We start from the raw sequence: 111002 nt of genomic DNA on the forward strand, positions 1-111002 counted from the left end.
ATACATCGCGCCATAACCGACGTTGACGATGATCAGGCGTGAGGAAATTTCGGGTGTAGTGACCACGGCCACCCCCAGTGTAACCGCCGACAGCGCGTAGATCACCAGCAGGACGCCGAGATAGGGCGGCTGGCCCGCGCGCCTGGTCAGCGCCCAGATCGCCGTCGCAGTGCTCATCGAATAGAAGAACTGGGTAATGTGGAAGACGTAGGGCGAGCCGGTATTGAACAGATGCGTGGTCCCGAAGCCGATCGCGAAAAAAAGATAGGCCGCAGCGAAGCCGAGCACATAACTGCCCATCTTCCCCCGCCACCACATCACGAGAAAGACCGCGAAAAACACGATCGCCATCGTCGGTGTGATCAGGCCCATAATCTGTTCGCGCATGGACTGCCCCTGCCCTTCCTGCCATTGCAATAAGGAGGTTCGGTTAATAGTTGGTGTAGGTAAAACCCCCGAGTGCCGGCCCAATTCGGTTTTCTCGCCGGATTTGTCCAGATATCATTGCACCTTAACACGCATTTGCATTTCGAGCACGTGCGGGGCCCGCCCCGCAGCCTCGTGATACTTGCCCCGCGAGGCTCGGACGACTATCTGCGCCCCCAAACATGAGGGCCACTGTGCCCGCCCAGCCAATTCCATTTCTCGAAGGATTTTCGCCCGATGGCCGCCCAGTACGCTTTCGTCATGAAGGACATGACCAAGACCTTCCCCGGTGCGCCCAAGCCGGTGCTCAGCAACATCAACCTGCAGTTCTACCAGGGCGCCAAGATCGGCATCGTCGGCCCCAATGGGGCGGGCAAGTCCACCCTGATCAAGATCATGGCCGGGATCGACACCGATTTCACCGGTGAAGCCTGGCCGGGCGAGAACATCACCGTCGGCTATCTCGAGCAGGAGCCCGAGCTCGACGAGAGCAAGACCGTGCTCGAAAACGTCAAGGACGGCGCACGCGAAACCGCCGGGCTAGTCGACCGCTTCAATGCGATCAGCGCGGAAATGGGCGATCCGCAGGACGACACCGATTTCGATGCGCTGATGGAAGAAATGGGCGATTTGCAGGCCAAGATCGACGCGGTCGACGGCTGGACGCTCGACAACCAGCTCGAAGTGGCGATGGAAGCGCTGCGCTGCCCGCCGGGCGACTGGTCGGTGACCGACCTCTCGGGCGGCGAAAAGCGCCGCGTCGCGCTGACGCGTCTGCTGATTCAGAAGCCCTCGATCCTGCTGCTCGACGAACCGACCAACCATCTCGACGCCGAAAGCGTCCAGTGGCTTGAGAACCACCTCAAGGAATATGCCGGTGCGGTGCTGATGATCACCCATGACCGCTACTTCCTCGACAATGTCGTGGAATGGATCCTCGAGCTCGATCGCGGCAGCTACTATCCCTACGAAGGCAATTACTCGACCTATCTCGAGAAGAAAGCCAAGCGTCTCGAGCAGGAAAGCCGCGAGGAAAGCGGGCGCCAGAAGGCGCTGGGCCGCGAACTCGAATGGATCCGGCAGACCCCGGCCGCGCGCCAGACCAAGTCCAAGGCGCGTATCCGCAAGTTCGAACAGCTCCAGGATTCGCAGAAGGACCGCAAGCCGGGCAAGGCGCAGATCGTCATCCAGGTCCCCGAACGCCTCGGCGGCAAGGTGATCGAGGCCAAGAACATCACCAAGGCCTATGGCGACAAGCTGCTTTTCGAAGACCTCTCCTTCATGCTGCCCCCGGGCGGCATCGTCGGCGTGATCGGCCCCAACGGCGCAGGCAAGTCGACGCTGTTCAAGATCCTTACCGGAAAGGAAGAGCCCGATAGCGGGACAGTTGAAATCGGTTCCACCGTGCATCTGGGTTATGTCGACCAGAGCCGCGACCATCTCGATCCGAGCAAGAACGTGTGGGAGGAAATCTCCGACGGGCACGATTACATGAAGGTCAATGGTCACGACACCAGCACCCGTGCCTATGTCGGAGCGTTCAACTTCAAGGGCGCCGACCAGCAGAAGAACGTCGGCAAACTGTCGGGCGGTGAACGCAACCGCGTCCACATGGCCAAGATGCTCAAGGAAGGTGGCAATGTCCTCCTGCTCGACGAACCGACCAACGATCTCGACGTCGAGACGCTCGGCGCGCTCGAGGAAGCGATCGAGAACTTCGCCGGATGCGCCGTGGTCATCTCGCATGACCGTTTCTTCCTCGATCGCCTCGCCACGCATATCCTGGCCTTCGAAGGCGACAGCCATGTCGAATGGTTCGAAGGCAATTTCGAAGCTTACGAGGAAGACAAGCGCCGTCGTCTCGGCGATGCGGCAGATCGTCCCACACGTCTCGCCTACAAGAAGCTGACGCGTTAAGCCTCCGGTAAGGCCCGGCCATCCACGCCGCGGCCAAGGGGGGACTGAGTTGGGCAGGCAAAAGTTTGCGGTTTCGGCGGGCTCGGAACTGACGTGGGCGATCATCTTCAGCCTCGGCTGGCTCGTGTGCGCGATGATCGCACTCGAGCTCACCCAAGGTGCGGATGGCCTGGCGGCGGTCTGGCCTTCCAGCGGCATTTTCGTCGCTGCGCTGCTGCTGCTCGGCCCCCGCGGGCGCAAGCTGACCAGCATCGGCGTAGCCCTCGCCAGCTTTGCAGCAAATATGTGGTCCGGCGTGGGGGTCTTGCCCTCGGTGGGATATACCATTGCCAATCTGATCGAAGGCTGGCTGGTCTTCGTGCTGATGGGCGGCGGGCGTGCGGAACATGTCCTGCTGGCGCGTCCGCTCAACCTGCTCCGTTTCGCCGCCTCCGCATTGGTAGGCGGCATTGCCAGCGCAATCATGGCGGGCATCCTTTCCAGCAATTTCGATACCGTGTTCCTTACCTCGTGGATGAGCACGGTGACGCTGGGCATGCTCGTGGTGACCCCGGTCGTCATGTTCCTCCATCAGGACGAAGCGCACGAGACCCGCATGCTGTCGCTGCGCGGCTTCTGGACCTTCGTATTCGTCGCGCTGACCGCGCTGGCGGCCTTCGGGCAGGCCGAGTTCCCCTTGCTGATCCTGCCGCTGGTCGCGATCTCGATCACCACTGCGGCATTAGGTCTGAGCGGCGCGATGGTCGCGCTGCTGCTCGTGACCGCGATCGGCTCGGTCCTGACGATGTTCGATCTCGGTCCGGTGGGTGCCTTCTTCCCCCCGGTCGAGCAGCAGGTGCTGGTGTTCCAGGTCTACCTGCTGGCCCTGCTGGTCTCGACCCTGCCCGTTGCGCTGTCGCTCGCCCGCAACCGGCGCGATCTCGAGGAAATTGCCACCAGCAAGCGGCTTCTCGAAGCTGCGGAGCGCGCCGCCAAGGTCGGCCATTGGCGGCATGACCCGGATACCGATGCCATCTATTGGTCGGAAGAAGCCGGCAGGATGCTGGCGCGCGACCCCCTGCCTGCCACACTGACCGAGATGGCGGAGATGTTCCACGAGGATGACCGCCCGCGGGTGATGGGCTTGCTGGCGGGCGCACGCCACACCGGCATCCCGTTCATATTCGAAGCCCGCATCGATTCACGCGATGGCACGCCGGGCTATTTCGAATGCCGCAACGAGGTGGAAACGAACACTCGCCATGGGCCCGCGATCATCTTCGGCACCATCATGGATGTGACCGAACGCACCGAGGCCATGCGCGAACTCGAGCAGGCAAAGCTGCGGGCCGAGACCGAGGCAGCCGAAGTCAGGATCCTGGCCGAGACCGACCATCTCACGGGCATTCCCAACCGCCGCAAGGTGCTGTCCCGGATCGGCGGGCAGATAGCGAAAGCCTTTTCCGGCAGGCATCGGTTCACCATCGCGATGATCGACATCGATCACTTCAAAACCATCAACGACCGGTTCGGCCACGAGATCGGCGATCTCACGCTGGTAAAGGTCAGCCAGGTGCTGGAGGCGCATTTGCGCTCGGGCGAAATGGTGGGCCGCGTCGGCGGCGAGGAATTCCTCTTCGTCTGGCCGGGCAGTGACGCGCTTGCGGCACGCGAACGCTGCCTGGCCATCGGCCGCGCGCTGGCAGCTACCGAATGGCACAAAGCCGGCCTCGAACCGGTGACTGTCAGTATAGGCATCGCGGAATATGACGTGCGCTGGGACGAAAGCCAGCTGCTGCGGTCGGCCGACGACGCGCTATATCGCGCCAAGCACGCCGGCCGCGCGCGCTGCGTGATCTACGAAGAACCCGCCGTGATCTAACGGACCGCGTGGATCATCCCCCGCCCTAGGCGATGAATCGGCAGGCAGTGAGCGAGCTGCGCCGACTGCATTTGACTAGCACCGGCTGAGTTGCGACAATCAGGGGCAAGGCGCTCGATTACGAGTGCGTTCCCGGACGGCCCATGGCGGCCGCAAAATCCAATTTCGAAAAGGACATTTATGCCCACTCCCAAAAACGGTGACACCGTATCCATCGACTACGTCCTGCGCCGGAGCGACGGCGAAGTGGTCGGCAACACCGAGGAACAAGGCCCGCAGGACATCGAACTGGGCAGCGGCCAGATCTTCCCGCAGATCGAGCAGGCGCTGACCGCGATGGAAGTCGGCGACGAAGAAACCGTCGCGATCGAATGCGACAGCGCCTTCGGTCCGCGCCGCGACGAGCTGATCATCGAAATCCCGCGCGAGAACCTGCCGCCCGAACCCGCCCCGCAGCCCGGGATGGCGCTGCAGGCGCAGCAGCAGGACGGTTCGCCGATGACGCTCTATGTCGTCGATGTGAACGACCAGTCGATCAAGGCCGACGGCAACCATCCGCTGGCCGGTGAAGACATCACCTTCGCCATCACGCTGCGCGAGATCAAGCAGGCAGCCTGACGCAATACTGGCGGGCGGTCCGGGCCGACGGCCCCGATCGGGCACGTGGATGGCCGCCCGCCATCGTATCGATATATGCGCGAGAGATCGAAGCTTGACCGATCCCCGGCTCTAAGGCGCAATCCAGCGGCCGGCGCCGTTGCGCGCCAGTACCGCCCGGCGATGGCCGTTGTGGGCCAGCGAAAACCAGTCGATCTCCTCGGCCTGCATCAGCAGCACCGCGAAATTCTCGCGCGCGGGGACAAGCTGGACATCGTCAGGCTCGTCGCGCTCGAATTCGGGCGGTAGCCCCGAGGTGGGCACATCCGAGATCGCACCCGGCCCTTCTCCCAGATAGCAACGCCTCGCGAAATTGGTGCTTTCCGCCCAGGCCGCATCGACCATCGCCCCGTCGCGTTCGATCCGTGCGGTCCCGCGCAGGCGCAATTGCACCTTCGCGTCGCGATCATAGGCGAGCACCGCCATACGCGGATCGCCTTCGATTACCGCGACCTTGGGCGACCGGGCGTCGGTGTGAAAGCGCAGCGTCCAGTGATCGGCATCGAAGGCGCGCAGGACCATCACCCGCGCATCGGCATCACCCGTCGCGACTACCGGCGCATGCATGGGCGAATGGCGGTTTGCCGCCGCATCGGCCAGCCTGGCGGAGATATCGGCGCGGACTTCGTCGAGTGTATCGTACATGGCCGTAGCAATGCCTGCGCACCGAGCCGGAGCCAACCCCCAATAAATTCATAATTCTCCGCATAAACATGAACGGAAGCCCGACAGACCGGTTCAGTTTGGGGTCAGGCCGTTGTGTTACAAATTGCGACATCGACAAATGCCGCGGGTGGTGGAGCGGTACCAAGCGTAAGAAGAGGACACGCTCCATGAATCTGACCAAGCTCCTGAAAGGAAGCGCGCTGAGCGCTCTCGCTGCGGCGATGGCGATCACCGCCCTGCCCGCAGAAGCCGAAGCGCAATCGCGCGACCGGCAGGAACGCGCCCAGCGCGACCGCGGCGATCGTGGCGAAACTCGCCAGCGACGCTCCGCTCCGCGCGCAGAGCGCCAGGAGCGCAGCGAACGCCGCGCCCAGCCCCGCGAGGCACAGCGCCCGCAACGCGTGGAGCGAGTGCAGCGCACGGAATCGCGTGGCAACAATCGCGCGGACATTGCGCAGGCCCGTGGCTCAAGCACTTCGGACCGGCGCGGAGAAGCGGCTCGCGAACGCAACAGCCGGCGCGAGATCCAGCAGCGTACCCGCAGCTCCACGGGCGATCGCAACCGCGCCAATGCCGACCGCGACCGCGACCGCGCCAATGCTGATCGCAATCGCAGCGAACGGCGAAGCGAACAACGGACCGACCGACGCGAAGACGCGCGCCGCGAAGCCTATCGCGACGGTCGCCGCGACCAGCGCGAGCGCAACACGCGCGAGGAGCGCCGCAGCCGTAGCGATACCAATCGGACCAGTTCGCGCAGCGTGCGTCACGACAATCGCCGGGCGCGTTATTACGACGGACGCCAGTGGCGTGATTACGATCGCTGGGACCAGCGCCGCTGGCGCAACAACAATCGCTACGACTGGCAGCGCTATCGCTACAACAATCGCAGCACCTACCGGCTTGGTCGCTATTACGCGCCCTATCGTAACTACAATTATCGCCGCCTGAGCATTGGCCTGCGGATTGGCAGCCTGTTCTTCGGCAGCCGCTACTGGATCAACGATCCCTGGCGGTATCGCCTGCCCGAGGTCTACGGCCCCTACCGCTGGGTGCGCTATTACGACGACGTGCTATTGGTCGATATCTACAGCGGCGAAGTGGTCGACGTGATTCACAACTTCTTCTGGTAAGTCACGCCGCCGACCGGATTTCGTGAGCGGTCCCGCCGGCAATCAGGCCCCCGCCAGGTGACTGGCGGGGGCTTTTTCGTAGCCCGCCTCAGCCCGGCACCTTGCCGAAGGGCAACATGCGGAAAATACCGCCGTTGCGATCGAAGAAAGTATGCTTGAGCGCGCCGAGTATGTGCAGGCCTATCAGGGCAATGAAAATCGATCCACCCAGGGCATGGGCGTCGAAAATCTGACCTGCCAGATCGCTATTCTCGCCGACCGGGAGCGCGGGAATGGTGAACAGTCCGAAGACGTCGATCGTACGTCCTCCCAGCGAATTGGCCAGCCACCCGCCCAGCGGAAGACCGATCAGCAGGACATAGAAAATCGTATGCACCGTGCGCGCCAGTGCAGCTTCCCAGCGGGCGAGGTCAGCGGGAAGCGGCGGAACGCGGTGCGTGAACCGCCACATCAGCCGACCCAGGGTCATAGCGAGGATCACCATGCCCCAGGCCTTGTGATAGCCGAAAACTTCCGCCTTGAGCGGCATCTCCAGCGATCCAACGCGTTCGGCGATCTGCCAGTTCATGATCACCAGGATCGCGATTGCCCAGTGGAACAGCATGGCTCCCTTGGAATAGCGGCGTGCGTGCGTCTCGCTCATCATTCACTCCCTATGGATAGGACGCCATCCTATTGCTCGCGACCTGCCCGGCAAGCGGCTTACTTGAAGCCCTGCGCATGCTTGCTAACAAGGGCCCCGATGACAAAGACCGCTACCGTTCCCGACCAGGATGCTCTCAAACGCGTCGGCGCCATGGTGCGCAAGCGCCTTGATGCCGACCCGCAGGCATACAAGATCCCCACCGATCGGGCAGAAATCTACGCCATTGGCAATTTCCTCTCGCCCGATGAATGCCAGCGCCTGATGGGCATGATCGATGCCGTCGCGCGCCCGAGCGAGCTGCACGAAACCGCCTATATCGCCAAGTTTCGCACCTCCTATTCGGGCAATTTCGATCCGCACGATCCGTTCATCAAGGCGATCTCGCGGCGGATCGACGATCTGCTCGGACTGCCGGGCAAGACGGGGGAAAACATCCAGGGCCAGCGCTATCTTCCCGGGCAGGAATTCAAGCCGCACAATGACTGGTTCTATACCGACCAGGAATATTGGCAGCTGGAACGCAAGCGCGGCGGGCAACGCTGCTGGACCGCGATGGCCTTTCTCAACGAGGTCGAGGAAGGCGGGCATACGCATTTCGTCGAGATCGGCGCCTCGATCGAACCGAAACCCGGCGTGCTGATGGTGTGGAACAATGCCACGCCCGAAGGGCTACCCAACGAGGACACGCTCCATGCCGGGACCCCGGTGATCGCGGGACAGAAATACGTGCTGACCAAGTGGTTCCGCACGCGCAAACACGGGTAACCCTGCTCAGTCGAGCGCGCGCGCCGCTGCCGGTACGCGGATGGTGGCCTGGAACCCCGTGGGTTCGAAGCGCATCTCGACCCCGCCGCCAAGGCCCCGAATAACGCCTTCGATCAGCCGCGTGCCCGAACCCGTACCCTTGATCTCGGGATTGGCCGCAAGCGGGATCGCGCCCTGTCCGCGCGTCTCCTCCCATTCGATCACCAGCGTGCCTTCCGCGACCTCCCAGTCGATCGTGACCTTGCCGTCCTGATGCGCCAGCGCGCCGTATTTGAGCGCATTGGTCGCCAGTTCGTGCAGCGTCAGGCCCAGCGGCGTGACATGCTTGCGCGGCAATTCGATGAGTTCGCCGCCAAGGTCGATGCGGTCGCCGCGCGCACTGCGATAGGGCCGCATGACCGCTTCGACGAGATCGCGCAGGTTGCTGCGGTCGTGATTGAGCCCTTCTGCCGCCAGCGAGACCCGGTGCGCCCCCGCGAGTGCTTCGACCCGCCGCTCGATCTTGCTCGAAAGTTCGCCCACGTCCTGCGAATTGCGCGCCGACAGCCGGACGATGGCGACTAGGACGGCAAACAGATCGTCGGTCCTGTGCCGCAATTCCTCCGCCACGCGCTCGTTCTCGACAATCGTCTCGCGCGCGGCGAGCAGTTCGGTGATGTCCCATTGCGAACCGAACAAATACGCCAGATCGCCATTCTCGTCGTAGATCGGGCCGACATGGACCGCGTTCCAGAAAGACGAACCGTCCTTGCGGTAATTGAGGATATCGACGACCGTATATTCCCCGCTCCGCACCGCTTCGGCGAGCTTTACGACAGCCGAGGGCTTGGTGCCGCGCCCCTGCAGGAAGCGGCAATTGCGGCCGATAATCTCGTCGCGGTCATAGCCAGTCAGATCGACAAAGGCCTGGTTGCAATAGACCAGCGGGCAATCGTCCTGATGCGGATCGGCGATGGACAGCGCCATGCGTGTCTGTTCGGTCGTCTGCAGGAATAGCTGCGACGAGCCGATCTTGAGATCGGCAAGACGGCCGACCATGCGCGCTTCATGCTCGGCGCGTTCGACTGCCTTTTCGACCCCGCTGGAAGGTGGAGTCCGCCCGTTGTTGCCGTCCATGGCGCGACCCATGGCGCCTCCCCTCGTCTCTGCTTCCGATCTATCCGGCGCAGAGACTGTCGCGGTTGGACAGGGATTGCAAGTCCCGGCCCCGGCGTTTCTGTCAGGCTTGGTCGAGGTTCCTGGACCGGTCAGCCGCGCGCCAGCGCCTCGGCAATGAGCTTGCGCGTATTCGCGACCCCGTAAAGCGCGATGAAACTGCCCATGCGCGGGCCCTGGTCGCTGCCGAGCAGCGTCTGATAGAGCGCCTTGAACCAGTCGCGCAGCGAGGCGAAGCCATAGTCTTCGCTTTTGCCGATCTCATAGACCTGCGTTTGCAGGTCTTCGGCACTGGTATCTTCAGCGGCCCCCGCAAGATAGCTGTCGAGGGCGCGCAGCGCGTCCGTTTCGTTGGCGGTGGGCGCGCGCTTGGACAATGTCGGGACGATGTAGTCGCGCGTATAGGTAACCGCAGTACCGATCAGCACTTCGAGTTCGGGCGTGATGCGGCCATCGCCGATATAGCTGGCGAGGTAATCGCGCAGCGCATCTTCGCTTGCTTCGGCACCCAGCACGCTGGCGAGGTTGAGCAGCAGGCCGTAGGTCACCGGCAGGCTTTCACCTGCACCGGGCGCCTCCGCCTCCTCGAAGCCGCCATTCGCGCGCGCCAGATGCCACACCGGATTGCCGAGCTGCTTGTCGAGCTCCTGCTCGGCCAGCCGCTCGCGGAACTGCCAGTAATCGTCCACCGCGCGCGGGATGACGCCGACGTGCAGCTGCTTGGCGCTCTTGGGATTGGGGAAGATGTAGAAGCCGAGGCTCTCTTCCGAACCATAGGTCAGCCATTCGTCGATGGTCAGGCCGTTGCCCTTGGACTTGGAGATCTTCTCGCCGTTCTCGTCGAGGAACAGCTCGTAGATCAATCCCTCGGGCTTGCGCCCGCCCAGCACCTGCACGATCTTGCCCGACTGCACGCCGCTATCGGTCAGATCCTTGCCGTACATCTCGTAATCGACGCCCAGCGCATACCAGCGCATCGCCCAGTCGACCTTCCACTGCAGCTTGCTCATGCCGCCAAGCGCGGATTGCTCGACCACGCTGCCGTCCTCGTCAGTGAAGCGAATCGTGCCCGCCTCGGCATCGACGACCTCGACCGGCACCTGCAGAACGCGTCCGGTCTGCGGACTGACCGGCAGCACCGGCGAATAGGTCTGGCGGCGTTCCTCGCGCAGCGTCGGCAGCATGATGTCGAGGATCTGCCGATTCTTGCGCAGCACCTGCCGCAGCGCCTCGTCGAAGGCACCTGAATTGTAGCGATCGCTGGCCGAGACGAACTCGTACTGGAAGCCGAAGCGGTCGAGGAATTCGCGGAGCATCGCATTGTTGTGCGCGGCGAAGCTGGCGTGGTCGCTGTCGAAGGGATTGGGCACCCGGCTCAGCGGCAGGTGCAGATTGTCCTGCAACAGCTGCTGGTTGGGCACGTTATCGGGCACCTTGCGCAGCCCGTCCATATCGTCGGAAAATGCGACCAGCCGCGTCTTGCCGTCTTCGGGCTTCGCCCCGATCAGCGCTTCGAACGCGCGGCGCACCAACGTAGTGCGCAGCACTTCCTGGAAGGTGCCGATATGCGGCAGGCCGCTGGGGCCATAGCCGGTTTCAAACAGGACCGGCGAGCCGTCGGGCTTGACCCCATCGGGATAGCGTTTGAGCAGGCGCTGCGCCTCCTGGAACGGCCAGGCCTTGGACACGCGTGCAGCGGTGATCAGATCGGTCATGCTCATGTGAAACGCCATTGCGGGTGACCGCCGCTTTCGCAAGTGCGAAGTGTTGGACGCGTGTTGGAACGCGCGAAGCCGAGACCAGTCACATGGACCGCATGGACCACGGTCCTGGAAGAGAAAACCCGCCGGGCCCTTCGGCAGATGCGATAGAGGTAGCGCTCAAGAACAAAGGTCTGCGGCATGCGCCGGGGAGTATCCGGAAAGCGCGGTGTAGGACAGACGTTAGCTTATATCGAACAAGGCGCGACGAACGACGCTGCGGCCCGATATGCTGCGATGGGCACAGTCGCCAATAGGGGCGCCTACTCGTGGAGTAGACGCCCCTACCGCTGCGACACCTATCGAGGGTCAGGAGGGATTTAGGTCGTCGCAGGTCGCCAGCCGCGCAGTTCGGGCCAGACATTCGAGTACTGGCTGAGATCGATGCCCGGCTTGCGATCGGTGAAACGGGTACCAATCGATTGCAGGATGAGGCGGGCGCGCTTGGCACGGGCCTTGTGCGAGGCGAAGGGGTTGGCGCGATCGGGCCGCGCGTTGATCATCCGCTGGAGCAGGCGCCCGCGCTCGGCACGGCTAGGCGGCAATTCGCTTGGCAACTCGACTGCTGCGCCATTGCTGGTAGCGGGGGATAGCGACTTGCTCGCCAACGTGCTGCCCGCTTCAGCGGCATCCGCCGTCACAGCGGCTTCGCGCTCCACAATCGGCGACGCACCGACGATTGGCCGCTCGATAACCGGCGTGTCGCCGGTGCGACGACGGCGCCGCGAGCGGAACAGCAGCAGCGCTGCCAGACCGATTCCCCCTGCGCCAAGGAGCGCGAAGAGCAGGGCCGCGCTCGAGGCGTCCCCTACGGGCTCCTCAACCGGTACGATTTCGGCCGAAGGGGCAGACTGCACCGCGCTTGCGCCAACAGGGAGAGGAGCTTCCTCCGCTGCTGCTGCGGTATCCGCGGTGGCCACGGGTGCAAGAGTCGCTCCTGCAGCGGTTGTAGTTGCTGCCGCGGGTTCCCGAGCTTCCGCACGAGGTGGCGTCGGGGTAGCCTGCGTGGTCCGCGTGGTCGCGACCGGTGCGGGATCGTTCACGACCGGGGGTTCGACCACCGGTTCGGCCTGCGGCATGTCGATCACGATCGGAGCAGGTGCGGGCGCCGAAATTACGATCGGAGCGGGCGATGCGGCCGGCGTTGGCGCCGGCAAATCGAGCACGATCGGTGGCGCTTCCTGAGCCATGGCGGCTGGTGTATGGAGCGCGGCCATCGCGGCAATCGCGATAGGGGCGCTGGCGATCATATGGCGGGTCTTGGTCATGCCAATAGAACGGGCATGATTTCGCCACAGTTCCTGTCATCTGGCGTTCATGAAACTCCAAATAACTGATATTGCAGGTGTTCTTAAAGCCGTTTCGCGGCCAAGCACCGACCGCTTGCGACGAACCGAAACGCACTTGGCATAGTCTCGTCGCCCTCTGTTTACTTTTCGTTCCCGCCCTTACATGGTCTTTTCCGTGAGCCATTTGCTGCCCCTCCCCGCTCTTCATGCCAGCCACGCCGGAACCTGGCTGCGCGATCCGAATGGGTCGACGCGTGGCTGTTCGAAGGGCGAGGCGGTCATGGCCGCCGCCGATACGCCGCAGCTGCTGATGAATGCGCCGCTGGTGGCCAGCCGGCTCGGCTATCCCGACCTGTCGGGGCTCGACCTGCTCGAACTGTTTGCCTTCGTCCACCCGGCGACCTTCTGCGTGCCCACGCCCAAGGGGCTGGCACATGCGCTGGGGCTGGACGAACCGGCGGACGATGCGGGCGTGCCCCTGCTGCTGCAACAGGCCGCAGGCGTGCTGGTGGCGACCTGCGAGAGCGAGAACTGGTCGCAGCGCGAAGGCGCGTGGTCTTCGCTGCAATCGCTGGCGCGGCTGCGCTGGCCTTGGGCAGGTGTGCTCGCGCCGCATATCAAAAGGCCCGATCGGGCGGAGAAATGGCTGTTCAGCCGCCTGCCCGAATGGGAGGAGACGCCCGACCGTCCGCAGCCTGCTCAGGTGCTGATCGACGAACCCGCGATCGAGGCGCAGCTCGAACGGCTGACCGGCGAAGGCGCGGAACGGCGCGAGGGCCAGCGCGCGTTTTCAAAGGGTGCAGGGCATGTCTTCGGCCCGCGCGACAGCCAGAAGCGCCCGCATATCCTGCTCGCACAGGCGGGTACCGGGATTGGTAAGACGCTGGGCTATCTCGCCCCCGCTTCGCTCTGGGCAGAGCGATCGGGCGGGACGGTCTGGGTCAGCACCTATACCAAGAACCTCCAGCGCCAGCTGCGCCAGGAAAGCCGCCGCGCATGGCCCGCCAGCCGCGCCGACGGCTCGCCGCCGGTGGTGGTGCGCAAGGGGCGCGAGAACTATTTGTGCCTGCTCAATCTGGAAGACGCCTTGCAGGGCGGTTTCGCGGGACGTCCTGCAATCCTCGCGCATCTGGTTGCGCGCTGGGCGGCCTATTCGCAGGATGGCGACATGATCGGCGGCGACCTGCCCGGCTGGCTCGGCACGCTGTTCCGCAAGCGCGGGATCGCGGCGCTGACCGACCAGCGCGGCGAATGCGTCTATGCCGGGTGCCCGCATTACCGGAAGTGCTTTATCGAGCGCAGCGCGCGCAATGCGGCACAGGCCGATCTCGTCATTGCCAATCATGCGCTGGTGATGGTCAATGCCGCGCGCGGACGCGATGCCGCCACGCGTCCGACGCGGATCGTGTTCGACGAAGGGCACCACGTGTTCGACGCGGCCGACAGCACCTTTTCCGCCGCGCTGACCGGGCAGGAGGCGATCGAGCTGCGGCGCTGGATCATCGGCCCCGAAAAGAACAGCCGCGGGCGCCGCCGGGGCCTTTCCGCGCGTCTCGCCGATGTCGCCAGCTATGACGATGCGGGCGGCGAAGCGGTCGAGGCGGCGGTCGAGGCAGCCAATGCCCTGCCCGCCGATGGCTGGCTCGGGCGGCTGGCCGAAAGCGGCCCCATCGGGCCGATCGAGGAATTGCTCGCTGCCGTGCGCGCGACCACCTTCGCGCGCGACGAAAGCGGGCTCGAGATGGGCTATGGCATAGAGACCGAGACTGCGCAGCTGCCGGGCGAACTGGTCGAGGCGGCAGGCACTGCGGCGCAGGCGCTGGCAACCATCCGCACGCCGCTGCTCAAGCTTGCGGGACGGCTCGAAGCGATTGTCGAGGACGCGCCCGACTGGCTCGACGGGCAAGGCCGTGCGCGGATCGAAGGCGCGCGCCACTCGCTCGCCTGGCGGATCGACCTGATCGCGGCATGGGAAGCGCTGCTGTCGCGGCTCGGCGGGCCGGCCGATCCCGAATTCATCGACTGGCTGCAGGTCGACCGCAACGATTCGCGCGAATTCGATGTCGGGATCTATCGCCACTGGCTCGATCCGATGAAGCCATTCGCCAAGGTCGTGCTCGAACCCGCGCACGGGGTCATGCTGACCAGCGCCACGCTGACCGACCGCGACGAAACCGGGCCCGACTGGCCGCATGCCATCACCAAGAGCGGCGCGCCGCATCTGGAACTGCTACCGAAGACCGCGGAGGCGCAAAGCCCCTTCGATTACGCGGGCCGCGCCGAAGTGCTGATCGTCACCGATATCCGCAAGGGCGATATCCCAGCGCTGGCGGGTGCCTATGCGCGGCTGATCGAAGCGAGCGATGGCGGCGTGCTGGGGCTGTTTACCGCGATCCGGCGGATGCGCGCGGTCTATGGCCGGATCGCCGACCGGCTCGCGCGCGCCGGGCTGCCGCTCTATGCGCAGCATGTCGATCCGATCGATACGGGCACGCTGACCGACATCTTCCGCGACGATCCGCGCGCCAGCCTGCTGGGCACCGATGCGCTGCGCGACGGGGTCGACGTGCCCGGCCGGAGCCTGCGCTGCGTGGTGATGGAAAGCGTGCCCTGGCCGCGCCCGACGATCCTGCACCGCGCGCGCCGCGCTGCCGCTGCGGAACAGGCAGGCGGCGCCAAGCGCTATGACGACCGCATCATCCGCGCGCGGCTGGCGCAGGCCTTCGGGCGGCTGATCCGCACGCGCGAGGATGCGGGTCATTTCGTCGTGCTTTCGCCCGCCTTCCCCAGCCGGCTGCTGTCCGCCTTTCCCGAAGGCACCCCCGTCACGCGGCTGACACTCGAAGAGGCTTTACAGCGCGTCACCGAGGGTGTTGTTAGCCCCGACCTTTCGACAGCGGAGACCCTGCCCCAGTGATGACGCGCGCATGAAGATCCTCGGCCTGCTGCGTCATGCCAAGTCCGACTGGGGCCAGAGCGACAAGCGCGATTTCGATCGCGGCCTGAACGATCGCGGGCGCCGCGGGGCGCGGGTGATCGGCGATCATATCCGCGCGCATGGGGTGGATTGGGACCGGCTCGTTGCTAGCCCCGCCGAACGCGTCAAGCAGACGCTGGCCGCCGCGCTTCCCGCGCTTGCGCCGCAATGGGACGAGCGGCTGTACCTCGCCGGGACCGACACCATCATGGACGTGATCCGCGAAGCCGGGGGCGATGGTGATGCCCTGCTGCTTTCGGGCCACAATCCGGGGCTCGGCGACATGCTGTTCGAACTGGTCGCACCGAAGAACGAGAACGCGCTCTACGACGAGGCCAAGGTCAAATTCCCCACCGCCGCCTATGCGGTGTTCGAACTCGACATCGACGACTGGGCCGACCTGCGAACGGGCTGCGGCACGCTCGCCCACTTCGCCCGCCCGCGCGATCTCGATGCGGAGCTTGGGCCGGAGTATTGAAGCCGGCTGGTTCGGTTAGAGGTGCAGCACACTCGCTATGTTTTGCCGCTTCTGAGTGAAAAGCGGACATCGGATCCTCCGGCCTAGAACGTGCCACGTTCAGTTGTTGTGGAGCTTCCAGTTACATCTCGTAAAACGCCGCCCTCGTATCTGAAGACAAGCGCGGCTGCGTTGGATCCCTCTCGCAGCAACAGCACCTCCACCTTGATGGGTCCACATGCGGCTGTGCTAAACGGTCCAGCGCTAGCGGACAGGGTTTGATAGCTCGTTGGTTCAAGCTCCTTGAAGAACTCTACGGCTGCCTCCGGTCCAGTCTTCCGGGGGCCTGCGCCAACGTCACCATGGAACGTTGCGAACCGAGCATTCGGTGATATCGCTTTGCCTAGTGTCGCCGCGTCACCTTTCAACGCCAGCCCTATAAGTACCACCGAATGTCGCAAATAGGCGTTGTAAACTGATGCGACGTTACCCTCGCCGACTTGATCTGTTTCGCCACAGCGAAAATCGATAACGGGTGACTGAAAAGATACCGACGCAATCGACGCAATTAATATCCCGCTCATTCAACCTTCTCCGTGCTTGCGTTATCAGAATGTGAAGACGGAAATGCGGGTCGTCCGCTGTGCGGATGCTAGCGAGCCGTCTGCAACTACCGCAAAACCCGCGGCCCCGGTCCGCCCTCGGCGGCGATGTCGTCGGGGTTGTAGAGCTTGCAGGTCTTGAGGCTGAGGCAACCGCAGCCGATGCAGCCATCGAGATTGTCGCGCAGTGCCTGCAGTTGCGCGATGCGGCGGTCGAGGCTTTCGCGGATGGCTTCGCTGATCTTCCACCAGTCGAAGCTGGAGGGGTTACGTCCCTTGGGCAGGCTGCGCAGGTGATCGCCGATTTCCTCGAGCGAGAGCCCCAGTTTCTGCACGATGAGGATAAAGCTGAGGCGCCTGATATCGCTGCGCAAGAAGCGCCGCTGGTTGCCCGCGGTGCGGAAGGATTCGATCAATCCCTTGTCCTCGTAAAAGCGGATCGCCGAGGCAGAAAGGCCGGTCCGGCGCGCCAGATCGCCGATGCTGAGATGGTCGTTCGCATTCATCGATCAGAGTGATAGGCCATTTGAAGCTTGACCTCAAGTGAAGTTGAGGTTGCATATGCCTGTGCATCGCAAACAGGCGGTCCGGCCGAGCCATGGCCCCCGCCCCGCAAAGGAGATGCACCATGGCTACCGGACGACTGGAACACGCGAATATCTCGGTCACCGATCCCGAACGCAGCGCCGCGCTGCTGAAGGACCTGCTCGGCTGGAAGGAACGCTGGCGCGGCCCCTCGCAGAAATACGGGCGTTCGGTCCATATCGGGGCCGAACACGATTACATCGCGCTCTACACGGGCGACCATGTCCGCGGCGAGTTCGCCAAGGGCCACCCGCTCAACCATATCGCCTTCACCGTCGACGATATCGACGCAGCCGAAAAGGCGGTCACTGCGCATGGCCTTACCCCCTTCGGGCATGACGATTACGATCCCGGGCGGCGGTTCTATTTCTTCGATTGGGACGGGATCGAGTTCGAGGTGGTCAGCTATGAATGAGCCCATGCCCCGCGCGCCTATGTTTGCGCAACGCGCCGTTCGCCCGCGGGTCCGTGAAAACCCGACATCGCGGCCAGCGGAACCTCCTCGAACCGGCCCAGCCAGCGGCGCGCGATCTTGGCCAGCGGCACCGGGTTGAGATAATGCCGCTTGCAGCGCCCGTCGCGCTCGGAGGCGACCAGTTCGGCCGCCTCGAGCACGGCGAGGTGCTTGGCCACGGCCTGCCGCGTCATCGGCAGGTCTTCGGCAAGGGCGGACAGCGTCAGCCCGCCCGTTTCGCTCAGCCGGTCCAGCAGGAGCCGCCGCGTGGGATCGGAAAGGGCGGTGAAAGTGTCCGTCATGCGGCCATGGTTAAGAAGGCGCGGCCGAGTCGCTCAAGATTCGGCGCGTCTCCCCCGCCGACTTGTCCACCGCCGGAAACTAGCGCGGCAGGGTGCCGGTCTGGCGCAAGGCCTCAGCCAGCGCGATCGCCGCGCTGGTCGCGACGTTGAGCGATCGCACTTCGGCGCGCATCGGCAGGCGGACCATGGCGTGGCTGGCCGCGGCCACATGCTCGGGCACGCCCGCGCTTTCCTTCCCGAACAGCAGCACATCGTCGGCGCGAAAGGCGAAATCATAGGCCGACCGTGTCGCCTTGGTGGTAAACAGGAGCAATCGCCGTTCACCCAGCCCCGCGCTGAATGCCTCGAACCCGGAGTGGCGCGTGACCTCGACCTCGTCGATATAATCCATCGCTGCACGCCGCACGCGGCGATCATCCCAGGTGAAGCCCAGCGGTTCGATCAGGTCGATACCCGCGCCCATGCACGCGCCAAGACGCAGCACCGCGCCGACATTCCCCGCGATCTCGGGCTCGAACATCGCGATGCGCATACCCATCAGGCATTGCCTACGACAAAGCACGCCGCGGCAACCAGCGCGCCGGTCCAGCGATTGGCACGGAAGCGGTTTAGCGGATTGGCGCCATCGGTCCCGTCGAGCGTGGCAACCTGCCATGCCAGATGCGCGGCTGCGGGGAGCAGCGCGAGCAGTGCCACCCAATCTGCGCGGTAGAGCCAGAAGGCCAGCGCCCACAGCGCGACGGCGCCCGTATAGAACAGTGCCACCCCGCCCTGCACATGCCCGCCCAGCCGCAGCGCGCTCGAGCGGATACCGACCAGCGCATCGTCTTCGCGGTCCTGCATGGCGTAGATCGTATCGTAGCCAATCACCCACAGTGCCGCGCCGGCATACATCGCCGCGAGCGCATCCCAGTGGTCGGCGCGCAACTGCGTCCAGCCGACCAGCAGCCCCCAGGTAAACACCATCCCGAGCCAGGCCTGCGGCCACCAGGTGATCCGCTTCATGAACGGATAGGCGGCGACCAGCGCGACACTGGCGAGCGCCACGCCCTGCGCCAGCGGGCGCAATTGCAGCAGGACCAACAGCCCGATGGCGCACAGTACGAACAGCCAGCCCCATGCGAGCTTCTTCGATACCCGTCCGCTTGCCACCGGGCGCACCGCAGTACGCGCGACCTTCCGGTCGAGATCGGCATCGACGATGTCGTTATAGACACAGCCCGCACCGCGCATCGCGATGGCCCCCAGCAGCAACCAGGCGAGCAGCGCCAGCTGCCAGCCCGCGCCGGTCAGCCAGACGCCCCAGGCGCAGGGCCAGAACAACAGCCACCAACCGATGGGGCGGTCGAACCGCGCGAGCTGCGCCAGATCGCGCGGCATCTGCGGCAGCCGCGCGACGAGGCCGCGGTGTTCGCTATCGGGGACGACGGTTTCATTCATCAGGATGCGCCCTATCAATCTCGTCATCCCAGCGGAAGCCGGGATCGCTGCCGGCCTTCTTGCCAGAAGCGACCCGATCCCGGCTTTCGCCGGGATGGCGGATGTGATTAGAGGGGCCATGCCCGCTACCCCCGCCTGGCCGCCCAAGAGCGCACCCCGCCTGTTTGTCGAACAGCCGCTTTCCGCAAGCGAACCGGTGACGATCGAGGGCAACCAGGCGCATTACCTGTCGAAGGTGATGCGCGTTTCGCCCGGCGATGCGGTGATCCTGTGCGACAATGTCACCGGCGAATGGGCCGCCGAGGTGATCGAGGCCGGCAAGCGGCAGATCCTGCTCCAGCCGCGCGCCCACCAGCGGCCGCGCGAGCCGGTGCCCGATTTCTGGCTCTGCCCCGCGTTGCTCAAGAAGGACCGCTTCGATCTCGTGCTCGAGAAGGCGACCGAGCTCGGTGTGGCGCGGATCGCGCCGGTGCTCACGCGGCGCTGCGTCGCCGACAAGCTCAATGCCGAGCGCGCTGCCGCAATTGTGACCGAGGCGGCCGAGCAATGCGCGCGCACCGCGCTGCCCGAAATCGCGCCCGTGGCGAAGCTCGACGCATTGCTGCGCGACTGGCCGCAGGAGCGCGACCTGTTCTTCGCCGACGAGGAAGGCGGCGAACCTGCCGCCGATGCGTTCTGCTATGCCGATCGCCCCGCAGCGCTGCTGATCGGCCCCGAAGGCGGGTTCGACGAGGCCGAGCGCGCGGCGATTCGCGCGCATCCCGCCACGGTCGCGATCAGCCTCGGCCCGCGTATCCTGCGCGGCGAAACCGCGGCCATTGCCGGGATGGCGGTATGGATGGCCGAAGCGGGCGACTGGCTCGACGCAGATTAATTTCCTTTTCACGCAAGGTTCGGTTGCCTATCGCCACGCGTCATGAGCACGCGCGAAACATCGGGGACTGAAGACCCCATTATCGAAAGCCGCGACCAGCTGGTCGCCCCGATGCAGCGCGGCGAGAAGCCGAAGGCCGACTGGCGCATCGGTACCGAGCACGAAAAACTGGTCTATTGCTGCGATGAACATCGCGCGCTGTCCTATGACGAAGAGGGCGGGATCCGCGACATCCTGCTGTCGCTGCGCGAGTTCGGCTGGGAGCCGGTCGAGGAAGGCGGCAAGGTCATCGCGATGCGGGGCGACGACGGCACCGTCAGCCTCGAGCCTGCGGGCCAACTCGAACTGTCGGGCGCGCCGCTCGAAAACCTGCACGATACCTGCGCCGAGACCGGGCGCCATCTGGCGCAGGTCAAGGAAATCGGCGAACGCCGCGGCGTTGGCTTCCTCGGTATGGGCATGTGGCCCGACAAGACGCGCGAGGAACTGCCGGTCATGCCCAAGGGGCGCTACGACATCATGATGCGGCACATGCCCAAGGTCGGCAATCTGGGCCTCGACATGATGCTGCGCACCTGCACCATCCAGGTCAATCTCGACTATTCGAGCGAACCCGACATGGCGCAGAAGTTCCGCACCGGGCTGGCGCTGCAACCGCTGGCCACTGCGCTGTTCGCCAATTCGCCCTTCACCGAAGGAAAACCCAACGGTTACCTGTCGTATCGCAGCCATATCTGGAGCGATACCGATCCGCACCGGACCGGCATGCTGCCCTTCGTGTTCGAAGACGGCTTCGGCTACGAGCGCTACGTCGACTACATGCTCGACGTGCCGATGTATTTCGTCTTCCGCGACGGCAAGTACATCGACGCCGCGGGGCTCAGCTTCCGCGATTTCCTCGAGGGCAAGCTGTCCGTCCTGCCCGGCGAGAAGCCGACCGAAAGCGATTGGTGGGATCATCTGTCCACCGCCTTTCCCGAAGTGCGCCTCAAGAGCTTCCTCGAAATGCGCGGCGCCGATGGCGGCCCGTGGAGCCGGATTTGCGCATTGCCCGCCTTCTGGGTCGGCCTGCTCTACGACCAGTCCGCGCTCGATGCGTCCTGGGATCTGGTCAAGCACTGGTCGATGGAAGAGCGTGAGACCCTGCGCAACGCGGTACCCAAGCTGGCGCTCGACGCGCCGCTGCCCGGCGGCGGCAAGCTGCATGATCTGGCCAAGGAAGTACTCGCCATCGCGCGCTCGGGCCTCGCAGCCCGCGGCCATCTCAACACCTCGGGCGACAATGAAACCGGCTTTCTCGAAACGCTCGACGAGATCGTCGCCACCGGCAAGGTTCCGGCGCAGGTGATGCTCGACCGCTATCATGGCGAATGGGGCGGCGATATCGACCGCATCTACAAATACAGCTTCTGAGAAGCGTGGGAGACAAGCGATGATCCAGATCAACGGCACCATCAAGCTGGGGCGTTCGATCGACGCCGCGACGCGCAAGGCGATTGTCGAAATGGTCCGCGCCAGCCGCGCCGAGGACGGCTGCCTCGATTACGCTTTCGCCGGCGACCTTGCCGATCCGGACACGCTGATCCTGTTCGAACGCTGGCGCGATCGCGCCGCGCTCGACGCGCATGGCAAGTCCGAACACATGGCCGAGTTCCAGACCTTCATGGCCGCCAATCCGCCCAAGGCGCGCGAGTTGCGTGTCTATGAAACCGACGAAGGCCAGCCGCTCGGCTGATTACTCGGCGGGTTCCGCCGTCAGCGACGGGCGCGGCTTGATCCGGTTCCACAACCGCGTCAGCGGCGCGGTCAGCAGGCCGTGCTGCGCCATCCACGCATGATAGGCGCGGTATTTCGGGTCTTCGGCGAGCAGATGCGCTTCCTCGGTCTTGGCGCGCCAGAAATAGATGCCGTTCACGACCACTAGGAAGAAGCAGTTGCGGATCGCTTCGACCGGCGAGCCGCTGGTCACCAGGAACGGCAGGATCGCCGCCCACCAGAACAGGTTTTTCGAGACATAGGCCGGGTGCCGGGTGAAACGGTACGGGCCATTGGTCAGCACACCGCGATACGTGAGGTTGGAAAAGCGCAGCCCGAAGGCGAAGGTCGCCCAGGCATAGATGCCGGTCAGCACCACCAGCAGCGTGCCCCACAGCGCGATCAGCGTGTCATTGCCCGCCATCCAGTGCAGCCAGCCCGCGGTATCGTATTCGTAATTGATTGCCCGGCCGCCGCCGAGGATGCCCCACACGATGGGCGGGTAACAGATCAGCGCCGCGACCCAGCCGCCCAGCAGCGGGTTGCCCGAGCGGATATGCGCGTCGAGCGGGCGCATGGTGACGATATAGCCGACGGTGCCGATCATCACGTCGATCATGAACATCGCCTCGATGATCGTCAGCGCGATCCGTTCGGGCCGGGCAAACACCTCGGCAAAGTTCGCGGTCACGATATGGTTGAAGGCGAAGGGAGTGATCGAGAGCATGAAGGCGGTGAAGAAGGCCTTGATGATCCACGCTTTCCAGTGCTTCGCGATCTGGCCCATGCCCCAGCCCGGGCGCATCAGCAACAGCGCGCCGAAATGCCACGCGGCATCGCGCCGGTTCACCAGCGCGCGGTCGATCCACAGGACATAGGGCACCGAGAGCACCACCAGCGGCAGCGCGGCATAGGCGAGCACCTGTATCGCGAAGACATATTGCCCTTCCCAATACCAGCGACACAGGCAGTAAAGCCCCGCAATGATCGCCCAGGTCGCCCACAGGCCGACCAGCTTGACCAGCGTGACACCGTGATCGGGTTTGCGGCTACGCATCAGGGACCAATCGAGCCCGGTCGAGGCGCGCAGATGCACCTTGTCGACCAGGATCGACCATGCCGCCATCGGGATCGCCGCGGCGAGCAGGCCCACCAGCGCGGAATTGCGCCCGCCCAGCGTATCGAGCGGGACTGCCCAGTCGAAGGTTTCGGCAAGGGCGGGAAAGGCACGCGCGAACGCCACCCAGGCAAACAGCCCGGCCAGACCCACCAGCCCCACGGCCGCGGAGACATCGCTCTCTGGCCGCGCGAGGGGTGCTTGTTCCGCCGTGTTCATGACCGCACCTTGTTAGCCCGATTTGGTTAACACGGCGGTCACGCTAGCACGCAAATCACCGGAAAGCGGTAATCCTGCCGCTGTCGTCGAGGATATAGAGCGTGTTGTTGGCCACCACCGGCGCCAGCGACACCGGCTGGTCGAGATCGGTGAACAGGCTGGCCGAACCCTCGCCCGAACTGATGCGGTAGACTTCGCCTTCCGAATTCACCGCCCACAAATTGCCTCCGGCGAGCACCGGTCCCGACCAGAAGATCGGACCCTTCTTGTCCTCCTCGTCGCGCCAGCGCGGCAGCTGCGTCAGCCAGCGCACCTTGCCCGTGGCGCGCGCGATGGCGAGCAGGCGGGCATCGTCGGTCAGCGTGAAGATCCATTCGCCCGCGATTGCCGGGGTCGAAATCCCCGCAAGGTTGAGTTCCCAGATCCGCTGGCCGGTGACGAGTTCATAAGCGGCCATGCGGCCACCCTGTCCCAGCGCATAGACGCGGCCATTGTCGATGATCGGGTCGGCATCGATATCGGTAAGCGAGCCGACCTGCGTCGAGATCGAGGTCCGCGCCAAAGCGTCGGCCCACAATGTCCGCCCGTTTTCATAGCGATGCGCGATCAGTTCACCCGAGCTGTAGCCGGCGATGACCGTGCCCTGCGCGGCTGCCGGAGCCGCGACCCCGAACACGCCCGCCTGCGTCGACGAACCCGATTCCTGCCACCGGACCGAACCGTCGGCGGCATCGAGCGCGAAGATCTGGTTGTCCTGCGTCATCACGAAGACCGAACCGAAGGCAATCGTCGGTGCCCCGCGCAGCGGGCCCGAAGGCTTGACCTTCCACAGTACCGATCCGCTGGCAGCGGTCAGCGCGACCACGTCGCCCGCGCCATCGGTCATATAGACCTTGCCATCGTCATAGCTGGCGCCGCCGCCGAAGGCCGAGGATTTGAGATCGCTCGCGAGATCCGGATTGTAGCTCCACCGCTGCGCGCCCGACTGGGCATCGAAGGCCGTCAGGATGCCGTCGCTGCCGACCGCGAAGAGCATGCCCTGGCCGATGACCGGCGAGGCACCGAAGCGGCGGCGCTGGCTGGCGCCTTCGATCGAGACGGTGAAGGCCTTGGTGGGCGAACCCGACAGCGCCAGATGGCCATAGGACTTGCCCGCATTGCCCCCCGCCTGCGCCCAGGCATCGTTGACCTGCGCCGGGGGCAGGACCACCGACACGCCGGCCAGCGCCGGATCGACCTGTGCCCCGGTTTCGATACGCGAGAGGATCGGCTGGCGATCGCCCAGCGTCGGAGTGACCTTCTTGTCTCCGCCGCCGCCGAAGAGGCCGCCGCTGCAGCCGCCCAGCCCGATGGCCAGTGCCGCAACGAATGCCGTACGCGATAGGTTCTTGCGCTTCATCTGTATCCTCGTTCCGTATCTCTTGGCGGGCCGCAGGGGCCTATTCGGTTGCGGCCGCGGCGTTTTCGCTCGCGGCTTCGTCACGCTGGACCCCTTGCTCCTCGAGCACCGCATCGACATCCTCGATTGCATCGACACCGAGCACACCCGCCATCTGCCGCGCACGCGAGCGGACCGATTCCGGGCTATTCTCATCCTTGGCGATCTGGGCGAACATGGCCCCGGCCTCGGCGCGCTTGCCCTGGTCGAGATAGGCATGCGCCACGAACTCGCCCGCGCTGGCGAAATAGGGTTTTCCCGGTACCGCCAGAGGCTTGAGCGTGGCGATGATATCGGCGCTCTCCATGCTGTCGTAATTGAGCGCCACATCGCGCAGGCGGGCAAGGTCGCGCATCGCGGGCGCCGCGCTGGCGTTGTCCGCAACGCGTTTGAAGATCGTCGAGGCTTCTTCACTATCGCCGCGCTGTTCGGCAATGCCGGCGCGCATCATCGCCGCAGCGACCGCCGCGCCGCCGCCCTCGCGGCCCGCAAGCTCTTCCAGCCGGTCGTACCCGCTGTCGATATTGCCCGACTGGATCTGGTCGAGCGCGCCCACCAGCGCCTCGGAATCGCGTTCCATCGCAGCTTCCTGGCGGCTGTCCCAATAAAGATAGCCGCCGAAGGCCACGAGCCCCGCGATCAGCAGGCCGAACAGCGGCTTGCCCCAGCGATCGAGAAACTGCTCGGCATCGCTCTGCCGCACGGCTTCATCGACTTCGCGCAGCAGCGCTTCCTGCTGGGCATTTTCCTGCTTGGCGCGCTTCTCTTCGCGGGACAGTTCGTTCTTCGGTGTCAGGGCCACAGGGGCGGGCTCCATCTGGATAGATATCGGTTTGGGCGGCTCTTTAAGGCCCGGTGCGGACAAGGGCAATGGTCGCGACCGCCTGTCCCCGCTCGCGTGAACGCTGGCTGAAACGGCTTAGAGGTCAATTTTCATCGCACTCGAATAGAGGCGGCGATAGGTCGCGATCATCTTCGCCGCGTCGAATTCGGCAACCGCCTTCGCGCGGTTGGCCTCGCCGACCTCCTTGCGCAGTTCCTTCGACACGGCGAGCTGGACCAGCGCCATCCGCAGTTCTTCCTCGTCACCCGGCGGGGCGATGAACTCCGCATTGGGCTGCGACACCATCCCCGCGATATCGCCGACCGCCGGGGCGACGACCGGCAGGCCCGCCGCCATCGCTTCCACGACCGACAGCGGGAATTGTTCGGAATCGCTCGACAGCGCGAAGATATCGAACAGGCCGACGACCCGTTCCGGCGCGGCGACCGCGCCGGGCAAATGGACCCGGTGGTTGATCTGCAGGCGGTCGGCCTCGGCAAGGATGGCATCGCGCGCCTCGCCTTCGCCCAGGATCACCAATTGCCAGTTCTCGGGCAGGTCGGTGAATGCCCGGACCAGCCGCGGCAGGTTCTTGATCGTGCGGAGCCCCGCCAATGTGCCGAGCCAATATTCGCCCGGTCGCTTGATCAGCCGCAGCGCATCCTTCTTGGGGCGCATGGCGAAGGCCTTGGTATCGATCCCGTTGGGAATGCGGCGCACCCGGCCCAGCGGCTGCTGCCAATCGACCAGGGCGATCTCCTCGAGCCGTTCGGACGGCACGACCAGCCCGGCGCTCTTGCCCAGTGCAATGCGGCGATACCAGGTGCGGCTGGTCTTGAGCTTCTTCAGCTCGCTTTCGTCGAAGCCATCCTCGTGATGGATCAGCGGCGGCAGATTGTGCAGGTCCTTGAACAGCGTATGCGCCATCACCGCATCCATCGCGCCCCAATTGTAGGTGCAGACGAGATCGAAGCCGCGCATCGCCTTGGCCAGCTTCTGCAATCGTCCCGGTGTGGGCCGCCCCTTGAGGCTGGGGAACTCGGGCTGCAGGCGGACGTCGATGGTCCGGGCAATCCGTTCGGCCGCGCCCAAGCGCTCGGGTTCCGCCGAGACGATCGTATGCCGCGCCTTCTTGCCGAAGGCGTTGATCAGCTGGACCGTGCGCAATTCCTTGCCCCCGGGGGCGAAGGTCGAATGCAGGTGGAGGATATGCGGGACCGCCCCGCCGCGCGGCGTGTTCATGCGACACGTGCCAGCAAGGCGTCGATCGCGGCGCGGGCCTCGGGCTCATCGAGCGTCGGCGCATGCCCGACATGGGGGATCACCGCGCTGTCCGCCTCGGTCGCAACCTTTTGCATATCGGCGAAGCTGCGCGCGGACAGCAGCGTGGACAGTTCACCACGCAGCAGCAGCAGCGGCTTGCCCTTGAGCGCGTGGAACGCGGGCCATAGATCGACCGGCGCCGCCGCCTCGGGCGTGGCGAGGATCGGTTCGGCCAGCTTCATGTCGTAGTCGAACACGATCCGCCCGCTGCTCGACAGCGTCATCGTGCGCTTGGCCATGGCAATCCACGCGTGGAGATCGAAAGCGGGGAAGGATGTGCCATGCACTTCCTCGAGCGCGCGCGCCGCGTGCATCCAGGTGGGAAAGCTGCGGCCCTGCCCGACATAGGTCTTGATCGTATCGAGACCCGCGGTTTCGAGCACCGGCCCGACATCGTTGAGCACCGCCGCGGCGATCCGTTCGGGCTGCGCCTGCGCCAGCAGCATCGTCATCAGCCCGCCCATCGACGTCCCGATCGACACAAATTGCGTGATGCCTTCCTGCTCCAGCAGCGCCAGCAGGTCCGCGACATAGGTCGGCAGCGCATAGCTATCCGAAACCTCGGCATAATCGCTGTCGCCGCGGCCGCGCATCGAGGGGACCAGCACCCGCCAGCCCTGCACGGCGATATGCGGGGCAAGCGCTTCGAAATCGCGCGCATTACGCGTCAGGCCGTGCAGGCAAATCACCGGTGGGCGATCGCTGGCCGTGCCGTATTCGCGGCAATGCAGAGTGAGACCGTCGGCGCTGTGCCAGTGACGGTCGGTGAAGCTGGTATCCATGTCTGGCGGCGAAAACCTTAGTCGCTTGGCAATCCTGCCCTTGTATCGGGCTGTTTCGCCGCCCACTATCGCCGTATGCGCGCCGAACCGCAACCTGTCCCGAGCAATGTCGCAGCGGACGCGAGCTATCGCGCCGATACGCCGATCGAAACCATGGCTGAATGGATCGGTGATGAGGTCGCACCGGCGGCCTTTCCCGAAACCATCCTGCGCTTTCGCAACGATCGCCATGCGGCCGGTATCGGCCTGGCGCAATTGTCGGACGCGGACTGGGTCAAGCATTTCGGGCGGTTCGAGCCGTTGCCCGGCAATCTGCCCCGCCCGCTGGCGCTGCGCTATCACGGGCACCAGTTCCGCGTGTACAATCCCGAGATCGGCGATGGCCGCGGGTTCCTGTTTGCGCAGCTGCGCGACGGCGCGGATCGCCTGCTCGACCTCGGCACCAAGGGATCGGGCCCGACGCCGTGGAGCCGGAGAGGCGACGGACGACTGACGCTCAAGGGTGCGGTGCGCGAAATCCTTGCGACCGAAATGCTCGAAGCGCTGGGGGTCTATACGTCGAAGACCTTCAGCGTGATCGAGACGGGGGAGGAGCTGACCCGCGGCGACGAACCTTCGCCGACGCGCTCGGCGGTCATGACCCGGCTGAGCCACGGCCATATCCGCATCGGCACGTTCCAGCGGCTGCTGGCGCTCGAAGAGCGCGCGCATATGGCGCAGTTGGTCGATTACTGCCTCGAACAGTTTCCCGGCCCGCCCCCGCCCGAGGATGCGCCGGGGCGCGACGACCCCGCAGTGCGGCTGATGCATCTGGTGGTCGAGCGGATGGCGGATCTGGCAGCCAGCTGGATGGTCGCGGGCTTCGTCCACGGCGTGCTCAACACCGACAATATGAACATTTCGGGCGAAAGCTTCGACTACGGTCCGTGGCGTTTCCTGCCCCAATGGGATCCGGGCTTCACCGCCGCCTATTTCGACCATCAGGGGCTTTACGCCTTCGGGCGCCAGCCCGAGGCGCTGCACTGGAATTGCGGCCAGTTCGCGATTGCGCTGCGGCTGCTGGCCGATGCGCCGCCGCTGATTGCCGCGATGGAGCGCTTCGGGCCGCTCTACATGGAAGCGATCGGTCGGCGCTGGTGCTGGCGGCTGGGCGTTGCCAGCCGCGGGCCCGAGGGCGATGCCGCAGTGGTGGCGGCGAGCGAGAAGGCGTTGAGCGAAACCGGCGTGGCGCCCGACCGATTCTTTTTCACCCACCGCGCCGGGCGCGCCGCCGAAGGCGATCTGGCGGATGCGCTTGCAGGTTACGAACCGCTCGCCAGCGAACATCCGTATTGGGACGGGGCGGGCCCGCAGTCCATGCTGATCGACGAGGTCGAGGCGATCTGGGCGGCCATTGCCGAAGCCGACGATTGGCAGCCGCTGAGCGACAAGGTTGCCGCCCTGCGCGACATGGGCGCGGCGCATGGCGCACCCCCGCTGCCCGCCGGCCATGTGTGGGACACAGCCACGACTTGAATTGACGTTGCGCGCCGGACCCCCCACTTAAGACGCACTTCGAGGCGCAAACAGGAATATCATACCGTAATGGCAACCGATCTGGTCTCAACCGAACCGGCGACCGGCAAGGAAATCTGGCGTGGCAAGTCGGGCAATGTCGATGCTACAATCGAGCGCGCGCGCAAGGCAATGCGCGACTGGGCGCGCGAGCCGCTGGCCCGCCGGATCGAATTCATGCGCCGCTTCGCCAATGAAGTGCGCAAGCATGCCGAACCCTTCGCCGAACTGATCGCGCGCGAAACCGGCAAGCCGCTGTGGGAAGCGCGGACCGAAGTCGAAGCCGTGATCGGCAAGGTCGAAATCTCGGTCACCGCCTATGCCGAACGGACTGGTCAGAAGAAGCTCAACAGCGCGCTTCAGGGCACTGCCGCGCTGCGCCACAAGCCGCATGGCGTGATGGCGGTGCTGGGCCCCTACAACTTCCCCGCCCATCTGCCGAACGGCCACATCATCCCCGCGCTGATCGCGGGCAATGTCGTGATCTTCAAGCCGAGCGAGAAGACCCCGGCAGTGGGCGAATTCCTCACCCGCTGTTTCCACGAGGCCAAGCTCCCCGAGGGCGTGATCCAGTGCATCCACGGCGGGGTCGAGGTCGGGCAGGCGCTGGTCGAACACTGGATGGTCGACGGCGTCCTGTTCACCGGCTCGGCGCGCGCAGGCATCGCGATCAACCGCAAGCTCGCCTCCGACCCGGGCAAGATCGTCGCGCTGGAAATGGGCGGCAACAACCCCATCGTCATGCTCGACACGCCCAAGATCGAGGATGCTGCGGCAACGATCGTCCAGTCGGCCTTCACCACCGCCGGCCAGCGCTGCACCGCCGCGCGGCGGCTGATCGTGGTCGATTCGGTGTTCGACCAGATCGTCCCCGCGGTGAAGGCGCTGACCGAAAAGCTGATCGTCGACGAACCCTTCGCCGATCCGCAACCCTTCATGGGCTGCGTGATCGACAACAGCACCGCCGACCTGCTGTCGGAAAGCTTCGTCGCGCTGATGAGCCGCGGCGGTTCGCCGATTATGCATATGAAGCGGCGCGACGAGAACCTGCCGTTCCTGTCGCCCGCGATCCTCGACGCGACCGACATCCATGAACGGCCCGACATCGAGCTGTTCGGCCCGCTGCTGCAGGTCGTCCGTGTGGCCGATTTCGACGCGGCAATCTACGAGGCGAATGCCACGCGCTATGGCCTCTCGGCCTCGCTCATCGGCGGCAAGCCGCAGGATTTCGAAATGTTCTGGAACGAGATCCGCGCCGGCATCGTCAACTGGAACCGCCCGACCAACGGCGCGTCCTCGTCCGCCCCCTTCGGCGGCGTCGGCCTGTCGGGCAACCATCGTCCGGCGGCCTTCTATGCCGCGGACTATTGCGCCTATCCGGTTGCCAGCAATGAGATGGAACAGCCGCGCGCCAGTATCGGCGTGGGCATCAAGGGAAGCTAGACCGCTCCTCAGTCGGTGGTGACGAGGTCGATCTCGGTCACGCCCTGCGGCAGCCGCCGACCGTAGACGACATAGGCCGACTTGCCCTTGGTCCCGCTCAGCACGTTGTCGCCCGCGCTGACGACATGCTCGGCGCTGTAGCCCGACGCCTTGGCGCGGGTGTGATAGAACGACAGCACATCCTCAAGCGCAACCGGCGTGAGGAAGGTGACCACGCGGAGCGCACAATCACCTTCGTCGGTCCCGGCTGCTTCCTGCGTATTGCCACGCGGATAGACGGGGAAAGCGGCAGGCAGTTTTGCCGCCCAGGCCGAGGTGTATTCGACCTTCTCGCCGCAATTCTCGCCCCCGGGGGCAACCGCGGCGCGGGCTGCAGCGACCATCGCCTGGCTCGGTTTTGCGTCTTCAGCCAGTGCCCGTGCAGCGGGAACCGCGATCAGCGCGCTGCGCCCACCGACCAGTTCGGCGGCACGGCTGCGCGCAGCCTCGATGGCGCGCGGCGATTTGTCGATATTGGGGATCGCGGGATTACCCGTTCCCGACAGCGCGGCATTCGCCTCGTTGCGGCCGGCAAGGTCCGGATCGGTCATCAACTCGTCGTTGAGAGCCTGTTCGCTGGCCGGGTCCATGGCGTCGCCTGCCGCCTCGTCCTCGGTCTTGTCGCCGCAGCTTGCGAGCAGGACGACGGGAACAAGGGAGGCGAGCAGGCGACGTTTCATCGGTAGACCTTCAGCTTGGGAACACGAACGGCATAAGACCGGACCGCCAAACTGTGCCAGCCCGGCGAACACCGTTGCACCATAGCGGGACATGCGCGCATGCAAAGGTTAAAGGGCGCCGCCCGCCTCCTCTGTGGGAGATCGGACGACGCCCTCACGGCTCGGTGGAACCGTGGTATCCGGCCGTGGGTGGGCACGGCCGGAACTGGTAAAGCTGATTATCCGCAGCGTGTGCTTGAGCGGTCGATCGAACGGCCGAGCAAGGCCCCGGCTGCGCCGCCGAGGATGGCGCCCAGCGTGCGGTCGCCGCCGCTGCCCGCCACTTCATGGCCGAGCAGCGCGCCGACCCCGGCTCCGACCAGCAGCCCGGTCGTGCCATTGTCGCGCTTGCAGTAGTAGCGCCCGTCATTTCCACGCCAGACGCGGGTATTGGCGCGGACCGGCTGACCGTATTGGCGGTCGTAGCCCATGTAATAGGGGCGGGACTGCGCGCCGCGATAATCGTTGTTGCGGTTGCGATCATGGCCGTGCGAGCGCTGTCGCTTGTGTTCGAAACTCATGTCCCCGATGACCGCAGCGTGCGCGCCGGGGGCTATGTGCGTGGCAGGGGCAGCGCTGGCCGGCACGGCGAATGCCAGACCCGCTGCGGCGATCGCCATCGAGGCGTTCCGAAACGATTTGAGCATGATAGGTCCTTTCCTGAGCGGGAGCCGAGAGGGGCACCCCTGCGATGCCGTTAAGCTTTAGGCACTCCAACCTGAACCGTTTGCAACGCCGCCGTCAGCTTTCGCGAAATTCGACGAAGCGAGGTTTGGGCGCCGACGAATTGCCGCTTGCGGGCGCCAGCGCACCCGCCTAGCGCGCGGGGAATGGATGCGAGCGCCCCACCCCAGCACGACCGGACGGGCCTCGCCGCGGCCTTTGGCGCCTATGTCATCTGGGGCTTCCTGCCGCTCTATCTGATACTCGTCCGCAGCGTCCCGGCCTTCGAATTCGTCGGCTGGCGGATCATCTGGACGCTGCCGCTGTGCCTGCTGATCGTGCTGGCCCGCAAGCAATGGCCCGATTTGCGCGCCGCGCTTCGCAATCGACGCACGGTCGCCTGGCTCGCCGCGAGCGCAACGCTGATCGCGATCAACTGGGTGGTCTATGTCTGGGCGATCCAGAACGGGCAGGTCTATGCCGCCAGCCTGGGCTATTACATCAACCCGCTGGTCAATGTACTGCTCGGCACGTTGCTGCTGGGCGAGAAACTGACCCGCGCGCAATGGGTAGCGGTCGGCCTCGCTGCCATCGGCGTATCATTGCTCGCAGCCGGCGCGCTGACGACCTTATGGATCAGCCTGACGCTGGCGCTGAGCTTCGGCACATACGGCCTTATCCGCAAGCAGCTGGATGTGGGCGCCGTGCCCGGCCTGACCATCGAATCGACGCTGTTGCTGCTGCCTTCGCTTGGTGTGGCATGGTATTTCGCGCAGACGCAGGGCTCGTCCTTCGCCGTGTCGACCGAGCTGAGCCTGTCGATCATGGCGGGCGGCCTGCTGACCGCCTTCCCGCTGCTGCTGTTCGCCATCGCCGCGCGCAAGCTGCCCTATTCGACGCTCGGCTTCATCCAGTTCCTCGCGCCCAGCATTGTCTTCATTCTCGGCCTGACCGTGTTCGGCGAGGAGCTGAAGCCCGCGCAGGCCGCGTGTTTCGCCTGCATCTGGGCAGCCGCGGTGATCTTCATGTGGGACATGGTCAAACGGTCACGCAGCCAGAGCAGGATCAAGGCCGCCAGCTAGGTCAGCGCCGATCAGGCTTGCAGGCGCCAGTCGAGTGTTTCGCCCGCATGGAACGGCACGATCCGGGCCTCACCGCCATCGACTTCCGCCGGCACTTCGACCGGCACCTTTTCCAGCGTGATCCGCTCTTCATTGGGCGCGAGACCGTAGAAGGCGGGACCGTTGAGGCTGGCGAAGGCTTCGAAATGCTCGAGCGCGCCTTCATCCTCGAACACCTGGACATAGCTTTCGAGCGCGAAGGGCGCGTTGAAAATACCCGCGCAGCCGCAGGCGGTTTCCTTGGTATGCCGGTGGTGCGGCGCGCTGTCGGTGCCGAGGAAATACTTGGCCGACCCGCTGGTCGCCGCGCCGCGCAGCGCCAGCCGGTGCTGTTCGCGCTTGGCCACCGGGAGGCAATAGAGATGCGGCCGAATACCGCCGACGAGGATGTCGTTGCGGTTGATCTGCAGGTGCTGCGGGGTGATCGTCGCCGCGACATTGGGACCCGCGCTTTCCACGAAGCCGACCGCCTGCATGGTGGTGATATGCTCGAAGATCACGCGCAGCGTAGGCAGCCGATCGACCAGCGGCTGCAGCACGCGGTCGATGAACACTGCCTCGCGGTCGAAGATGTCGATATCGGGCGTGGTCACTTCGCCGTGGACGCATAGCGGCATGCCGATATCGGCCATGCGTTCGAGCACGCCCATGATGTTGGCGACGTCGGTAACGCCGTGCGCGGAATTGGTGGTGGCACCGGCGGGATAGAGCTTGGCCGCGGTCAGCACGCCGTTGGCATGGCCTGCGGCGAGATCGTCCGCATCGCTTTCATCGGTCAGGTAAGCGGTCATCAGCGGAGTGAAATCCAGGCCCGCGGGCACTGCGGCTAGGATCCGGTCGCGATAGGCCGCGGCGAGCGCGGTGGTGGTCACCGGCGGCGCCAGATTGGGCATGACAATGGCGCGGGCGAACTGGCGCGCGGTCTGCGGGACCACGGCGCGCATGGTGTCACCATCGCGGAAATGTAGATGCCAGTCGTCGGGGCGGCGGATTGTCAACGATTCGACCATGTGGTTGCCTATGGCGTCGGGCGGCCTATCTGTCACCCATGACTGCTACCCGCCTGTTCGACCGCGCCGTAATCCGCCTGACGACCGAGGACCCGGAGGAAGACCTTGCCGGCTTCCTTCAGGGGCTCGTCACCAATGACGTTGCTGGCACGCTCCCCGCCTATGCGGGGCTGCTGACGCCGCAGGGCAAGATGCTGTTCGATTTCATCGTCTGGCCGGGCGCCCAGGGCGAGTTGCTGCTCGATTGCGAGGCCGATGCGGCGGACGATCTCGCCAAGCGGCTGTCGCTCTATCGTTTGCGCCGGAAGATCGAGATCGCGGTCGATCCCGAAGTCGCAGTGCACTGGCAGCGCGAGATGGGCGATGGCGGCGCGGCCGATCCGCGGCTGGGCGCGCTGGGCCAGCGCTGGCTCGCTCCCGCGAGCGAGAGCGATGAAGCGGCAGACACGGCGTGGCAGGCGCATCGCCTTGCGCTTGGCGTTCCCGAAGGCCGCGCGGAGCTGGGCGATATCCTGTGGCTTGAAACCAATGCGGTCGAACTCCACGGGGTCAGCTTTGGCAAGGGGTGCTATGTCGGGCAGGAAAACACCGCGCGGATGAACTGGCGCAGCAAAGTCAACCGGCGGCTGGTCGTAGTTCCGCTCGAACAGTCGGAGGAGAAACGCCGCAAGGCGGAATATCCCGACCTTGGCCTGGCAGTGGACCACCTGCGGGTGGCCGACATCAATCCTGAAATCGCACCCGACTGGATGCGGGGTGCGCTTAGCCCTGCGGAACCGTCGGATCAATCGAACGGGTAAGCATACGCTCGGCGCGGTCGCGCGCAGCGGTCTCCGGCAGGCCCAGCGACCGCGACAACGCCGTCCCGATCAAGGCATCGCCCATCGCCATAAGGACCAGCGCGAGCGTTTCCTCATGCACTTGCAGCGGGCCAGCGCCATGTCCCGCCTCTTCGGGGGCGATTTCGTCGACCAGTTGATGGATGGTCTCGACGATCGGCGTCAGCGCGTCTTCATTGCCGGTGAGGATCATCCAGCTGGCCAGCGCGCCCGCGCCTTCCTTGTCGAAGGCGTCGAAAGCGAGGTCGACCACTTCGCGCGGGCTGCCCAGCCCGGCGCGGCTGGCGCGGACCGCATCGATGATCGTGTTGCAGACCGTCCCCGCCAGATGTCCGGCAAGCGCCTTCTGCAGCCCCGCGGCCGAACCAAAATGATGCAGCAGATTGGCATGAGTACGCCCGATCCGCGCCCCGACCGCCTTTAGGGTGACCGATTGCGGGCCGGTTTCGATCAACAGCAGGCGGGCTGCCTCGAGCGCGGCGAGGCGCGATTCCTCGGGGCTAAGTCTTTTGCGTGTCGCCATATACCGCCTGCGTTAACCCATCGATCGGGCCGTGGGAAGCAGCTAGACCCCGTTATTGACAGTCCTGTAAGTAAGCGTTACTTACATCAATGTCAGTTAAATCTCGCGGAGCTACCCATGAACGCGCCCGTTTCGATCGATTCAGACTACCGTGCAACCGCGCCGACCCCGGCCGATCTCACCATCACCGTGCGCGACGAGCGCTTCAACCGCGGCACCAATCCGCGGCGCTGGTGGGCGGGCGAACCGTTCGGCACCGCCTGGCACAATGCGCTATCGGCCACTTTCCCGCGCGGCGAGGCGTTCTTCATCGAAGCGGTCAAGGCCCATCGCGAAGGCGCACCGCCCAAGCTCGATGCCGAGATCCGCGCTTTCGTGAAGCAGGAAATCAACCACACGCGCGAGCATATCGCCTTCAACCGGCTCGCCGAAGATGCCGGCTATGACATCAAGGCGATCGACGCCCGCGTGGCCGAACTGCTGGCGCTGACCAAGGATCGCCCGGCCATCGCCAATCTCGCGGTGACCATGGCGCTCGAGCATTACACCGCCATGATGGCAGCCGAATTCCTCGCGAATCCGGCGCACTTCAAGGATGCCGACCCCGAAGTCCGCGACATGTGGCGTTGGCATTCGGCGGAGGAAATCGAGCACAAGGGCGTTGCCTTCGACACCTGGAACCACGCGACCAGGGACTGGAAACCAAGCAAGCGCTGGCAGGTCCGCAGCCTCGTCATGCTCACCGTCACTGCGCGTTTCTTCAAGAACCGCTGGACCGATTCGCTCGCCCTGCTCGAACAGGACGGCATCACCGGCTGGAAGGCGAAGTGGGGCCTGTTCAAATACCTCACCGTCACCCCCGGCATCGTACGCCGCATCTTCCCCGCATGGCTCGCTTATTTCAAGCCGGGCTTCCACCCGTGGGACCATGACGACCGCGCGCTGATCAAGCTGTACGAAGGCGATTTCGAAGACGCCCTGATGCCCGCCGAATAGGCGCAGGCAGCCAATCGGGACGGGCTGGAAACAAGCAGGCCCCGCGAACGATCGCGGGGCCTTTTTCTTTGTCACGCCGCGATCGGCGCGACCCTCTCGCATTCGTCGAGGCACAGGCGATAGAGCGCACAGGACGCCTCCTCGCCGCGTCCCTTGCTGAACCGCGGCACCGCCCGCCCCGTGGGCACGAAGCCGAGCTTGCGCAGCACACGCCCCGATGCCGGATTGTCGAGGAAGTGCCCGGCGGTGATTTTGCGATGGCCGAGCAACCGCGCGATCTCGAGCACGCCGCGTGCCGCCTCGGTGGCATATCCCCGCCCCCAGAAAGGCCGTGCGATCCAGTAGCCGAGTTCCACCCCGTCTTCATGCTCGCCCAAGCCGACCGCTCCGATGACCCGCGAGCCCTTGCTACCGGGAAGCGTCATCAGGAAGGCGGGCATCCGCGGATCGGTTTCGAGAGTGACGAATTCACGCGCATGTTCGGGAAGATAGGGCCACGGCGCGCGCGCAAGATTGCGGACGATCGCTTCGTCGGCGATCCCGCCAAACAGCGCATCGGCATCTTCGGGCCAGGCAGGCCGCAACAGCAGCCTCTCGGTTACATGGAACATCGGTTATCTCCCCTGTGGTCCACGCTCCGGGCTCCTAGGCCGGACGCGTGACAATTGCGTGATGGCGAAAGAAAGTTTCGCCGCGAAATTGAAGAGGGAGAAACGACAAGAGGGAGACGGGTCGGCCCCATCTCCCTCTTCGGTTGCCGGATCATGGACCCGGCTGGGACCGTCCTGTCTGGACGATCCCGTTATCGGAGCGTCCTGTTATTCGGCGGCTTCGGCCATCATTTCGACCGAGACGAATTTGCGGTCGAGTTTGCCCTTGTGGAATCGCACAATACCGTCGGTAAGCGCGAACAGGGTGTGGTCCTTGCCCATGCCGACATTGGCGCCCGGATAGACGCGCGTGCCGCGCTGGCGCACGATGATGTTGCCGGCGACGACGTTCTCGCTGCCGAACTTCTTCACACCGAGGCGACGACCGGCCGAATCGCGACCGTTACGCGACGAACCGCCTGCTTTCTTATGTGCCATCGTCCGTGCTCCTTACTTCTTGTCTGCGGTCTTTTTGGCGGCGGCCTTCGCAGGCGCTGCCTTCTTGGCCGGAGCCTTCTTCTCGGCGGCTTCCTTCTTCGGAGCAGCCTGCTGGTCTGCAGCGTCGTCCTGCTTGGCCGCTTCCTTCTTCGGAGCTGCCTTCTTGGCCGAGCCGGTGCCGACATCGGTGATGCGCAGCAGCGTCATCTGCTGGCGATGACCGTTCTTGCGGCGATAGTTGTGACGGCGACGCTTCTTGAAGACGATCACCTTCTCGCTCTTGGCCTGCGCAATGATCTCCGCCGAAACGGTCACCTTGCCGGCATCCGAAAGCGTATCGCCTTCGCCTGCAAGCAGGATATCGCCCAGCGTGATGGTGTCGCCGGCTTCGCCAGCCAGCTTCTCAACCGCGATCTTGTCTCCGGCGGCAACCCGGTATTGTTTGCCGCCCGTGCGCACTACTGCGAACATGGTGGTTATCTCTCGTTCAAATTGCTGTGCCGTGATCTTGCGATTGCACGGCGCACCCGTCAGGCTGTCAGAGCCAGCCCCGGAAAGAAGCGTGCCGTTAAGCGATGGGTGGCCGCAAGTCAACGCCCGGTGCGAGGAAATTTGCATCCTCGCTGGCGCGCTGCGGCCCGCGTGATATGGAGACGGCGATGATCGACCGCAAGCATCTCGTCCTTCCGCTCACCGTATTCCTGCTGGCGGGCTGTGCCGCCGGCTCGGGTGATGGTTATCCCTCGCTCGCCGTGCGCGATGTCGAACGGGCAGAAGGCACCTTCGAACCTGTCCCCAGCCCGCGTCTCGATGTACCGCAAGTCCCGGTCGAATTGGCCGGCGGGCTCGATGCCCGGCTCTCCGCCCTGGTCGAACAGGCGCGGCAGGCGCACGCCGACTTTACCGGCGCCGTTCCCTCCGCCGAACGCCGGGTTCAGGCGGCATCGGGGAGCGCTATCGGCAGCGACAGTTGGGCAGCGGCGCAGGTCGCGCTGGCGGATCTCGATTCGGCACGCAGCATCGCTGCGATTGCGCTGGGCGATCTGGATATCCTCTACACCGCCGCCACGGTTCAGGCCGAGGATGCCACACCGATCGCCGCGGCACGCATGACGGTGATCGCGCTGGTGGCCGAAGAGGATGATGTTCTGGCGCGGCTGCGCGCGCAGGTCCGCTAGTCCCCGCACACAAGCAACGCGGAGCCGGTCACCCGGCCCCGCGCCTCTCCCCGGTATTCGATCGCTCAGACGAGCGCTGCGATCGTTACCGTGACTATGCCCCAGCAGAAGATCAGCGCCGGGAGGATCAGGACCTGCGCCATCGCGTCACGCGCCGTCACCCGGCCCGTATGCGTGGCGATGCCCTGGCTCGACAATTGCGCCCAGCTCATATTCCGGCCGCTATGCTCCGGCCCGATCCGCGTCCACAGCGCCGGGAGACCGAAGCCTGCAACGATGAACAGCGTGAAGATCGCCATCGGGATGATCAATCCCGGCGACGCGAAGCCGACCGCAGTAATCGCCAGAAAGCCGAGATAGAGCGCGACGGTCCCGACATAGAACCCCTTGGGCAGTTCGAAACTGCGGTCGGCCTCGTGCGCAACCTTGGGTGCGTCGCGGATGATGGCCTGTTCGGCAACGAGTTCACGGATCAGATGCTTGGACATGACGTGCTCCTTTGTTGGAGCCGTGATGCCGCCAGCCAAGCGTGCGGTCTTTGATCTGGATCAAGAACCGGCGATTAATTCCACCGCGCAAGGTCCGCGTGATCGCGCTCGCGCGGAGTGATCCAGTGCCAGCCGTCATCGCGCTTCTCGCGTTTCCAGAACCAGGCGGCGGATTTGAGATGGTCCATCAGGTAATCGGCCGCCTCGAACGCATCCCGTCGATGCCGCGCCGCAGCGGCGACCAGCACGATCGCCTCCCCCGGCCGCATCACCCCGATCCGGTGCCAGGCGAGCACGCCGCCCAGACCGAAGCGCGCCTGCGCCGATTGCGCCAGCGCCGCCATGCCCGAATGCGTCAGCGGTTCGTAATGCGTCAGTTCGAGCGCCCTCACACCGCCATCGGGCCGGACCTTGCCGAGGAAGGAAACGATCCCGCCCGCCTGCTCATGCGCGGCATTGAACGCCGCCAGCGCTTCGCCGACCGACAGCCCCTTGTCGAGCAGCCGGACGTCGAGCGGGGTTGCGAGCGTAAGCCTAGCCACCGCTCACCGGGGGAAGCAGCGCGACTTCATCCCCGTCGCGCGCGTCGAGCGCGGTCTTGTCGGCCAGCACCTTGCCGCCGCATGCCACATGCACGCGCGCGTCATCCAATTGCGCGGCGATCTCGGGACCGGCTGCGGCAAGCAATCCTGCCCAATCGAGTGGAGCGGCCACCTCACGCTCCTGCGTACCGGCGAGGTCGGACAACGGACCCAGGAAGAGAATGCGCACGCTCACGGCTCAGGTCTCCAGATACTGCCCGGTAATCCCCGGTGCTCCGGCAAGATAGGCGGCGGTCGCGTCGACTGCCGGACCCTCGCCTGCAACGATGTTGATCCGGCGCGGCGTATGCTTTCGGGCGAGCCCGGCTGCAATCGCCAGCCGCCATTCGCGATGCGTGTGATCGGCGGCAGGCAGCGCCAGAAGCACATCTTCGCCCGTTCGCAGGATTTGCTCGACATGCGCCAGCCAATGCTGGTGGAAGACTCCCGCCGCAGCCAGCGGGTCGTCGGGCAGCCCGTCGACCGTGATGCGCTTCATTCACGCCGCTCGCGGTGAAGCGTGATGCCGATCTTCTCGCCCGCCTCGGCAATCGCCAGCTTGACGATTTTGACCGTCACTGCGGTGATGCGCGCATCCTGCAGGAACAGCGTTTCGCAGACGTGGTCGGCGACCGCCTCGATCAGCTTGAAATGCACGCCTTCGGGCAGCGCCTCGGAAGCGGCGAACTTCAGATCCATGTAGTTCTTCGAATGCTCGAGCGAGGTATCGGGCTCGTAGCGATGCAGCGGCTTCATCCGCGCCTGGATCGTGAACCGCAGCGGCTGCGGCCGGCCGGTTTCTTCGGAATAGATGCCGGTAAGCACATCGTGCTCGAAATCGGCCACTTCGAGGATCAGCGAATCGTCCATGGCCAGCGTCCTAGCGCGGATTTGACCAGCGCGCGAAGATCGCGGTTGGAAGGAGCCGGCCATCGTCCTGTTCCTGCACCGCGAGGTCGCCATGTTCTATCGTGCCAGGCAGGTCGGTAAACAACTCTTGCAGCAGCCCCGCCAGCGCAAGGCTGCTCATGCGTACGGCGTAGACGGTGAGAAACAGGAACCGGCTGTCGCCATCGAGCAACTGGCGGCAATCGGAAACCAGCTCCGGCAGGCCGTCCTCGAGCCGCCACACCTCGCCATCGGGACCGCGCCCGAACTTCGGCGGATCGAGGATGATCCCGTCATAGCGCCGTTCGCGCCGCACCTCGCGCGCGGCATATTTCATCGCGTCCTCGACCAGCCAGCGAATCGGGCGATCATCCAGACCCGCCATGGCGGCATTCTCGCGCGCCTGGGCCACCGCCTTCTTGCTCGCATCGACATGCGTGACGCGCCCGAACCGGCTTAACGCCTGCGTTCCGACACCGGTGTAGCCGAACAGGTTCATCGTCTCGGCATCGCGGGCATCGCCGAGTTGCCGGCCCATCCACTCCCACACCGGGGCCATGTCGGGGAAGAAGCCGAGATGGCGGAACGGCGTGCATTGGGCCGTGAAACGCGCTTCGTCGCCCCAGCCCAGTGTCCAGCCATCCTGCGGGACGTCCTGTGCGAACTGCCAGCGCCCGCCGCCATCTTCATCGCTGCCGGGGACGAATTCGCCATGCGCATCCCATTCGGACAGGCGCGGGGACCACATTGCCTGCGGTTCGGGGCGAATGAAACGATAGGCGCCGTATTGCTCGAATTTGCGTCCATGGCCGCTGTCGAGTAGGCGATAGGCGTCCCAGCCCTCGCCCACCATCAGCACCGGATCGCGAACCAGTTCGGCCATCAGGCCGCGTGCTCGACGATATGGTCGCGGACCGCCTCATAGGTGCCGGGCAATTCGATATAGGCTTCTTCGCGTGCGAACAGGTCGCCGACCCGCGTCGGCAGCGCAGGCCGGTTGCCGGTGGCGCGTTCGACCGCGTCGGGGAACTTCGCCGGATGCGCGGTGGCGAGCGTCACCACGGGAGTATCGCCAGCCAGTTCGGCGTGGCGCGCCGCGTGGAGACCGATCGCGGTGTGCGGGTCGACGATCTCGGTGCATTCCTCGCTCGCCCAGCGCATCGCGCGCGCCATGTCATCCTCGTCCGCGCGCATGCTGGTGAACAGCGCGGCGGCGCCTTCGCGCTGCGCATTGGTCAGACGCATCGCGCGTGCTTTCTCGAACGCGTGCATCTGTTCGGCCATGGCTCCCCCGTCGCGTCCGCCGACGTCGAACAGCAGCCGTTCGAAATTGGAGCTGACCTGGATATCCATGCTCGGCGCAGCGGTCGGGGTCACAGTGCCGGTTGAATAATCGCCCGCGCTCAGCGCGCGGTGGAGGATGTCATTGACGTTGGTGGCGACGAGCAGTCTCTTGATCGGCAGCCCCATTCGCGCCGCGACATGGCCCGCGAAGACATCGCCGAAATTGCCCGTCGGGACGCTGAACGCCACCTTGCGCTCGGGCCCGCCCAATTGCAGCGCGGCGGCGAAATAATAGACCACCTGCGCCATCAGCCGCGCCCAGTTGATCGAATTGACCGCGCCGATCCGGTGCTTGTCGGTGACGTCCTTGTCGGCGAAGATGCGCTTCACCATCGCCTGCGCATCGTCGAAGCTGCCGTCGATCGCGATATTATGGACGTTGGGCGCACGCACGGTGGTCATCTGGCGGCGCTGGACGTCGCTGACGCGCCCCTTGGGGTGGAGCATGAATATCTCGACCCGGTCGAGCCCGGCCACTGCATCGATCGCCGCGCTGCCCGTATCGCCGCTGGTGGCGCCGACGATGGTCAACGTGCCGCCGTCCCGCGCAAGGAATTCCTCGAACAAGAGGCCGAGCAATTGCAGCGCCACGTCCTTGAAGGCGAGCGTGGGGCCGTGAAACAGTTCAAGCAGCCATTGTCGCTCGTCGAGCTGGGTTAGCGGGGTCACTGCCGCATGGGCAAACCGGCCATAGGCCTTTGCAGTAAGCTCGCGCAGCCGTTCGGGCGTCAGACAATCGCCGACAAAAGGCTGCATCACGCGCGCGGCGAGTTCGGCATAGGGCAGGCCGCGCATCGCGGCGATTTCTTCCTGCGTGAACTGCGGCCACTGTGCCGGGACATAGAGCCCGCCATCGCTGGCCAGGCCGGCGAGCGTGACGCCGGCGAAATCGAGCGACGGAGCGCTGCCGCGGGTGGAAACGTATTTCATCGGTTGGGCGGTTAGCGGGGCATGCGAAGGCGGGCAAGCAAGCGGTCATTCGCCAGTCGTGATTTCCGCTTTGTCTTCGAGCGCCGACTTCAGCTGCAGCAGGCCTTCCGCCGCGCGCTCGGCATGGGGGCCGATCCAGCGGGCGTGCAGCACCTGGATGGGCATGGCATCGAGATGGTTGAAGCGCTCGCGCCCCTTGCGCACGGGCACCACCAGCCCCGCCTCCTCCAGCACCCGTAAATGCATCATCACGGTGGTGCGATCGAGTTCGGAGAAGCAGCTGGCGAGCTGGCCGGTGGTGAGCGGACGGACCTTCAACTCATCGCAGATCGCACGGCGAATGCGGTTGGCAAGCGCCTTGAACACGCGGTCGAGATCGTCGTCGGGAGTTCTGTTCTCGTTTGACATGTTAGTTTTTTATAACATAATGGACCGCGACTCAAGGGAGAAGCTCGATGGAAATCAATTTTCGTGTCTCCGGCCGCATCGCCAAGCCGGTCGAGGAAGTGTTCGAAGCGGTCGCGGATCCGGCGCAGCTATCGCAATATTTCACCACTGGCGGCGCCAGGGGACGCCTCGAAACCGGGGCCACGGTGATGTGGGATTTCCATGATTTCCCCGGCGCCTTCCCGGTCGAGGTGATCGAAGTCGTCCCCAACAAGAAGATCGTGCTCGAATGGCCCGGGCACGAAGCCGAGAGCGGCGAGATCGGCGCCAAGGGCCGAGATGGCGACTATCGCACCACCGTCACCATGCTGTTCAAGCCGACGGACGATGGCCGCACGCTGGTCGAGATCGTCGAGGAAGGCTGGCACGAGACCGCCGAAGCGCTACGCGGGTCCTATATGAATTGCGAGGGCTGGACCGGGGTGATCCTCGCGCTCAAGGCGTGGGTAGAGCACGGCATCAACCTGCGCCAAGGGCTCTACAAATAGGTCAGCCCTACTTGCGCAGACGTGCCCTCAGCGCGAGCACGTAGATCACCAGCGCGGTGAGCGCGAAAAAGAACCACTGCCCGGCATAGGCAAGGTGATTGTTGGGCAGATTGGCAGGATCGGGGCGGGCGAGCGTTTCGAGACCGCCCTGCCCCTCGTCCGCGACCAGCTTCACCGTGTCGCCCTGGGGAGCGATCAATCCGCCGACGACGCCGCCATCCCACGAGGGTGGCTGCGGCTCGCGCGACCAGCCGATCGCGATATCGACCGCGCGTTCGCCTTCGTTCGCGCAGCGGGCGATGTGTGCCCATCCCGGCGCATTCAAGCGCGAGCGACCCGCGACGCTATCTATCGCGCGAACGTCGCTGCACTCGACCGTGGTGTGCCGGAACAGGCTGGCTTCGTACTCGCCTGGCGATGGCCAATCGACATCGGCCGAATTTCCCAACGCCGTTTCGTAGCGCGCGATCAGCGCTTCCTTCTCGTTCATCCGGCCAAGCTGCCAGACGCCCAGCGCGACCATCGTGGCGATCGCGGCAGCGACTATGACGGTCGGAACGATCGGAAAACGCATTACAGATTCCAACTCTTTGTCTCGCGCGCATCGCTTGTAGGCGCCATCGTCCCAGCGCCCACTCGCGGGCATAAACCGAGAAGGGCAGCCTCGGCGGTGCCGGGCTGCCCTTCGCGTTGTTCGAGCCTGTCGGCAGCCATCAGTGGACGGCGGCGCCCCAGCCACCCCAGACATAGACGGTGATGAACAGGAACAGCCACACCACGTCGACGAAGTGCCAGTACCACGCTGCCGCTTCGAAGCCGAAGTGCTGGCGCGGGGTGAAGTGGCCGAGATAGGTGCGGCGCAGGCAGACGATCAGGAAGATCGTGCCCACGAGCACGTGGAAGCCGTGGAAGCCGGTCGCCATGTAGAAGGCCGAGCTGTAGGTGTTCCCGCCGAAGGCGAACGGCGCATGGGCATATTCATACGCCTGGATGGCAGTGAAGATCGCCCCGAGGATGATGGTCAGCCACAGCCCCTTCTTGAGCCCGTCGCGGTCGCCGTGGATCAGCGAATGGTGTGCCCAGGTCACCGTGGTACCCGAACACAGCAGGATCAGCGTGTTGAGCAGCGGAAGGCTGAAGGGGTCGATGACCGCCTCGATCGCCGCGGGCGGGAAGACCCCGCCGACCACATCGGACAGTTCGCTTGGGAACAGCGCAAAATCGAACCAGCTCCAGAACCAGCCCACGAAGAACATCACTTCCGACGCGATGAACAGGATCATCCCGTAGCGCATGTGCAGCTGGACGATCGGCGTGTGGTCGCCGCGCTCGGCTTCCTTCACGATGTTCGAGAACCACGCATAGAACGTCGCGATCAGGCCGGCGATGCCGAGGCCGAGCACGAGATGCGCGCTCCCCATTTCGTGCATGTACAGGACCATGCCGCTGGTGAAGGTGAGCGCCGAAAGCGAGCCGATCAGCGGCCAGATATCGGGTTCGAGGATGTGATATTCGTGATTGACGTTACCGGCCATTGTACTCGCGTCCTGGGTTTCGCTTTGCGGGTGCCCTTAATGCGCCATCGCGCGCGGGTCTAGGGGCTACTCGGCAGAATCCAGCGCCCGGTGGAAAGTATAGGAGAGCGTGATCTGCTCCACCCCGTCCATGTTGGGATCGTCGAGCGCCTTGGGATCGATATAATAGAGCACCGGCATGCGCACTTCCTGCCCCGGCTGCAGGACCTGCTCGGTGAAGCAGAAGCACTGGATCTTGTTGAAATAGGCCCCGGCCTGCTCGGGCTCGACATTGAAGGTGGCGGTGCCGGTGATCGTCTGGTTCGAATTGTTCTTGGCCAGATAGATCGCCATGTCGCGCTGCCCGATGGTGACGGTATCGGTCACCTGCTCGGGGCGGAAGCTCCACGGGACGTCGCCCGCCGTGGTCCCGTCGAAGCGCACCGAAATGGTCTTGCCGCCTGCGCTTGCACCAAGCCGCTGGGCGATGTCCGCCTCGCTTTCGGTGGCGCGCTGGGTCGTACCGCCGAAACCGGTCACCTGGCAGAACAGCTGGTACAGCGGCACCGCCGCATAGCCCAGACCGAGCATCGCCAGAGCGCCGCCAAAAGCCAGCAGCGCGGTGCGGTTCTTGCGGGTTTCGAGAGTTGCGGTGGTCATGGCGTGGCTCACATCCGGGCGATGGTAATCACATAGAACAGCACGGCGAAGAACAGCAGGATGCCGCCCAACACGAGGTTGCGGCTCTTTTGCCGCCGCTTGAATTCGATTTCTTCTTCGGGGGTCATGCGATCCATCCCTGATAAGCCAGCACCCGGTCCGCCACCAGCGCGGCGAACAGGGCGAAAAGGTAGATGATGCTGAAAGCGAACAGGCGCTTTTCGGGCTTCATCGTGTCGTTGGCTCCAGTCTGCCGGAAAGCGACCGGGACCGAAAGCGCAAGGAAAGCAAGCGATAGCGCAAGCGAAGCAACACCGTAAACGAAGCTCGTCCCGCCGATGAACCACGGCGCGGCGGCGATCGGCACGAGCAGCGCGGCATAGATCAGGATCTGGCGGCGGGTCGAGGTTTCGCCCTTGACCACCGGCATCATCGGAATGCCGACATTGGCGTAATCGGTCTTCACGAACAGCGCGAGCGCCCAGAAATGCGGCGGGGTCCACATGAAGATGATCGCGAACAGCAGCACCGGCATCAGCGTGATTTCGCCGGTTACCGCGACCCATCCGATCAGCGGCGGAAAGGCCCCCGCCCCGCCGCCGATAACGATGTTCTGCGGCGTGCGCGGCTTGAGCCAGATGGTATAGATGACCGCGTAATAGAAGATCGACAGCGCGAGGATCGCAGCCGCGAGCCAGTTCACCGCAAGCCCCATGATCATCACCGAAGTGGCCGAGATCAACACGCCGAAATCGCGCGCATCGGTGCGGTTCATCCGCCCCGCGGGAAGCGGGCGTGCAGCCGTGCGCTTCATCCCCGCATCGATATCGGCTTCCCACCACTGGTTGAGCGCCGCCGCCCCGCCCGCGCCCAGCGCGATGCACAGGATGGCGCTGAAGCCGAGGACGGGATTGATATGGCCCGGCGCGGCGAGCAGGCCGCACAGGCCGGTGAAGATCACCAAGCTCATCACGCGCGGCTTGGTCAGCGCAAAGAAATCGCGCCATTCCGCGGGGAGGTGTGTGGGAACTGTCTGGGTCATGGAATCGGGCGGCATATAGGGCGTCAAAGGCGCTTTAGCCAGTCAATCAGGATCGAATTGACTGCATCGGGCCGCTCCTGCTGGGTCCAGTGCCCGACGCCGTCGAGAATATGCCCTTCGGCGCGCGGCGCAAACATCTTCACCAGAGCCACCGGGTCCTCGATCGCACCGAACAGGAAGGTGGCGGGATCGCGCGTGCCGCCGATGAACAATGCGGGCTGTTCGATGCGCTTGCCCGCCCAGCCCTGCAACCATGCGTAATCGACCTCGTGATTGCGGTATCGGTTGAGCGGGCCGCGAAAGCCCGAGGCAGCGAACTCCGCCTCATAGAAATCTAGATCGTCTTCGGTCAGCCAGGCGACCGGTGCAGGATCAGGGAGTCCTTCGAGGAAGGTCGCGCCCAGCGGCTTATCCCAATAGTCGCCCGGCGGGACATCGCCACTGATCGAATACATCATCCGCTGGACGAAATCGCGCGGGTCCTTCTCTGCCTCCGCCTCGGCGATACCGGGCTCCTGGAAATACTCCTGGTAAAAGAAGCGGCCCTGGCTGGTGAAGTGTTCGCGGAAGACCTCGGTAAAGGGACGGCTCGGCACCCCGGCGAAGGGCACCGACAGACCGGCAACGGCGCGGAAATGCTCGGGGTGCGTCAGCGCGGAATTCCACACGATCGGCGCGCCCCAGTCATGGCCGATAAGCACGGCGGGCGCATCGGGCGACAGCGCCTGCCGCAGTCCGACGAGGTCGCTGACGATGTGCTCCATCGCATAGGCATCGACCGGCTCCGGCTTGTCCGACCCGCCATAGCCGCGGACATCGATTGCGCAGGCGGTAAAGCCCGCTTGCGCGATCGGACCGATCTGGTGACGCCAGCTGTACCAGCTTTCGGGGAAGCCGTGGACCATGATCGCCAGCGGCCCCTCACCCTCGACGGCGCAGCGCAGGCTGACCGCCCCCGTATCGATGGCACGCATTTCGAGCATGGCACTCCCCCCGTGCAGATATCCGGCAGACAAAAGAAAACGGCCGACCCACCATGGGACCGACCGTTTGCTTGTGTCCAGTGCTTCGCGCCTAGCTCGCGGCGGGCGCAGCCTTGCTCATGTGATCGTGAGCGGTGTGATGATCCTCGATCACCGGCAGCGTCTCGAACTGGTGGAACGGCGGCGGGCTCGACAGCGTCCATTCGAGCGTCGTCGCGCCTTCGCCCCACGGATTGTCCGCCGCCTTCTTGCCCGCCACGAAGGCGTAGACGATGTTGACGAAGAAGAAGATCATCGAGCCGGCCATGATCACATAGCCGATCGAGCTGATCTCGTTCCAATAGGCATAGGCATCGGCATAGTCGGGGTAGCGGCGCGGCATGCCCTGCAGACCGAGGAAGTGCTGCGGGAAGAAGATCACGTTCACGCCGATGAAGAAGCCCCAGAAGTGCAGGTGGCTGAGGAGCTCGGAGTGCATCCGTCCGCTCATCTTCGGGAACCAGTAATAGAACCCGGCGAAGAGCGAGAACACCGCACCCATCGACAGCACGTAGTGGAAGTGCGCGACCACGAAATAGGTGTCGTGGACCACGTCGTCGATGCCGCCGTTGGCGAGATAGACGCCGGTAACGCCGCCGACCGTGAACAGGAAGATCATGCCGATCGCCCATACCATCGGGGATTTGAACTCGATCGAGCCGCCCCACATCGTCGCAATCCAGCTGAAGATCTTCACCCCGGTGGGGACCGCGATGACCATGGTCGCCGCAGTGAAATACATCTTCGTGTTCACGTCGAGACCGACGGTGTACATGTGGTGCGCCCACACGACGAAGCCGACCACGCCGATCGCGACCATGGCATAGGCCATGCCGAGATAGCCGAACACCGGCTTGCGGCTGAAGGTCGAGACGATCTGCGAGATCATGCCGAAGCCCGGCAGGATCATGATGTAGACTTCGGGGTGACCGAAGAACCAGAACAGGTGCTGGTAGAGGATCGGATCGCCGCCGCCGGCGGGATCGAAGAAGGTCGTCCCGAAGTTACGGTCGGTGATCAGCATGGTGATCGCGGCGGCCAGAACCGGCAGCGCGAGCAGCAGCAGGAAGGCGGTGACCAGCACCGACCACACGAACAGCGGCATCTTGTGCAAGGTCATGCCCGGCGCACGCATGTTGAAGATGGTGGTAATGAAGTTGGTCGCGCCGAGGATCGAACCGGCACCGGCAAGATGCAGCGAGAAGATCGCGAAATCGACTGCCGGGCCCTGGCTGCCGGTGGTCGAGAGCGGCGCATAGACGGTCCAGCCCACGCCTGCACCCGGACCCGTGCCGCCCGGCACGAAGAGCGAGAACAGCAGCGACATGAAGCCCGCCACCGTCAGCCAGAAGCTGACGTTGTTCATGCGCGGGAACGCCATGTCGGGCGCGCCGATCATCAGCGGGACGAACCAGTTGCCGAAGCCGCCGATCATTGCCGGCATGACCATGAAGAAGACCATGATCAGGCCGTGGGCGGTGATGAACACGTTCCACATATGCAGCGAGGTGTCGAAATCGGCGTTGCCGCCCATGAACTGCGCCCACCACTGCAGGTACTGGATGCCGGGTTCGGCCAGTTCCAGACGCATGATGCCCGAAATCGCGCCACCGACGATGCCCGCGATGATCGCGAAGATCAGGTAGAGCGTACCGATGTCCTTGTGGTTGGTGGACATGAACCACCGCGCGAAGAAACCGGGCGTATGATGATCATCATGCGCGTGGTCTTCGGTGTGGGCCTGGAAGCTGTCGGCGGTGGTAGCCATCGTGCTATACTCTCGAGCTAATCGTAAATCTTAAGCGGTCGGGGCGGCGCCGGCACCGGGTGCACCGGGGACCGAGCTTTCGGGTTCCTGCAGCGGCGCGACCGAAGCCGCGGCGTCTGCGGCACCGGCGACGGTGCCGCCCTGCGCCAGAACCCAGGCATTGTACTGCGCCATCGGGAGTGCTTCGATCGCAATCGGCATATAGCCGTGACGCGCGCCGCACAGTTCCGAACACTGGCCGTAATAGACGCCCGGCTCTTCGATCAGCAGCAGCTTCTCGTTGAGACGGCCCGGAACGGCATCGAGCTTGAACCACAGGCTCGGCACCGCGAAGGAGTGGATCACGTCGGCGGCAGTGGTCTGCAGACGGATCGGCACGCCGGCGGGGACGACCATGCGGTTATCGACTGCCAGCTGGTGCGGTTCACCGCTCGCTTCGGCCTCTTCCTCGGTCAGCATGTTCGAAACGACTTCGAAATCGCCATTGTCGGGATAGGCATAGCCCCAGTACCACTGGTAGCCGATCGCCTTGATGGTGATCGCATCCTTGGGGGGCGTCTTGTACTGCGCGCTCAGCAGGCCGATCGACGGCACGGCGATGCCAAGCAGGATCAGCGCCGGAACGACCGTCCAGATCACTTCGATCAGCGTGTTGTGGCTGGTCTTCGACGGCACCGGATTGGCGCGCTTGTTGAAGCGCACGATGACATAGAGGAACAGCAGCAGGACGAAGATGCTGATGATCGCCATGATCCATACCAGGGCGATGTGCAGCCCGTTGGCCTGCTTGCCGATCGGCGAGAACTGCGACTGCACGTCGATCGCGCCCGCGACCGGCATGCCTTTGCCTTCGGTCGGCTTCATCGGCGTGTAGGCGCTTGCGCCGGCAGCCACATCTTCGCTCGACGCGTCGGCGGCAACCGCCGGGTCGAGCGTATCAAGCTGTTCGGTCGCCGCGGATTCGGCGGCGTCCTGCGCCGCCGCGCCCTGCGCGCCGAAAGCCAGCATCGCCGCCATCGCCAGGCTGGCGACAATCCGGTGGAACCCGTGGAGGGAGCCGAAGTTCTTCATCGTCGTGGCACTCTTTCGTGTCGTGTCTCGTTCGGGGCCTGTGGCTGGGACAAATCCCGCGCTGCGTGGCGGGACGCGCCCCATGCAAGGGCCCGATTGCGCCCGCCCTATAGGCAGGGTTTGCGTATGCCTCAAGCGGCTGGCCGATAAAAATGTGCAAGCGCCTTTGCCTCTTGCGCAATCGCGCGCGAGACGCTTTGGACCACAGCATCATGACCGATGAAGAAATCCTCCACGAGTTCCGGGCCAGCGAAGCGCTGCTCGAGGGCCATTTCAAGCTGTCCAGCGGGCGTCACAGCGGACACTACCTGCAATGCGCGCGCGTGCTGATGAACCCCGACCGCGCCGGACGGCTGGCCTTTGCGCTCGCCCAGAAGATCCCGCGCGATATTCGCAGCCGGATCGATGTGGTGGTCAGCCCCGCGATGGGCGGGATCATCATCGGTCAGGAAATGGGCCGCGCGCTGGGCAAGGACGCGATGTTCCTCGAACGCCCCGAGGGCGAGTTCCACCTGCGCCGCGGCTTCCGGCTCGAGCCCGGCACCAAGGTGCTGATGGTCGAGGATGTGGTCACCACCGGGCTCTCCAGCCGTGAAGCGATCGCAGCGGTTGCGCGTGAGGGCGGCGAAGTGATCGCCGAGGTCGCGCTGGTCGATCGCAGCAATGGCGCCGCAGATCTCGGCGTACCCTTCTTCCCGCTCGTCGATATCAATTTCCCGACCTATGCCGAAGGCGAAGTGCCCGCCGAACTGGCAGCGATCGGGGTGACCAAGCCGGGTAGCCGCGCAGCGTGAATGCTCCCTTGCGTCTCGGGGTCAATATCGACCACGTCGCCACCATCCGCAATGCGCGCGGCGGCGATCATCCGGACCCGGTGCGCGCGGCGGAAATCGTCGCGGCGGTGGGCGGCGACGGGATCACCGCACATCTGCGCGAGGACCGGCGGCATATCCGCGATGACGATCTCGAACGGATACAGAAGGCGACCGATCTCCCGCTCAACCTAGAGATGGCAGGCACGGAAGAAATGCTGGCGATCGCACTTGCGCACAAGCCGCATGCCGCCTGCATCGTTCCCGAGAAACGCGAAGAGCGCACCACCGAAGGCGGGCTCGATGCTGCGGGATTGCACAACCAGCTCGCCCCGATTGTTGGGAAGCTCGCGGACAACGGCATCCGCGTCTCGCTGTTCATCGAGGCGAACGAGCGCCAGCTTGAAGCGGCGCAGCGCTTGCGCGCGCCCGTGGTCGAATTCCACACCGGCGAATATGCGCATGCGGGTCTCGACGGCGATCACGACCGCGAAGCGCGCGAGCTTGAGCGGATTGCGGCCATGTCCCGGCTGGCGCGCGAGATGGGGATCGAGCCGCATGCCGGGCACGGCCTGACCTATGAGAACGTGAAGCCGGTTGCCGCCATCCGCGAACTCGCCGAACTCAACATCGGGCATTATCTTGTTGGCGAAGCGGTTTTCGTCGGGCTGGAGACCGCCGTGCGCCGGATGCGCGACCTGATGGACGAGGCGCGCTAGGTGTCGCCCGACAATGCCTTGAATATCTGGCGGTCGATCCGGACCACCTTCGTCCTCTTCCTGGTCGTGGTTCCGCTCGTCATCCTCGCGAATCTGCACGGCGATGACAGCGCGGGACCCAGCTGGGACGAACTCGCGCTGCCGGCAGTAGGGTTGGTCCTGGTCGCAGGGCTTTTCGCTGAAGTCGGCCGGCGCCTGATCAACCACTTCGCCGGCACACCGATCTGTACCTGGACACCCCGAGCATGATCATCGGCCTTGGCTCCGACCTGTGCAATATCGAGCGCATCCAGAATTCGCTCGACCGGTTCGGTGAACGCTTCGAGCAGCGCGTCTTCACCGAGATCGAGCGCGCCAAGGCCCGCCGCCGCCCCTTCACCATCGCGGGCACTTACGCCAAGCGCTTCGCCGCCAAGGAGGCATTCTCCAAGGCGGTCGGTACAGGGTTTCGCCGCGGCGTGTTCATGAAGGATATCGGGGTGGTCAATGCGCAGTCGGGCGCACCCACGCTGGCGCTGACCGGGGGCGCGGCGATCGTGCTTGCGGAAATGGTGCCGCACGGCCATGAGACGCGCATTCATCTCACCCTCACCGACGACCATCCATGGGCACAGGCCTACGTCATCATCGAGGCCCTACCCAAGTGACCACCGGCGCTACGGCAGTGAACAAGACATCCGACAAGAAATCCGACGACAGGATCGACTGGATCGCGGAAATTCGCGGGCTTGCGCTGATGCTGCTGGCGGTGTTCGCCTTTCACAGCTTCATCGCCAAGCCGTTCTATATTCCGTCGGAATCGATGATGCCCAATCTGCTGGTGGGTGACCGGCTGGTGGTCAGCAAATATCCCTATGGCTGGAACTGGAGCTCGATCAGCTTCCACCTCGCCCCGCGCGGCGACTGGCGGATTGCCGGATCGACGCCCGAATATGGCGACATCGTCATCCCGGTGCACCCCGAGCGCGACGAGGATTACATCAAGCGGGTGGTCGCGCTGCCGGGTGACAGGATCGCGGTGCAGAACGGCCGCATCATCCTCAATGGCGCGCCGGTCGAACAGAAGGTCGAGCCTGCCATCGCGCTGCCGCTCGATGCCAATTCGCGCTGCGATGGCTTCGGCTTCGACGATTTCCGCGCGGAGAACGCCGCCGGCACGCCCGTCTGCCGCGTACCAGTGATGCGCGAGACGCTGCCCAATGGGGCGACCTATCTGGTGATCGACCACCAGACCCAGGAACTCGACAATTTCGCCGAAATCACGGTGCCGGACGATCACGTTTTCGTGATGGGTGACAATCGCGACCATTCGGCCGACAGTCGCGAGCTCAACCATTCGCGCGGCCTGCTCGGCCCGATCCCGCTCGAAAACATCGGCGGGCGCGCCGAATTCATCACCTTCTCGCTCGACGGCACCACCTCGCTCAATCCGGTGAGCTGGTGGACAAGCCTGCGCGAAGGCCGCGCCTGGTCGACCCTGCGTCCCGCCATTGCGGAACGAAAAGCCGCTTCCGAGCGCTAGGTTCCTGAAACGAAGGGGCGCGCATGGCCGACGAAACGCAGGACATTCACGACCAGGACCTCGGCACCAGCCCTTCGCGGATCAACGATCCACGTATCCGTCACGAGGTCGCCCGTGCCATCGTATGGGTGGGCGTGGTCGGCGCAGTGGCGCTGGCGATCTGGATCGCCCGCCCTTTGCTGGTGATCTTCGGTGCCATGGTCTTCGCCTCGATGATCGATGGCGGCGCACGCCTGCTTGGCCGGGCGCTCAACATCGCGCGGGTCTGGCGCGTCTCGATCGTACTGTTCGTCACTGCCGCTTTCCTGCTGTGGCTGGCCTATTTCGCCGGGTCGACGATTTCGCAGGAAGCGGCGCAGTTTCCCGCGATCATCGAACGGCAGATTACCGAGCTGATCGACTGGGCTGGCCGGCAGGGTTTTCAGGTCGACCAATCACAGCTGCAGAACTATCTCGGCAATATCGGCAGCGGCATCAGCACCGTCACCAAGGCGCTGGGCGGCATTCTCGGCGGCGCGGCGACCATTGTCCTGATCCTCGTGATCGGCGTCTATGTCGCGATCGATCCGCAGCTCTACGAACGCGGGGTTGCATGGATGCTCCCACGCGAGCAGCGCGACCGCTTTTACGTCACCGCAGCGCGGATGGGCCAGACCATGCGCCGCCTGATGGCGGGGCGCCTGCTCGGCATGGTGGTGGAGGCAGTGTTCACCTATGTGATGCTCGCCTGGGTCGCCCCGCTGGTGGGGATCGGCGCGGTGCCGATGGCGGCGCTGCTCGCCATCCTGACCGGCCTACTGGCCTTCGTCCCTAATCTGGGCGCGCTGATCTCGGGCGCGCTGATGGTGCTGGTCGGCTTCTCGGGCGGGGCGGAAATGGGCATCTACACCATCGCGGTCTATTTCTTCGTCCAGAATTTCGACGGCTATGTCGTCATCCCGATGATTGCCAAGAAGACGGTCGACCTGGCGCCGGCGCTGGTGCTCGCGTTCCAGTTGATCATGGGCATATTGTTCGGGATACTCGGCCTGTTTCTGGCCGATCCGCTATTGGCGATGATTAAGGTCGCGCTCGAACGCCGGGCCGAACAGGCGAACGAGAACCAAACCAGAGAGGGTGCCAAAGATGGCGCGTAAGTTCCTGTACTTCATTGCGGTCTGCATCGTGCTGGTCATCATCGGCGGGATCGCGCTGACGATCTGGTCGCGTGAAGCGACCGAGATCGCCTTCGTCCCGCGTGGCGACTTCGTCGAGCAGGCGCCGCTCGACGCCAATGCCTACCAGGACCCAGAGATGTGGTATTCGCGCCCCGGCCTCGGCACCAGCGATCCGGCGCGCTATCAGCCTGCGGTCGCCGACGCCCAACCCGACCCGACTGGACGCGAACCCTCGCCCGACGCACCCGCTGCCGAACAGAGCCTCGACCGCGGCGACCCGCTTGCGACCACCACCTCGACCACGGGCGAAGCGGCAGACCCGCAGGCGCTACCCGAGTTCGCGGTCTTCTTCGTTCCGCCGACCAGCTATATCCAGGCCGGCGGCGACTGGAACGCGACGCTGGAAGATGCGACCACCAACAATCGCGCGCGCGTCTTCCTCAAGGGACTTGCCAGCCCGTTCAATCGCGCGGACGAATTATGGGCGCCCAAATACCGTCAGGCTGCGGCAGGGGCCTTCCTGACCAACCGGCCCGAAGCGCAGCAGGCGATCGACGCCGCCTATGCCGACGTCGCGCAAGCGTTCGACTATTTCCTCGACAGCGTGGACGAAGACAAGCCGATCGTGCTCGCCGGGCATAGCCAGGGCGCCGCGCATATCCTGCGCCTGCTGCAGGACAGGGTTGCAGGGACGCCGCTCGAAGCGCGGATTGCCGCAGTTTACGTGCCCGGCTGGCCGGTATCTGTCGAGCACGATCTGCCTTCGCTGCCCTTCCCCGCCTGCGCCTCGGCGGACCAGGCGCAATGCCTGCTCGCCTGGTCGGCCTTTTCCGACGATGGCGATGCCGACATGATCATGCGCCGCTACGAGGCCACCGTCGGCTATGACGGCGAGCCGCGTGGCACCGGGCCCATATTGTGCGTCAATCCGCTGACCGGCAGCGCAAATGGCGACGCCCCCGCCAGCGCCAATCTGGGCACGCTGGTCCCCGACGAAACCCTTTCGAAAGGCGAACTGGTCGCGGGCGCAATCCCGGCGCGCTGCGGCGCGAATGGCCTGCTCTATATCGGAGATCCGCCCGAGCTGGGCGAAGGCGTGCTGCCGGGCGGCAATTACCACGTTTACGATATCCCGCTGTTCTGGAAGAACTTGCAGGAAGACGTCATTGCACGGGTGAAGGCATGGACGGCAGCGCGGGCCTCGTAACCGACAACGCGCTGACCTATGGCGACGTGCTGGCGGAAGGCGGCGCATTGCTCGGGCTCGATCTGGGCACCAAGACCATCGGCGTCGCCACATGCGATGCCGGCTGGCGTTATGCCACCGCGGGCAAGACGATCACGCGCAGCAAGTTCACCAGGGATTGCGGCGCGCTGCGCACGATCGTCACCGAGCGGAAGATCGCCGGCGTGGTGATCGGCCTGCCGCGCAATATGGACGGAACCGAGGGCCCGCGCGCACAGGCCAGCCGCGCTTATGCGCGCAACCTTGCGCAGACGCTGCACTTACCCGTGCTGCTGTGGGACGAGCGCTGGTCGACCTCGAGCGCCGAGGCCGCGATGATCGGGCAGGACATGAGCCGCGCCAAACGCGCCACCAAGATCGACAGCCATGCCGCGGCAATCATCCTGCAGGGCGCGATAGACGCGCTGGCCGGCGGCGGGTTATAGTGCCAGCCGCGATGCGGCTGATCGACGCCCTCAGGCACCTCGTGACCGGCGAAGGTGCGGATCCCGACACCGGGTTGGGCCACCGCGAACGCGCATTGTCGCGGGCGTTGGCGATCATCGCTGCGATCTTCCTGCTCCTCGGCTTCGCGCTGTTCGCGATGCTCTACGGCTGAAGCCGGCGCGGCGGACCTGCGCCTCGCGTGCCAGCATGACATTCCCCGCCAGTTCGGCCTCGCGCCACAGGGCGTCGCGCTCCGCCGCGCTGCTGGCGAGGCCCGCACGCGCTTCGAAACAGGCCAGCCGCATTCGTCCGCTGGGATGGTGGCGTCCGAAGTCTTCGGCCAAATCGAGGGCGTCGGCATCGCCCAGCGCCACTGCGCAGCGCAGGAAGGTCTCGCTGGCCGACGGATTCAGCACCCCGCTCACTTCCGACCTCTCGAGGTCGAAGCCATATTGGTCGAACCAGTCCTGCCCCGCCCCGACGCGCATGATGTTGAGCGAAACGGAGGTTGCCTCGGGCGGGAGCTGCGCATGAACATCGACATGCGCGCGGTAGTGCATCAGCCGCCCCTCGTGCAGCGCGCTGCGTTCGATAAAGCGCAAAGCCACGCGTTCGCCCGTAAATCCAGCGATCGAGGGATAGTCGATTTCGCAATAGTCGCTGCGATACCCGGGTCCGAAATAACCCGCGGTGAGGAAATCGAAATTGTGGTCGTGCGGCACGCCATAGACAAAGCTGCCCGCGCCGCTGCTGCGGAAACAGCTTTCATCCTCGCTTGGCCAGATATTGGCGCGGAGGAAACAGCCGCCGACCATTGGGGACAGCACGATGACCTGCGGTCCGTAGGCGCTGTCCTCGAATGTATCGCGATACCGTTCGCGCAAATGGTCGATCAGAAGGTCGCCGAGAAAGGTGCGATTGTTGGCCAGCCGCGCGAGCGCGGCTGCCGCTTCCATGGTGCTGCTGTCGTCCTGCGGATCGAACCCGTCGGCAATCGCTTCCACGGTTTCAGCGAGGCTCGCCGATCGGTTTTCGTGGTTCGCGATTATGCGGGGCATGGAGCGGGCTCCCATCGAGCGAGCTGCGGATGGGCTTCCACCAGCCGGGCGCGCAATGCGCCCGCCTCGGGGGCCAGATCATCGGTCGGATCGGTTGCAATCCTGCCGAGCGCGGCAAATCCCGCCGCGCTGTCGAGCGCCAGGCACTCGCGCAAGGCCTGCCAGCGCAAGTGATCGCTGCCCGAACGGGTCAACGCCGCCAGGACGGGCGCGGCATCCTTGCGGCGCATCCGGCCAAGCAAGGCCATCATCATCTCGTCGCGGCTTTCATGCCGGTCTCCGCTCGCCCGATGCACCAGCCTGCCGGTGGCGAGGTCGTACTGGCGGGTCGGACGGGGCCGTGGGGCAATCCGGGTGAGGCGGAGAGTGAGAAGACGTCCGTGAACCCGGCGGACCATCCGTGATTTGGCCGCGCCGGCAAAGCTGAGCCGGTCGCCTGCCTCGATGGTGCGGCAGCTTCTGTCGATGACCGCATGATCGGATTGCTCTCCGCGGATTTCGAGCAGCGCGATATCGGCCGCGCCCGCCAGCACGATTTCGTCCCATTCGCTATCGGGGAATGTCGCCACCGTGCTGGCATCCTGCACCGCTTGATCATCATGGAGCGCCAGACCCAGCGCGGCGCGCCCCTTCGCCGCCAGTTGGAGAAAGTGGAACCCCGGGCGCGACTGGTGGCGAAATGCCAGCTGCGCCAGCGGACACGCGCGGTGCACTTCCACCAGCCTCCCGACGAGCGGCGCAATGACGCGCATCGCCGCGCCGCCATTGGCAAAGAGGCCCGTGAGCGCCGGACAATCATCCAGCCTTGCCCCCGAACCGTAGGCCTCGAGATCCCGCAGGACAGGCGCCAGGCCCGCGTCCTTGCGGCACTCTGCAACAATTTGGACAACCGCCTCGCTCATGGCGCGCTGCGCGGCAGTGTCGCCACGCAGCGCGCCGATTTGCGGATCGATATGCATCTCGTCGTCAACCGGTCAGAGCAGCATTTCGACCAGCATGTGGTCGTAAACATAGACCATGATCGCCACGATGGTGTCGTCCGGTCCAGCGGACGAGAAGCTGCCGAACAGCCCGGTCGCTGCATCCAGGTCGGGCAGACTGCCCAGTTCGATCTCGGGAAATTTCATGTGGTTCTCCTACATTCGGGCGAACCCCGACCCCGTGTCCCCGTCCGCCACTGGCGAGACTGGCGAAGCACGCGGCCCGCTTGAAATTAAAACATTGTAAGCGCGTGAACTGCGCGGCTATCGCGGCAGGCGATGAGCGAGCAGCCGCGAAAATTCGATCCGTCCAAGGCGACGTCCTTCTTCGCGGGACGCGGCCATCCGGGCTGGCTGGGGCTGAACTATTCGGACCATGGCGACGACTGGGTCGAGCTCGAACTGCCATGGCGCGAGGACCTGCTGGGTGAAGAAGGCCAGCGCGTGCTCGCTTCGGGACCGATCCTCAGCCTGATGGACATGGCGAGCGGCATGGCGATCTGGCGCGCGATGGACGAATTTTCCGCCATCGCCACGCTCGACCTGCGCGTCGATTACGTGCGCCCCGCGCGCGAGGGGGCGAGCGTATTCGGGCGGGCGCAATGCTATCGCCTCACGCGCAGCGCGGCGTTCGTCCGGGGCCTCGCGCATGATGGCGATGCCGGTGATCCGGTGGCGCATATCCAGGCGGTCTTCATGAAAATCGCGTCGACGGCGAGGCTCTGACATGGCGGATATCCCCGAAATCGAGGCGCTGACGCCCTACGCCCGTTCGCTCGGCATTACGCTCGACAGCTGGGAGGATGGCACGCCAATTCTGTCGGTGCCATTCGACGAAATAGTCGAGGGACGCCCCGATCATTACCATGGCGGCGCGACCGGCGGCCTGCTCGAAACCGCGGGCTATGCCGTCTTGCGCGCCGAGCTGGCACGGCAGGACCGTGCCGCCATGCTCAAGCCGATCAACATCACCGTGCAATATCTCGCGGCGGGCAAGAGCCGCACCAGCTATGCCATGGGGCGGATCACCAAGCTCGGGCGGCGCAGCGCGAACATCACCGTCGAAGCGTGGCAGGACGATCGCAGCCGCCCGATCGCGACTGCCGTAATGAATGTCCTGATGGCCGAACCGACCGGCTAGTTACCCGCGTCCTCAGTCTCACGCAGCCGTTCGTCACGGCGGTTGCGGATCGCCTCGAAGCGGCGCTCGTCCGCGCGGCGGCGGGCTTCCTCGATCGCTTGTTCGTCCACGGCGAGGCCATCCTCGCCGATAGTAATGTCGACCGGGATGCCGTCGATCTCGGTCGAGAATACCGCCTCGCCATCGCGGATGCGCAGGCGCGAATTGCCATCGCCCAGCGGGATGTCATCGAGGCCGGGGACGTCGAGCGGCTCGATCGGCGTGCCGGGATCGTTTTGTTCGCGCGGCGCGGGCTGGCTCGGCGCAGCCTTCACGTTCATCGCCCCGTTCATGAAATCGCGCCAGATCTTCGCGGGCAGCCCCCCGCCGCTGATCCCGCCTGCGAGCGGCGAATTGTCGTCGTTCCCGATCCATACGCCGACCACCAGATCGCCCGCATAGCCGACGAACAGCGCATCGCGATTGTCCTGGCTGGTCCCGGTCTTGCCGAAGTTCGGCCCGCGCAGCATCGCCGCGCGCCCGGTGCCGTCATTGATGGCGGCGCGCAGCATCCCCTGGATATCGTCATGTGTCCGGCCGGATAGCGAACCGGGCCCGTCCCATAGCGTCTCCCACCAGCCCTTCTCTTCGCGCGCGAAGGCATGCGGTTCGACCGGGAAGGCATTGGCGGCAATGCCTGCATAAGCGGCGGTCAGTTCGATCAGCGTCATGCTGGTGGACCCCAGCGCGACGCTCGGATCGCCCTCGACGAAAGAGGCGCGGATGCCGAAGTCGCGCGCGGTCTGGATCACCTTCTCCGAACCCACTTCGTTGAACAGCCGCAGCGTCGCGACATTGCTCGACCGGGCAAGTGCATCGCGCAGCGTGATCGTGTCCGAATACCGCTCATTGGCATTGCGCGGGCGGTAGCTGCCCTCGGTGATCTCGGTATTCGCGATCTCGTCGTCGGGCGACCAGCCATCGCGCAGCGCCGCCAGATAGACGAAGGTCTTGATGGTCGATCCCGGCTGGCGCTTGGCCTGCGTGGCGCGGTTGAAGGGCGATTTCGCATAGTCCTTGCCGCCGATCATCGCCACGACCTCGCCATTGCGGCGCATCGCGACAAGCGCGACCTGCGCCCCGCCCAGCGGCGCGCGCTGCGTCACCTGCCGCGCGATATTCTGCAGGCGGCTGTCGAGCGTGGTGGTCAGCGTCTGGCGTTCATAGCCCTGCTCGGTCAGTTCGCGCGCGCCGGGCAGCGCCCAGTCGGCGAAATAGGTCCCCGTGGGCAGATCGTTGCGCGTGCGCACATCGAGCGCGGGCGGCTTCATCGCGCGCGCTTCGGCCTCGGTGATATAGCCCGCATCGACCATCGATTGCACCACGATCCGCATGCGCCGCTCCGCACGGTCGTAATGCCGGGTCGGGGCATAGGCGCTCGGCGCCTGCAACAACCCCGCGAGCATCGCCGCCTGGTTGGGTTTCAGGTTCTCCGGCTTGCGGTAGAAATAGTGCAGGCTCGCCGCGCGCAGCCCGTAAACATTGTCACCGAAATAGGCGTTGGAGAGATAGCGGCTGAGGATGTCGTCCTTGGTCAGCCAGCTTTCCAGCCAGAAAGCGATCAGCGCCTCGCGCGCCTTGCGCGTCAGCGTGCGTTCGGGGGTCAGGAAGGTGAACTTTGCCAGCTGCTGGGTGATCGTGCTGCCCCCGCCGGTACCGGTGAAGGCCGCCCGGGCAATCCCGCGCGGGTCGATCCCCCAATGCGAATAGAACCGGCGATCCTCGGTCGCGAGGAACGCCGCGATCACATGCGGAGGCAGGTCCGCGACCGCGACCGGTTCGTCGGTTATCGCCCCATTGCGTGCGATCGGCGTGCCATCGGCGGCAAGCAGCGTGATCTGCGGGGCGGCTATCGGTTCGAGCGATTTCGAAAGCGGCGCGGTTATCGCCAGCCATGCGACCAGTACGATGAACAGGCCGATTATCGCCGCGAGTATGCGCCCCAGCCACCAGCGCTTGCGGCGGCCGCGCCAGTAATCGCGTTGCCACCAGCGCAGGCGTTTTTTCTCTTCCGCTTCGAGCGCGCTGTCGAGGCGGTCGAGCCGGCTGTCCCAATCGTCGTAATCGAGCGCATCGTGGGTGGCGTAATAGCCGCTATGCGACGGAAGTTCCGCGTGCGGCTGCGGCCTGCGCCGGAAGAGGTTGAATACGCCCATCGCCTACTGTGTTAACTGAACAATACAGGCAGGGATAGGGGGTCTCGCCTTAACTCTTGCCAACCACGCTCTCGGGCAGGTCGTCGCCAAACACGCGCTGGTAGTATTCGGCCACCAGCATGCGCTCTTCCTCGTCGCATTTGTTGAGGAAGGACAGGCGGAAGGAGAAGCCGACATCCTTGAAGATGGCGTAATTCTGCGCCCAGGTGATGACCGTCCGCGGGCTCATCACGGTACTGATATCGCCATTGATGAAGCCCTGCCGCGACAAATCGGCGACCTTGATCATGTCGGCAAGGATCTTGGGATCGATATCGGGGTTCTTGGCCTCGACGATTCTCTGCTCGGTTTCAGCGGGCAGGTAGTTGAGGCCGACGACGATGTTCCAGCGGTCCATCTGGCCCTGGTTGATCTGCTGCGTGCCGTGATAGAGGCCCGAGGTATCGCCCAGCCCGACCGTGTTGGCGGTGGCGAACAGGCGAAAGCCCGGATCGGGGCGGATGACGCGGTTCTGGTCGAGCAGCGTCAGCTTGCCCTGCTGTTCGAGCACGCGCTGGATCACGAACATCACGTCTGGGCGGCCCGCGTCATATTCGTCGAACACCAGCGCCACCGGGTGCTGCAGCGCCCACGGCAGCAAGCCTTCGCGAAATTCGGTGACCTGCAATCCGTCGCGCAGGACGATGGCGTCGCGCCCGACAAGGTCGATCCTGCTGATATGCGCATCGAGGTTGATACGGATGCACGGCCAATTGAGCCGCGCGGCGACCTGTTCGATATGCGTCGATTTGCCCGTGCCGTGATAGCCCTGCACCATCACGCGGCGATCGTGCGCGAAGCCTGCCAGGATCGCCAGCGTCGTGTCCGGGTCGAACACGTAGGATTCGTCGAGGTCGGGCGTGCGCTCGTCCGGCTTGGAGAAGGCGGGCACCTGCCAGTCGATATCGATCCCGAAGGTTTCGCGCACGTCGACAGTGGTGTCGGGCGCGGGGAGGACGGTCTTGGCGGAAGCGTCGAAGCTCTTGTCGGTCATATCGTTCATCGCGTGTGGCGGGGTAGCGGGATGGATAGGTAGCTGCAAGCAACGAAATTGCACCCCGGCCCAAGCATCCCTCGACTCCCCTTGCAAGCGGTCGCATAGTCGCGCCGATGCCGCCGATCCCCTTGTCCGAACGCCTGCGCCTCAAGCTCGTCGAGCAGGTGCGCGGCGTGTTCAACGACGTGGAGAGCGGGCAGCAGCCGGTCCCGCCGTCGGACGAGGCACTGTTCGCCAGGGACACGCCGATCCGGATGGTCCATGCCGATATCGTGGCAATGATGGTCGGCGGGATCCGCGGCCTGCTGCTGCAGATGCTGCATCCGCATGCGCTCCAAGGCGTGCTCGACCATTCGAACTTCCGCAGCGACATGCACGGACGGCTGCGGCGGACCGCACGGTTCATCGCGGTGACGACCTTCGGCCACCGGGACGATGCACAGGCGGCGATCGACCGCGTCAACCGCATCCACGCTGCGGTCGGCGGGACATTGCCCGACGGATCGCCCTATTCCGCCAGCGATCCGCGCGTACTGGCGTGGGTGCATGTGGCCGAAGCGACCAGCTTCCTCGCCGCCTATCTGCGCCATGTGCGGCCCGACATGCCGGGCGACGAACAGGACGAATACTATCGCCAGTTCGCGGTTATCGCACTGGCGCTGGGTGCCGACCCGGTGCCGACGAACCGCGCCGAAGCCGAAGCGATCTTTCGCGAATTGCGCAGCGACCTGGCCGCATCGCCCGCCGCGCGCGAGGTCGCCGATCTCCTGCTCAGTCAGCGCCCCAAGGGCGCCCCGCCCGCGGTCCAGACGCTGCTCGGCGCCGAAGCGGTGGCGCTGCTGCCACCGTTCGCGCGCTCGATGCTCGGTCTCGAACGACCCGGGCTGGCGGCGATCCCCGCGCGTGCGGCGACCTGGGGCATGGGCAAGACGCTGCGCTGGGCGTTTCGCCAGACCTAGGCGATCGGCGCGGGCAATTCGAAGATATCGGCATAGGCGAGCGCCAGATCGCGGTCCCCCTCGATAACCAGTCCGGCATCGCGCTCTAGCTCGTCGGCTCCTACCCCGCCATAGAGCAAGCCCGCCAAAACGGGGGCGCCGGGCGCGCGGAACACCGCCTGGGCAATACCCGGATCGGCGCGCTCGATCGGCAGTCGGCCATCAGCCATGCGCGCGACGAAGGTTTCGCCCCCGATGTCGAAGCCGATCGTCGCCTGCATGCCCGCGGCCTTGGCGGGATCGAACATCGTGCGCATCGACAGCATCAGCGATACCGGCGAAAGCGGCAGCGTGGGATCGTGCCGTGACGACATCGCCGCCCAGCGCCCCAGCTCCTGCACCAGCGGTTCGGCGCGATAACCCCATTCGGTCAGTTCATAGACCTGCGCCGATACCGGCGGCGGCAGCTTGCGCCGGTTCAGCACGCCTGCTTCCTCCAGCCCTGCCAGCCGTTCGGTCAGTACCTTCGCGGAAATGCCCGGCAGCCTGGCGCGCAGGTCGGAAAACCGCCGGGCACCGAACATGAGTTCCCTGACAACGAGCAGCGCCCAGCGTTCACCCACCAGCTCCATCGCAAACGCCGTTCCGCAAGCGTCGTCGTACCATTTTCCGTGACCCATAGTTTCTTTTTGTAACTTCATAGTTGCTTTTAGTAACTCATCAACGCATCACACTCAAGGTCCGAGTCGGTCGGGCCCTTTAGGGAGAGCGTCATGAGCAAGTTGATATTCGTAAACCTGCCGGTCACGGACTTGGCACGATCCACGGCGTTTTACGAGGCGGTCGGTTTCACCAAGAACCCCAAGTTCAGCAATGAGCAGGCTTCGTGCATGGTGTGGTCGGACACAATTCACTTCATGCTGCTGAGGCATGATTTCTGGAAGACCTTCACCGACAAGCAGATTGTCGATGCGCCCAAAGCGGCGCAGGTCCTGCTGTGCCTGATTCGCGACAGCAGGGACGAGGTCGATGCCATGGTCGCGCAGGCCGGGGCCGCCGGTGGTCGGCTCGACCCAACGCCGGTGCAGGAAATGGGCTTCATGTACGGGCGCAGCTTCGAAGATCCCGACGGCCATATCTTCGAGATCAGCTGGATGGACCCGCAGATGGCCGCCGAAGGTCCGCCCGCCGAAGCGATGGCCTGACACCAGACTGGAGGAACGAACAGATGTATATCGACGGATTTGTGATGGCGGTCCCCACCACCAACAAGGACAAGTTCACTGCGCATGCCGAAATGGCGGACAGTGTTTTCATCGACTTAGGCGCGAAACGCGTGATCGAATGCTGGGGCGATGACGTGCCTGACGGCGAAACCACCGACTTCCGCAAGGCAGTGAAGGCCAAGGATGACGAGGCCGTGGTGTTCTCCTGGATCGAATGGCCGGACAAGCAGACCCGCGATGCCGCCATGGCGAAGATGATGTCCGAGGACTTCTCCGATGAGCGGATGGATCAGGAGAAGAACCCAATGCCGTTCGACGGCAAGCGGTTGATCTTCGGCGGGTTCGCCCCCGTCGCCGAACTCAAGGGAGCATGACCATGACCAACGCCCAGGGCGATTTCGTGTGGTACGAGCTGATGACCACGGATGCTGATGCGGCGCAGGCGTTCTACGAACCGCTGATCGGCTGGACCTTCACCGATAGCGGCACGCCGGATGTCGATTACCGGATCGGCAGCATGGCGGGCACCGAAGTGGTCGGCATGATGCAATTGAGCGAGGAGATGTTGCAGGGCGGCGCGCGCCCGGCGTGGATCGGCTATATCGCGGTCGACGATATCGGCGCTTCGATTGCCGCGCTGAAGGACAGGGGCGGCCAGCTGTTCATGGGACCCAACCACCTCGACGGCGTGGGCCATATGGCAATGGTCGCCGATCCGCAGGGTGCCCCCTTCTACCTGATGCAGCCCGAAGGCGAAGGCAGCGAATCCTTCGCCAAGCACGAACCCCGCGACGGGCATTGCGCCTGGAACGAACTGGTCACCGAAGACCCGGACGCAGCGGGCGTGTTCTATTCCGCGCTGTTCGGCTGGCAGAAGGGCGAGGCGATGGAGATGGGCGAATTGGGCCTCTACCAGATTTACAACCATGCCGATTACGGGCTTGGCGCAATGATGGCGCGGCCTGAACAGATGCCGGTGTCGCTGTGGTGCTACTATTTCCGCGTCCCCGAAATCGGCGCGGCGAAGGCTTATTTCGAGACAAACGGCGGGCAGGTCGTCAACGGGCCGATGGAAATTCCGGGCGGCGAATTTGCGCTCCAGGCGGTCGATCCGCAGGGTGCGATGGTCTCGCTGATCGGCAAGTAGGGAAGCTGGGAAAATGGCGGATTATACATTCTACACCAATCCGATGAGCCGCGGGCAGATCGTCCGCTGGGCACTGCACGAAGCGGGTGCGGATTACGAACAGCAGATCGTCGAATACGGCCCGACGGAGGGCAAGCCCGCAGCGTTCATTGCGGCCAACCCGATGGGCAAGGTGCCCACTCTGGTCCACCATCACCGCGATCACGATCATGTCGTGACCGAGGCTGCCGCGATTTGCCACTACCTTGCAGAAATGCACCCCGATACCGGCCTACTTCCCGAAGCACATGAAAAAGCGCGATATTTCCGCTATCTGTTCTTTGCCGCCGGGCCGGTAGAGCAAGCCATCATCGCCAATTCGATGGGCTGGGCGATCGATCCGCAAAAGGAAGGCTCGCTGGGCTTTGGCAGCTACGAACGCATGGTCGACGCCTTCGAAACCATGCTGACCGGGCGCGATTACGTGTGCGGCGATCGTTTCACGATGGCCGACGTCTATGTCGGCAGCCAGGTCGACTGGGGCCTTGCGTTTGGCACCCTGCCGCAGCGCGATGCCTTCGCCGCCTATGCCGAACGGTTGCGCACGCGCGAGGCGTACATGGCCGCAAAGGCAATCGACAACGACCTGATCGCACAGCGGGAGGCCGCCGATGCCTGAGGCACGCAAGGCGAGTGTATTTCTGTGGTTCGACAGCGAGGCGGAGGACGCGGCGCGGTTTTATGCCGAAACATTCCCCGACAGCCGAATCGACAATCTCGTGCGCCCCGTAAACGACGTGCCCGGCACCAAGGCCGGCGAGGTCCAGATCGTCGAGATGACCTTGCTCGGCATACCGTACGCGCTGCTCAATGCGGGGCCGCACCCCGTCCCCAACGATGCCTACTCGCTGCAGGTCTATACCGAGGACCAGGCAGAGACCAACCGCTACTGGGATGCGATTGTCGGCAATGGCGGCGAGGAAATCATGTGCGGCTGGTGCAAGGACAAATGGGGCTATCGCTGGCAGATCACGCCCCGCGCCTTGATGGCGTCGCTGACCGATCCCGATCCCGCGGCGTCGAAGCGCGCACAGGAAGCGATGCTGACGATGAAGAAGATCGACATCGCCGCGATCGAAGCCGCCAAACGCGGAGACTGATATGGCACGCAAGATTACCGGTTCGCTATTCGTTTCCCTCGATGGAGTGATCCAGGCACCCGGCGGGCCAACCGAAGACCCCACCAACGGGTTCGACCAAGGTGGTTGGCTGTTCAAGCTTCCGGACGACGGCGTGAACCAGACCTTGGGCGAGTTGTTCGGCGGCGCATACGATCTGCTGCTTGGCCGCCGGACCTACGATATCTTTGCCGCCTATTGGCCGTATATCGAAGGGCCCGAGGCAGCGCTGGGCAAGGCATTTTCCCACGCCAACAAATATGTGCTCACCGGTAGCAACGCCCCGCTGCCGTGGGAGAACAGCCGCCGCCTGACGGATTGGGAGGAGGTGGCCAAGCTAAAGGAGAGCGAGGGCCCGGACCTGATCGTGCAAGGTTCGGGATCGATCTACCCCGGCCTGCTGGGCGCCGGTTTGCTCGATCGACTGATCCTCATAACCTATCCGGTAATCCTGGGCCGCGGCAAACGCTGGTTCGGGGCGGAAACGCCGGCTCGCAAGCTGGGCATGACCGACCACTACGTCACCGACAAGGGGACAATCATTGCCAGCTATGCCCCGGACGGCGATTTGCCGGCATACCCTGCCGACGCGCTCACACCGAGCACCAGCGACCGCGAAGCGGAACGGCAAGCGCGGATTGCCAATGGCACCTGGTAGGCGGGTCAGGCGATCGCGCGTGATTTGCGCAGCATCTGATAGGCTTCGACTACGCGGTTGAGCCGCGTTTCGTGCTGGCGGTCGCCGCCGTTGCGGTCGGGGTGGTAACGGCGCACGAGTTCGGAATAGCGGCGGCGCAGGCCGCGCCGGTCGACGTCGAGCCCCAGCCCCATGGTTTCGAGCGCCTCGGCTTCCTCGCGGCTGAAGCGGCCGTCCATCGCCATTTCGGCTTCGCGGCGCGCGCGGCTCTTGATCCCGCTGGCGCGCGCGGAGATTGCATCGAGCGGATCGGTGAAATCGGCCCAGCGCGGCATGCCGTCCACCCCGGCGGTGGGGCGAAAGCTCGGGCTTTCGGTGCGCCAGCCCGCGCCCGGCGCCTGCGCGGCGAAGATTTCCTCGGCGCTCATGCCTTCGAACCAGTCATAGCCCGCATTGAATTCGCGCACATGGTCGAGACACAGCCAGCGCCATTCGGCGGGCCCGTCGAAACCGTGGCCCTGCCCGCTGGGCGCGCGAAATTCGCCCGGCTCGTCGCAGGTGGGATGGGCGCAGACCCGGCCCGAGCCTGCATGTTGTCCGTGAAACTTTGTCTGGCGCATTCGTTCTAGGATGGGGAGCGAAGTGCGCTAAGGAAACCCCCAAAGAGGAGATTCGAACCCGTGTCAGGACCCGTCCAGCAGGAAATGGAACGCCTTTTGAGCCAGGCATTCAGCCCGACCCGGCTCGAAGTGATCAATGACAGCGCCAAGCATGCCGGCCATTCGGGCGACGACGGCAGCGGCGAATCGCATTTCACCGTGGTGATCGAAGCCGCCGCCTTTGCCGACCAGAGCCGCCTCGAACGCCAGCGGATGGTGAACCGCGCGCTTGGCGACATCCCCGGCGAGCGTGTCCATGCGCTGGCCATCCAGGCTTCGGCCCCGACCAGCTAGGAGGTTCGCGAAGATGAGCCAGATCGACCAGGTCCTTGTCCCGACTACGCACGATCTCGGCCAGTTTACGGTCCACCGCGTGCTGCCCGCGCGCCAGCGCAGCATGGTCGGGCCATTCATCTTCGTCGACCAGTTCGGTCCCGCACAGCTCGATCTTGGCGCGGGCATGGATGTCCGCCCGCACCCGCACATCAATCTCGCCACGGTGACCTGGCTGTTCGAAGGCGCGATCGACCACCGCGACAGCCTCGGCACGTTTTCGACCATCCGCCCCGGACAGGTCAATCTGATGACCGCCGGGCGCGGCATCGTCCATTCGGAACGCTCGCCCGATGCGGAACGCAGGGGCGGACCCAAGCTGTACGGTATGCAGACCTGGCTGGCGCTGCCCGACGGGCGCGAGGAAATCGATCCTGCCTTCGAAGCGATTACCGACCTGCCGGTGATCGAAGACGGGCGCGCCACGGCGATCGTCATCATGGGCGAACTGTGGGGCGAACGCGCGCCGACGACGACTCACGCAGCAACGATCTATGCCGAGATCGTGTTGGGCGCGGGCGGCGCGATCCCGCTCGAAGACGATGCCGACGAACGCGCGGTCATGCTGGTCGGCGGCGACGCGAGCGTCGATGGCCATGCGCTGAAGGAATTCGAGCTCGCCGTGCTCCAGCCGGGGCGGGACATGACGCTGGCGAGCACAGGCGGTGCACGAGTGATGCTGATGGGCGGCGAGGCGTTCACCACCCCGCGCCATGCGTGGTGGAATTTTGTCAGTTCGAGCCGCGAGCGTATCGAGCAGGCGAAGCAGGATTGGCGCCAGGACCGCTTTCCCAAAGTCCCGGGAGACGAGGATGAGCGCATCCCGCTGCCCGAGGGCGCGCCGAAGACCGTAACCTATCCTTGAGGGGGGAGAATGATGAGTTTCGAAGGTAAGACCGCCTGGATCACGGGCGCGAGCAGCGGCATTGGCGCCGCGCTCGCGCGTGAATGGGCAGCACGCGGCGCGCGTATCATCCTGTCGGGCCGAGACGCGGCGCGGCTGACGCAGGTCGCCGGCGGTATCGACGGCGAAACGCTGATCCTGCCCTTCGACGTGCGCGACGAGGCCGCGATGAAAGCGGCAACGCAGCAGGCAATCGACTGGCACGGCGGGGTGGACATCTTCGTCGCCAATGCGGGTATTTCGCAGCGCAGTGCGGCGGTCGATACCGACATGGCGGTATACCGCGAGATCATCGACATCGACCTCACCGCGCAGATCGCCGCGACACAGGCGCTGCTGCCCCATCTCGTCGCGCGGCAGAGCGGCACGCTCTTGTTCATCAGTTCGATCGCCGGCAAGGTCGGCGTGCCGATGCGCACCGCCTATTGCGCGGCCAAGTTCGGGCTCATCGGTTATGCCGACGCGCTTCGGGCTGAACTGTCGCAGCAGGGTGTTTCGGTGCATGTCGTGTGCCCCGGGTCGGTCGCCACCGATGTCAGCCGCAATGCGCTGACCGCCAATGGCAGCAAGCGCGGACGCAGCGACAAGGTGATCGACAACGGCATTGCCCCGAATGAGGCCGCCAAACGGATCGTCGACGCGGTGGAGGCCAACCAGCGCGAGATCATCGTCGCCGAAGGCGTGGAAGAGGCGATGGGCGAACTGCGCCGGACACCCGATCAATTGCTCGACCAGGTCGCGGGCACGGTCGCGGCCGGATATATGGACAAGATGAAGGCAGACAATTGAGCATGCCGCTGCAGCAGAAGCGCGTGGTGCTGGCGAACGGCATCGAGCTCGACGTGGTGGACGAAGGCCCGCGCGATGCGCCCGTGCTGATCTTCCTGCACGGCTTTCCCGAAAGCCATCGTACCTGGCGCAACCAGATCCCGCATTTCTCCGACCGCTTTCGCTGCATCGCGCCCGACCAGCGCGGCTATCGCGGGTCGTCCAAGCCGCAGGAGGTCGAGGCCTATACGCCCGACAAGCTGGTGGGCGATGTGTTCCTGCTCGCCGATGCGCTGGGGGTCGAGACTTTCACCATCGTCGGTCACGATTGGGGCGGCGCGATCGCGTGGGGCGTGGCCTATGGCGGCATGGCAAACGGCCGCGTCACGCGCGCGATCATTGCCAATGCACCGCATCCGGTGCTGTTTCCCAAGCTGCTCTACACCAATCGCCAGCAGCGCGAGGCGAGCCAGTATTTTACCGAGTTCCGCGACCCGGCAAATGATGCGCTGGTGCGCGAACATGGCCTTGCCCCGCTGCTGATGAAGGCCTTCGAAGGCCAGGTCATGAGCAGGATCGAGGAAGATGAAGCCGCAGCAATGCTGAAGGACTGGTCCGATCCCGATGCCGCGTTCGGAATGCTGAACTATTACCGCGCCAGCCCGATGGAGGTGTTGCCGCTCGATGCGCCCTACGACCTTCCCGAGGATTACCAGCCCTACCCGCTGCCGAAACTTACGCTGCCGACTCTTGTGATCTGGGCGATGGCCGACGAGGCCCTGCCGCCGGCAAATCTCGAGGGGCTGGACGAAGTGATTGCGGACCCGGAAGTCGTGCAAGTCCCCGACTGTGGACATTTCGTTCAGTGGGAAGCACCCACCGCCTTCAACGCAGCGGTCGACGCGTTTCTCGAACGCACCGCCTGATCAGCCGGCCCATTCGATCCAAGCGCCGTGCGGATGCGCGGTGGCAAGCTGCTGCCAGCTGTCCCCGCCCGGCCAGTAGCGCACCGTCAATTCGTGTTGGTGGGTGTCGCGGTTGGCCTCGAGACTTACCCAGGCAAGCGGCGTGGTTTCGCCCGCGCGCTTGCCGGCCGCTTCCATCAGGGCGACGATCCGCTCGCGCTCACCCGCGGGGATATATTGCCAGACCACCGAATGCATCAGCACCCGCGTGGTCCCTTCGGGCTGCGGCTCGCCAAGCCGGGCCTCGAGAAAATCGGCCGCATTCATCCGCGCGATCTCGGGCGGGAAAGTGTTCGCGGCTTCGACCGCGGCGTCCATGCGCGCGAAACGCTCGGTAAACTCGGGCCAGATGTAGGCTTTCAGGCGCAAGGCTTGCGCCTGATCGGTGAGGTCCACGGGGGCGACATCGCACCCTCGCGCGCCGACGATATCGAAGCTGCGCGCAGGCGGCGCCTCCCCGCGCCATTCGGGCACAAGTTTCATGCGCGAGGTCTTCGGCCCCACCGCCACCCCGCCCAATTCGTAGCGATAGCGCCGCATCATCAGGTTGATCCCTGCGCTCGATCCAATCTCGAGCAGGTCTAGATCGGCGGGCAGACCGCGATCCACCAGCCACAGGAAAGCCGCGGCGAAATTGGCCGACCGCCCCGCCTCATTGGTCTGCGGCGGTCCGTCGAGCCAGGGCATGAGATAGGGTTCGTGCCGCTCGATCGCATCGGCGATCAGTTCGGCGGCATGGGTGGGGCCCAGCCCTTCGTAGATCGGGGCCAGCGCGGGTTCTTCCCCCCCAAGGTGCAGCGCATGCAGCCCGCCCGCGATACGCAAGGGCAAGGCATCGGCCAGCGCCGGTCCGGCCCAGCGCCGCACCCGGCGCATCACCGCCCCGCCGCGTTCGGTGTCGAGCAATTGGTACAACGCCTCGCAGACCAGCGCGGTAATCGGCGCCCCGCTGTCGCGGCAATAGGCGACCTGGTTTTCGAACGCCCGCGCCACTGCCTCGGGGCCGATGGCCCCCGGTTCGGTTACGCGATACTGAGCCTTGTCGATCGCCATTGCCCTTTACACCCCCGCTGCCTATCTGCGCTTTCCATGAATGATCGCCTGACCTTCGCCGTTCCCAAGGGCCGCATCCTCGACGAGGCGCTGCCGGTCATGGCGCGTGCCGGCGTGGTGCCGGAAGATGGCTTTCACGACAAGGCCAACCGCTCGCTGACATTTGCCACCACGCGCGAGGACATGCACCTCATCCGCGTGCGCGCTTTCGACGTGGCGACCTTTGTGGCGCATGGCGCGGCACAGCTAGGTATCGTCGGATCGGACGTGATCGAGGAATTCGATTATGCCGATCTCTACGCCCCCGTCGATCTCGACATCGGCCATTGCCATTTGTCGGTGGCCGAACCCAGGGAAGGCGGCGCCAGTGTCGATGGCGCCAGCCATTTGCGCGTCGCGACCAAATACCCCAACCTCACGCGCCGCCATTTCGAGCGGCAGGGCATCCAGGCCGAATGCGTCAAGCTCAACGGGGCGATGGAAATCGCCCCCGCGCTAGGCCTTGCGGGGCGGATCGTCGATCTCGTTTCGACGGGCACCACCCTGCGCGAAAACGGCCTCGTCGAAACCAGCCGCATCCTCGACATTTCCGCGCGCCTGATCGTCAACCGGGCGGCGCTGAAAACCGATCCGCGGGTCGCCGCGCTGGTCGAGGGCTTTCGCGCCGATGCAGCGAAACGCGAGGCCGCCTGATGCAGTGGCTGAGAACTTCGGCTGAAGACTTCGAGAACGCCTTCGCGCGCATCGTGCGCAACCGGCGCGAGAGCGATGGCCAGGTCGGCCGCGATGTCGCGAACATGATCAACGAAGTGCGCGAGCGCGGCGATGATGCGCTGGTGGATTACACCACGCGCTTCGATCACCACCGGCTGAGTGAAGACAGCGACTGGCGCATCGACCCCGCCGAGTGCCACGCCGCCTATGACGCGCTCGATGCGGGATTGCGCGATGCGCTCGAACTCGCGGCCAGCCGCATCCGCGCCTATCATGAAGGGCAATTGCCCGAGGATCGCGATTATACCGACGATATCGGCATGCGGCTGGGTGCCCGCTGGAACGCGGTCGATGCGGCCGGTCTTTATGTTCCGGGTGGACGCGCGGCCTATCCCTCATCGCTGCTGATGAATGCGATTCCCGCCAAGGTCGCGGGCGTCGAACGGCTGGTGGTCACCACCCCGACCCCCAAGGGCGAGGTCAATCCGCTCGTGCTCGCCGCCGCGCATATCGCGGGCGTGGACGAAATCTGGCGGGTCGGCGGGGCGCAAGCCGTAGCCGCGCTCGCCTATGGCACCAAGCGGATCGGCAAGGTCGATGTCATCGCCGGGCCGGGCAATGCCTGGGTCGCCGAGGCCAAGCGCCAGCTGTACGGCGTGGTCGGTATCGACATGGTCGCCGGGCCCAGCGAGATCCTCGTGATCGCCGATGGCAACAACAATCCCGACTGGATCGCCGCCGACCTGCTCAGCCAGGCCGAACACGACCCGACCAGCCAGTCGATCCTGATTACCGATAGCGAGCAGCTGGCGCGGCAGGTCGAGGATTCGATCGATGTGTCGCTGGGCAAGCTGTCGACTGCCAAGACCGCCAAGACAAGCTGGGATGACCACGGGCTGATCGTGCTCGTCGACAATCTCTCAGAGGCACCGGCTCTCGCCGATCGGCTGGCCGCGGAACATGTCGAACTGATGGTCGATGACCCGCAGGCGCTGTTCGACCGGATGCGCCATGCCGGCAGCGTCTTCCTCGGCCGGCATACTCCCGAAGCGGTGGGCGACTATATCGCCGGCCCCAACCACGTCCTTCCCACCGGTCGCCGCGCGCGCTTCGCCAGCGGGCTGTCGGTGCTCGATTTCATGAAGCGCACCAGCTTTATCGATGCTTCCCAAGCCGCGCTGGCCGCCATCGGCCCCGCAGCGGTAAAGCTGGCCGAAGCCGAAGGCCTCCCCGCGCATGCCCTATCGATTTCCACGAGACTGAAATGAGCCAGAACCCAAAATCCCAGGCGCGCAGCGCCGCCCGCCTTGGCGCTGTCCAGGCGCTTTACCAGCAGCATATGGAGGGCACCAAGCTTGCCCGCCTGCTCGACGAATTCCACCAGCACCGCCTCGGCCGCGTGATCGAGGACGAGGAATATGCCGATGCCGACACCGACTTCTTCGATGATATCGTCGGCGGGGTGGATGCGCGGCGCGAGGAAATCGACGAGCGCCTGACCGCGCGTCTGGCGCAGGGCTGGACGCTGGCGCGCCTCGACAAGACCATGCTGCAGATATTGCGCGCGGGCACCTACGAACTGATCGCCCGGCCCGATGTGCCCAAGGCCAGTTCGATCAGCGAATATGTCGATGTCGCCAAGGCGTTCTTCGACGATCGCGAGGCGAAATTCGTGAATGGCATTCTCGATGCAGTGGCCAAAGAGGCGGGGCGCTGAACGAAAGCGCGTTCGTCGCCGCGCTGAAGGCGCTGGCCGACACCCCCGCCGCGCGCGGCCTCGACGATGATGCCGCGATTATCGAGATCGGCGGCGAACAGCTTATCCTGACACACGATACGCTGGTCCAGGGCGTCCATGTCCGCGAGGACGAGGACCCGGCCGATATCGCGTGGAAACTGGTCGCGGTGAACCTGTCGGATCTTGCCGCCAAAGGCGCCGCCCCCGTCGGGGTACTTGTATCGCACATGCTGGGTGAGGCCGACGAACGCTTCGTGACGGGCCTGCGCGAGGTGCTCGAAACCTATGCCGCCCCGCTGTTGGGCGGGGACACGGTGCGCGCCGATGGACGCCGCGTGTGGGGCTGTACCGCTATCGGCAGGGTCACGCACACGCCCGCTCCCGACCGCCGCAACGCCCGCGCGGGCGACGCGGTATTCGTCACCGGCACGCTTGGCCGGGCGATGCTGGGGCTGGTCGATCGCGGATCGGGAAGCGCCAACGACCTTGCCTATCGCCGCCCCCGTCCGCTGCTGGCCGAAGGGCATGCGCTGGCACCGCATGTCGGCGCAATGATGGATATCTCGGACGGCCTGCTGCTCGACGGCTGGCGTATGGCCAAAGCGAGCAATGTCGCCTTCGATCTCGATCGCGGCGCGATCCCTGTCGCCGACCCCGAACGAGCGGACGAATGCATGCGCTGGGGCGACGATTACCAGCTGCTGTTCACCGCGTCGCCCAACGCCGATCTGCCCGTACCCGCAACGCGTATCGGAACGGTTGCAGGCGGTCCGGCCCAGCTCGCGCTGGACGGGGACATCCTCACGCCCGAAGACGGTCTCGGCTACCGCCACTGATCGGTTGCGCCGCACGCGCCTGGCAGGTTCCGATTGCTGCGCATTTCGGCCTTGTCACGCAACCCGCGCCGCTTATACCTTTCCCCCACGCGCCCCGGCGTTTCCCACGGCGGGTCGCATAAATATAAAAATCAAACGGGAGGGGGAAATTTCGTGGACCTAGTTCTCATAGCAATTCTGCTGGGACTCGTGGCCGTCGTGTACGGCTTCGTCACCAGCCGCCAGGTGCTTGGCGCAGGCGCCGGCAACGAGCGAATGCAGGAAATCGCGGCCGCAATCCAGGAAGGCGCTCAGGCCTATCTGAAACGTCAGTACACCACCATCGCGCTTGTCGGCGTAGTCGTGGCAGTGCTGGTATTCGTGTTCCTCGGCGTCGTTCCGACGATCGGCTTTGTTATCGGGGCGATCCTGTCGGGCCTCGCGGGCTTCATCGGGATGAACATCTCGGTGCGCGCCAACGTCCGTACGGCGGCAGCCGCGCAAAGCGGCTTGCAGCAGGGCCTGACCCTTGCCTTTCGGGCTGGCGCGATCACCGGCATGCTCGTGGCCGGCCTCGCGCTGCTCGCGATCGCGGTGTTCTTCTGGTACCTCACCGGCCCGGGCGGACATGCGCCCAACAGCCGTGAAGTTATCGATGGTCTCATCGGCCTCGCCTTCGGTGCCTCGCTGATCTCGATCTTCGCGCGTCTTGGCGGCGGGATTTTCACCAAGGCCGCCGATGTCGGTGCCGACCTCGTCGGCAAGGTCGAAGCGGGCATTCCCGAAGACGATCCGCGCAACCCTGCGGTCATCGCCGACAATGTCGGTGACAATGTCGGCGACTGCGCGGGCATGGCTGCCGATCTGTTCGAAACCTATGTCGTCACCGTGGGTGCCACCATGGTCCTCACCGCGCTACTGTTCGGCGACGCGCTGGGCGACCTGCTCATGCCGATGATGACCCTGCCGCTACTGATCGGCGGTGCATGTATCGTCACCAGCATCATCGGGACCTATTTCGTGAAGCTCGGCAAGGGCAGCACGAATGTGATGGGCGCGATGTACAAGGGCTTCATCATCACCGCCGTGCTGGCGGTACCGCTGATCTGGCTGGTCATGGACCAGGCGCTTGGCGGGATGGCCACCGAAATCGGCGGCGCACCCGCCGGGATCGACCCGGGCGCCCCGCTGGCGGAAGAAGGCATGGCCGAACAGGTTCGCACCTTCACCGGCTGGGACCTGTTCTGGAGTTCGGTCGTCGGTCTAGCCATCACCGGTCTGATCATCTGGATCACCGAATACTACACCGGCACCAATTTCCGCCCGGTGAAGTCGATCGCCAAGGCTTCGGAGACGGGTCATGGCACCAATGTGATCCAGGGCCTGGCAATCAGCCTTGAATCGACCGCGCTGCCGACGATCGTGATCGTCGCCGGCATCATCGCCTCCTTCCAGCTCGCCGGGCTGATGGGGATCGCCTATGCGGCCACCGCCATGTTGGCGCTGGCAGGCATGGTCGTGGCGCTCGATGCCTATGGTCCGGTGACCGACAATGCCGGCGGGATCGCCGAAATGGCCGGTCTCGACGACAGCGTGCGCGAAAAGACCGATCTGCTCGACGCGGTGGGCAACACCACCAAGGCAGTGACCAAGGGCTATGCCATTGGTTCGGCGGGTCTGGGCGCACTGGTGCTGTTCGCGGCCTATACGACCGACCTCGCGGAGTTCTTCCCCGATGCGGACGTCGATTTCAGCCTCGAAAACCCCTACGTGATCGTCGGCCTGCTGCTTGGTGCACTGCTCCCGTACCTGTTCGGTGCGATGGGCATGACCGCCGTGGGCCGCGCCGCCGGCGACGTGGTCAAGGATGTGCGCGACCAGTTCGCGGGCGATGCGGGGATCATGGCGGGCACCAGCAAGCCCGACTATGCCCGCACGGTGGACCTCGTGACCAAGGCCGCGATCAAGGAAATGATCGTGCCCTCATTGCTACCCGTGCTGGCGCCGATCGTGGTCTACTACGCGATCTACTTCCTGGCTGGACAGGAGAACGCCTTCGCCGCTGTCGGGGCCCTGCTCCTCGGCGTGATCATCGGCGGGATCTTCGTGGCCTTGTCGATGACCGCCGGTGGCGGTGCATGGGACAATGCGAAGAAATATATCGAGGACGGCCATCACGGCGGCAAGGGCAGCGAAGCCCACAAGGCCGCAGTGACCGGCGATACCGTGGGCGATCCCTACAAGGACACCGCGGGTCCGGCGGTGAACCCGATGATCAAGATCACCAATATCGTCGCCCTGTTGCTGCTGGCAGCACTTGCGGCGGGCTGATCTCCGACCCAACCAAGTCGAGGGGCGGCGGCATCACCAGGTGCCGCCGCCCTTCCCTTTTAGCGCCATCCTTTTCAGCGCGTTAACCGAGTTTAAGCGCCTTGCTCCCTAAGCTATCGCCCCAAAGGAGGGCCGAGTGACGCATATTGACGATCTTGCGACCGGTGCATGGTCCGATCGCGCTCGGGAGCTTCCCGCAGATGCAGCCCTCACCGAAGGATTTTCGGTCCTGGAGTGGACGGGGGTTATCGGCAGCAGCTTTGCCGAACATTGGCGCCGCCTCGCGAAACATTGCGCCACGCCGAACCCCTTTGCCGAAGAATGGTTTCTGGCCCATTCGCTCCGACACCTCGATCCAGCCGGCAGCATATTGCTGGCCTGCTACGTATCCGATGGCGAACTGGTCGGATTGATGCCGCTGATGCGCGACAGGGACTATCACGGGCAGCCGCTGCCGCACCTTGCCAATTGGGTACACGCCAATGCGTTCTGCGGCGAACCGCTGGTCAAGGAGGGCTATGCAAGCCCATTCTGGGAGAGTTTGCTCGATTGGTGCGATGGCCATGCCGGCGCCAGCCTCTTCCTGCATCTGACGCACGTTCCGACCGACGGCGCCACATACGCCGCGCTGCAGGACATTTCCGCCACCACGGGCCGCAAGCTGAGGGTCGTCCAGAGCGTGGAACGCGCCGCCCTGCAATCCGGACCGGCGCCCCAGGAACATCTCAGATCTGCGCTCGATAGAAAGAGGCGCAAGGAACTGCAGCGCAAGCGCCGCCGCCTCGAAGAATCGGGGCATTTCGTCTTCTCGCGCCAGACTGACGAAACCGGTATCGATCGCTGGATCGACGAGTTTCTCGCGCTCGAACGTGCCGGCTGGAAGGGGGAACAGGGCTCCGCCATAGCTAGCGCGCCCACGACCGAAGCGCTGTTTCGCGCCAGCCTGACCGAAGCGGCCAAGCTGGGCAAACTGGAACGGCTCGCCTTCCATCTCGACGGGCGCCCGGTGGCCATGCTGACCAGCTTCGTCACCCCCCCTCACGCTTTCGGCTTCAAGACGGCGTATGACGAGAGCCTCTCGAAACTTTCACCCGGAATGCTGTTGCAGGTCGAAAACCTCGCCATTCTGGAATGCAAGAGTGTTACGCTGTCGGACAGTTGCGCAGCACCGGACCACCCGATGATAGGACAGATTTGGCCTGACCGCCGCGAAATCGCGATGCTCACCATCCCCATCGGCGGGCGTCTCCGCCGCGGGATCGGGGCCGCGCTGACGGCCATCGAGCTCTACCGCACGGGGAAAAGGCAGTGACCAAACATGATCCCGCCCTCTCCGCAGCAGCGATCCGCGTCTTCCCGCAACAGTCCCTGGCGGCCTTTGCCCGCGGCTATCCCGAGACGCCGCATGTCCTGCACCACCGGCTGGATGCCGACGCGCGCCTGTCGCTGGACCGGCTTGCGCAATTGGGCGAGGACCTGCCCGCCGCATCGGTCGAGTACAATCGCGGCGATTTGCCGATCGGGATCGACGGCAAGCCCGGTACCAACGGCATGACCATCGGTGAAACGATCCGGCATATCGCCACCAGCAACAGCTGGGCAGTGCTCAAGAACATCGAGCAGGTTCCCGCCTACGAAGCCTTGCTGATGGCGCTGCTCGAAGAACTGCGACCGTCGATCGAGGCCGCCACCGGCAAAATGCTGACGCCGCAGGGGTTCATTTTCATTTCCAGCCCGAACGCGGTGACGCCCTATCACTTCGATCCCGAGCACAACATCCTGCTGCAGGTGAAGGGCACGAAGGTGATGACGCAGTTCCCCGCAGGCGACACGCGTTACGCACCCGATACGGTGCATGAAAGCTATCATCTCGGCGGACCGCGCGAATTGCCCTGGGACGAGAGTTTGCGGTCCGGCGGCCTGGCCATCGCCCTCGAGCCGGGCGAAGCCGTCTATGTCCCGGTGATGGCCCCGCATTTCGTTCGCAACGGGTCGGAACCCTCGCTCTCGCTTTCGATCACCTGGCGCAGCGAATGGAGCTATGCCGAGGCTGGCGCGCGGTGCTTCAACGGCCTGGTACGCAAGCTCGGCATCACCCCCGCCCCGCCCCGGCGCTGGCCTGCCCGGAACACTGCCAAATCCCTTGCCTTCCGCGCGTGGCGCAAAGCCTTCGGGACCCCGGGATAGGCTGTCGATGGAGCGGATGGGGTCCGGCGATCGGCGCACTCACGACAGCGCGCTATTCGACGCTCTGGCCGAGCAGGGCCCGGCGCGCCGCAGTTTTCTGCGCGCTGCATGGTTCGACGCTGCCACGCCCACGCCCGATCGCTTTGTCCTCGCCGACAAGCACGGTGCGCCGCTTGCCGGACTGGCACTGACCGAACGCCGCAAGGGCCCCTTCACCCTGTGCGAAGTGGCTGGCGGGTACTGGCCGTTGCGCGGCGTGCCCCTGGCCCGCGATGTACAGGTGGTGCCGCTCGCACAAGCGCTGGGCGATCATCGCGAGCGGCTGGGTCGGATCTGGCGGCTGGGGCCCGTGGAGGCCGGCGACCCGTCACTCGAAATGCTGAGCGCCGCCGCCCGGATGGCCGGTTGGCACATGCTGTCGCGTCCGCTCGGGCGGGTCTTCGAACTGGATCTCGCGGCGCTTGGTGCGCAGGGCGATTGGCCATCGGCGAAGACCCGGCGCAAGAACCGGTGGCGCAAGCGCAGGCTCGAGGAAGAAAGCGGACCGCTGCGCGTGGAGTTCTTCACCGGGACCGACTGGACCCCCGCGCATCGCGACGCGATGGCGCAGGTCGAGGCGGCAAGCTGGCTCGGCCAGCTCGACCATGGCGGCGATACCAAGTTCCGCAACCCCGCGATGCGCGGCTATTGGGAAGCGCTCTGCGCGGACCCGCAGCTGGCCGCCATGCTGTTCGGCAGTCTAATGTGGCTCGGCGACACTCCCGCAGCCTTCACCTTCGGGGTTCAGGCGGGCGATGTCCGTTATTACATCGCCAACAATTACGACCAGCGCTTCACCCAGTTCGGGCCCGGTCGCGTCCTGCTGTATGACGACTTCGCCCGCGCCGCCGAGCAGGGTGTCGCGCGCATCAGCTGGGGGCTGGGCGACGCGGGATACAAGAGCGAAATGGGCGCGCAGCCGGGGCCCGAAATGGTCGATCTGCTGTTCGTGCGCGGCGCGCTGCTGTCCCGGCTGCTGTCCCCGTGGTGGGAGCGTGCCGCTTGACACGCTCGCAATGGTTCATCCTTACCAGCGCAGTCATCTGGCTCGGTTTCATGGTCGGCATGGCCGCTTATGAGCAAAGCGTATTCGACTGGCATTTCGCCCGCGAGGAAGTGCCGGTGCATGATGGCTGGCACTGGGCGCGCAGGCTGGTAACCGCAGGCTCGAGCTTCCTGCTCGTCGCGGCACTGGCCCAGGCGTGCCTACGCAGCGAGCGGATAGGCGGCGGCGGATTGGTGCTGGCCTGGTCGGTCACGCTGCTTTCGGTTGCTGGTGAGGCCCTGCTGGGGATAAGCCCTGCCGCCTTTGCCCGCGTCGGCGCAGAGGATAGCGCGATCGAATGGCTGTCCGCCATGCTGCTGTTCGGCGCCGCCGGATTGATGGCGCTGCGTTTGCGCACAGTGCTTCGCCTTACCCCGGCGCATGGTCCCCGCTGGATCCCGGTTGTGATCGCTGCGGGCTTCACCGCGCTGTTCGCCCTCATGGCCCTGGAAGAGGTCAGCTGGTTCCAGCGTCAGATCGGCTTCGACACGCCCGAAGCGGTTGCCGCGCGCAATTGGCAGGGCGAATTCAACCTGCACAATTTCCACACCGACATCACCGAACTGGCGCTGTATTCGGGCACCGGCATCTTCCTCATGCTGCTCCCCCTGCTGCGCGAAAGCGAAGTGGCGCGCTGGCCCCTGGTGCGCGTGCTGGCGCCCTTCCTGCCCGACCGCACGGTGGCGGCGGTCTCCGCCCCGATGCTGGTGTTCACTTACAGTCACTGGACGCTCCTGCCGGTGCAGGCGGCGTTCTGGATCGGTCTTGCCGTCTGCATCGCCTTTGCGCGCAGCAGCATCACGCGGCATGGCACGGTGCTATGGAGCACCCTGGCCGTGTGGGTCGCAGCGGGCCAGCTATTCATGCTCGCCTTCGGGCATACCATGGTGATGATCTTCGACAGCTCCGAATATCGCGAGCTTTTCATCAGCATCGGGCTGGCAGTCTACGCTTTCCGACAATCGCGCGCCCGTGACGCTTGACGCAAACGTAAAGCACCCGCAAACCGCTGGGCGTGAGCATTGAAAAGACACCAGAAGAGCTCGTCGCAGCCTTTATCCGCCTGCTGACCGTTTCCCGCGATGCCGAGGACGCCTTTAGCGGCCTCAAACAGCCCGATGGCGTGGGGCGCGTGTTTGGCGGGCAGGTCATCGCGCAGGCGCTGCAGGCGGCGCAGGCGACCGCGCCGGAAGGTCTCGAGGCACACTCGCTCCACGCCTATTTCCTGCGCGGCGGCAAGGAAGGTGTCGATATCGCCTACAACACCGCGCGCGATTTTGATGGGCGCAGCTTCGCCAACCGCCGGGTGGTCGCGAGCCAGCCGGACGATAGCGGCGCGCCGCGACCAATTCTCAACCTTACCGCCAGCTTCCAGCGGCCCGAGGACGGGCTGGCGCATGACGATGTGACCATGCCCGATGTCGCGCCGCCCGAAGAGCTGAAGAGCGATATGGAAATGCGCCACAAGATGGTCGAGCGTGCGGGTGACCGCATGACCGAGCAGCAGCGCAATCTCGTCCTGCGCCCCCGCCCGATCGACATGCGCACGGTCGACCGGCTACACTGGATGAACAGCGAACCGCGCGAACCGCGCGCGCACAGCTGGTTCCGCACCGTCGCCCCGCTGCCCCCGATCGAACAGAACGCAGCGCTGCACCGCGCGGTGATCGCCTATGCCAGCGATTACACGCTGCTGGGCACCAGCGCGCTTCCGCACGGCCTGTCGTGGATGCGCGGCGAACTGGTCGGTGCCAGCCTCGACCATGCGATCTGGTTCCATCGCCCTGCACGCGCGGATGAATGGCTACTCTATGCCACCGACGCCCCGTGGAGCGGTGGCGGCCGCGGATTCAACCGCGGCCGCATTTTCAACCGCCAGGGCGAACTGGTCGCCAGCGTCGCGCAGGAAGGCATGATGCGCAAACGGGTACAGAAGGACGCCTAGGCGCCCTACTCCGCCGCCAGCGCCTCCTCGATCGCGCCCAGCGGGACCAGCTTGAAGTTCTGCGCCTTGCCGTCGTTGATCCCGTCCTGCGCGATGAACAGGCCGCCGGGGAAGTTCGGACCGAAATCGCCGCGCATGGCTTCGATCCCGTCGGTTTCCTCGGTGCTGCCGAAGCGGCCCTCGGCGATCCGGAACCGTCCTGCCGGGGTCATGTCGGGCAGCGCGTAGCGCATGTAGGTGTTGTCACCCTGGCTCGAGGCATAGAGCCAGCCGCCAGAACTGCCCTCGGGCACGAGGGCCAGCCCCTCAAGATCGGCGACGAGCTTGCGCCCATCGACCGCGGCAACCAGCTCGCCCGTGACCGTGCCGGGGGCGAACCGCCAGACGCCGCCCGCTTCCTCGCCGATGTAGAGCATGCCGCTACGATGATCGACCGCGCAGCCCTCGGGCTGCGAGCGGACCTGCATGGTGCGCAGTTCGCGCGCGCGGGGAGTATCGCCCAGGGCGATTTCCCACTCGCCGATCCGCCCGCTCTTGGGCGCGGTGTAGACCACCAGCTTGTCATCGCGGCGTGTGCCGCAGATGCCGTAGGCTTCGCCCGGACCCGTGGCCAGGCGGGCCAGTTCGGTGAGCGCGCCCTTCGCCGTGTCGAGACGGTAAAGCACGATCCTGGCGCTGGCGAGATCGCTGCGATCGCTGGCGAAGACGATCACGCCCGTCTCGCCCATGTCGACGAGGTCGACATTGTTGAGCGCGGGATGCTCGCTGAAGCTCTTCACCTTGCCGTCGAGGCCATAGACATACAGCCCCGCCTTCTTGTCGGTCGCGACGATCAGGCTGTCGGCGGGCGATGCCGCATTGCGCCAGATCGCCGGATCGTCGGCGGCGTCCTCGTTGGTGGTGACCACCGGCACGGTCTCCGCCACTGCGAAGACCGGCACGGCGGGATCGCCGACGGCCGGGATCGTCGCGCAGGCGGCGGCGATCCCGAGGCTGGCAAGTGCGAAAATCTGGAATTCACCGCGCATCAGAACGTCACCCTCAAGCCACCCTTCATGGTCCAGTTGTATTCCTCGTATTGGTAGAGGTTACGCTGGCTGCCGAAGGTGTTGTAAGCGAAATATTTCGCGTTGTTGATGTTCACCCATTCGTAGAACACCTGCACGTTGTCGGTGACCCGCAGCTTGGCCGACAGGTCGAGCTGGAAGTGGTCGTCGACATAGCGGTCGAGATCCGCCGTATCGGCGAGCTCGTCGAGATATTTGTCGCGATAGGTGCCCGACAGGCGGATATCGATGGGCCCCTTGTCGTAACCGACCGAGAAGTTGGCGGTATGCTTGGCAGTGGCGGGCAGCGCAATCGAGCGCGGCCCTTCGCTGGCCAGCGTGGTGACCGTACCCTCGGCATCGGTGTAGGTGTAGTTCGCCTGCACCACGACACCGTCGAGCGCGCCGGCGAACGCCTGCGCAAAGCCCAGCTCGATACCGAAGATGTCGGCCTCGTCGCCATTGCGGGCGATGGTCGCTTCATCGAATGCGAGACCGCGGAAACTGCCCGCGACATCCGTGTTCACATCGACAATGAAGTTGTCGAGGCTCTTGTAGAAGACCGAGGCGAACAATGCGCCGTTCGAGCTCATGTAATATTCGACCGCCGCATCGAAGTTCCATGCCTCGGTCGGCAGCAGCGCGGGATTGCCGAACTCGCCTTCGCGCTCGCCGTCATCGGCTTCCTCGACTGCGAAATGCGGTGCCTGCTGGAACGGCGTGGGACGCACGATCGAGCGGAAAAAGCCCGCACGCAGGACGAGGTCGGTCTGCGCTTCGTACCGCACATTGAGGCTCGGGAGCCAGTGGTCGTAGCTCTTGTCGATCGAAATGGGCGAAACGAGTACGGTATCGTCACCCGCGATCGAGCCATCGGGCAGCGTTCCGTCTTCCTCGACCAGCAGGACATTGTTGCCTGCCAGCGTGTTGTCGGTGTGCTCGTAACGCAGGCCATAGACCACGCGCAGGTCCGCGCTTTCCCAGCGACCGAGCAGATATCCGGCCATGATGTCTTCATCGACCGCGAAATCCTCGACCGCGCTGTCATAGGCGCTGTCGGCTTCCTGCAATTCGAAATCGCCGAAGTTCGCGCGGAAGAAGTCCGACCCCGCGGTGAAGCCCGCAACCGGCGAGATGTCGGCCAGGCGATAGGTCTGGCCCTCACCCAGCGCGTCGTTCAGCGTCATCGCGTCGTTTTCGTAGAATGCGACATCCGCATCATAAGTCTTGTCGCGCCAGCGGCCCTTGAACCCGACCTGCACGGTGAATTCGCCATTGTCGGCGGCAAAGCGGCGGCCAATGTCGAATTTCGCCGACCATTCCTCGTCCTGCGAATCGGAGAGCGTGACGAATTCCACGTCGTTGAGTTCGAATGCTCCAGGATCGCTGAAATCACCACTCGGATCGGTGGCGGTATAGAGCGGGATACGCGGATCGCTGAAGTCCAGCCCCACGCCGAAGCCTTCTTCTTCATATTCGCGCTCGAACGAGATCGGGTCGAGGCTGCCGTTTTCGAGCTCGCTCGATTTCGCCCAGCTGGCCGAGTAATTGGCGAACCATGCACCCCAGTCGCTTTCGCCGCCGAAGACGAGCGAGCGGATCTTCTGGCTTTCGAAACGGTCCTTGATGTCGCGTTCGACAGTGATCGCGGCGTCCTCGTCCGGATCGGGATCGGTATCGCTGTAGTTGACCGTGCTGCCCGAACCCGAGACGATCGCATCGCCGAGATCGAAGATCAGGCGGCGGCGGCTCTCCTGGTCGTCGAACTGGCTGTACACGCCGCGAACATACAGCTCGGTGCTGTCGCCCGCGCGGACATCGAAGCCCAGCGTCGCACTGATCCGCTCGCGCTCGACATCATAGTCGCGATATTCGAGGTCTTCGGCATAGATGACGCCATCGTCCTCTTCCCAGCCATCGGCCTCGATATTGTCGGTTTCGAAGGTGCGCTTGTAATAGCTGACCCCGCCCGAAATGCCGAAATTGTCGCCTACGCGGGTGGCGAAATCGAGGCTCCCCTTCGGACTGATCTGGTCGGCGTAATCGTTATAGCTGCCCTCGATCTTGGCGGTCAGCAGGCGCTTCTTGCGGTCGAAGGCGCTGGTCGTCTCGATCTCGACCGAGGCGCCGATCGTATCGGCATCCATATCGGGAGTGAGCGACTTCTTCACTTCGATCGATTCGATGATGTCGGAGGAGATCACGTCGAGCGCGACCGAGCGCACATCGGCTTCGGGTGATGGCAGGCGCACGCCGTTGAGCGAGGAGGACACGAGGTCGGGTGCAAGCCCGCGCACCGAAACGAAGCGTCCTTCGCCCTGGTCGTTGAGGACATTGACGCCGGGCAGGCGGCGCAGGCTTTCGGCGACGTTCTGGTCGGGGAACTGGCCGATCGCATCGCGGGTCAGCACGTCGGAGACACCGTCGGCTTCCTTCTTGCGCGACAGCGCGCTCGACAGGTTCGCCGCCTGGCCGATGACGAGGATCTCGTTATCACCGAAGCCGGACATCGCGATGTCCGCGCGCACCGCGCCGGTGGCGGGAACGCTGACCATGCGGGTGACGGTTTCGGCCCCGACATAGCTGATTTCCAGCGTGTATTCACCCGCCGGGACATCGGCGAAGAGGAATGAGCCATCGCGCTCGGACGTCGCCACGCGGTCGAGCTCGACGATGCGGATCTGCGCGCTGCGCAAAGCGATGGTATCGCTGGCATCGGACACGGTGCCGGCGACTTCGCCGGCATGCGCAACGGCGGGAAGCGACAGCGCCGCAATCGCGGCTCCGGCGAACAGCGTGGTTCTGATTTTCATGAATTGCCCTCCAGGTAAGATGAAGGCGCAATATGAGCGCTGGTTGACCGGATCATTGCCGGACGAAGAAATCTGCAAGACAATCGAGCCGTTTGTGACCCGCAACTGTAACATCCGGACCGGCCGCCAGATCGGCGTTTGCGAGCGCTGATTTCGCACCTGCAAAATATCGCAAGCCAAACCGGCTCGGATACGCTATAGGCGGTCCCGAGCGTGCAGGTGCAAAACCCGCCGACGCACCCCTTATCCGCGCCAGCCGGGCGCATTGCTACACCTCCCCCTCCTCCTCGCGTCGCATCCCGCGATGCCTCCGTTCTATCGAGTCCTATGTCTTTCGAAACTCTCCCGCCGGTTCTCGGCGAAGCGCTGGCCGCCCGCGGCTATGCAGCCCCCACCCCGGTCCAGGCCGCCGTCATCGCCCCCGATGCGGCCGGCCGCGACCTGATCGTCTCCGCGCAGACCGGCAGCGGCAAGACCGTTGCCTTCGGTCTCGCGCTGGCACCCGAACTGCTGGGCGAAACCGGCAACATGCCGCTGTCCGAAAAGCCGCTGGTGCTGGCCATCGCGCCCACCCGCGAGCTCGCGCTGCAGGTCAGCCGCGAGCTTGGCTGGCTTTATGCCGGTGCAGGCCTGCGCATTGCCACCTGCGTTGGCGGGATGGATGCGAGCAAGGAACGCCGCGCGCTGCGCGGTGGGCCCGCGATCGTCGTCGGCACGCCCGGACGGCTGCGCGACCACCTCGAACGCGGCGCGCTCGACCTCTCGGGACTGGTCGGCGTGGTGCTCGACGAGGCCGACGAAATGCTCGACATGGGCTTCCGCGAAGATCTCGAGGAAATCCTCGACGCGACTCCCGATACGCGCCGCACGCTGCTGTTCTCCGCCACCATGCCGCGCCCGATCGAACGGCTGGCCGAACGCTACCAGCGTAACGCACTGCGCCTCTCGCTTGCCGGCGAGACGCGCGGGCATGGCGACATCACCTATCAGGGGATCACCGTCGGCCCGTCCGAAATCGAGAACGCGGTGGTCAACATGCTGCGCTTCCACGAAGCGGAAACCGCGATCTGTTTCTGCGCCACGCGCGAAAGCGTGCGCCGCCTCCACTCCACGCTGCAGAACCGCGGCTTCGGCGTTGTCGCGCTGTCGGGCGAGCATTCGCAGTCCGAGCGCAACCAGGCGCTGCAGGCGCTGCGCGACCGACGCGCCCGCGTCTGCGTGGCGACCGATGTCGCCGCGCGCGGGATCGACCTGCCCACGCTCAGCCTGGTGATCCATGTCGAGATCCCGCGCGATGCCGAAACGCTCCAGCACCGCTCGGGCCGCACCGGACGCGCAGGCAAGAAGGGCACCGCTGCGATCATCGTGCCCTACAATCGCCGCCGCCGGGTCGAAGGCATGCTCCGCGGGGCCCGCATCGAGGCCCAGTGGATGGACGCCCCCACCCCCGAGGCGATCCGCAAGAAGGACCACACGCGCCTCATCGAGAAGCTCACCGAACCGCGCGAGATCGACGAGTCCGATCGCGAGACGGCCGCCGAGCTAATGGCGCGCATGACGCCCGAGGACATCGCCGCCGCGCTGGTCCAGGCACACCGGGCGAAGATGCCCGAGCCCGAGGAGCTGATCGCCAACACCCCCGAAGCGCATGAGAAGGCCAAGGCCGAGCGCCACCGTCCCGGCTTCGAGGACGTGACCTGGTTCCGCATCGACATCGGCCGGCGCCAGAACGCCGAACCGCGCTGGATCCTGCCGCTGATCTGCCGCCGCGGCCACATCACCCGCAACGAGATCGGCGCGATCCGCATCGGCCAGACCGAAAGCTGGTTCCAGGTGCCGCGCGCGGTGGCGGGCAAGTTCGCCGATGCCGTGCAGCGCACCGCCTCGCCCGAGGACGAGCAGGATGCAATCGCGATCGAGGAAGCCCCCGAGGGCCCGCGTATCGAAGCGCGCGAGAACCGCCGCAAGCACGGCGGCGGTGGCGGCGCGGGCAAGATCCACGCGCGTCCCGCAGGCAAGGGTCCCGGCGGTCCGGGTGGTCCCGGCAAGGGCCCCGGTGGCAAGCCGCCGTTCAAGCGCGGCAAGCCTGGCGGCGGCAAACCCGGTGGCGGCAAGCCCTTCGCGGGCAAGCCCAAGTTCAAACCCAAGGGCAAGCCGGGCGGTCCGCGCAAGGACTGATCCGGCCCCCCGGCCCAGCGTCAATGCGTAAGCAATAGCGGGATGCGCACTCCGGTGAGCATCCTGCGCGTCACGCCGCCGAACACGCGTTCGGTCAGGCGCGTATGGCCATAGGCGCCCATGACGAGCAGCCCCGCCTTGCGCGTGGCGGCCTCGGCCTGCAGCGCGGCGGCAACGCCCTCGTCATGCGGCGCGACCTCGATCATCTCGCACGAGATGCCGTGGCGCGAGAGGTAGTCCGCCCCCGCAACTGGCGGCAGGTCGGGCTCCTTCGCCGCTTTCGCCGGTTTCGCGGATTCCTTGACCGTTGCGAGATAGACCGCGCTCGACAGCTTGAGCAACGGCACCGCCGCCTTGAGCGCGTGCGAGGCTTCGGCCGATCCGTCCCACGCGACCAGCGCAGGCGCTTCGGGGTCGATCCGCGTGCAGGTCTCGGGCAGCACCAGCACCGGGCAGGACGCCGACAGCGCCAGCTCGCCCGCGGTGAAGGACGGCGTATCCGGGCCTGCCGACTGATCGCGCGCGCTCACCACCACCAGGTCGTTCAGCGCGGATTCGCGCAGCAGCGCCAGCGCAGCCGGGCCGCCCGCATCGACCCAGTTCCACGACACGCCCTCATTGGCGAGATCGGCCAGCGTCGTCTCGCGCAGCCGTGCTGCCTCCTCGCGCCAGATCGGCACCATCGCGGCAAAGGCGGCGCCCTGGAAATCGAGCACGCCCACCGCTTCATAGGGGATCGCGTGCAGCAGCGTGAGATGCGCATCGAACCGCCGCGCCAGACCAAGCACGGCGTCGAGCCGTCCGGGAAAGCCGTCATCCCCGGCGGCGTTGAACAGGATCGTCTTCATGGCTCGTCTCCCAGTTTGCAGGATGGCCAACGGGCCGATTCCCCGCGTGATGCGGCCAGTATAGCAGCTATCCGGCACGGCTCCTTGATCGAGATCAAACCGTGCGCTGGCATGGACCGCGAACCGCGCGCCCGAAAAGCGTGACTTTTGCAGTGCATCATGCCCGCTCTGCGGCCGCCCGCGTGCGCGACAGCAGCGCAAGAAGCGCGGTTTCATCGGGCTTGCGGACCACGCCGACATAGCGCCCGCCGCGCAGCATGACCTGCCAGATACCGCTCGCCACCCGCCATTCGAGCTCGGGGATCGTGACCTTCCGGTGTGCCTCTCGCGCCGCGCGCGCAGCCTCCAGCGCCGCCTCGAGCCGCGCCCGCCCGGCCTCCGAACGCGGCCGCGCCAGCGCCACGTCCCACGCCGCCGCAAAGCCTTGCGCCCCGGGCCGCGCGCGCAGGCGATAGGCGGTCTCGCGCGCCATCGAAACGCCGCGCGCCGCCGCCGCGACCGAGCGCGTCGCGGCGAGATGTCCGATGAACTCCGCCTGCCGCACGGGCGTCCACCCATCGGCGCGATGACGCAGCGGGACGGCGTGGAACGGCGGGATAGTGATGGAGGGCCTGCGGGGGCGAGCGGCGCGCGGAGGATAGTGCTTCATCCGCGAGGGTAAGGCACAGGATAGGGCATGTAGGAAAGTCCTACCACTACGAACGTCATCCCAGCCCCACGACGTCATCCCAGCGAAAGCTGGGATCGGCCGCAATCAAAGAACCACGCCGAACAAATCGTCCCACCCAGGATTCGCAGCCTCGATCAATTCGATCTTCCACGCACGCTTCCACGCCTTCATCGCCTTCTCGCGCGCGATCCGGTCCTCGATGCTGTCATGCTCTTCGGCATAGACGAGCCGCGTCAGCCCGTATCGACGGCAGAAGGCCGAGCCCTTCCCCTCCCGATGTTGCATGATCCGTTGCGAGAGGTCGGCGGTCACGCCAATATAGAGCACGCCATCCTTGCGGTTGCTCATGATGTAGACCCATCCACTCATGCACCCCGAAAGCTAACAGCGTGTGGCGAGCGATCCCAGCTTTCGCTGGGATGACTGAGTTGGGATGGGAAGCGGTCTTTTGAACCGATGGGTTATCGACCCGAATTTCGCCGAACTATTTGGCCTCTCGGCCGAGCTTTCATGCAGATTCGCGAAATCTCAGGAGTGCGCCCGCTTGATAGAGCCAGTGACGCCCATCGTTTGCTTCATCAACTTTTCTATATAGCGATTCTATATCATCTGAGTACGTTTCCTGAACTTCGATAGGTAGTTTGCCAAATAGCACTGCTAAAGTCTTTCCAGTTTCTCGGTTGCGATAGGGATTTTCCAATACTTGTCCTGCCCGCTTTATTCCTTCTACAATACTTGGAGCCAAGGATAGTAGTTCATCGGGGCTCAGCTGAAGGACCTTTATTGAATGGACTGTCAATTGCAATGTGGGATCAGCTATCGCTTCTCGCACATCCACAATGTCGCGCTCCAGCTGCAATTTGATCGCCTGCTGCATCCTATTTTGAACTTCCTCAGAACCCGTTGCCCTACGCTCATCTGGAGCTGTGTGTGCAAGACCGAGCGCAATGGCCAGAACTCGCACATCGGCGCCATAACGTGCCTGGGTAGATACTATCGGGGTGAAGCTATCGCGAGAAAAACCTTTAAAGCAGTCCCAACTGGGGGCACCTGAATTGAGTACGCAACCTAAAATGGGCCTTGGGAACCATGGGAATGGCGCAGCTGTACCGCCTTTCAGAACAAATTCGTTCCCGTCAGGCATTAGGACCCGATTTTCGACTAGTTTGACAGGAAGGCCTTCAACTGAAGTTTCTGCTAGTATTGAGTTTATCTCAACAATCGGCTTTGATGGTTTGTCCGGCATTGTCAAAGAACAATGACGAGATGCTAGTCGTCTCCGACCTAGTGGTTCGCCATCGTGAAAACCGTAGACATGAATAAAGGCAGAGCGCATCACAGGGTCTCCACGAATTTCGTCACACATCTCCCTTTCGAGGAGGCGCGTTGAGAGATACCCTTGGGTTATATTTTCCTTTTCGGCATAAGCTACATGAAGGCCAAAATCCTGTGTGAGAGTTCCATTGTAGGAATTTGCACCGCCCTTAAAGACTAATGCATGCCGGTCCTGATCAAAAGGGATCGAGACAGAGGCATTCGTGACATCGAATTGGGAACGTAAATTTTGCAGGGCTCTGTGGTCGCTATACGCAATTGAAAAATACCAACCAAAATATGCGAAGGGTATTAAGAGCCACATGAGAGAAGTTCGAGCTACCGGCACCCCAAAGCGGCGAACAGGAGTTTCAAGTGCCAATCCGAGCATACCTAGATTGAGTAGCGCGCCCGTCCAAAGCGGGGCGCCTAACACCATCAAAACCACACCGATAAGCGGTATCATTTGCAAGCCATAGAGTATCGCGACAATGGGAAAAGCGAGCACTGAAACCGGCACTCTCGAGAGAATTCGCATTTGTGATATCCTCATCGATGCAACGTCGCATTGATGCCTGAAATTCGACGGTTACTTTTAACGCATAGATACTAAATCCTGCTTAATCTCTCGCATTCATTCGCGAATGTCGAAATAGACTTCCCAAACATAACGTGAGCTTCATCTCGGTACGTTGATGACTGAAATGGGGTCGCTTGCGGCCAGCCAGCCCTCACCCGCCCGCGTGGTAGAAATCATACACCTGCTGCGCCACGCCCGCGCTGATGCCCGGCGCGCGTTTCAGGTCGTCCAGCGCCGCGGCCCTTACCTTCCCCGCGGTGCCGAAATGCAGCAGCAGCGCGCGTTTGCGCGAGGGGCCGATACCCGGGATTTCGTCGAGCGGTGAGGCGGTGATCGCGCGGCTGCGTTTGGCGCGGTGGGCGCCGATGGCGTAGCGGTGGACTTCGTCGCGCAGCGTCTGGAGATAGAACAGCAGCGGCGAATTGACCGGCAGCGTCTTTTCGCGCCCGTCGGGGAAATGGAACACCTCGCGCCCCTCGCGCCCGTGATGCGGGCCCTTGGCGATGGCGATCAGCGGGACGTCCTCGATCCCCATTTCCTCCAGCGTGTCGCGAACGCTCGACATCTGCCCCTTGCCGCCATCGATCAGCACCAGATCGGGCCAGATCGCCTCGTGCCCCTTGCCCTCGGTGCGCGCGTCGAGATCGCGCCCGCTCTCGGCCAGCTTGCGGAAGCGGCGTTCCATCACCTCGCGCATCATGGCGAAATCGTCATTGGTCTGCGCGGTCTTGATGTTGAACTTGCGGTACTGGCCCTTCTCGAAGCCCTCGGGGCTGGCGACGACCATTGCGCCCAGCGCCTTGTCGCCCTGGATATGGCTGTTGTCGTAGACCTCGATCCGCTGCGGGACCTCTTCCAGTTCGAGGAATTCGGTGAGCTCGCGCAGCACCTTCGCCTTGGTCCCGGTCTCGGCCAGCCGCCGCTCGAGCGCCTCGACCGCGTTGCGGCTGGCCTGCTGCATCAGCTTGCGCCGCGTGCCGCGTTGCGGAATCGAGATCGCCACGCCGTGCCCCGCCTTTTCCGCCAGCGCCTCGGCAACGAGGTCCTGTTCGGGCAAGGCGCGGTCGACGAGGATGGTGCGCGGCGGCGGCACTTCCTCGTAGAATTGCAGCAATACGTCGGACAGCACCTCTTCCTTCTCGAGCTCGCCCGTATTGCGCGGATAGAAGGTGCGGTGGCCCCAGTTCTGCCCGCCGCGGATGAAGAAGGCCTGCACCCCGACCTGCCCGCCCTTGGCGGCCAGCGCGAAGACATCGGCATCGCCCACGCCCTGCGCATTGATCGCCTGGCTGCCCTGGATGAAGGTCGCCGCGCGCAGCCGGTCGCGCAGGATCGCGGCGGTCTCGAAATCGAGCTCCTCAGCCGCCTTCGCCATCTGTTTTTCCAGATCCTGCTGCACCGCGCTCGACTTGCCGCCGAGGAAGTCCTTCGCCTCGCGCACCAGTTTCTCATACCCCGGCTCGTCGATACGGCCGACGCAGGGCGCGCTGCAGCGCTTGATCTGGTAGAGCAGGCAGGGCCGGTCGCGATTGTTGAAGAAGCTGTCGGTGCAGCTGCGCAGCAGGAACAGTTTCTGCAGCGCGTTGAGCGTCTTGTTGACGCTGCCTGCGCTGGCGAAGGGGCCGTAGTAATTGCCCTTGGCCTTGCGCGCGCCGCGATGCTTGGTGATCCGCGGGAAGGCGTGGTCGGCGCGCAGCAGGATGAAGGGGAAGCTCTTGTCGTCGCGCAACAGCACGTTGAACGGCGGGCGGTAGCGCTTGATCAGCTGCGCTTCGAGCAGGAGCGCTTCGGCCTCCGAATTGGTGACCACGATTTCCATCGCGCGGCATTGGCTGATCATCCGCTGGATGCGGTTGGTGAGGCCCTTGATCTGCGTGTAATTGGCGACCCGCGCCTTGAGGCTGCGCGCCTTGCCGACATAGAGCACATCGCCGCGCGCATCGAGCATCCGGTAGACGCCCGGGCGCGGCTTGAGCGTCTTCACCGTTTCGCGGATCGCGGCAATGCCGGCTTCCAGATCGGGCTGCGCACCGGCCACGGTCTTGGTGGCGCGGTCCTCGTGGAACCGCTCCTTGCCTCTCGGATCATGCGGGGAACCGGCTTTCGTGCGCGACATGCAAAGGGAGATAGTGCGCCGCATCGGCTTGTGCAAAGCCGGTTTTGCCGCCATCCCCCGGGCGATGGACCCAACCAAAATTGCACCGCCGCGCACGGTCGGCTTCTGGGGCACCTCGCTGTTCCCGCTCAACGGGATGATCGGCGCGGGGATTTTCGCGCTACCCGCAGTGCTGGTGGCGGCAGTGGGCAACTTCGCCCCGTGGATGATGCTGGTCGGCGGGATCCTCTTCCTGCCGCTGGCGCTGTGCTACGCCTGGATGGCCACGCGGTTCGAGCATAGCGGCGGATCGGTGCTTTATGGCGAGGCCGCCTTCGGACGCTTCGTCGGCTTCCAGGCCGGCTGGGCGCGCTATGCCAGCGCGATCGTGACCGCGGCAGCCAACATGCATGTGATGGTCGCCTATCTCGCCGCGCTGTTCCCCGAACTGGCGGGGCCGGTCGCTTCGCCCGTCGCGGTGGCGGTGGGGCTGGCGCTGATCACCGCGATCAATCTCTACGGGATGCGCGCCTCGGTCGGCGCGTTGGGCGTGATGACCGCGATCAAGCTGCTGCCGCTGGGCGCGCTGATCCTCTCGGCATTCTTCGCGGGCGGCGAGATGGGGGCAGTGACGCTGCCGCAGTTCAGCCAGGTCGAAACGGTCATCCTGCTGACCTTCTATGCCTTCATCGGCTTCGAGGGCGTGGTCGAGGCGGCGGGCGAGTTCAAGCATCCCAAGCGCGACGTACCGCTGTCGATCGTGACCATGGTGAGCGGGGTGACGCTGCTCTACATGGCGATCATCTGGGCCTTCATCGCGATCGGCCCCGAGTTCGCGGGCGAGGACAATGCGCTGGCGGGCGTCGCGGGTGCCTCGATGGGGCAGATCGGGTCACTCGCGATCGTCGTCGCGGCCAGCTTCAGCATCGGGGCGAACAATTTCGCCAGCGGCGTGGCGCAGCCGCGGCTGATGTACGGCATGGCCGAGCGCGGCATGCTCCCGCGGTGGTTCGAATATGTCCACCCGCGCTTCCTCACCCCGTTCAACGCGATCCTGTTCTACGGCGTGGTGGCGATGCTGTTCGGCCTGTGGGAAGGCTTCGAAGTACTGGCGATCGCGGGGACGCTGGTGCGGCTGGTGACCTATATCGTGACCAGCTGCGCGCTGCCCGTGCTCGAACACCGCGAGGGGCGGATCGTCCCGTTCCATCTGTTCTGCGTGATCTTCGCGGTGGGCAGCTCGCTGTTTATCGCCGCCCAGGCGCAGGCGCAGGCGTGGCTGGTGCTCGGCGGGTTTATCGTCGCAGGCACGCTGCTGTATGTCATCGCGGCGCGGCAAAAGCCCGAGTACCCGATCGACGAGGCTTAGCGCGGCTGGCGGCGACACGCCGGGCGCCCCTATAATACAATACATCTATTACAGTGATCGCCTGATCGCTTCTAAAAGACGAAAAATGCGTTGATTAGATATACTTGGCGATAAACGCGCCGCTACCGCCCTGTAGTGGGCGGCGCAATTCTACAATTCTTCCGATCTTTTCAAAGACATTGTCCGCTCACTCGAGTCGGAATGAGTCAATGAGAACCGTCGATTATGGCGGCGTACGGTCGCGTCTGCAAAACATAGCAAACAGGAGACCGCCAATGTCCGGCCATGAACATCACGGAATGAAGCCCCTCGAAGGAATGAGCGCCTATTGCCGGCGCGGGCACCAGCCCGGCCACCAGCGCGACGATCGCTTCGGACGGTTGTTCCCCAAGCTCAGCCCCGCCTACATCCCCATCCACACGCTCGAGGCGATCGGCCGCAAGGGCGGGCCGATGGATGGAAAATCCAAGAACGACCGGACCGATACCGTCCCCGTCGGCATGGTTTTCTTCGGCCAGTTCGTCGATCACGACATCACGCTCGACGCGAGCACCACCTTCGACAGCGTGGTCGACGATCCGGGCGAGATCGCCAATGTCCGCACGCCCACGCTCGACCTCGACTGCGTCTATGGCGTCGGGCCCGAAGCGCAGCCCTATCTCTACGAACAGGCGGGCGCGTTCGCGGGCGCCAAGCTGCTGACCGGGAGCGACAATCCCGGCCAGGCGGGCGAGCGCGACCACGATCTGCTGCGTAGCCCCAACGGCCGCGCGATGATCGGCGATCCGCGCAATGACGAGAACCGCATCATCAGCCAGCTGCAACTGGCGATCATCCGCTTCCACAACCACGTTTGCGACACGCTGCATGCGGAAGACGGCTTCGAGGGCGAGGAACTGTACGAACACGCCCGCGAGGAAACCACCTGGCATTACCAGTGGGCGGTGGTGAACGATTTCCTCGCCGCCATGTGCGGCCGCCCGGTCGTCGAGCGTATCCTCGGCTGCGGCCGCGCGCATTATTGCGGCGACACACCTTTCATCCCGATCGAATTTTCAGTGGCTGCCTATCGCTTCGGCCATTCGATGATCCCGATGAAAATCCAGGTGCAGAAGGGCAAGTCGCCGCTCGAACTGTTCGGCGCGATCCTGGGAGGCGGTTTCGATGCGCTGGGTACGCCCGATGGCGTGGTCGACTGGCACGAATTGCTGTTCACCCCGGCCAACCGCCAGGTCGAACGCGCGCAAAAGCTCGACCTGCTGTTGGCGGGGGACCTGCTGCAATTGCCGTTCATCACCAATGCCGAAAACTCGCTCGCGACGCGCAACCTGCTGCGCGGCAATGCCTTCCTGCTGCCCGGCGGCGAGAAGGTGGCCGAAGCGATCGGCTGCGATCCGAAATGGACCGCCAAGGTGAAGAAACGGATCGCCAAGCTGTCCGACGCGGTCGATGGCGCGCTATCCGAACACGGCGTCCCGCTGTGGCTGTGGATCCTTGCCGAAGCCGAGGTGATCGGACGCGCGGAAAGCGACGGCAGCACCAAGGAAGGCGAAGCGCTCGGCCCGGTTGGCGCAACCATCGTCGCCGAGACGATCATCGGCCTGCTCGAAAATGACGACCACTCCTATCTCGGCAGCAACCGCAACTGGTCGCCGCGGCCTGAGTGGGACACGCTGGGCAAGCTGGTGACCGTCGCACAGCCCTAAAGGCTTGCACACCGCCCCCGCGCGGCTAGGGCGCTTCGCATGGAACATGGCTTCGATGCGATCGTCCTGGGCGCCGGGGCTGCGGGCCTGATGTGCGCGGCGCGTGCGGGGCAGCGCGGGCGCCGCGTGCTGGTGCTCGAACGCGCGAGCGCGCCGGGGAAGAAGATCCTCATCTCGGGCGGCGGGCGCTGCAATTTTGCCAACATCGGCGCGGGTCCGGCCAATTACCTGTCCGCCAACCCGCATTTCGCCAAATCGGCACTCGCACGCTACACCGCGCAGGACTTCCTCGAACTGGTCAAAAGCTACGGCATTGCCTGGCATGAAAAGACGCTCGGCCAATTGTTCTGCGATGGCTCGGCCAAACAGATCGTTGCCATGCTGCTCGAAGAATGCGCCAAGGGCGGTGTCGAGATCCGCTGCGACGAGGAGGTCACGCAGGTCGAACAGGGCGACGGGTTCACCGTCACCACGCAATCGGGCACCTTTTCCGCTCCTTCGTTGGTGATCGCCACCGGCGGGCCGTCGATCCCCAAGATGGGCGCGACCGGCTTCGCTTATGATCTTGCGCGGCAGTTCGGCCTCAAGCTGGTCGAGCCGCGCCCCGCGCTGGTCCCGCTGACGCTGGGCGGCGAGGAAGTGCTGTTCCGCGATATTTCGGGCGTGTCTGCACCGGTCGTCGTATCGGCCGATAAGGCCAGCTTTGCCGAAGCCGCGCTGTTCACGCATCGCGGGCTATCCGGCCCGGCGATCCTGCAGGCCAGTTCCTACTGGCGGCCGGGCGAACCCCTGTTCGTGGACTTCCTGCCGCAGCGCGACGCGGCCTGGCTGCTCGACGCCAAGCGCGCCAACCCGCGCGCGGGCCTGCGTGCGCAATTGCGCGACGCCTTCCCCGCTCGGCTGGCGGATATTCTGACCGACAAGCTCGCGCTCGAAGGCGAGCTGGGCAATCTGCCCGACAAGGCGCTGCGCGCCGCGGGCGAACGGCTCAAGCGGTGGGAATTCCGCCCCAATGGCACCGAGGGCTTTGCCAAGGCCGAGGTTACCGTCGGCGGCATCTCGACCGCCGAACTGTCATCGAAGACGATGGCCGCCAAGCGTATCCCCGGCCTCTATGCCATTGGCGAGGCGGTCGATGTGACCGGTTGGCTGGGCGGCTACAATTTCCAGTGGGCCTGGGCGAGCGGGGTCGCGGCGGGCGACGCGCTGTAATTTCGCGCGCCGCCCCCTGCCGCTAGAACATCTTGCGCAGATCGACGCCGATATAGCGCCCGACCGGGTCGATCCGGCGCGGGTCATAGGCTTCGGGGACAAGCCCGCTAGCATCGACCACGCGGCGCTGTCCGTCGAACACATTGTCGAGCACAAAAGCGACGCGGAAGCCCTTGAGGAAGCCCTCGTCGCGTTCGAGGATTTCCCCGAGATCGGCGAACAGGCGCAGGTCGAAGGTTACCAGGTCGCCGAAGAACAGATCGCTCGATCCGGGCAGGCCGCTACCGCGCAGTTCCGCTTCGCCGAGGTAATTGCCCGACAGGCGCACGCCATACCCATCGATGAACATCCCGGCTTCGAGCCGCGAGGTGTGCTCGGGGATCGCGCCGCTACCCAGCACGAAGCCGTCGAGTTGGTCGAACACCGGTCCGCCAGCCGCCAGCGTCACTTCGTTTTCGAGCGCGATGGTGTGATTGAGGTTGACGAAATAGCGCCCGCCCGAGCCGCCACGCCGGGCGAAGGGGTTCATCCCGCCGCCGCGCTGCTGGCTTTCGCCCTGCGGCGGACCACCCGCGCCATCGGCGGCACACGTGCGCTCGCGGAAGGCCTTGAGCCGCTCGGGATCGATCTCGCCATCTTCGCCGCGCAGCCGTTCGAGCATCTGCGGCGGCAGCTGGTCAAGCTGCGGCGGTTCGGCGCACAGCGCGGTGCGCAGCTCGGCAAAGCGGCCGATATCGGCCTCGCCCTCGGCGCTGCACAGCCGCTGGCGGAGCATTTCGACACGCGCCGGATCGGGCTCGCCATTCTCGTCGAGCAGGCGGGCCCGCATCCCCTCGGGCAGCTGCGACAGGTCGGGTGTGCCGGTAGTGGGTGCGGCGCACAGTTTTTCGCGCATCGCAGCAAAGGCCGCAGGATCGAAGCGCGAACCGCCTGCGCCGCCACCGGGTCGCCCGGCACTGCGACCAGCCGCTGGCGAACCGCCGCGGCTGCTTTCGTCGCTATCCGAACCGCCGAAGCTGCCGCGGGTCGACAGACCGAAGCTGAGCGTACGGCTGCGCGTTTCGTACAGCGTCACCGGGCTGCGGTCGATCGCCAGCAATTCACCCGCCCCATTGCGCGTCACGCGATCGGGAAAGGCCTGTTCGAAAGCCGAGGTGAACGCGGGCGAGGACAGCGTGACATCGCGCGAGCGGTTGATTGCATAATCGGCCTGCAACCGCGTGCCTTCCCAGAAGGGCAATTCCCAGTTCGCGCCGAATTTCCAGTCGGACTGCGTTTCGGCACGCAGGTCGGGATTGCCGCCGGTGATCACCGTGGCCAGCACATCCTGCCCGGTGGCGAAATCGAACACCGAGACGTTGGCCTCGTCGATTCGCGGCGAGCCCAGCGCGCTCAGCCCGGGGGCGACTTCGCGCCAGATCCGCGTCGCCTGCAGGTTGAGGTTTTCGAATGGCGACCAGTTCACGCCCAGGCTCCAGTCCTGCAGCGTGCCGAAGTCCGACAGGTGGTTGATGCCCGCCTGCCCGGAAACCGAGATGTCGCCCACGGCATCGAGGAAGCCGGTACGGCGGCTGGTAAGCGGGACGACGATATTGACGCCGCCCGACAGATCGCCGCGCGTCAGCTGCGTATCGAAGGCGGTACGCGTGTCATCGCTCTCGATCCGCTGCCAGTCGTAACCCACATCGAAGGTGGTCGCGATCTCGCCCGCCGGAATTTCGACCGCGATGCCGCGCAGCGTCACCAGATTGGTCGCATTCCACGTGGTCGAGCGCGAAATATCGTAGCCCGCAGCGGCGCTGCGATCGACTTCGCTGCGCGTCTTGGTGCGGCCGCCGTCGAAGGTAGCGGTCAGTTGGAAGTCGCCGACCGGCTGGGTGTAGCTGGCCGCGGTCGACAGCGTATCGGTGCGGTTGCGCCGTTCGATCGGTTCGAGCACGCCGTCGACCTGGCGCAGGCCCGACAGGCCGATGCTTTCCTCGCGCGAGCCAGTCAGGTTGAGGCTGATCGAGGAACCGTTGTCGATGAAGGCCTTGGCATAGTTCGCCGTCGCCTCGACGCCGTAGCTGTCCGAGACGAGGCTGCGGAACGGGGCTTCATCGGCGACACCGGGGATCGACGAAGCGGTCACCAGGTCGCGCTCGTCCTCGGTCAGCAGGCTGACGTCTTCGACCTCGAGATTGAGGTTGATCCGCGCGCCGTCATTGATCGAGAGGTAGCCGATCTCCTGCTCGTTGCGCCAATAGCCGCCGCGCGCGGGGGCCTCGGCCTCGACTTCCGCAGTGATTGAGGAATAGCTTTCCTGCAGCACGATATTGACCACGCGCTGGTCGGGCGAATAGCCGAAGCGCTGCGCCACTTCCTCGGCAAAAACCTCGATCTTGGCGATGCTTTCGGGCGGATAGGAACGGAATTCGCGGAAGCTGGATACGCGGATGCCGTTGATCAGGAACACCGGCCGGCCGCTGCCGCGCCCGCCGCGCGCGCTGCCCGTCGCGGGTTCGATCGCGGCGATGATATCGGCGATCGAGCTGCCGCCGAACGCCGCGATATCCTCGCTGTCATATTCGGCCACGGGTGGCTGGTCGACGATCAGCTGCCCACGGATGCGCGCGCCGGTGACGACGATCGTCCCGGGTGCGGACAGCACGTCTTCATTGACCTCGGGCGCGGGCTCGGCCGCCTGGCCGGTATCCTGGGCGTGGACCGCCGAGGCCCAGCCAAGTGCGAAGAGCGAAGTTGCGACAAATGATAGGGATTTCAAGCGCAGGGCCTTCCGTCTTAAATTATCCAACCGCCCCCGTGTGGCAGGCTATTGCGACGATGAATGCCGACAGGCAAGCGGGGTTTCCGTATCGGTTTGTCGCTGAACGAATAGGATATACGTTCCGTCGATGGCACTTGGATGCAGCGAGGCTTCCCTTTTCCCCCCGTCACCGCTAAAGGCCGCCGCTCATATTGCACAATCGAACGGATACGAAGACCTACATGGCGAAAGAAGAACTTCTCGAAATGCGCGGCAAGGTGGTTGAACTGCTGCCCAATGCGATGTTCCGCGTCGAGCTCGAGAACGGCCATGAAGTGCTCGGCCATACGGCCGGCAAGATGCGCAAGAACCGTATCCGCGTGCTGGTGGGCGACGAAGTGCTCTGCGAACTCACGCCCTACGACCTGACCAAGGCGCGCATCACCTACCGCTTTATGCCCGGTCGCGGCGGCCCCGGCCCGCAGTAACGGCACGTGGGCCAGCCCACACTCATCCTCGCATCGGCCAGCCCCCGCAGGCGCGAACTCATCGCGCGCCTCGGCGTGGAGCCGGCTGCGATCAATCCCGCCGATATCGACGAAACGCCCGCTGCCGGCGAACGCCCGCGCGACTATGCCATCCGCATGGCGCGCGAGAAGGCGCAGGCCGCCGCCTCGGAGGACGGCTTCGTGCTGGCCGGCGATACGGTGGTCGCCGCCGGGCGCCGCATCCTGCCCAAGGCGGAGGATGCCGCGACCGCGCGGAAATGCCTCGAACTGCTTTCGGGCCGCCGTCACCGTGTGCTGTCGGCGATCGCGCTGCGCGCGCCCGATGGCCATATGCGCGAACGGCTGTGCGAGACCACGGTCCTGTTCAAGCGCCTCTCCGACGAGGAGATCGACGCCTATCTCGCCAGCGGCGAATGGGAGGGCAAGGCCGGGGGCTATGCCATCCAGGGCCTGGCCGAAGGGCTGATCTCGCGCATCCAGGGCAGCCATTCGGGGGTTGTCGGACTGCCGCTTTACGAAACGCGCGCGCTGCTCAAATCCGCAGGGTTCCAGATTGTCTGACAGCCGCGGGCCTGGCAGCGACGGGCCCGAATGGCTGGTCGAACACGGGATCGGCGAAAGCCGCGCATTGCTGATCCACGGCGAAGAGGTGGTGGCCGCGAAATTGCACTGGCCAGGCGATCTCCCGGTCGACAGCACCGCGCTGGCGCAACTGGTGTCGAAGCCCGCCGGGGGTGCACGCGGGCTCGCGCGGATGGCGAATGGCACCGAAATCCTCATCGACCGCATTCCGCCCCGGGCGACCGAGGGCAGCGCGCTGACCCTGCGCATAACCCGCGCCGCGATTGCCGAGCGCGGGCGCTTCAAGCGCGCGCAGGGCCGCGTTATCGAGAGCGAGGCCGACGCACCGCCGCCGCGCGACAATGTCTTCGTGCTGGGCGTTGCGGTCCGCCGCCTGCCCGGGGGCGAGTGGGACGAGATCTGGCATGCCGCCGCCGCGGGCGAGGTCGCGTTCACAGGCGGCGCACTGCTGTTCAGCGTGACACCCGCGATGACGCTGATCGATATCGATGGCGATCTGGCGCCGCGCGACCTCGCGCTTGCCGCGATCCCCGCGATTGCGCGCTGGCTGCGCCTGTTCGACCTCGGCGGTTCGATCGGGATCGATTTTCCCACGCTGGCCGCCAAAGCCGACCGCAAGGCGGTCGATACCGCGCTCGACGCCGCGCTGGCGGGCTGGCCGCATGAACGCACCGCAATGAACGGCTTCGGCTTCGTCCATATCGTCGCGCGGCTGACGGGGCCCTCGCTGCTCCACCGCTTCGCCTCTGCGCGCGTGGGTGCTGCGGCGCGCATGGCGCTGCGCCGCGCGGAGTTGGTCGACGGGCCGGGCGTGACGCTGCTGGCCATCCACCCGGCGCTCAAGGCCAGGCTCAAGCCCGAATGGATCGCCGAACTCGAACGCCGCACCGCGCGCCCTTTGCGGATAGAGACCGATCCCGGGCTTGCGATCGAGGCCGCCACCGCCCAGATCGTGCCGCATGACGAGTAAGCCCCGCCCCTGCCCGATCTGCCGCAAGCCGCGCAGCGAGGAGCACACGCCGTTCTGTTCGACCCGCTGCCGCGACCGCGACCTCGCGCAATGGTTCGGCGATGGTTATGCGGTGCCGGCGCGCCCCGCCCTGCCCGAGGAAATCGCGGCGGAAGTCACCAAGGGGCAGGACGACTAATTACCCCCTTGCCAAGGCGGGCCAGCTTCGCCATAGGCGCGCTCTCATTGCTCGCGGGGCTGTTCAAGCCCCTCCGCCGAAGCAGTGTGCCCGGGTAGCTCAGGGGTAGAGCAGACGACTGAAAATCGTCGTGTCGGTGGTTCGAATCCGCCCCTGGGCACCACTTCGCTGCGATGGCTTCCCCTGCTTCGCCGCCCGCGCTAGTCAGCCGGGATGCATGACACCGCCAGCACCGCGCTTTCCGCTTTCGACATCGCCGCAATCCTTGTCGTCGCTTCGGCGCTGCTCGGCTGGTTCAACCATCATTTCCTCAAGCTGCCGCATGTCATCGGGCTGACCGTGATGGGCGCGCTGGGGGCAATCGGCCTGACGGTGGCCGATGCCTTCATTCCCGGCGTGACGCTCGACGACTGGGTCGCCGACACGCTGCAGCAGATGAATTTCACCGAGACGCTGCTGCAGGGCATGCTCAGCTTCCTGCTGTTTGCCGGCGCGCTGCATGTCGATCTCGACCGCCTCAAGGTCGCGTGGCTGCCCGTGCTGCTGCTCTCCACCGTCGGCGTGATGATTTCGACCGTGCTCGTCGGGCTCGCCATGTGGGGTGTCGGCATGCTGCTGGCGCTGGGGATCGCGCCGATCTGGTATTTCGTCTTCGGCGCGCTGATCGCCCCGACCGACCCGGTTTCGGTGCTCGGCGTGCTGCGGGAAGAGAAGGTTCCGCAATCGCTGCAGAGCGCGGTGGCTGGCGAAAGCCTGTTCAACGACGGCGTCGGCATCGTCGTGTTCATCATCCTGCTCGGCGCGGCGGTGAGCGGGAACGACTTCTCCTTCGCCGAGGGCGCACGGCTGTTCGCGATCGAGGCGGGCGGCGGCATCTTGATCGGGCTCGTCGCGGGCTATGTCGGCTACCGCGCGCTGGCGGGGATGGACGAATACACGCTCGAGGTGCTGGTCACGCTGGCGGTGGTGATGGGCGGCTATGCGCTGTGCAACTACCTGACGCTTTCGGGTCCGCTGGCGATGGCGGTGGCCGGCCTGCTGATCGGCAACCACGGCGTTACCTATGCGATGAGCGACGTGACGCGCGATTACCTCGTCAAGTTCTGGGAGCTGGTCGACGAATTGCTCAATTCGGTGCTGTTCCTGCTGATCGGGCTGGAAATGATCGTGCTGGTCGCGGGTTTCGACGAACTGGTGCTGGCGCTGGCCGCAATCCCGCTGACGCTGGCCGCGCGCGGGGTCGGCATTGTCGTCTCGACCAAGGCGATCCCCGCCGCACGGCTGCAGGACAAGGGCGCGGGCCGCGTGCTGTGGTGGGGCGGGCTGCGCGGAGGCATTTCGATCGCGCTGGCGCTGTCGCTGCCCGCCGGCGAGACGCGCGACCTGATCCTCGCCGCGACCTTCGCCGCAGTGCTGTTCAGCGTCCTCGTCCAGCGCGCCACGCTGGGCCGGCTGATCGAGAAGCTGAAACGCGACCACGCGCCCGCGGTCGAAGACGATACCGCCGCGACAGCAGGCGCGCCGCCTCCGCCTTAGGACGCGGCCACATCGTCTGCTGCGGCAGCGATTTCCGCCCAGACCCGGGCGAGATCGGCATCCTCGATGCAATAGGGCGGCATGACGTAAACGGTGTTGCCGAGCGGCCGCAGCAGCAGGTCTGCTTCGCGGAACCGGCGCAGCAGCTTCGGCCCGAGGTCGGACAGATAGCTGCCGCCCGGATCGCCCAGTTCCAGCGCGGCAATCGTCCCGCAGCGCCGCGCGTTGCGCACCATGGCGTGCTCCGCGAGCGTATCGAGATGCGCCTGCTGCTTCGCTGCCAGCGCCGCGATCCGCTCAGGCACCGGTTCCTCGCGCCAGATCGCGAGATTGGCATTGGCCGCCGCGCAGGCCACCGGGTTCGCGGTATAGCTCGACGAATGGTAGAAAGTGCGTGTGCGGTCGGTGGAATAATGCGCATCCCAGATCGGCTCGCACGCCATCGTCACCGCCAGCGGCATCGCCCCGCCAGTGAGCCCCTTTGACAGGCACATGATATCAGGCACAACATCGGCCTGTTCGCAGGCGGTCAGCGTCCCCGTGCGGCCCCAAGCGGTCATGACCTCGTCGGCGATGAACAGCGTGCCGTGGAAGGCGCAGATCGCGCGCATCTCCGCCAGCACCGCGGGCGGATACATCAGCATCCCGCCCGCCCCCAGCACCAGCGGTTCGACGATGAACGCCGCCGCCCCGCCCGCGCATTCGGCTTCGAGCGCGTCGAGGGTGGGCTGCGGATCATTGCCGGGAAAGGGCACGCGCCCGACATCGAACAGCATCGGCGCATAGGCGGCGTTGAACACCCCGCGCGCGCCCACCGACATCGCGCCGATCGTATCGCCGTGATAGGAATGCTCCATCACCACGATCCGGCTGCGGTTCTCCCCGCGGTGCGTCCAGAACCCGAGCGCCATCTTCAGCGCGACTTCGACTGCAGTCGAACCGCTGTCTGAAAAGAAAACGCGGGTCAGTTCGTCGGGCAGGATCCGGCACAGTTCACGCGCGAGATCCTCTGCCGGTTGGTGCGTCCAGCCGGCGAAGATCATCTGGTCGAGCCGCTGCGCCTGGTCGGCGATCGCCGCCATGATCCGCGGGTGGCAATGGCCATGCGTGGTCACCCACCAGCTCGAAATCGCGTCCACCACGCGGCGGCCGTCCTCGGTGTGCAACACCGCGCCTTCGGCATGCGTGACCAGCGGAACCGGATCGCCCAGCCCGTGCTGCGTGAAGGGATGCCATACGGGGGAGTGGGTCATGTGAAATCCGCCGGGTCAAAATTGTCGGTAAAGGCCCGGGCGAGCGTCGCCGCGTCGAGCGTGCCGAGCAGCGGCAGGCGGCCCAGCCGCTTCACCGCGCCGAGCCGGCAGATCGTCGCCTCGCTATCCTCCACCGCGTCGCCGACAAAGGCCACGCCGTGGATTGCCACCCCGCGCGCGCGCAGCGCTTCGATCGTCAGCAGCGAATGGTTGATCGTGCCCAGCGCGGTGCGCGCGACCACGATCGCAGGCAATCCCCAGCGCGCGAACATGTCGGCGTAGAGCAAGTCCCCGCCAAGCGGCACCAGCGCGCCGCCGGCCCCCTCGACCACCAGCGGGCGCTGCGCGGGGAGTGCCAGCCGGTCGGGATCGATGGCAACCCCGTCGATCTCGGCGGCGCGGTGCGGCGAACAGGGCGTCGCCAGGCGATAGGCCTCGGGCAGCACGCGGGTTTCGGGCAATCCCGCAAGCTTCGCCACCTGCGCCCGGTCGCCGCCCTCATCCAGCCCGGCCTGCACCGGCTTCCAGTAATGCGCATCCAGCGCGCCGGTGAGCGCGGCGGCGAAGACGGTCTTGCCGACGTCGGTATCGGTTCCGGTGACGGTGAATGCACTCATGCGAGAATCTCCGAAAGCGTGTCGGCCAGCGCATCGATCTGCGGCCGGCCGATATTGAGAGTGAGCGAGATGCGCAGGCGGCTGCTGCCCGCAGGGACGGTGGGCGGGCGAATACCGCGGATATCGAAGCCCGCGCTGCGCAGCGCCCCGGCAATCTGCATGGTGCGCGCCTCGTCACCCAGCACCAGCGGCATGATCTGCGATCCGCTGGTGCTGACGCCGAAGGGCGCGAGTTTGCGGGCCGCATAGCCGATCAGATCGTGCAGCGCTTCGCGCCGCTCCGGCTCCTCCTCCAAGATCCTCAGCGCCTCGCGCACGCAGGCAGCCATCAGCGGCGATGGTGCGGTGGAGAAGATGAAGCCCCGCCCGCGATTGATGACATGGTCGCGCATCGCGCGCGGTCCGCACAGCAGCGCGCCTTCGCTGCCCAGGGCCTTGCCGCAGGTGCGCAGCACAATTGCATTATCGCGCCCGTCGATATCTGCTGCCAGCCCCCGGCCGCTATCGCCGAACACGCCGGTCGCATGCGCGTCGTCCGCCAGCAGCACCGCGCCATGGCGATCGGCCAGATCGGTCAGGTCGGCAATCGGCGCGCGGTCGCCGTCCATGCTGTAGAGCGTTTCGACCGCAATCCAGACCTGGCCCGTGGCATTGCGCGCCCGCCAGCGCGCAAGCGCTTCGGCAAAGGCGCCGACGTCATTGTGCGGCACCGCAATGCATTCCGCCCGCGACAGACGCATTCCCTCGTGCGCGCTGGCATGGACCAGGGCGTCATAGAAGATCGCATCGCCGCGCTGGGGCAGTGCCGACAGCAGCACGCTATTGGCGCCGTAGCCATTGGCAAGGAACAGCGCGCTTTCGCAGCCGAAGAAGCGCGCGGCCTCCGCCTCCAGCGCCTCGTGTTCGGGATGATTGCCGCGCAGCAGCCGCGAACCGCCCGAACCAACGGGGACGCCGCGCTCGAGCGCGTCCATCACGGCGTTCTTGAGCCTCCCGCTGCCCGCCAGCGCAAGGTAATCGTTCGAGGAGAAATCGGCGCCGCCGGGAAGCGACAGGCTGCGCAGCCGCGCCGCGCGCGCCAGCCCCGCCAGATCATCGACCTGCGCGGCAAGCGGAGTGTTGGTGGTGCGACCCGTATCCATGCCGCGCGCGCTAACCACCGCGCCGCGTGCCTGCAATTGCTTTCGTCAATCGGCTTCTGTATGGCTCGCTACACGCCCCGGCAGTCGCAATCGCCAGTCGATTCCGTCGCCGGGGCGCAGGCTTTTCTAGCGTGAAGGAATGCATATTCATGGCTCGTCGGCGCCAGATCTACGAAGGCAAGGCCAAGATCCTGTACGAAGGTCCCGAACCGGGCACGATCATCCAGTATTTCAAGGATGATGCGACCGCGTTCAACGCCGAGAAAAAGGGCACGATCAACGGCAAGGGCGTGATCAACAATCGCATCAGCGAATATGTGTTCACGCGGCTATCGCACATCGGCATCCCCACGCATTTCATCCGCCGCCTCAACATGCGCGAACAGCTGGTGCGCCAGGTGGAAATCATTCCGCTCGAAGTGGTGGTGCGCAATGTCGCTGCCGGTACGCTGAGCAAGCGCCTCGGGATCGAGGAAGGCGAGCTGCTGCCGCACACACTGATCGAATATTGCCTCAAGGACGATGCGCTGGGCGACCCCAAGGTCTCCGAAGAGGAAATCGCCTGCTTCAACTGGTGCAGCCATGAAGAGCTGCAGGACATGTCGAGCATGGCGATCCGCATCAACGATTTCCTCTCGGGCATGTTCAGCGCGATCGATATCCGCCTGATCGACTTCAAGCTCGAATTCGGCCGCATCTGGGATGGCGATTTCAGCCGCGTGATCCTGGCCGACGAGATCAGCCCCGACGGCTGCCGCCTGTGGGACATCAACACCGGCGAAAAGCTCGACAAGGACCGCTTCCGCCGCGACCTCGGCGGCGAGAGCGAAGCCTACCAGGAAGTCGCGCGGCGCCTTGGCCTGCTCCAGAACGAAGACAGCGGCCCGGGCGAAGTGCTCGACATGAACGCGCATCGCGGGCGGCTCCGGACCCCGAGCAAGCCGAAGAAGTAACGCGGTCGGCCGCACCCGGCGCAAGCCGCCCGGCGCAGCGTTGGCATAGAAAAAGGGCCGGAGGGATCGCTCCCCCCGGCCCTTTTCTTGGTCGGTCGTCCGCGCGCTTAGTAGCTGACGCGGGCCGAGATACCGAACACGCGCGGATCGTTGACGAAGGCGGTGTTGTTGTTGAAGTCGATGCCGCCCTTCACATTGTCGGCATCGAGGATGTTGCGCACGAAGGCGGCGACTTCGAACGTGCCGTCACGCTTGGCATAGCCGACGCGCAGCCCGCCCTCGATCTGGTTGTTGGTGTTGAACTCGGCGCTTTCGTAGATGAACAGGTTGGTCTTGCCCTGATAGGCCCAGTCGGTGAAGGCGAAGATCTCACCCGCATTGCCCACCGGCAGGCCGTAGCGCGCGGTCACGTCGGCGATCCATTCCGGCGCGTTGGGGAACGGGTTGCCATCCACCAGCGCGCGGGTGTTGCCCGACAGGACCACGGTCGGGTCGGTCACGGTGCACTGCGCACAGATGCCCACAGCCAGCGTGTCGTCCTGGATCTCGGTCTTGTTCCAGCTGACGCCTGCAGTGACGAGGAAGTCGGGCGTGATCTGGAAGGCGCTGTCGAGTTCGAACCCGTAGCCGCGACCTTCCTCGGCATTGACCAGCTGCACGAGGTTGCCCGCGCCGCCCACCGCAGTGAACTGCGGATCGTCGATCGTGTAGTAATAGACTGCGCCGTTCAGACGCACGCTGCGTCCCGCGAATTCGGACTTGAACCCGGCTTCGTAGCTCATGATCTTTTCCGAGGTCGCAATCGACGGTGCCGAACCGAAGGCGACGTCGCGGCCCTGGATGGTCGGCGCGCGGAAACCGCTCGCCACGCGGGCATAGACGCTGGCGTCGGCGCCGACATCGTAGAATGCGGCGAGGTCCCAGCTGATCCGCTCGTCCTTGACGCTGCGCTC

The 111002-nt window shown here is 65.0% G+C and carries 118 protein-coding genes and 1 tRNA gene (2 of these 119 running past the window's edge); 62 read left to right on the plus strand and 57 right to left on the minus strand.

Annotated features, from left to right (window positions below):
- Positions 1–387, minus strand: the 5' portion of a protein-coding gene (locus J2S32_RS04800; RefSeq protein WP_253517149.1) for a GGDEF domain-containing protein. It extends 825 nt beyond the left edge of the window; the window shows 387 of its 1212 coding nt (coding positions 1–387); it begins with the start codon at positions 385–387; its stop codon lies beyond the left edge, outside the window.
- Between the two features lie 276 nt (positions 388–663).
- On the opposite strand from J2S32_RS04800, the gene ettA reads away from it, so the two are divergent.
- The 3 genes from ettA to J2S32_RS04815 all read left to right on the plus strand — a co-directional run bounded on the left by ettA (position 664) and on the right by J2S32_RS04815 (position 4822).
- Complete coding sequence (gene ettA / locus J2S32_RS04805; RefSeq protein WP_253517153.1) at positions 664–2343, plus strand: energy-dependent translational throttle protein EttA; 1680 nt, start codon at positions 664–666, stop codon at positions 2341–2343.
- A gap of 49 nt (positions 2344–2392) precedes the next feature.
- Positions 2393–4204, plus strand: a complete 1812-nt coding sequence (locus J2S32_RS04810; protein WP_253517157.1) for a sensor domain-containing diguanylate cyclase — start codon at positions 2393–2395, stop codon at positions 4202–4204.
- Positions 4205–4384: 180 nt separating this feature from the next.
- A complete protein-coding gene (locus J2S32_RS04815; RefSeq protein ID WP_253517168.1) occupies positions 4385–4822 on the plus strand; it encodes an FKBP-type peptidyl-prolyl cis-trans isomerase in 438 nt (145 codons plus the stop codon).
- 111 nt (positions 4823–4933) lie between these two features.
- Here the strand turns inward: J2S32_RS04815 and J2S32_RS04820 are convergent, their stop codons facing one another.
- Entirely contained in the window at positions 4934–5506 is a 573-nt protein-coding gene (locus J2S32_RS04820) for a pyridoxamine 5'-phosphate oxidase family protein (protein WP_253517170.1), read from the minus strand.
- A 188-nt stretch (positions 5507–5694) separates the two neighbouring features.
- On the opposite strand from J2S32_RS04820, the gene J2S32_RS04825 reads away from it, so the two are divergent.
- A complete protein-coding gene (locus J2S32_RS04825) occupies positions 5695–6660 on the plus strand; it encodes an RcnB family protein (RefSeq protein WP_253517176.1) in 966 nt (321 codons plus the stop codon).
- Between the two features lie 88 nt (positions 6661–6748).
- On the opposite strand, the gene J2S32_RS04830 is transcribed toward J2S32_RS04825, so the two are convergent.
- Complete coding sequence (locus J2S32_RS04830) at positions 6749–7303, minus strand: cytochrome b (RefSeq protein WP_253517178.1); 555 nt, start codon at positions 7301–7303, stop codon at positions 6749–6751.
- A 99-nt stretch (positions 7304–7402) separates the two neighbouring features.
- Between J2S32_RS04830 and J2S32_RS04835 the strand changes: the two genes are divergently transcribed.
- The gene (locus tag J2S32_RS04835) at positions 7403–8071 is read left to right on the plus strand and encodes a prolyl hydroxylase family protein (protein WP_253517181.1); all 669 of its coding nucleotides are present in this window, start codon (positions 7403–7405) and stop codon (positions 8069–8071) included.
- Between the two features lie 6 nt (positions 8072–8077).
- Here the strand turns inward: J2S32_RS04835 and J2S32_RS04840 are convergent, their stop codons facing one another.
- The 3 genes from J2S32_RS04840 to J2S32_RS04850 form a co-directional block, all read right to left on the minus strand.
- Complete coding sequence (locus J2S32_RS04840) at positions 8078–9199, minus strand: PAS domain-containing protein (RefSeq protein ID WP_253517184.1); 1122 nt, start codon at positions 9197–9199, stop codon at positions 8078–8080.
- A gap of 119 nt (positions 9200–9318) precedes the next feature.
- On the minus strand, positions 9319–10947 hold the full coding sequence (locus tag J2S32_RS04845) for a lysine--tRNA ligase (RefSeq protein WP_253517187.1): 1629 nt from the start codon (positions 10945–10947) through the stop codon (positions 9319–9321).
- 359 nt (positions 10948–11306) lie between these two features.
- Entirely contained in the window at positions 11307–12254 is a 948-nt protein-coding gene (locus J2S32_RS04850; protein ID WP_253517190.1) for a hypothetical protein, read from the minus strand.
- Between the two features lie 196 nt (positions 12255–12450).
- Here J2S32_RS04850 and J2S32_RS04855 point away from each other — a divergent pair, with 196 nt between their 5' ends.
- Entirely contained in the window at positions 12451–15192 is a 2742-nt protein-coding gene (locus tag J2S32_RS04855) for an ATP-dependent DNA helicase (protein ID WP_253517195.1), read from the plus strand.
- Positions 15193–15202: 10 nt separating this feature from the next.
- On the plus strand, positions 15203–15730 hold the full coding sequence (locus J2S32_RS04860) for a SixA phosphatase family protein (RefSeq protein ID WP_253517197.1): 528 nt from the start codon (positions 15203–15205) through the stop codon (positions 15728–15730).
- 649 nt (positions 15731–16379) lie between these two features.
- On the opposite strand, the gene soxR is transcribed toward J2S32_RS04860, so the two are convergent.
- On the minus strand, positions 16380–16817 hold the full coding sequence (gene soxR, locus J2S32_RS04865; RefSeq protein WP_253517200.1) for a redox-sensitive transcriptional activator SoxR: 438 nt from the start codon (positions 16815–16817) through the stop codon (positions 16380–16382).
- A 122-nt stretch (positions 16818–16939) separates the two neighbouring features.
- Between soxR and J2S32_RS04870 the strand changes: the two genes are divergently transcribed.
- A complete protein-coding gene (locus J2S32_RS04870; RefSeq protein WP_253517203.1) occupies positions 16940–17311 on the plus strand; it encodes a VOC family protein in 372 nt (123 codons plus the stop codon).
- Between the two features lie 17 nt (positions 17312–17328).
- Here the strand turns inward: J2S32_RS04870 and J2S32_RS04875 are convergent, their stop codons facing one another.
- From J2S32_RS04875 to ubiA, 3 genes are all read right to left on the minus strand, one after another.
- Positions 17329–17652 carry an ArsR/SmtB family transcription factor gene (locus J2S32_RS04875; protein WP_253517210.1) on the minus strand — a complete coding sequence of 108 codons (324 nt, stop codon included), beginning with the start codon at positions 17650–17652 and terminating at the stop codon, positions 17329–17331.
- 79 nt (positions 17653–17731) lie between these two features.
- Positions 17732–18184: a tRNA (cytidine(34)-2'-O)-methyltransferase gene (locus tag J2S32_RS04880; RefSeq protein WP_253522941.1), complete on the minus strand. Its 453-nt coding sequence runs from the start codon at positions 18182–18184 to the stop codon at positions 17732–17734.
- Between the two features lie 5 nt (positions 18185–18189).
- A complete protein-coding gene (gene ubiA, locus J2S32_RS04885) occupies positions 18190–19092 on the minus strand; it encodes a 4-hydroxybenzoate octaprenyltransferase (RefSeq protein ID WP_253517212.1) in 903 nt (300 codons plus the stop codon).
- A gap of 118 nt (positions 19093–19210) precedes the next feature.
- On the opposite strand from ubiA, the gene J2S32_RS04890 reads away from it, so the two are divergent.
- From J2S32_RS04890 to J2S32_RS04900, 3 genes are read left to right on the plus strand one after another with little or no spacing between them, the layout of a single operon-like run.
- Complete coding sequence (locus J2S32_RS04890; RefSeq protein WP_253522943.1) at positions 19211–19966, plus strand: 16S rRNA (uracil(1498)-N(3))-methyltransferase; 756 nt, start codon at positions 19211–19213, stop codon at positions 19964–19966.
- A gap of 42 nt (positions 19967–20008) precedes the next feature.
- On the plus strand, positions 20009–21379 hold the full coding sequence (locus J2S32_RS04895) for a glutamate--cysteine ligase (protein ID WP_253517214.1): 1371 nt from the start codon (positions 20009–20011) through the stop codon (positions 21377–21379).
- A gap of 19 nt (positions 21380–21398) precedes the next feature.
- On the plus strand, positions 21399–21701 hold the full coding sequence (locus tag J2S32_RS04900) for a putative quinol monooxygenase (protein ID WP_253517216.1): 303 nt from the start codon (positions 21399–21401) through the stop codon (positions 21699–21701).
- Here the strand turns inward: J2S32_RS04900 and J2S32_RS04905 are convergent, their stop codons facing one another.
- From J2S32_RS04905 to J2S32_RS04925, 5 genes are all read right to left on the minus strand, one after another.
- Positions 21702–23057 carry a methyltransferase family protein gene (locus J2S32_RS04905; protein WP_253517219.1) on the minus strand — a complete coding sequence of 452 codons (1356 nt, stop codon included), beginning with the start codon at positions 23055–23057 and terminating at the stop codon, positions 21702–21704.
- A 55-nt stretch (positions 23058–23112) separates the two neighbouring features.
- On the minus strand, positions 23113–24456 hold the full coding sequence (locus J2S32_RS04910; protein WP_253517222.1) for an outer membrane protein assembly factor BamB family protein: 1344 nt from the start codon (positions 24454–24456) through the stop codon (positions 23113–23115).
- Positions 24457–24496: 40 nt separating this feature from the next.
- Positions 24497–25297: a tetratricopeptide repeat protein gene (locus J2S32_RS04915; RefSeq protein WP_253517225.1), complete on the minus strand. Its 801-nt coding sequence runs from the start codon at positions 25295–25297 to the stop codon at positions 24497–24499.
- A 117-nt stretch (positions 25298–25414) separates the two neighbouring features.
- Positions 25415–26560, minus strand: a complete 1146-nt coding sequence (locus J2S32_RS04920; protein ID WP_253517228.1) for a glycosyltransferase family 4 protein — start codon at positions 26558–26560, stop codon at positions 25415–25417.
- Complete coding sequence (locus tag J2S32_RS04925; protein WP_253517239.1) at positions 26557–27423, minus strand: alpha/beta fold hydrolase; 867 nt, start codon at positions 27421–27423, stop codon at positions 26557–26559. The genes J2S32_RS04920 and J2S32_RS04925 overlap by 4 nt, the downstream gene beginning before the upstream one ends.
- A 75-nt stretch (positions 27424–27498) precedes the next feature.
- Between J2S32_RS04925 and J2S32_RS04930 the strand changes: the two genes are divergently transcribed.
- Both J2S32_RS04930 and astD read left to right on the plus strand, forming a co-directional pair.
- Positions 27499–28938 carry a protein adenylyltransferase SelO family protein gene (locus J2S32_RS04930; RefSeq protein ID WP_253517241.1) on the plus strand — a complete coding sequence of 480 codons (1440 nt, stop codon included), beginning with the start codon at positions 27499–27501 and terminating at the stop codon, positions 28936–28938.
- The gene (gene astD, locus J2S32_RS04935; protein WP_437181930.1) at positions 28939–30420 is read left to right on the plus strand and encodes a succinylglutamate-semialdehyde dehydrogenase; all 1482 of its coding nucleotides are present in this window, start codon (positions 28939–28941) and stop codon (positions 30418–30420) included.
- An 8-nt stretch (positions 30421–30428) separates the two neighbouring features.
- Here astD and J2S32_RS04940 read toward each other — a convergent pair whose 3' ends face one another.
- Both J2S32_RS04940 and J2S32_RS04945 read right to left on the minus strand, forming a co-directional pair.
- Entirely contained in the window at positions 30429–31139 is a 711-nt protein-coding gene (locus J2S32_RS04940) for a hypothetical protein (protein WP_253517245.1), read from the minus strand.
- A gap of 218 nt (positions 31140–31357) precedes the next feature.
- Positions 31358–31825, minus strand: coding sequence for a glycine zipper 2TM domain-containing protein (locus J2S32_RS04945; protein WP_253517274.1), 468 nt, complete (start codon positions 31823–31825; stop codon positions 31358–31360).
- A gap of 183 nt (positions 31826–32008) precedes the next feature.
- Here J2S32_RS04945 and rarD point away from each other — a divergent pair, with 183 nt between their 5' ends.
- Entirely contained in the window at positions 32009–32923 is a 915-nt protein-coding gene (gene rarD, locus J2S32_RS04950) for an EamA family transporter RarD (RefSeq protein ID WP_253517276.1), read from the plus strand.
- An 11-nt stretch (positions 32924–32934) separates the two neighbouring features.
- Here rarD and pyrC read toward each other — a convergent pair whose 3' ends face one another.
- Complete coding sequence (gene pyrC, locus J2S32_RS04955) at positions 32935–33972, minus strand: dihydroorotase (RefSeq protein ID WP_253517280.1); 1038 nt, start codon at positions 33970–33972, stop codon at positions 32935–32937.
- Positions 33973–34010: 38 nt separating this feature from the next.
- Here pyrC and ygfZ point away from each other — a divergent pair, with 38 nt between their 5' ends.
- Positions 34011–34772: a CAF17-like 4Fe-4S cluster assembly/insertion protein YgfZ gene (ygfZ, locus tag J2S32_RS04960; protein WP_253517283.1), complete on the plus strand. Its 762-nt coding sequence runs from the start codon at positions 34011–34013 to the stop codon at positions 34770–34772.
- Here ygfZ and J2S32_RS04965 read toward each other — a convergent pair.
- Positions 34735–35334 (minus strand): TetR family transcriptional regulator, encoded by a 600-nt coding sequence (locus tag J2S32_RS04965; protein ID WP_253517285.1) that lies wholly within the window; start codon positions 35332–35334, stop codon positions 34735–34737. The genes ygfZ and J2S32_RS04965 overlap by 38 nt on opposite strands.
- 117 nt (positions 35335–35451) lie before the next feature.
- On the opposite strand from J2S32_RS04965, the gene J2S32_RS04970 reads away from it, so the two are divergent.
- Complete coding sequence (locus J2S32_RS04970) at positions 35452–36330, plus strand: metal-dependent hydrolase (RefSeq protein WP_253517288.1); 879 nt, start codon at positions 35452–35454, stop codon at positions 36328–36330.
- Between the two features lie 71 nt (positions 36331–36401).
- Here J2S32_RS04970 and J2S32_RS04975 read toward each other — a convergent pair whose 3' ends face one another.
- The 3 genes from J2S32_RS04975 to rplU all read right to left on the minus strand — a co-directional run bounded on the left by J2S32_RS04975 (position 36402) and on the right by rplU (position 37889).
- The gene (locus tag J2S32_RS04975) at positions 36402–36941 is read right to left on the minus strand and encodes a GNAT family N-acetyltransferase (RefSeq protein ID WP_253517290.1); all 540 of its coding nucleotides are present in this window, start codon (positions 36939–36941) and stop codon (positions 36402–36404) included.
- A gap of 207 nt (positions 36942–37148) precedes the next feature.
- A complete protein-coding gene (rpmA, locus tag J2S32_RS04980; RefSeq protein ID WP_253517293.1) occupies positions 37149–37418 on the minus strand; it encodes a 50S ribosomal protein L27 in 270 nt (89 codons plus the stop codon).
- Positions 37419–37430: 12 nt separating this feature from the next.
- The gene (gene rplU / locus J2S32_RS04985; RefSeq protein ID WP_253517296.1) at positions 37431–37889 is read right to left on the minus strand and encodes a 50S ribosomal protein L21; all 459 of its coding nucleotides are present in this window, start codon (positions 37887–37889) and stop codon (positions 37431–37433) included.
- Between the two features lie 176 nt (positions 37890–38065).
- Here rplU and J2S32_RS04990 point away from each other — a divergent pair, with 176 nt between their 5' ends.
- Complete coding sequence (locus J2S32_RS04990; RefSeq protein WP_253517298.1) at positions 38066–38596, plus strand: hypothetical protein; 531 nt, start codon at positions 38066–38068, stop codon at positions 38594–38596.
- 65 nt (positions 38597–38661) lie between these two features.
- Here the strand turns inward: J2S32_RS04990 and J2S32_RS04995 are convergent, their stop codons facing one another.
- From J2S32_RS04995 to J2S32_RS05030, 8 genes are all read right to left on the minus strand, one after another.
- Positions 38662–39084, minus strand: coding sequence for a hypothetical protein (locus tag J2S32_RS04995; protein ID WP_253517300.1), 423 nt, complete (start codon positions 39082–39084; stop codon positions 38662–38664).
- A 74-nt stretch (positions 39085–39158) separates the two neighbouring features.
- Positions 39159–39626, minus strand: coding sequence for a molybdenum cofactor biosynthesis protein MoaE (locus J2S32_RS05000; protein WP_253517302.1), 468 nt, complete (start codon positions 39624–39626; stop codon positions 39159–39161).
- Complete coding sequence (locus J2S32_RS05005; RefSeq protein ID WP_367398971.1) at positions 39619–39855, minus strand: MoaD/ThiS family protein; 237 nt, start codon at positions 39853–39855, stop codon at positions 39619–39621. The genes J2S32_RS05000 and J2S32_RS05005 overlap by 8 nt, the downstream gene beginning before the upstream one ends.
- Before the next feature lie 9 nt (positions 39856–39864).
- Entirely contained in the window at positions 39865–40164 is a 300-nt protein-coding gene (locus tag J2S32_RS05010; protein WP_253517306.1) for a Rossmann fold domain-containing protein, read from the minus strand.
- Complete coding sequence (locus tag J2S32_RS05015) at positions 40161–40535, minus strand: dihydroneopterin aldolase (protein ID WP_253517309.1); 375 nt, start codon at positions 40533–40535, stop codon at positions 40161–40163. Before J2S32_RS05015 ends, J2S32_RS05010 begins: the two co-directional genes overlap by 4 nt.
- Before the next feature lie 10 nt (positions 40536–40545).
- Positions 40546–41436, minus strand: a complete 891-nt coding sequence (locus J2S32_RS05020) for an RsmD family RNA methyltransferase (RefSeq protein WP_253517311.1) — start codon at positions 41434–41436, stop codon at positions 40546–40548.
- Positions 41436–42827: a threonine synthase gene (gene thrC, locus J2S32_RS05025; protein WP_253517313.1), complete on the minus strand. Its 1392-nt coding sequence runs from the start codon at positions 42825–42827 to the stop codon at positions 41436–41438. Before thrC ends, J2S32_RS05020 begins: the two co-directional genes overlap by 1 nt.
- A gap of 45 nt (positions 42828–42872) precedes the next feature.
- Positions 42873–43235 carry an ArsR/SmtB family transcription factor gene (locus J2S32_RS05030; RefSeq protein WP_253517316.1) on the minus strand — a complete coding sequence of 121 codons (363 nt, stop codon included), beginning with the start codon at positions 43233–43235 and terminating at the stop codon, positions 42873–42875.
- Between the two features lie 47 nt (positions 43236–43282).
- Between J2S32_RS05030 and J2S32_RS05035 the strand changes: the two genes are divergently transcribed.
- Entirely contained in the window at positions 43283–43762 is a 480-nt protein-coding gene (locus tag J2S32_RS05035; protein ID WP_253517319.1) for an SRPBCC family protein, read from the plus strand.
- A 7-nt stretch (positions 43763–43769) separates the two neighbouring features.
- On the opposite strand, the gene J2S32_RS05040 is transcribed toward J2S32_RS05035, so the two are convergent.
- The 7 genes from J2S32_RS05040 to coxB form a co-directional block, all read right to left on the minus strand.
- On the minus strand, positions 43770–44336 hold the full coding sequence (locus J2S32_RS05040) for an SURF1 family cytochrome oxidase biogenesis protein (RefSeq protein WP_253517322.1): 567 nt from the start codon (positions 44334–44336) through the stop codon (positions 43770–43772).
- 139 nt (positions 44337–44475) lie between these two features.
- Positions 44476–45297, minus strand: a complete 822-nt coding sequence (locus tag J2S32_RS05045) for a cytochrome c oxidase subunit 3 (RefSeq protein WP_253517325.1) — start codon at positions 45295–45297, stop codon at positions 44476–44478.
- 66 nt (positions 45298–45363) lie between these two features.
- Positions 45364–45936 (minus strand): cytochrome c oxidase assembly protein, encoded by a 573-nt coding sequence (locus J2S32_RS05050; protein ID WP_253517327.1) that lies wholly within the window; start codon positions 45934–45936, stop codon positions 45364–45366.
- A gap of 124 nt (positions 45937–46060) precedes the next feature.
- Positions 46061–46978 (minus strand): heme o synthase, encoded by a 918-nt coding sequence (locus J2S32_RS05055; RefSeq protein ID WP_253517328.1) that lies wholly within the window; start codon positions 46976–46978, stop codon positions 46061–46063.
- Between the two features lie 23 nt (positions 46979–47001).
- On the minus strand, positions 47002–47961 hold the full coding sequence (locus J2S32_RS05060; protein WP_253517330.1) for an alpha/beta fold hydrolase: 960 nt from the start codon (positions 47959–47961) through the stop codon (positions 47002–47004).
- 91 nt (positions 47962–48052) lie between these two features.
- Positions 48053–49768, minus strand: coding sequence for a cytochrome c oxidase subunit I (gene ctaD / locus J2S32_RS05065; RefSeq protein ID WP_253517332.1), 1716 nt, complete (start codon positions 49766–49768; stop codon positions 48053–48055).
- A 30-nt stretch (positions 49769–49798) separates the two neighbouring features.
- The gene (gene coxB / locus J2S32_RS05070) at positions 49799–50839 is read right to left on the minus strand and encodes a cytochrome c oxidase subunit II (RefSeq protein ID WP_253517334.1); all 1041 of its coding nucleotides are present in this window, start codon (positions 50837–50839) and stop codon (positions 49799–49801) included.
- 212 nt (positions 50840–51051) lie between these two features.
- On the opposite strand from coxB, the gene pyrE reads away from it, so the two are divergent.
- The 9 genes from pyrE to J2S32_RS05115 are packed head-to-tail and all read left to right on the plus strand — an operon-like array spanning position 51052 to position 56893.
- Positions 51052–51633: an orotate phosphoribosyltransferase gene (gene pyrE / locus J2S32_RS05075; protein WP_253517337.1), complete on the plus strand. Its 582-nt coding sequence runs from the start codon at positions 51052–51054 to the stop codon at positions 51631–51633.
- Complete coding sequence (locus tag J2S32_RS05080; protein WP_253517340.1) at positions 51630–52370, plus strand: pyridoxine 5'-phosphate synthase; 741 nt, start codon at positions 51630–51632, stop codon at positions 52368–52370. The genes pyrE and J2S32_RS05080 overlap by 4 nt, the downstream gene beginning before the upstream one ends.
- The gene (locus J2S32_RS05085) at positions 52371–52619 is read left to right on the plus strand and encodes a hypothetical protein (RefSeq protein ID WP_253517343.1); all 249 of its coding nucleotides are present in this window, start codon (positions 52371–52373) and stop codon (positions 52617–52619) included. It abuts the gene before it with no gap.
- Positions 52616–53017, plus strand: a complete 402-nt coding sequence (gene acpS / locus J2S32_RS05090) for a holo-ACP synthase (protein ID WP_253517345.1) — start codon at positions 52616–52618, stop codon at positions 53015–53017. Before J2S32_RS05085 ends, acpS begins: the two co-directional genes overlap by 4 nt.
- Complete coding sequence (gene lepB / locus J2S32_RS05095) at positions 53014–53892, plus strand: signal peptidase I (RefSeq protein ID WP_253517347.1); 879 nt, start codon at positions 53014–53016, stop codon at positions 53890–53892. The genes acpS and lepB overlap by 4 nt, the downstream gene beginning before the upstream one ends.
- Before the next feature lie 23 nt (positions 53893–53915).
- Positions 53916–55028 carry an AI-2E family transporter gene (locus J2S32_RS05100; RefSeq protein WP_253517349.1) on the plus strand — a complete coding sequence of 371 codons (1113 nt, stop codon included), beginning with the start codon at positions 53916–53918 and terminating at the stop codon, positions 55026–55028.
- Positions 55018–56256 (plus strand): DUF3089 domain-containing protein, encoded by a 1239-nt coding sequence (locus J2S32_RS05105; RefSeq protein ID WP_253517351.1) that lies wholly within the window; start codon positions 55018–55020, stop codon positions 56254–56256. The genes J2S32_RS05100 and J2S32_RS05105 overlap by 11 nt, the downstream gene beginning before the upstream one ends.
- Complete coding sequence (gene ruvX / locus J2S32_RS05110; protein WP_253517353.1) at positions 56232–56720, plus strand: Holliday junction resolvase RuvX; 489 nt, start codon at positions 56232–56234, stop codon at positions 56718–56720. The genes J2S32_RS05105 and ruvX overlap by 25 nt, the downstream gene beginning before the upstream one ends.
- Positions 56720–56893 carry a hypothetical protein gene (locus J2S32_RS05115; RefSeq protein WP_253517357.1) on the plus strand — a complete coding sequence of 58 codons (174 nt, stop codon included), beginning with the start codon at positions 56720–56722 and terminating at the stop codon, positions 56891–56893. The genes ruvX and J2S32_RS05115 overlap by 1 nt, the downstream gene beginning before the upstream one ends.
- Here the strand turns inward: J2S32_RS05115 and J2S32_RS05120 are convergent.
- Genes J2S32_RS05120 through J2S32_RS05130 form a run of 3 tightly spaced genes read right to left on the minus strand, consistent with a single transcriptional unit; the run spans position 56835 to position 58906 of the window.
- Positions 56835–57779 carry a transposase gene (locus J2S32_RS05120; protein WP_253517360.1) on the minus strand — a complete coding sequence of 315 codons (945 nt, stop codon included), beginning with the start codon at positions 57777–57779 and terminating at the stop codon, positions 56835–56837. The genes J2S32_RS05115 and J2S32_RS05120 overlap by 59 nt on opposite strands.
- Positions 57767–58738 (minus strand): hypothetical protein, encoded by a 972-nt coding sequence (locus J2S32_RS05125; RefSeq protein WP_253517363.1) that lies wholly within the window; start codon positions 58736–58738, stop codon positions 57767–57769. Before J2S32_RS05125 ends, J2S32_RS05120 begins: the two co-directional genes overlap by 13 nt.
- Positions 58739–58753: 15 nt before the next feature.
- On the minus strand, positions 58754–58906 hold the full coding sequence (locus J2S32_RS05130) for a hypothetical protein (RefSeq protein ID WP_253517366.1): 153 nt from the start codon (positions 58904–58906) through the stop codon (positions 58754–58756).
- Between the two features lie 132 nt (positions 58907–59038).
- On the opposite strand from J2S32_RS05130, the gene J2S32_RS05135 reads away from it, so the two are divergent.
- Both J2S32_RS05135 and J2S32_RS05140 read left to right on the plus strand, forming a co-directional pair.
- Positions 59039–59485 (plus strand): PaaI family thioesterase, encoded by a 447-nt coding sequence (locus J2S32_RS05135; protein ID WP_253517369.1) that lies wholly within the window; start codon positions 59039–59041, stop codon positions 59483–59485.
- Between the two features lies 1 nt (position 59486).
- Positions 59487–59900, plus strand: coding sequence for a PaaI family thioesterase (locus J2S32_RS05140; protein WP_253517371.1), 414 nt, complete (start codon positions 59487–59489; stop codon positions 59898–59900).
- Here the strand turns inward: J2S32_RS05140 and J2S32_RS05145 are convergent.
- Positions 59897–62095, minus strand: coding sequence for a transglycosylase domain-containing protein (locus J2S32_RS05145; RefSeq protein ID WP_253517386.1), 2199 nt, complete (start codon positions 62093–62095; stop codon positions 59897–59899). The genes J2S32_RS05140 and J2S32_RS05145 overlap by 4 nt on opposite strands.
- 49 nt (positions 62096–62144) lie before the next feature.
- Positions 62145–63137: a cobaltochelatase subunit CobS gene (gene cobS / locus J2S32_RS05150; RefSeq protein ID WP_253517388.1), complete on the minus strand. Its 993-nt coding sequence runs from the start codon at positions 63135–63137 to the stop codon at positions 62145–62147.
- 107 nt (positions 63138–63244) lie between these two features.
- On the opposite strand from cobS, the gene J2S32_RS05155 reads away from it, so the two are divergent.
- Positions 63245–64090, plus strand: a complete 846-nt coding sequence (locus J2S32_RS05155) for an oxygenase MpaB family protein (protein WP_253517390.1) — start codon at positions 63245–63247, stop codon at positions 64088–64090.
- Here J2S32_RS05155 and J2S32_RS05160 read toward each other — a convergent pair.
- Complete coding sequence (locus J2S32_RS05160) at positions 64087–64749, minus strand: winged helix-turn-helix transcriptional regulator (protein WP_253517392.1); 663 nt, start codon at positions 64747–64749, stop codon at positions 64087–64089. The genes J2S32_RS05155 and J2S32_RS05160 overlap by 4 nt on opposite strands.
- A 93-nt stretch (positions 64750–64842) precedes the next feature.
- On the opposite strand from J2S32_RS05160, the gene J2S32_RS05165 reads away from it, so the two are divergent.
- From J2S32_RS05165 to J2S32_RS05190, 6 genes are read left to right on the plus strand one after another with little or no spacing between them, the layout of a single operon-like run.
- Positions 64843–65274, plus strand: coding sequence for a VOC family protein (locus tag J2S32_RS05165; protein WP_253517394.1), 432 nt, complete (start codon positions 64843–64845; stop codon positions 65272–65274).
- Positions 65275–65297: 23 nt separating this feature from the next.
- On the plus strand, positions 65298–65669 hold the full coding sequence (locus J2S32_RS05170) for a DUF1428 domain-containing protein (protein WP_253517397.1): 372 nt from the start codon (positions 65298–65300) through the stop codon (positions 65667–65669).
- Between the two features lie 2 nt (positions 65670–65671).
- Positions 65672–66442 carry a VOC family protein gene (locus J2S32_RS05175; protein ID WP_253517408.1) on the plus strand — a complete coding sequence of 257 codons (771 nt, stop codon included), beginning with the start codon at positions 65672–65674 and terminating at the stop codon, positions 66440–66442.
- A 13-nt stretch (positions 66443–66455) separates the two neighbouring features.
- The gene (locus J2S32_RS05180) at positions 66456–67100 is read left to right on the plus strand and encodes a glutathione S-transferase family protein (protein WP_253517415.1); all 645 of its coding nucleotides are present in this window, start codon (positions 66456–66458) and stop codon (positions 67098–67100) included.
- Positions 67093–67581 (plus strand): VOC family protein, encoded by a 489-nt coding sequence (locus J2S32_RS05185; RefSeq protein WP_253517420.1) that lies wholly within the window; start codon positions 67093–67095, stop codon positions 67579–67581. Before J2S32_RS05180 ends, J2S32_RS05185 begins: the two co-directional genes overlap by 8 nt.
- Position 67582: 1 nt before the next feature.
- On the plus strand, positions 67583–68257 hold the full coding sequence (locus J2S32_RS05190; protein WP_253517423.1) for a dihydrofolate reductase family protein: 675 nt from the start codon (positions 67583–67585) through the stop codon (positions 68255–68257).
- A gap of 5 nt (positions 68258–68262) precedes the next feature.
- Here the strand turns inward: J2S32_RS05190 and J2S32_RS05195 are convergent, their stop codons facing one another.
- Positions 68263–68856 carry a J domain-containing protein gene (locus J2S32_RS05195; protein ID WP_253517436.1) on the minus strand — a complete coding sequence of 198 codons (594 nt, stop codon included), beginning with the start codon at positions 68854–68856 and terminating at the stop codon, positions 68263–68265.
- A gap of 60 nt (positions 68857–68916) precedes the next feature.
- Here J2S32_RS05195 and J2S32_RS05200 point away from each other — a divergent pair, with 60 nt between their 5' ends.
- From J2S32_RS05200 to J2S32_RS05215, 4 genes are read left to right on the plus strand one after another with little or no spacing between them, the layout of a single operon-like run.
- Positions 68917–69189 (plus strand): BolA family protein, encoded by a 273-nt coding sequence (locus J2S32_RS05200; protein WP_253517439.1) that lies wholly within the window; start codon positions 68917–68919, stop codon positions 69187–69189.
- A gap of 13 nt (positions 69190–69202) precedes the next feature.
- Entirely contained in the window at positions 69203–70093 is an 891-nt protein-coding gene (locus tag J2S32_RS05205; RefSeq protein WP_253517442.1) for a pirin family protein, read from the plus strand.
- 12 nt (positions 70094–70105) lie between these two features.
- A complete protein-coding gene (locus J2S32_RS05210) occupies positions 70106–70921 on the plus strand; it encodes an SDR family NAD(P)-dependent oxidoreductase (RefSeq protein ID WP_253522945.1) in 816 nt (271 codons plus the stop codon).
- A 2-nt stretch (positions 70922–70923) separates the two neighbouring features.
- The gene (locus J2S32_RS05215) at positions 70924–71826 is read left to right on the plus strand and encodes an alpha/beta fold hydrolase (RefSeq protein WP_253517444.1); all 903 of its coding nucleotides are present in this window, start codon (positions 70924–70926) and stop codon (positions 71824–71826) included.
- Here J2S32_RS05215 and J2S32_RS05220 read toward each other — a convergent pair whose 3' ends face one another.
- Positions 71827–72918, minus strand: a complete 1092-nt coding sequence (locus J2S32_RS05220; protein WP_253517447.1) for a DUF2332 domain-containing protein — start codon at positions 72916–72918, stop codon at positions 71827–71829.
- 36 nt (positions 72919–72954) lie between these two features.
- Here J2S32_RS05220 and hisG point away from each other — a divergent pair, with 36 nt between their 5' ends.
- The 10 genes from hisG to J2S32_RS05270 all read left to right on the plus strand — a co-directional run bounded on the left by hisG (position 72955) and on the right by J2S32_RS05270 (position 83732).
- Positions 72955–73611 (plus strand): ATP phosphoribosyltransferase, encoded by a 657-nt coding sequence (gene hisG / locus J2S32_RS05225; protein ID WP_253517450.1) that lies wholly within the window; start codon positions 72955–72957, stop codon positions 73609–73611.
- Positions 73611–74900, plus strand: coding sequence for a histidinol dehydrogenase (gene hisD / locus J2S32_RS05230; RefSeq protein WP_253517457.1), 1290 nt, complete (start codon positions 73611–73613; stop codon positions 74898–74900). The genes hisG and hisD overlap by 1 nt, the downstream gene beginning before the upstream one ends.
- A complete protein-coding gene (gene nusB / locus J2S32_RS05235) occupies positions 74897–75349 on the plus strand; it encodes a transcription antitermination factor NusB (RefSeq protein WP_253517458.1) in 453 nt (150 codons plus the stop codon). The genes hisD and nusB overlap by 4 nt, the downstream gene beginning before the upstream one ends.
- Before the next feature lie 32 nt (positions 75350–75381).
- On the plus strand, positions 75382–76206 hold the full coding sequence (thiL, locus tag J2S32_RS05240) for a thiamine-phosphate kinase (RefSeq protein WP_301299045.1): 825 nt from the start codon (positions 75382–75384) through the stop codon (positions 76204–76206).
- Positions 76207–76359: 153 nt separating this feature from the next.
- A complete protein-coding gene (locus tag J2S32_RS05245; RefSeq protein ID WP_253517460.1) occupies positions 76360–78516 on the plus strand; it encodes a sodium-translocating pyrophosphatase in 2157 nt (718 codons plus the stop codon).
- Positions 78517–78652: 136 nt separating this feature from the next.
- The gene (locus J2S32_RS05250) at positions 78653–79828 is read left to right on the plus strand and encodes a GNAT family N-acetyltransferase (RefSeq protein ID WP_253517462.1); all 1176 of its coding nucleotides are present in this window, start codon (positions 78653–78655) and stop codon (positions 79826–79828) included.
- Positions 79825–80703, plus strand: coding sequence for a cupin-like domain-containing protein (locus J2S32_RS05255; protein ID WP_437181917.1), 879 nt, complete (start codon positions 79825–79827; stop codon positions 80701–80703). The genes J2S32_RS05250 and J2S32_RS05255 overlap by 4 nt, the downstream gene beginning before the upstream one ends.
- Positions 80704–80719: 16 nt before the next feature.
- Positions 80720–81748: a GNAT family N-acetyltransferase gene (locus J2S32_RS05260; protein WP_253517464.1), complete on the plus strand. Its 1029-nt coding sequence runs from the start codon at positions 80720–80722 to the stop codon at positions 81746–81748.
- Positions 81745–82770, plus strand: coding sequence for a hypothetical protein (locus J2S32_RS05265; RefSeq protein ID WP_253517466.1), 1026 nt, complete (start codon positions 81745–81747; stop codon positions 82768–82770). Before J2S32_RS05260 ends, J2S32_RS05265 begins: the two co-directional genes overlap by 4 nt.
- 32 nt (positions 82771–82802) lie before the next feature.
- Positions 82803–83732 carry an acyl-CoA thioesterase gene (locus J2S32_RS05270; RefSeq protein ID WP_253517475.1) on the plus strand — a complete coding sequence of 310 codons (930 nt, stop codon included), beginning with the start codon at positions 82803–82805 and terminating at the stop codon, positions 83730–83732.
- A gap of 5 nt (positions 83733–83737) precedes the next feature.
- Here the strand turns inward: J2S32_RS05270 and J2S32_RS05275 are convergent, their stop codons facing one another.
- Positions 83738–84760 (minus strand): phytase, encoded by a 1023-nt coding sequence (locus J2S32_RS05275; RefSeq protein WP_253517477.1) that lies wholly within the window; start codon positions 84758–84760, stop codon positions 83738–83740.
- A complete protein-coding gene (locus J2S32_RS05280; RefSeq protein WP_253517480.1) occupies positions 84760–87591 on the minus strand; it encodes a TonB-dependent receptor in 2832 nt (943 codons plus the stop codon). Before J2S32_RS05280 ends, J2S32_RS05275 begins: the two co-directional genes overlap by 1 nt.
- A gap of 19 nt (positions 87592–87610) precedes the next feature.
- Between J2S32_RS05280 and J2S32_RS15690 the strand changes: the two genes are divergently transcribed.
- Positions 87611–87742, plus strand: a complete 132-nt coding sequence (locus tag J2S32_RS15690; protein WP_301298619.1) for a hypothetical protein — start codon at positions 87611–87613, stop codon at positions 87740–87742.
- Between the two features lie 176 nt (positions 87743–87918).
- Positions 87919–89769 carry a DEAD/DEAH box helicase gene (locus J2S32_RS05285; protein WP_253517483.1) on the plus strand — a complete coding sequence of 617 codons (1851 nt, stop codon included), beginning with the start codon at positions 87919–87921 and terminating at the stop codon, positions 89767–89769.
- Between the two features lie 20 nt (positions 89770–89789).
- On the opposite strand, the gene J2S32_RS05290 is transcribed toward J2S32_RS05285, so the two are convergent.
- The 5 genes from J2S32_RS05290 to uvrC all read right to left on the minus strand — a co-directional run bounded on the left by J2S32_RS05290 (position 89790) and on the right by uvrC (position 95297).
- The gene (locus J2S32_RS05290; protein WP_253517486.1) at positions 89790–90617 is read right to left on the minus strand and encodes a universal stress protein; all 828 of its coding nucleotides are present in this window, start codon (positions 90615–90617) and stop codon (positions 89790–89792) included.
- 157 nt (positions 90618–90774) lie between these two features.
- A complete protein-coding gene (locus tag J2S32_RS05295; RefSeq protein WP_253517491.1) occupies positions 90775–91266 on the minus strand; it encodes a hypothetical protein in 492 nt (163 codons plus the stop codon).
- Between the two features lie 105 nt (positions 91267–91371).
- Positions 91372–91656 (minus strand): GIY-YIG nuclease family protein, encoded by a 285-nt coding sequence (locus J2S32_RS05300; RefSeq protein ID WP_253517495.1) that lies wholly within the window; start codon positions 91654–91656, stop codon positions 91372–91374.
- A gap of 139 nt (positions 91657–91795) precedes the next feature.
- The gene (locus tag J2S32_RS05305; protein ID WP_253517498.1) at positions 91796–93139 is read right to left on the minus strand and encodes a hypothetical protein; all 1344 of its coding nucleotides are present in this window, start codon (positions 93137–93139) and stop codon (positions 91796–91798) included.
- A gap of 193 nt (positions 93140–93332) precedes the next feature.
- Positions 93333–95297: an excinuclease ABC subunit UvrC gene (uvrC, locus tag J2S32_RS05310; RefSeq protein WP_253517501.1), complete on the minus strand. Its 1965-nt coding sequence runs from the start codon at positions 95295–95297 to the stop codon at positions 93333–93335.
- A gap of 64 nt (positions 95298–95361) precedes the next feature.
- Here uvrC and J2S32_RS05315 point away from each other — a divergent pair, with 64 nt between their 5' ends.
- The 3 genes from J2S32_RS05315 to J2S32_RS05325 all read left to right on the plus strand — a co-directional run bounded on the left by J2S32_RS05315 (position 95362) and on the right by J2S32_RS05325 (position 99563).
- Positions 95362–96645, plus strand: a complete 1284-nt coding sequence (locus tag J2S32_RS05315) for an APC family permease (protein WP_253517503.1) — start codon at positions 95362–95364, stop codon at positions 96643–96645.
- Positions 96646–96920: 275 nt separating this feature from the next.
- Entirely contained in the window at positions 96921–98351 is a 1431-nt protein-coding gene (locus J2S32_RS05320; RefSeq protein WP_253517506.1) for a peroxidase family protein, read from the plus strand.
- A gap of 39 nt (positions 98352–98390) precedes the next feature.
- Positions 98391–99563 (plus strand): NAD(P)/FAD-dependent oxidoreductase, encoded by a 1173-nt coding sequence (locus J2S32_RS05325; protein WP_253517509.1) that lies wholly within the window; start codon positions 98391–98393, stop codon positions 99561–99563.
- A 22-nt stretch (positions 99564–99585) separates the two neighbouring features.
- Here J2S32_RS05325 and J2S32_RS05330 read toward each other — a convergent pair whose 3' ends face one another.
- Entirely contained in the window at positions 99586–102327 is a 2742-nt protein-coding gene (locus tag J2S32_RS05330; protein WP_253517512.1) for a hypothetical protein, read from the minus strand.
- A 224-nt stretch (positions 102328–102551) separates the two neighbouring features.
- Here J2S32_RS05330 and infA point away from each other — a divergent pair, with 224 nt between their 5' ends.
- From infA to J2S32_RS05360, 6 genes are all read left to right on the plus strand, one after another.
- Positions 102552–102797 carry a translation initiation factor IF-1 gene (gene infA, locus J2S32_RS05335; protein WP_047806247.1) on the plus strand — a complete coding sequence of 82 codons (246 nt, stop codon included), beginning with the start codon at positions 102552–102554 and terminating at the stop codon, positions 102795–102797.
- Positions 102798–102803: 6 nt separating this feature from the next.
- A complete protein-coding gene (locus J2S32_RS05340) occupies positions 102804–103379 on the plus strand; it encodes a Maf family protein (RefSeq protein ID WP_253517531.1) in 576 nt (191 codons plus the stop codon).
- On the plus strand, positions 103372–104370 hold the full coding sequence (locus J2S32_RS05345) for a ribonuclease E/G (RefSeq protein WP_253517534.1): 999 nt from the start codon (positions 103372–103374) through the stop codon (positions 104368–104370). The genes J2S32_RS05340 and J2S32_RS05345 overlap by 8 nt, the downstream gene beginning before the upstream one ends.
- Entirely contained in the window at positions 104360–104548 is a 189-nt protein-coding gene (gene yacG / locus J2S32_RS05350) for a DNA gyrase inhibitor YacG (RefSeq protein ID WP_253517537.1), read from the plus strand. The genes J2S32_RS05345 and yacG overlap by 11 nt, the downstream gene beginning before the upstream one ends.
- An 88-nt stretch (positions 104549–104636) precedes the next feature.
- Positions 104637–104711: transfer RNA gene (locus J2S32_RS05355), tRNA-Phe, on the plus strand.
- Positions 104712–104761: 50 nt separating this feature from the next.
- Positions 104762–106084, plus strand: coding sequence for a cation:proton antiporter (locus J2S32_RS05360; protein ID WP_253517541.1), 1323 nt, complete (start codon positions 104762–104764; stop codon positions 106082–106084).
- On the opposite strand, the gene J2S32_RS05365 is transcribed toward J2S32_RS05360, so the two are convergent.
- The 3 genes from J2S32_RS05365 to J2S32_RS05375 are packed head-to-tail and all read right to left on the minus strand — an operon-like array spanning position 106081 to position 109096.
- On the minus strand, positions 106081–107337 hold the full coding sequence (locus J2S32_RS05365) for an adenosylmethionine--8-amino-7-oxononanoate transaminase (protein ID WP_253517544.1): 1257 nt from the start codon (positions 107335–107337) through the stop codon (positions 106081–106083). The two genes, J2S32_RS05360 and J2S32_RS05365, sit on opposite strands and share 4 nt — an antisense overlap.
- Complete coding sequence (bioD, locus tag J2S32_RS05370) at positions 107334–107954, minus strand: dethiobiotin synthase (RefSeq protein WP_253517546.1); 621 nt, start codon at positions 107952–107954, stop codon at positions 107334–107336. The genes J2S32_RS05365 and bioD overlap by 4 nt, the downstream gene beginning before the upstream one ends.
- On the minus strand, positions 107951–109096 hold the full coding sequence (locus J2S32_RS05375; protein ID WP_253517550.1) for an 8-amino-7-oxononanoate synthase: 1146 nt from the start codon (positions 109094–109096) through the stop codon (positions 107951–107953). The genes bioD and J2S32_RS05375 overlap by 4 nt, the downstream gene beginning before the upstream one ends.
- Positions 109097–109245: 149 nt before the next feature.
- Between J2S32_RS05375 and purC the strand changes: the two genes are divergently transcribed.
- Entirely contained in the window at positions 109246–110049 is an 804-nt protein-coding gene (purC, locus tag J2S32_RS05380) for a phosphoribosylaminoimidazolesuccinocarboxamide synthase (RefSeq protein WP_253517555.1), read from the plus strand.
- 107 nt (positions 110050–110156) lie between these two features.
- On the opposite strand, the gene J2S32_RS05385 is transcribed toward purC, so the two are convergent.
- On the minus strand, positions 110157–111002 hold the end of the coding sequence (locus J2S32_RS05385) for a TonB-dependent receptor (protein WP_253517558.1). It continues 1413 nt past the right edge of the window; the window shows 846 of its 2259 coding nt (coding positions 1414–2259); the start codon falls outside the window, past its right edge; the stop codon is at positions 110157–110159.

The sequence above is a fragment of the Qipengyuania citrea genome (assembly GCF_024171405.1).
Classification (GTDB): Bacteria; Pseudomonadota; Alphaproteobacteria; order Sphingomonadales; family Sphingomonadaceae; genus Qipengyuania; species Qipengyuania profunda.

Bases quoted from the DNA above. Each gene is read 5' to 3' on its own strand.
- ettA (WP_253517153.1), top strand. From the start codon at position 664: ATGGCCGCCCAGTACGCTTTCGTCATGAAGGACATGACCAAGACCTTC.
- J2S32_RS04815 (WP_253517168.1), top strand. From the start codon at position 4,385: ATGCCCACTCCCAAAAACGGTGACACCGTATCCATCGACTACGTCCTG.
- J2S32_RS04820 (WP_253517170.1), bottom strand. From the start codon at position 5,506: ATGTACGATACACTCGACGAAGTCCGCGCCGATATCTCCGCCAGGCTG.
- J2S32_RS04825 (WP_253517176.1), top strand. From the start codon at position 5,695: ATGAATCTGACCAAGCTCCTGAAAGGAAGCGCGCTGAGCGCTCTCGCT.
- J2S32_RS04830 (WP_253517178.1), bottom strand. From the start codon at position 7,303: ATGAGCGAGACGCACGCACGCCGCTATTCCAAGGGAGCCATGCTGTTC.
- J2S32_RS04835 (WP_253517181.1), top strand. From the start codon at position 7,403: ATGACAAAGACCGCTACCGTTCCCGACCAGGATGCTCTCAAACGCGTC.
- J2S32_RS04840 (WP_253517184.1), bottom strand. From the start codon at position 9,199: ATGGGTCGCGCCATGGACGGCAACAACGGGCGGACTCCACCTTCCAGC.
- J2S32_RS04845 (WP_253517187.1), bottom strand. From the start codon at position 10,947: ATGAGCATGACCGATCTGATCACCGCTGCACGCGTGTCCAAGGCCTGG.
- J2S32_RS04850 (WP_253517190.1), bottom strand. From the start codon at position 12,254: ATGACCAAGACCCGCCATATGATCGCCAGCGCCCCTATCGCGATTGCC.
- J2S32_RS04860 (WP_253517197.1), top strand. From the start codon at position 15,203: ATGAAGATCCTCGGCCTGCTGCGTCATGCCAAGTCCGACTGGGGCCAG.
- soxR (WP_253517200.1), bottom strand. From the start codon at position 16,817: ATGAATGCGAACGACCATCTCAGCATCGGCGATCTGGCGCGCCGGACC.
- J2S32_RS04870 (WP_253517203.1), top strand. From the start codon at position 16,940: ATGGCTACCGGACGACTGGAACACGCGAATATCTCGGTCACCGATCCC.
- J2S32_RS04875 (WP_253517210.1), bottom strand. From the start codon at position 17,652: ATGACGGACACTTTCACCGCCCTTTCCGATCCCACGCGGCGGCTCCTG.
- J2S32_RS04880 (WP_253522941.1), bottom strand. From the start codon at position 18,184: ATGCGCATCGCGATGTTCGAGCCCGAGATCGCGGGGAATGTCGGCGCG.
- ubiA (WP_253517212.1), bottom strand. From the start codon at position 19,092: ATGAATGAAACCGTCGTCCCCGATAGCGAACACCGCGGCCTCGTCGCG.
- J2S32_RS04890 (WP_253522943.1), top strand. From the start codon at position 19,211: ATGCCCGCTACCCCCGCCTGGCCGCCCAAGAGCGCACCCCGCCTGTTT.
- J2S32_RS04895 (WP_253517214.1), top strand. From the start codon at position 20,009: ATGAGCACGCGCGAAACATCGGGGACTGAAGACCCCATTATCGAAAGC.
- J2S32_RS04900 (WP_253517216.1), top strand. From the start codon at position 21,399: ATGATCCAGATCAACGGCACCATCAAGCTGGGGCGTTCGATCGACGCC.
- J2S32_RS04905 (WP_253517219.1), bottom strand. From the start codon at position 23,057: ATGAACACGGCGGAACAAGCACCCCTCGCGCGGCCAGAGAGCGATGTC.
- J2S32_RS04910 (WP_253517222.1), bottom strand. From the start codon at position 24,456: ATGAAGCGCAAGAACCTATCGCGTACGGCATTCGTTGCGGCACTGGCC.
- J2S32_RS04920 (WP_253517228.1), bottom strand. From the start codon at position 26,560: ATGAACACGCCGCGCGGCGGGGCGGTCCCGCATATCCTCCACCTGCAT.
- J2S32_RS04925 (WP_253517239.1), bottom strand. From the start codon at position 27,423: ATGGATACCAGCTTCACCGACCGTCACTGGCACAGCGCCGACGGTCTC.
- J2S32_RS04930 (WP_253517241.1), top strand. From the start codon at position 27,499: ATGCGCGCCGAACCGCAACCTGTCCCGAGCAATGTCGCAGCGGACGCG.
- J2S32_RS04940 (WP_253517245.1), bottom strand. From the start codon at position 31,139: ATGAAACGTCGCCTGCTCGCCTCCCTTGTTCCCGTCGTCCTGCTCGCA.
- J2S32_RS04945 (WP_253517274.1), bottom strand. From the start codon at position 31,825: ATGCTCAAATCGTTTCGGAACGCCTCGATGGCGATCGCCGCAGCGGGT.
- rarD (WP_253517276.1), top strand. From the start codon at position 32,009: ATGGATGCGAGCGCCCCACCCCAGCACGACCGGACGGGCCTCGCCGCG.
- pyrC (WP_253517280.1), bottom strand. From the start codon at position 33,972: ATGGTCGAATCGTTGACAATCCGCCGCCCCGACGACTGGCATCTACAT.
- ygfZ (WP_253517283.1), top strand. From the start codon at position 34,011: ATGACTGCTACCCGCCTGTTCGACCGCGCCGTAATCCGCCTGACGACC.
- J2S32_RS04965 (WP_253517285.1), bottom strand. From the start codon at position 35,334: ATGGCGACACGCAAAAGACTTAGCCCCGAGGAATCGCGCCTCGCCGCG.
- J2S32_RS04970 (WP_253517288.1), top strand. From the start codon at position 35,452: ATGAACGCGCCCGTTTCGATCGATTCAGACTACCGTGCAACCGCGCCG.
- J2S32_RS04975 (WP_253517290.1), bottom strand. From the start codon at position 36,941: ATGTTCCATGTAACCGAGAGGCTGCTGTTGCGGCCTGCCTGGCCCGAA.
- rpmA (WP_253517293.1), bottom strand. From the start codon at position 37,418: ATGGCACATAAGAAAGCAGGCGGTTCGTCGCGTAACGGTCGCGATTCG.
- rplU (WP_253517296.1), bottom strand. From the start codon at position 37,889: ATGTTCGCAGTAGTGCGCACGGGCGGCAAACAATACCGGGTTGCCGCC.
- J2S32_RS04990 (WP_253517298.1), top strand. From the start codon at position 38,066: ATGGAGACGGCGATGATCGACCGCAAGCATCTCGTCCTTCCGCTCACC.
- J2S32_RS04995 (WP_253517300.1), bottom strand. From the start codon at position 39,084: ATGTCCAAGCATCTGATCCGTGAACTCGTTGCCGAACAGGCCATCATC.
- J2S32_RS05010 (WP_253517306.1), bottom strand. From the start codon at position 40,164: ATGAAGCGCATCACGGTCGACGGGCTGCCCGACGACCCGCTGGCTGCG.
- J2S32_RS05015 (WP_253517309.1), bottom strand. From the start codon at position 40,535: ATGGACGATTCGCTGATCCTCGAAGTGGCCGATTTCGAGCACGATGTG.
- J2S32_RS05020 (WP_253517311.1), bottom strand. From the start codon at position 41,436: ATGGCCGAACTGGTTCGCGATCCGGTGCTGATGGTGGGCGAGGGCTGG.
- thrC (WP_253517313.1), bottom strand. From the start codon at position 42,827: ATGAAATACGTTTCCACCCGCGGCAGCGCTCCGTCGCTCGATTTCGCC.
- J2S32_RS05030 (WP_253517316.1), bottom strand. From the start codon at position 43,235: ATGTCAAACGAGAACAGAACTCCCGACGACGATCTCGACCGCGTGTTC.
- J2S32_RS05035 (WP_253517319.1), top strand. From the start codon at position 43,283: ATGGAAATCAATTTTCGTGTCTCCGGCCGCATCGCCAAGCCGGTCGAG.
- J2S32_RS05040 (WP_253517322.1), bottom strand. From the start codon at position 44,336: ATGCGTTTTCCGATCGTTCCGACCGTCATAGTCGCTGCCGCGATCGCC.
- J2S32_RS05045 (WP_253517325.1), bottom strand. From the start codon at position 45,297: ATGGCCGGTAACGTCAATCACGAATATCACATCCTCGAACCCGATATC.
- J2S32_RS05050 (WP_253517327.1), bottom strand. From the start codon at position 45,936: ATGACCACCGCAACTCTCGAAACCCGCAAGAACCGCACCGCGCTGCTG.
- J2S32_RS05055 (WP_253517328.1), bottom strand. From the start codon at position 46,978: ATGACCCAGACAGTTCCCACACACCTCCCCGCGGAATGGCGCGATTTC.
- J2S32_RS05060 (WP_253517330.1), bottom strand. From the start codon at position 47,961: ATGCTCGAAATGCGTGCCATCGATACGGGGGCGGTCAGCCTGCGCTGC.
- ctaD (WP_253517332.1), bottom strand. From the start codon at position 49,768: ATGGCTACCACCGCCGACAGCTTCCAGGCCCACACCGAAGACCACGCG.
- coxB (WP_253517334.1), bottom strand. From the start codon at position 50,839: ATGAAGAACTTCGGCTCCCTCCACGGGTTCCACCGGATTGTCGCCAGC.
- pyrE (WP_253517337.1), top strand. From the start codon at position 51,052: ATGACCGATGAAGAAATCCTCCACGAGTTCCGGGCCAGCGAAGCGCTG.
- acpS (WP_253517345.1), top strand. From the start codon at position 52,616: ATGATCATCGGCCTTGGCTCCGACCTGTGCAATATCGAGCGCATCCAG.
- J2S32_RS05100 (WP_253517349.1), top strand. From the start codon at position 53,916: ATGGCCGACGAAACGCAGGACATTCACGACCAGGACCTCGGCACCAGC.
- J2S32_RS05105 (WP_253517351.1), top strand. From the start codon at position 55,018: ATGGCGCGTAAGTTCCTGTACTTCATTGCGGTCTGCATCGTGCTGGTC.
- ruvX (WP_253517353.1), top strand. From the start codon at position 56,232: ATGGACGGCAGCGCGGGCCTCGTAACCGACAACGCGCTGACCTATGGC.
- J2S32_RS05120 (WP_253517360.1), bottom strand. From the start codon at position 57,779: ATGCCCCGCATAATCGCGAACCACGAAAACCGATCGGCGAGCCTCGCT.
- J2S32_RS05125 (WP_253517363.1), bottom strand. From the start codon at position 58,738: ATGCATATCGATCCGCAAATCGGCGCGCTGCGTGGCGACACTGCCGCG.
- J2S32_RS05130 (WP_253517366.1), bottom strand. From the start codon at position 58,906: ATGAAATTTCCCGAGATCGAACTGGGCAGTCTGCCCGACCTGGATGCA.
- J2S32_RS05135 (WP_253517369.1), top strand. From the start codon at position 59,039: ATGAGCGAGCAGCCGCGAAAATTCGATCCGTCCAAGGCGACGTCCTTC.
- J2S32_RS05140 (WP_253517371.1), top strand. From the start codon at position 59,487: ATGGCGGATATCCCCGAAATCGAGGCGCTGACGCCCTACGCCCGTTCG.
- J2S32_RS05145 (WP_253517386.1), bottom strand. From the start codon at position 62,095: ATGGGCGTATTCAACCTCTTCCGGCGCAGGCCGCAGCCGCACGCGGAA.
- cobS (WP_253517388.1), bottom strand. From the start codon at position 63,137: ATGAACGATATGACCGACAAGAGCTTCGACGCTTCCGCCAAGACCGTC.
- J2S32_RS05155 (WP_253517390.1), top strand. From the start codon at position 63,245: ATGCCGCCGATCCCCTTGTCCGAACGCCTGCGCCTCAAGCTCGTCGAG.
- J2S32_RS05160 (WP_253517392.1), bottom strand. From the start codon at position 64,749: ATGGGTCACGGAAAATGGTACGACGACGCTTGCGGAACGGCGTTTGCG.
- J2S32_RS05165 (WP_253517394.1), top strand. From the start codon at position 64,843: ATGAGCAAGTTGATATTCGTAAACCTGCCGGTCACGGACTTGGCACGA.
- J2S32_RS05170 (WP_253517397.1), top strand. From the start codon at position 65,298: ATGTATATCGACGGATTTGTGATGGCGGTCCCCACCACCAACAAGGAC.
- J2S32_RS05175 (WP_253517408.1), top strand. From the start codon at position 65,672: ATGACCAACGCCCAGGGCGATTTCGTGTGGTACGAGCTGATGACCACG.
- J2S32_RS05180 (WP_253517415.1), top strand. From the start codon at position 66,456: ATGGCGGATTATACATTCTACACCAATCCGATGAGCCGCGGGCAGATC.
- J2S32_RS05185 (WP_253517420.1), top strand. From the start codon at position 67,093: ATGCCTGAGGCACGCAAGGCGAGTGTATTTCTGTGGTTCGACAGCGAG.
- J2S32_RS05190 (WP_253517423.1), top strand. From the start codon at position 67,583: ATGGCACGCAAGATTACCGGTTCGCTATTCGTTTCCCTCGATGGAGTG.
- J2S32_RS05195 (WP_253517436.1), bottom strand. From the start codon at position 68,856: ATGCGCCAGACAAAGTTTCACGGACAACATGCAGGCTCGGGCCGGGTC.
- J2S32_RS05205 (WP_253517442.1), top strand. From the start codon at position 69,203: ATGAGCCAGATCGACCAGGTCCTTGTCCCGACTACGCACGATCTCGGC.
- J2S32_RS05210 (WP_253522945.1), top strand. From the start codon at position 70,106: ATGAGTTTCGAAGGTAAGACCGCCTGGATCACGGGCGCGAGCAGCGGC.
- J2S32_RS05215 (WP_253517444.1), top strand. From the start codon at position 70,924: ATGCCGCTGCAGCAGAAGCGCGTGGTGCTGGCGAACGGCATCGAGCTC.
- J2S32_RS05220 (WP_253517447.1), bottom strand. From the start codon at position 72,918: ATGGCGATCGACAAGGCTCAGTATCGCGTAACCGAACCGGGGGCCATC.
- hisG (WP_253517450.1), top strand. From the start codon at position 72,955: ATGAATGATCGCCTGACCTTCGCCGTTCCCAAGGGCCGCATCCTCGAC.
- hisD (WP_253517457.1), top strand. From the start codon at position 73,611: ATGCAGTGGCTGAGAACTTCGGCTGAAGACTTCGAGAACGCCTTCGCG.
- nusB (WP_253517458.1), top strand. From the start codon at position 74,897: ATGAGCCAGAACCCAAAATCCCAGGCGCGCAGCGCCGCCCGCCTTGGC.
- J2S32_RS05260 (WP_253517464.1), top strand. From the start codon at position 80,720: ATGGGGTCCGGCGATCGGCGCACTCACGACAGCGCGCTATTCGACGCT.
- J2S32_RS05275 (WP_253517477.1), bottom strand. From the start codon at position 84,760: ATGCGCGGTGAATTCCAGATTTTCGCACTTGCCAGCCTCGGGATCGCC.
- J2S32_RS05280 (WP_253517480.1), bottom strand. From the start codon at position 87,591: ATGAAAATCAGAACCACGCTGTTCGCCGGAGCCGCGATTGCGGCGCTG.
- J2S32_RS15690 (WP_301298619.1), top strand. From the start codon at position 87,611: ATGAAGGCGCAATATGAGCGCTGGTTGACCGGATCATTGCCGGACGAA.
- J2S32_RS05285 (WP_253517483.1), top strand. From the start codon at position 87,919: ATGTCTTTCGAAACTCTCCCGCCGGTTCTCGGCGAAGCGCTGGCCGCC.
- J2S32_RS05290 (WP_253517486.1), bottom strand. From the start codon at position 90,617: ATGAAGACGATCCTGTTCAACGCCGCCGGGGATGACGGCTTTCCCGGA.
- J2S32_RS05295 (WP_253517491.1), bottom strand. From the start codon at position 91,266: ATGAAGCACTATCCTCCGCGCGCCGCTCGCCCCCGCAGGCCCTCCATC.
- J2S32_RS05300 (WP_253517495.1), bottom strand. From the start codon at position 91,656: ATGAGTGGATGGGTCTACATCATGAGCAACCGCAAGGATGGCGTGCTC.
- J2S32_RS05305 (WP_253517498.1), bottom strand. From the start codon at position 93,139: ATGCGAATTCTCTCGAGAGTGCCGGTTTCAGTGCTCGCTTTTCCCATT.
- uvrC (WP_253517501.1), bottom strand. From the start codon at position 95,297: ATGTCGCGCACGAAAGCCGGTTCCCCGCATGATCCGAGAGGCAAGGAG.
- J2S32_RS05315 (WP_253517503.1), top strand. From the start codon at position 95,362: ATGGACCCAACCAAAATTGCACCGCCGCGCACGGTCGGCTTCTGGGGC.
- J2S32_RS05320 (WP_253517506.1), top strand. From the start codon at position 96,921: ATGTCCGGCCATGAACATCACGGAATGAAGCCCCTCGAAGGAATGAGC.
- J2S32_RS05325 (WP_253517509.1), top strand. From the start codon at position 98,391: ATGGAACATGGCTTCGATGCGATCGTCCTGGGCGCCGGGGCTGCGGGC.
- infA (WP_047806247.1), top strand. From the start codon at position 102,552: ATGGCGAAAGAAGAACTTCTCGAAATGCGCGGCAAGGTGGTTGAACTG.
- yacG (WP_253517537.1), top strand. From the start codon at position 104,360: ATGACGAGTAAGCCCCGCCCCTGCCCGATCTGCCGCAAGCCGCGCAGC.
- J2S32_RS05360 (WP_253517541.1), top strand. From the start codon at position 104,762: ATGCATGACACCGCCAGCACCGCGCTTTCCGCTTTCGACATCGCCGCA.
- J2S32_RS05365 (WP_253517544.1), bottom strand. From the start codon at position 107,337: ATGACCCACTCCCCCGTATGGCATCCCTTCACGCAGCACGGGCTGGGC.
- bioD (WP_253517546.1), bottom strand. From the start codon at position 107,954: ATGAGTGCATTCACCGTCACCGGAACCGATACCGACGTCGGCAAGACC.
- J2S32_RS05375 (WP_253517550.1), bottom strand. From the start codon at position 109,096: ATGGATACGGGTCGCACCACCAACACTCCGCTTGCCGCGCAGGTCGAT.
- purC (WP_253517555.1), top strand. From the start codon at position 109,246: ATGGCTCGTCGGCGCCAGATCTACGAAGGCAAGGCCAAGATCCTGTAC.